This window comes from Saccharibacillus kuerlensis DSM 22868 (genome assembly GCF_000378145.1).
Classification (GTDB): domain Bacteria; phylum Bacillota; class Bacilli; order Paenibacillales; family Paenibacillaceae; genus Saccharibacillus; species Saccharibacillus kuerlensis.
The window spans coordinates 79,127-194,469 of record NZ_KB899279.1; the positions used below are offsets into that span (position 1 = coordinate 79,127).

Sequence of the window (115,343 nt, forward strand, 5' to 3'; positions counted from 1 at the left end):
TTTGACCTACGCGAGCATCGATGTCGGTTTTGTCGCCAGCACCGTCAACGATTGTCGTGTTTTCTTTGGTAACGCGTACTTGACGAGCGGAACCGAGCTGTTCGATCGTGGTCGATTTCAGATCCAGACCGAGCTTCTCAGTGATGACTTGTCCGCCTGTCAGAGCTGCGATATCCTGCAGCATCGCTTCGCGACGGTCGCCGAAACCAGGAGCTTTTACAGCAACAGCGTTGAACGTACCGCGCAGTTTGTTGACAACCAGCATAGCCAGCGCTTCGCCTTCGATGTCTTCAGCAACGATAACGAGAGCTTTACCCTGCTGAACAATTTTCTCAAGCAGCGGCAGAATGTCCTGAGTGCTGCTGATTTTCTTGTCAGTGATCAGGATGTATGGGTTCTCCAGAACCGCTTCCATCTTGTCCGTGTCCGTAATCATGTAAGGGGAGATGTAGCCGCGATCGAACTGCATGCCTTCTACAACTTCCATTTCTGTTGCGAATCCGCGGGATTCTTCAACGGTAATTACGCCGTCTTTACCCACTTTTTCCATAGCTTCAGCGATCAGTTCGCCAACTTCTTCGTCAGCTGCGGAGATTGCTGCAACTTGAGCGATCGACTGTTTGTTTTCGATTGGCTTCGCGATTTTTTGCAGTTCGAGAACCGCAGCTTTTACCGCTTTGTCGATTCCTTTGCGAATAACCATTGGGTTCGCGCCAGCTGTTACGTTTTTCAGACCTTCACGAATCATCGCTTGAGCCAGAACAGTAGCAGTTGTCGTACCGTCGCCGGCTACGTCGTTTGTTTTTGTTGCAACTTCTTTAACGAGCTGGGCGCCCATGTTTTCAAAAGCGTCTTCCAGTTCGATTTCTTTTGCGATTGTTACGCCGTCGTTCGTAATCAGTGGGCTGCCGAATTTCTTCTCCAGTACCACGTTTCGTCCTTTAGGTCCGAGTGTTACTTTTACCGCGTTTGCCAGTGCATCAACGCCGCGAAGCATCGAACGGCGAGCTTCTTCGCTGAACAAAATCTCTTTAGCCATTATCGAATAACCTCCCTGGAATATAAGTTGCTTTGTTATCGTTCAAAAACGGTTATGTGTAAGGATGACAATTAAGCCAGAACGGCATGAATGTCGCTTTCTTTCATAATCAGGTATTCTTTGCCTTCGTATTTCACTTCGGTTCCGGCATATTTGGAGAACAGGACGCGGTCGCCTTCCTGAACTTCAAGTGGAGTGCGGACGCCGTCTTTCAGGGTGCCACTGCCTACAGCAACGACTTTACCTTCTTGCGGCTTCTCTTTCGAAGCATCCGGAAGCACGATGCCGAACGAAGTCGTCTCCTCCTGCTGGATCGGTTCTACGAGTACGCGTTCACCCAACGGTTTGATCATGAAAAATAGCCTCCTTGTAAAATTGGAATTTAAGTAAAGGTGTTTCTTTATTGTTAGCACTCGACAACGTCTAGTGCTAACAGCCAAGTCTTATATTACTAGTCTCTGCGCAAAATTTCAAGTCCCCTCTCACAAAAAAAGGCACCCTGTATTCAGGGTTGTCCTTCTTATGCGGCCCCTGCGCGGGGGTTGAAAGAGGTCTGCATCCGGTCCTATATACAAACCGAAAAGACCGTTCGTACGGCGAAGGTCTGCATCCTTGATGCAGTTTAAAATGAAGTTCAAATTTAAGTTTTGAACTTCATTTTAAACTTATGCTTCAAACGTATGATTAACCGATCAGAGCAGTCTCAAACAGACATACCTGCGAGTACGTCATAAATGGGGAATCCGGCTGCAGCGCATCGATACAGTCCGTCAATCTATTGTCGGTACTGTCCCGTCACCATTAACAGTGCTTCCGGCAGCTGATCCATGATAGCCGCAAGATTTTCATGCACCCCTTTTGGCGTTCCCGGAAGATTGACGATCAGCGATCTTCCGCGAATGCCGCAGATACCGCGGAACAGCATCGCTGCCCGATTTTTCTGCATGACGCTCATTCGCATAGCCTCGGCCATTCCCGGTACTTCCCGTTCGATGATTCTCTTTGTCGCTTCCGGTGTTACGTCTCGGTTGGCCAGTTCCGTGCCCCCGGTTGTCAGCACCAGATCCGCCTGGAAATAATCGGTCATTTCAATCAGCGCCGCAACAATTTCGTCCGACTCGTCGGGCACGATCCGGTACTCGATAATTTCGCCGCCTACTTCTTCCTCCACCAGCTCCCGGATCACCTGCGCGCTCGTATCCTCCCGCTCGCCTCGTGCTCCCTTATCGCTGGCTGTCAAGATTGCCACTTTCCACAGCATGAGGTCACCTCTTCTCATCCATCGCTCTTCTTGCTCCCTGCCCGGTCATTGCTTTTTCATCTATATCGCTTTAAGAGGCCGATGCCGCCTACTCTATGCCCGGCCTGTCATATTCATCATACCGGCCGGTACAATAAGAAGCTCCAGCCGAAAATCGTGCGGTTCCATCGGCACTTCCTCTACGGTCTGCTCATCGAAAGCGAGCGCCCACAGTCCAGGCTGCGCGCCGGCGGCCTCAAACCGATGGATCAGCCGGTCGTAAAATCCGCCTCCATAGCCGATCCGGCCGCCTTTACGGTCAAAAGCCAATCCCGGCACCAGCACGACATCGATCTCGCCGAGCGAATTCTCCGGCCATTCGGGCAGCCCATCCTTCGGTTCGGGAACCCCCCAGCTTCCGGGTGCTTCGTCTTCCGGCTGTTCCATTCGGAGCAGCCGCAGCCGGCGGTTTCCCTTCTCGATCTTCGGCGCCAGTACGACGTCTCCGGACCGGTGGCATTCCGCCAGCAAAGGCCGCGCATTTAATTCGCTCCGGTAGGACAAATAACCGAGCACGACCAGAGGAGAGCCTTTGCGCTCGCGCAGCGCTGCAAGACGTTCTGCCGCCATCCTGCACACAGCAGCTTCAGCCTCCAAACGCAGCGTTTCGGGCAGCTCCGCCCTAATCTGCTCCATACGGCGCCGAAGCAGCGCCTTATCCGCCAAAGGTTCGATGCCGTTCCCCTCCCGAATTCTCTGCTGTTCTCTTTTTTATTCTCACATGCTCAAGTTTATCATTGTTTTGTGCAAATAACCACCGCTCCGGGGGGTCTCGCGGGCCTCCTGTGGCTTTTTCTCGAAAAATCGTTCACCGCTTTTGGTTTTTCGTACGCATTTAATGTAGAATGTAAACACAAAAGACCAATTTATAAGCACGGAGGACTTGGAATTATGCTGCTGCAGGCAACCGGAATTACGAAAAGATACGGCGTACAGAGCATTCTGGACGGCATTACATTTCAGATCTTGGAGCGCGAACGGATTGGCCTCGTTGGCGTTAACGGCGCAGGCAAATCGACGCTGCTAAAGATTCTCGCAGGCGAAATGTCCCACGATGAAGGCCAAATTTTCAAAAACAAAGAAACAACGATCGGCTATCTGGCTCAGAACAGCGGGCTGCAGTCGGAACGAACGATCCAGGAAGAAATGTTGGACGTATTCGCCGATCTGCTGGAAGCCGAACGAGAAATCCGCGAGATGGAACTCAAGATTACAGAAGGCGCTTCCCAAGATGAGAACGATAAAGAATATCAGGATCTGCTGAATCGTTATGCGACGCGTTCCGACTGGTTCCGCGATCACGGCGGTTACGAGATCGGGACAAAGATTCGCAGCGTCCTGCATGGCATGGGCTTCGGCGAATTCGATTCGTCCACGGTCGTATCCACGCTCAGCGGCGGACAGCGAACGCGTCTTGCACTGGCCAAAATGCTGCTTCAAGCGCCCGATCTGCTCATGCTTGACGAACCGACGAACCATCTGGACATCGAAACGTTGACCTGGCTCGAAGATTATTTGCGCAGTTACGAAGGCGGACTTCTGATCGTCTCTCACGACCGGTACTTCCTCGACAAAACGGTAACAGCCATTGTTGAGATCGAACGTCACCGGGCACGCCGCTATACGGGCAATTACAGCCGGTACACGGAGCTCAAAGCCGCCGAGTACGAAGCCGACTTGAAGCAGTACGAGAAGCAGCAGGGCGAAATTGCGAAAATGGAAACTTTTATTCAGCAAAACATCGTCCGCGCTTCGACTACCAAGAGAGCTCAAAGCCGCCGGAAAGCGCTTGAGAAAATGGATCGGATAGACCGGCCCGCAGGCGATCTCAAACGCGCCAACTTTTCTTTCCAGGCCGCTTATACTTCGGGCAAAGACGTTCTGCGGGTAGAGGACCTCTCCGCTTCTTATGACGGTAAGGACCCCCTATTCAAAAATGCGTCGTTTGCACTCAGCCGCGGCGAAACCGTCGCCCTGATCGGCCCTAACGGCGTTGGCAAATCGACTATGCTCAAAGCACTGATCGGACGGCTCAAGCCGGATCAAGGACGTATTACCTGGGGAACCAAAGTACAGCTCGGCTACTACGATCAGGAGCAGGACACGCTGAACCCGCAAAACACGGTATTGGAAGAACTGTGGGGCACCTATCCACATATGGAAGAAGCTCGTATTCGATCCGTACTCGGAAACTTCCTGTTCAGCGGCGAGGACGTTCTGAAAAGAATCTCGGCACTCAGCGGCGGAGAAAAAGCACGCGTTTCGCTTGCCAAGCTGATGCTGCTTGAAGCGAATACACTCGTACTTGACGAGCCGACGAACCATTTGGATCTGTACAGCAAAGAAGTGCTTGAATCCGCATTACTCGACTTCGACGGCACGCTGATGTTTATCTCGCACGACCGTTATTTCTTGAACAAAATGGCCGAACGTGTCATCGAGCTCAGCTCAGACGGCGTTACCGGTTACCTGGGCAACTATGATGACTATGTGGAGAAAAAGCAGGAGCTTGAAGAAATCGCGCGCGAAGCAGCACTGCTCGGAGGCAATAAAACAAAACCGTCAGCCGCAGCCCAGGCGGATTCCGTAGAAGAATCAAAGAACACCCAAGCCTCATTCGAAGAAAGCAAGCAGGCCAAACGGGAAGAACGAATTCGTCAGCGCCGCATGGAACAGCTTGAAGCAACAATTGCTGAACTGGAAAGTGCCGTGGCGGCACTTGAACTGGAGCTTACACTTCCGGAAATTTACGAAGATTACATGGCTATTCAAGAACGGCAGACTGCGATCGATACGAACAAAACGCAGCTTGCCCAAGCATACGAAGAATGGGAGCTATTAGCGGCAGAATAATTTTTTGTCAAGACGCTTTTTCAACTATCCCTGTTATCCACTGATTTATCCACAAATCTACATTCAAACATGCTTGCTAACCGACCTTCCAGGTCGGTTTTTTGCTTATCAAATCGCCTTTTTTCACACGGAACCAATTTTATCCACTTTGTTATACACATTATCCACAGATTTCAGGATGTTCACGTGAAAAACATATCCCCTTTTGCAAGAAATAGAAAGCGGGCATTTGGCGCGGACTTGAAGCGGTTACTCACAGTTTGTAGGGGATATGTGGATAAGATTATTCAGGGATTGACAACCACAGGTAAAATGTGTGTTAAGCGGTTTTCGGGAAATGGTTCTCCTTTTACTTGGTTTTTACATGAAAAGCGTATTTCTCTGTAAAAGGGCTCTGCATAATGGCTTTGTATAATGGCTCTGTACAATGCCTCTGCGCTATGGGTCAGGACCATGGCTTGGCATCGCACGATGGGGTACAAAAAAAGCGAATTAGCTTCCCATTACAGAAAAAAGAGTCTCTTCCAAGTAGGAAGAGACTCTTCTATTTTCTTTGCAGACCGAAGACCGCTAACAGCCGAACCCTTCTACTGCTCCTTCGATCTTCCGACCGACCAGTTTTCCAGAGACATTCCGGGTTCACCTTTGATATAGAGATCGCTGACCTCGCCATGCATCCATTTGATGTAAGCGGCCGCCCCGATCATTGCGGCATTATCCGTACAGTATTTCATTGGCGGTATAGACAGTGTAATCCCTTCTGCCTCGCAGCGAGCCGTCAGCTCGCTGCGCAGACCGCCGTTGGCTGCGACTCCGCCGCACAGCAGAAGCTGCTTGGCTCCGAATTGCCGCATGGCACGAACCGCCTTACCGACCAGCACTTCCACAACGGATTCCTGGAACCCGCGCGCAATGCCGCCCGCATCGATCTCCTCGCCTTTCATCCGGCTCTGATTGACCAGATTCAGCACCGCCGATTTCAATCCACTGAGACTAAAATCGTACGATCCTTCCTCCAGCCAGACACGCGGCAGCGGAACGGCCGAATTGGCAGCCTGCGCCGCTTTGTCGACATGAGGTCCGCCCGGATACGGGAATCCCAGCGAACGGGCGACTTTGTCGTACGCTTCGCCGACCGCATCGTCCCGAGTCTGCCCCACCACTTCAAATCGCCCTTCGCTCTCCATTCGCACAATTTCGGTATGTCCGCCGGAGACAACAAGCGCGATAGCCGGATACTGGATCTCTCCGATCAACTGATTCGCATAAATATGCCCCGCGATATGATGCGTTCCAATCAGCGGTTTGTCGAGCGAGAAGGCCAGCGCTTTGGCCGCCATAATGCCGACCAATAGCGCGCCGACAAGACCCGGTCCTTCCGTGACGGCAATTGCCGTCAATTGTTCCGGTGCGATTCCCGATTCCGCGATCGCCTGCTCCATCAGCAGCGTAATGCATTCCACATGCTGGCGCGAAGCGACTTCGGGAACGACGCCGCCAAAAGCTTTATGCGTTTCAATCTGGCTGGCAACCAGATTGACAAGCACTTCACGTCCGTCTTTGACAACTGCAACCGACGTTTCGTCGCAGCTCGTCTCTACCGCCAGAATATAAACGCTTTTCCCGCCTGTGTCCTCTATTTGTTTCTCTGCTGCAGTACTCATTCCTTTTACACGCTTCCTTCCATATTTCCGGCCGTTCGCGGACGATCAGGATTTTTCAGATCCACCCACATAATCATGGCGTCTTCATTGTTGTCAGAGTAATACCCTTTGCGGATTCCTACTTCCCTAAACCCCATTTTCTGATACAGGTTCCGGGCGACGCCGTTGCTGACGCGAACTTCAAGTGTAGCTCGTTCAAGTCCCAGCGACTCCGCGATATCCAGCAGCTCGCTAAGCAATCTCTCGCCCAGCTTGCGGCCGCGATAAGCGGTGCGTACAGCAATATTCGTAATATGCGCTTCGTCAATGACGGTCCACATTCCGGCGTAACCTGCCGGCTGCCCGTCCACTTCCATAATGATGTAACGGGCAAAATGATTCAGTGTCATCTCGCTGCGGAATGCCTGCTCCGTCCACGGAAGTGAAAAAGACTCGTGCTCAATTACCATTACGTCAGGAATATCTTCAAGCCGCATGACGCGAAATTTCAAATTCGGTTCGTCCGACGACTGCGCCTGTTCAAGGTCTCGATGCTGCATTTCGTGCGGCCCCTTTCCTGTATGATTCACAATCAAGGTCCGGGATCTTTCCGCGGACCACGACAACCCACACTTTTTCGGGTCATTCCGCCTGTTCTGTATGATCAAGCCATCGCTGCTTTGTCACTATTGTCTTTGCTTGTTCGCTTCAATCTCCGTTAAGGCTTGCGCAGTAGGTTGGCTTCTGCTTCGGTGACCTGCGTATAGTTCGGCAGCAGTCCGTGGGCTTCGATATTTTCGCCCGAAGCAAGCTTTTCCGCTCCGATTAAGCCAATCCAGCGCCCTGCAGCCGAGCAATTTTCTAATCGTATGCTATCGTCCGGCAGTCCAGCCAACTGTGCAATGGTGAGCACCGTCTCGGCGTGCTTGTCCGTCTCGCCCGTAAAGAGCACATAATCCGGACGTTCAGACGCCGAAAGCTCCTTCAGTCTGTCCGCAATGTGTGCCGTCCATTCGCTTACGAGCAAAATAGCATCCTCGGTCAGACGTTCCAGCCGCGGCATTTCCAAAGCTTGATCCGGAGCTTGATCCGGTTCAGTAGGATTTTCTTGCGGAGCTGATGCTTCGAACAGGGCCGTGTACGCTTGGCCGCGCCGAGCATCGACCAGCGGTATGATCCAAGTCCGTCCCTTCAGACAAGAGGCTTCGAAGCCGGAAGCCGCTTGTGCCTCCAGACTCGATACCGCCGCTACCGGCAGCTTCAGCGCCCAAGCCAGCGTTTTTGCCGTCGTTACAGCAATACGAACGCCGGTATACGACCCCGGCCCAATGCCTACGGCAATACCAGCCAATTCCCGTTTATTCGTACCCGACTCGCTAAGCGCACGCTCAATCTCCGGCAGAAGATTGACCGAATGATTGCGCTCGGCAAGATTGTTGCTTTCATATAATACGCGGCCTTCGTCCAATACGGCTACCGCCTGCGCGGCACTCGACGTATCTAGCGCCAAAATCCGGCTCAACGGCCGATCATTTTTTTCCATCTGCAAGTTCCCCATCCTTATTCGATTCTCTCTACTCCGATTCCTCTTCGCCGCGAACTTCTTTCGGCTCCGGAAGTTCTTTGACCCATTTCACATAGGGCGCGCCGACACCTTCGCAATGAATGATTCGTCCTTCTCCGCCCGTATGTTCCATGCGAAGATTCAGCCGATTTTCCGGCAGCAGATCCGGGATAATTGACGCCCATTCGACGAGCGACACCCCTTGACCTTCAAAATATTCATCCAACCCAAGATCCTCCGCTTCATCCTGTGTAATCCGGTAGACGTCCATATGATAGAGAGGCAGTCTGCCTTCGTATTCCTTGATCAAAGTAAACGTCGGGCTGTTGACTACACCTTTGACGCCCAATGCAGCCGCAAACCCTTGCGAAAACTTTGTCTTGCCCGCACCCAGATCGCCGTCAAGTGCAATGACCGTTCCAGCCTGCGCCAGTCCTGCGAAATATCCGGCCAATTCTGCCGTATCCGCTTCCCCGCTCGAAATCCATTTTTTGCTGCTTGTTTCGTATGCACCCACGCTTCGTTTCACCTTCGCTTCCTGCTCGGCACAGTGCCCATATCGGCAGGCCGGTTTGATGATCTCTCCATTATAACGCAAATGGATCGCCGCGGGCACTCCCTGTCCTTAGCTTCCTCCTTAAGCCGAAAAATCCGCTCCTGCTTCGCATAAGCGGACAGGAGCGGATTTTTCAGTATAATTCAGGCTTTTGAGAAAAATCTATTTGTTCGGCTCTAACTTATACTTTCTTAACATATTGACTGACTACCTGCTCTTTCTTACATTGCTCTTTCTCGCACTGCTCTTTCTTTATTGCTCTGCCGCTTTTGCTGCTCTTACTTACTGTCAATTCGATATTTTACGCTGCTACATCCCGTTTTCGGAATACCCAGAAAGTCAGCGCAAGGAAAATAACATAATAAACGGCCAGCACAGCCAGCGAAAAGCCAATTGTCGTTACGCCGTAATTCCCGGTCTCCGAAGAGATATACTGACTCAAATCGAGATTCGCAAACAGCAAATAACGACCGATCTCGTATCTCTCCGGACTGATCAGCAGCGTGACCAGATCACCTATAAACAGCAAAATGATAGTCAGCGCGACTGCCAGAGAATTGCTGCGGAAAACGACAGAGAACATAAAGGCCATTGTGAAATAAATCAGACAATCGACCAGCCGATACAGCAGCGACCACCAGAAATAATCGCCCAAACTTCCTGTCAACTGCCCGATCATATCATTTGCCGCCGATTCGGTATCAAACAGCAGACTTGACATTAACAGTCCAAGACCGGCAAAGAGCGCATACACGGCTAACATGAACAGCAGCACGGAAATATACTTGGACAGCAGAATTTTGCTGCGGCTCCACGGCCGAATCAGAAGCAGTTTGATTGTCCCCCGAGAAAATTCCCCGGCTGCCGAATCGGCAGCTACCGCGATTGTGAATACAGTCGGCAGAAACGAAAACAGCAGCAGCGTATTCATTGCGCTCCACAGACCAATACCTTCACTGACAAAATGAATCAGTACCGGCATCAGCAGAGCGATCAGTGCAAGAACACCGAGCATCACCCAAGTTCGCATACGCGCGTAAATTTTAATGTTTTCATTATGGATCAATCCGAAAAAATTAGACAATATGTCCGCCTCCCGTCATCTCCAGGAATTGATCCTCCAACGAGCGGGTCAGCGTACGGATGCCATATACGGCAATGCCGGCCTGTACCAATCGCATATTGATTTCCGCAATCCCCTGCCGATTGGTCCGCACGACCAGTCGGCCGTCGCGAATTATGCCGATTTCTTCGCCGAGCAGCACAAGCGCTTCTTCAACCCGGTCGACGTCAAATGCCGTTTCCACAGTCGTGTCGGCATCTGCTTCGCTATGCAGCTCTCGGACGTCGATCAGCCTACCTGCTTGAATAATCGCTACCGTATCACACATCAATTCCATCTCACTAAGCAGGTGGCTGGAGACGAATACGGTCGTTCCTTCGCTGCGGGTCAGTTCGCGCAGATAGTCCCGCAGCTCGCGGATGCCCTGCGGATCGAGACCATTGGTCGGTTCGTCGAGAATGAGCAGTTTTGGCCGGTGCAGAATGGCCTGCGCAACACCAAGCCGCTGACGCATGCCGAGCGAGTAAGTCGAGACTTTGTCGTGAATGCGATGCTCCAATCCTGTAAAACGTATGACCTCGCCGATCCGCTCCTTGGGCACGTCCGAACGCATGCGTGCGTACTGCAGCAGATTTTGATACCCGCTGAGGTAACCGTACATTTCCGGATTTTCCACAATCGCTCCTACCTGCGAGATCGCCTGTTCAAATTGACCGGTAATGCTGTGTCCGCAGATTATGATATCTCCGGCGCTAGGTGCCATTAATCCGGTCATCATGCGGATGGTTGTCGTTTTGCCCGAGCCGTTCGGTCCGAGAAAGCCGTATACCTGCCCCGGCGGCACGTCAAGCGTCAGTCCTTCGATAATCGTTTTGCGGCCGATTCGTTTGACGACATTGTCGAAGCGGACAACAGGTTCGCCAACCGTTTTTCCGCTTCCTCCTGGAATCGGAATTTTGTCACTGATGATTTCCATTATGTTCCCTCCCAACTAAAAACTTCATTTCTTAATGTAACACAAAGGCATCTTCAGCTGGCTTCTGTATGCAAAAAGCCCGCCTGCTTCTCCTATGGAGAAACAGACGGACTTTGAAATGATGCATTTATTGCATGAAGTTCAAGCTATCAACCACCGGTACGCGCCAATTCGCGCATATTGGCTTCGAATGCGGCCAGCAGAGCGGCATCTCCGCTCAAACCCGTCGATTCTGCTTTCTCGATCTGTTCCAGCATCCGCTTGTAGTCCTTTGGAATAACCCGGACGAAGCGACCTGAAGTCTGCTCCCAACCGTCAAGGATCAGCTTGGCTACGCCGCTGCCTGTCAGCTCGGCATGTCGTTCGATCATACCACGGACTTCGTCCTTCTCCGCTTCGTTCTCCAGCGGCTCCAACAGGACCATCTCCAGGTTGCAGCGGCTGACAAAGTCTCCCGCTCCGTCGTAGACGTAAGCGACGCCGCCAGACATACCGGCTGCAAAGTTACGGCCTGTCTCGCCCAGTACGACGACACGTCCACCCGTCATGTACTCACAGCCGTGATCGCCCGTGCCTTCGACAACGACTTTGACGCCGGAGTTACGAACCGCGAAGCGTTCACCGGCAATACCGCTGATATAGGCTTCGCCGCCGGTTGCGCCGTAGAACGCCGTATTACCGATAATGATATTTTCTTCAGACTTGAACGTCGCTTTCGGGTCCGGCTTAACAATAATTTTGCCGCCGGACAGCCCTTTGCCGACATAGTCGTTGGAATCGCCCGTCACTTCGAGCGTCATACCTTTCGGCACGAATGCACCCAAGCTCTGACCGGCCGAACCGTTAAAGCGCAGCACGATCGTATCTTCCGGCAGGCCTTCCGCGCCGTACCGGCGTGTCACTTCGCTGCCGAGAATCGTACCCGTTGCGCGATCTACGTTCGTGATCTTGAACGAGGCTTCGACTTTCTCGCCGCGCTCCAGCGCCGGAGCAGCGGCTGTCAGCAGCTCGCGCATATCAAGCGTGTGCTCCAAGCCGTGATTCTGAGTCTGCGAACGGAACGGCGTACTGCCTTCCGGAAGGCTCGGCACATGCAGCAGAGGCGTCAAGTCCAGACCTTTCTTCTTCCAATGATGCGAAGCGTCCACTGCATCGAGGCAGTCGGTGCGTCCGACCATTTCCTGAACGGTACGGAAGCCAAGTTCCGCCATAATCTCGCGCAGATCTTCCGCTACGAATCTCATGAAGTTAACGACATGCTCCGGATCGCCCGTGAAGTTCTTGCGCAGTTCCGGGTTCTGCGTCGCTACGCCTACGGGACAGGTGTCCAGCTGGCAGACTCTCATCATGATGCAGCCGACCGCTACGAGCGGAGCTGTGGAGAAACCATATTCTTCAGCTCCCAGCAGCGCGGCTACGGCAAGGTCGCGGCCCGACAGCATCTTGCCGTCTGTTTCCAGGACGACGCGGTCGCGAAGATTATTGAGGATCAGCGTCTGATGCGTCTCGGCCAGACCCAGTTCCCACGGCATGCCCGCATGACGGATGGAACCCTGCGGAGAAGCGCCTGTGCCGCCGTCGTATCCGCTGACAAGGATAATGTCGGCCCGGCCTTTGGCAACCCCTGCCGCAATTGTACCCACGCCTACTTCGGAGACCAGCTTGACGTTGATGTCCGCGCGCGGGTTCGCATTTTTAAGGTCATAGATCAGTTCCGCCAAATCCTCGATCGAGTAAATATCGTGGTGCGGCGGTGGCGAGATCAGACCTACGCCTGGTGTAGAACCGCGAACTTCCGCGACCCAAGGATAGACTTTCCGGCCCGGCAGCTGTCCGCCTTCGCCCGGCTTCGCGCCTTGAGCCATCTTGATCTGAATCTCGTCAGCGTTAACCAGGTAATTCGATGTAACGCCGAAACGTCCCGACGCTACCTGTTTGATCGCGCTGCGGCGAGAATCGCCGTTAGCTTCCGGTACAAAGCGTGCTGGATCTTCGCCGCCTTCTCCCGTGTTGCTCTTGCCGCCGACACGGTTCATACCGATTGCCAGCGCCTCATGCGCTTCCTTACTGATCGAACCGAACGACATGGCGCCTGTCTTGAAGCGCCGCATGATGTTCTCTACCGGTTCGACTTCTTCCAGCGGCACCGATTCACCCGCCGGCTTGAGGTTGAGCAGCGCACGCAGAGTCAGATGCTGCTTCGACTCGCCTTCAACGAGACGCGCGTATTTTTTATAGGTTTCGTAATCACCTGTACGCACCGCCTGCTGGAGCAGGTGGATGGTCTGCGGATTGAACAAATGCTGTTCACCGTCGCTGCGCCACTGATACTCGCCGCCGGAGTCCAGAACTTTGTCGATGCCTTCTTTGTCCGAAAACGCCCGATTATGCTGCAGCAGCGTATCGAATGCAATTTCTTCCAGACCAATACCGCCAATACGCGAAGGCGTCCAGGTGAAGTAACGATCTACAAATTCAGGCTTCAAGCCGACCGCTTCGAAGATCTGCGCGCCGCGATAAGACTGGATGGTGGAGATGCCCATTTTGGATAGAATCTTCACAACACCCTTGGTCGTTCCCTTGATATAGTTCTTGACGGCTTTCTCATGCGTAATGCCTCTCAGCATATTCTGCGCGATCATGTCTTTCAGCGTCTCGAACGCCAAGTACGGATTCACGGCACTGATGCCATAACCGAGCAGCAGCGCATAATGATGAACATCACGCGGTTCGCCCGATTCAAGCAGCAGCGTAACTTTGGTACGGCTTCCTTTGCGGATCAAATGGTGATGCATGGTCGATACGGCCAGCAGCGCCGGAATGGCGGCATTTTCACGATCCACGCCTTTGTCGGACAGAATCAGAATGTTATGCCCCTTCTCGATCACACGGTCCGCAGCCGCACACATAGCATCCAGCGCATCGCGCAGTCCTTCGGCACCTCGCACGGCTTCGAAGAATATTGGAATCGTCATCGCACGGAAGCCCGGACGGTGACGGTGTACATGACGGATCTTCGCGAAGTCTTCATTTGACAGAACCGGTGTGTCCAGCGCAATCATCCGACAGCTTTCCGGTTCCGGCATCAGCAGATTGCGTTCCGCACCTATCGCTGTCGAAGCCGACGTTACAATCTCTTCGCGAATCGCATCGATCGGCGGGTTGGTTACCTGTGCGAACATCTGCTTGAAGTAATTGTACAGACGCTGAGGCTTATCCGACAGCACCGCAAGCGGCGCGTCATAACCCATCGAGCCTGTCGCTTCAATACCGGTAGAAGCCATAGGCTCCAGAACTTTGCGCAGCTCTTCGAATGTATAGCCGAACGACAGCTGCAGCTGGGTAACATTCTCGTGCTTGGGAGCCGGCGGTTCCTGGGCATCCGGAAGCTCGTCGAGGTTGATCATATGCTCGTCCAACCATTCGCGGTATGGCTGTTCCGACGAGATCTGCGCTTTCACTTCTTCATCGGAAATGATCCGGCCTTCCTTCGTGTCGATCAGCAGCATACGTCCCGGACGCAGGCGGTCTTTGTACAAAATGTTTTCCGGAGCCACTTCGAGTACGCCCGCTTCGGAGGACAGAATAATCTCGTCGTCCTTCGTCACGTAATAACGTGCCGGACGCAGGCCGTTACGGTCAAGAATGGCGCCGATCTGCACACCGTCAGTAAATGCCATTGCAGCCGGTCCGTCCCATGGTTCCATCAAACAGCTGTGGTATTCGTAAAATGCTTTTTTCGTATCGTCCATCGTCTCGTGCTTGCTCCAAGGCTCAGGGACCATCATCATTGCCACATGCGGCAGCGAACGTCCGCTCAAGTACAAGAATTCGAACGTGTTGTCGAACATCGCCGTATCGGAGCCGTCGGGATTAATGACTGGTTTCACTTTATCAAGATCTGGGCCGAACACTTCGCTTTCGAACAGTGTCTGACGCGCGTGCATCCAGTTCACGTTGCCGCGCATGGTGTTGATTTCGCCATTATGGATCATAAAGCGGTACGGGTGCGCGCGGTCCCAGCTCGGGAATGTGTTCGTGCTGAAACGGGAATGGATCAGCGCGATGGCCGAAGTCAACTTTTCGTCGCGGAGATCCGGATAGAACAGACCTACCTGCGCAGTTGTCAGCATGCCTTTGTACACGATCTTGCGGCTCGACAAGCTCGGAATATAGAACGTTTCGGCGCCTTCGATTTCGGCATAGCGGATCGACATTTCGGCCAGGCGGCGAATCACATAAAGCTTGCGTTCAAAGGCCAGATCGTCGTTTCCGTTTACTTCTCCACGACCGATAAAAATTTGTCGTACGCAAGGTTTTGCCGCTTTAGCGGAATAACCCAGCGTACTGTCGTCGGTCGGCACAGTGCGGAAACCTAGCAGCTTCTGCCCTTCAGCTTGAACGATCTCGCCGAGCATATACTCATGACGGGCACGAACCTTATCGTCCGTAGATAGGAACAGCATCCCGACGCCGTATTCTCCTGCGGCCGGAAGCTCGAATCCCAGATCCTGCGATGCAAAAAATTCGTGTGGAACCTGCAGCATGATGCCCGCTCCGTCGCCGGAGTTCGGTTCAGCGCCTTGACCGCCACGGTGTTCCATGTTCTCAAGCATCGTCAGCGCGCGGCCGACAATATCATGCGCAGGTACTCCTTTGATATTGGCGATAAAGCCCATACCGCAGGCATCTTTTTCAAACTGCGGATCGTAAAGACCCTGTTTCGGAGGCAATCCAGTCATTTCATCAAACAACCTTTCTATAATGAAATTCGTTCATCCCGACAAGAGATAGGGTGCTCGCGTACGGCAGGCCACCGAAAAGCCTCGTATATAAGAGAACAGACTCCTGTTCGCACCCGGGCGGGGTCCGCTGGGGTTCGAAAAGCAGTCTTCCACATCCCGCAGCAGGGCGACCGTAAGGCGGCCGAACGGTCATCCGGCGCTCCGGCAGCCTTACGGCGTACCGGTTGTCGGTTCCGATTCGACCTCTCGGCCGTCCCTGCTGCAGATTCGCAGTTGGATTTTAGTTCCCCCATTGTAACATTCAGCTTACATAGCACGCAATTTAAATCTTTTATCCGCCTGATAAAAAAACTTTTCACGGAGAAGCATTAGCGCATTGATGTGCAAAATTGAAGAACCGTGCACTCACATCGTTTTCAAATAAGAATGGCATGATTTTGAGTCATTATACGACAAAACTTCTTCTTTGCCTATGCCTGAGACGATTTGTCCAAGCAATGATGCAAAATGTGCAAAAAACGTTTTTCATTCTATTCGAATTATTGTTCTTGTTCGGTAATTTCTATGTATTACGATTTGTTATGAAAAAAACCTTTTCCGATTGCGGAAAAGGTTTTGAAGAACAAACCGGATGTCCGTCTGGAGTCTACGGCTTAACCTTTTTGTTTATCTACTATTATATAGGTGGTGTATCGCGCAACTGCCTGACGCTCTTGCCACAGCTCTTCAGCCAGATCGAATCCGGAACAGACCCTAACGTTGAACTTGTCTCCGTACGGCGAACGCCTCATTTGCTCAAAGAGCAGTAGTAAATCCTTCAGTCAGGAAAGTAAACATATGCCGTTTCAATTCTTCTTTGGTCATGGGCTTATGATGCATCTCCCATTCGCCAGTCAGCGCAATAAACAGTTTCAGCATACCAAAGGCGATGACTTCAGCGTTGCCTTGACGAATAGCACCTTTGTCCATCGATTCGCGAATAACCCGTTCAAGGAACTCCAAGACTACGCGTTCAACCTTGAACAAAGCGGCTTTGGCCTGAGGAGTCCCGATATCCCGCAGTTCTTGCGACAGCTTCAAGAACAGATCATGCTCCTCCCGGAATTCCAGAATAGCATCCAGCGCCTGATAAACATTTTCGAAAAACGGACGTTCTGCATGAATTTCCGCCTCGGCTCTGCGCCGCAATTCACGGATGGCCTCCAGCAAAATTTCATCAAAGAGCTCTTCCTTGTTTTCAAAAAAGGTATAGATTGTGCCTTTGCCTACATTTGCAATCTTCGCTACCTGATCCATCGTGGTCGCTTTGTATCCGAACAGCGAGAACGACTGGGCAGCCGCATGCAGTACCTGCTCGCGGCGGTCGACAACAGCCATACTCCCCCTCCTCTTTTTCTCTATATTTGACTAAAATTACAAAACGGTCATTTGGTCAAATTAAATCTATCATATCGTTCCCTTGATCGCAACCCATTTTTAATTCTGTTAACGATCTACTCAAAAAAAGTCCTTTCCGCTGCGGCGGAAAGGACCATTTGCATGCGGAATGCCGCAGGACCTTTACAAGGAGACGATAGAAGATCGCTTCTGCACAACCATTAAAGCGGAGCCTTTACGTTAATGACATGTCCACTCGCTCCAAGGCAGTTGTCAGACTTCAAGGCTTTCCTTGCTTTGCAGCGCGATTCCTTCAATACCAGCTTCCTTAAGATTGGCGCAGAAAGCCTCCACATCCTGTTCGATTGCAGGGAATGTATTGTAATGCAGCGGCAGTACTTTTGGCGCTCCCACCCATTTGGCCGCAATCAAGGCATCCTCCGGCCCCATTGTGAAGAAATCGCCGATCGGCAGGGCCGCAATATCAATGTTATTGAGCTCACCGATAATTTTCATATCACCGAATAGAGCAGTATCTCCGGCATGATAGAGCGTCTTACCGCCCATTGTCAATAAAATACCGGCCGGTTCGCCTCCGTAAATCACTTTATCGTCTACGGTCAACGAAGAGCTATGGAATGCTAGCGTATATTTGACTTTAATACCCTCTAATTGATGCGAGCCTCCGATATTCATGCCGACTGTCTTAACGCCCTGCTCCATACAATAATTGGCAAGCTCAACAGGCGCAACAACGGGACAGTCATTAGCTTTGGCAATCCCAATCGTATCGCCAAAATGATCGTTATGCGCATGTGTCAGCAGTACGGCATCCACTCGAATATCAGCCGGTTTGACTTCGGAATTAGGGTTTCCGGTCAGGAACGGATCAATAATGACGGATTTGCCTTCCGCTTCCACCAGCAGTGCAGAATGTCCGAGATACGTAATTTTCATAAACGAAATGCCCCTTTCGCGTTCGAATTGGCCTGCATCAATCGACAAGACTGATTTGGACGTAGAGGTCCCGTCTTTGCAGAAATAAGATATAAACGCCTTTCCCTTATTATAACTTGTGAAAGTATGTATACCAAATTCGCAATCGATTCTTTTGAGCAGCCGCTGCCGAGTTTGAGTTTCGTTTAGAAATTTTATTTGAAGAAAGTATGATGTCCAATCTTCTTAACTGGGGTGCGCGTATTCGGAACTGTCATATCGGTCGCGATTTCCAAGGACACGAAATAGTACGTATCATCCGGCACTTCCTTTCGGCCATTCAGCGCTTCTGCTGCGGCTTTGATGGAATCTTCGGAAGGTACGACGCGATCGAAACGGCCGTTCTGCACGGGAGAAAACTGGTATCTCTGATAAATAACGTTTCGAATAGTATCGGGATAATTGGCGGACCGAAGCCGATTCAGGACAACGTTGGCGACAGCCACTTTGCCTGCGTAAGGTTCGCCTTCCGCTTCTGCCATGACGATTCTTTGCAGCAAAAGCAGGTCTTCGTTAGACAGTGCGTAGGTCCAGGTCGCTTCGGAAGCTTGATCCTGGCTGAGCAGCGCTGTTTTTGTGAAGAACAATTGTTTTGGGGGAGTTAGAGATGACACTGCCGCTTCCTTGATGGCTGCCGTTTTGACTGTAACCGAATGGTCGGCATTGTCATCGGCTGTTGCCACGGCTGCAGGCTTTTGAGTAGAAACAGAGACGGTTTCAACTGTTTCTTCGGTATTTTTCTGCTTCTGTGCATTCTTCGAATTTTGGATGTCTTTCTGTTTATCGGAGTCTTGCGAAGCATCTGTAGTCTGATTCGTTTTCGAAGAGGCCACTTTCTCCTTGTCGGATGTATTTTCGGACACGGTCTTTTCTTTAGTGGCGGACGGACTGTTTTCCTGCTGCTTCTCTGTCAAAGATTTGGCTGTCTGCTCTTCTTTCGATTCTTCTTTTATTTCTGCTGTTGTTTCTGCTTTCGATTTTTCTGTCGACGTCAAAGAAGCTGTCTTCAGCGTAAATTCGGGATGTAAGACTCCATCAAAAGCGACATCGGTCAATTCGCAGGCCCCCATGCCAACGCTTGCCGATTCCCCATTAGACGGACGAACGTCGTTTGACGCCCATACAGTCCCTGCACAAATGAAAATCAAGATCACACCGATCAGCAGTACGACCCAACGATTAGTTTTAAGTTGTTCCATAAATATCCTCCTAGCTCTCGGCATACTCCCTTCCTATGTAACCGTTCCAAAACGGTTTGAATCCGCTTTTTGCCGAAAGCATGTTCGCGTTTTTTGGTAATTTTAATATCAGGAAGAGGTCTTCTAAAAAATGCACAAACGCAATTATAACGCAATCTTCGAACTTTTTCACCTTTTTTCATGAAACTATCATTGTCATGAGGCTTTTCATAGATTGTCAAAACCATATTTCAACTACTTATTTTTCTTGTATATTTGTTCAAATTTCAGCATAACGACGGGGTTTTCCTCTCTAACTCATTAGCTGTTCGAGTCATTCAAAAAACCCAAAATAAAAAAAGATCCGTGGCTTCTCTCTTTTCTTTCTCAATCCTTTTTTCAACTTAAAACATTCTGTTACCTAACTTCTTCACCTTTTATTTTCAGGTTTTAACATTGCACATTTTGGATTCATTTGTAAAAGTAATTTCCAATTTTTTTAGAAAAACATCACCGATTTATTTTCTTTATTCGTCATCCATAGCAAAAGATTTTGCGAAGGTTATAATAGAAGGGAGAAAATCGAGAGGAGCTCCTGGATGAATGAACAAGCGGAAGACCTGCAGCTGATTCGGCGAATCGCCGATCGGGATGCAGGAGCACTCGAACATCTATACGACATCTACGAGCGGCCCGTGTATGCTTTTGCTTACCGGCTGCTGAACGACGCGATGGCAGCCGAAGAAGCAGTACAGGAGCTGTTCTTGCGCATCTGGAACAATGCGGAACGATATGATTCTTCCCACGGCAAGCTTTCGACCTGGATGTTTGCGCTGGCGCGCAACATTTCGATCGACATGCTCCGGCGGCGCAATGCAAGAGCAGCGGCCGTCCCTGTGGAAGACGAACAGCTGAATACCGTAATCGACGAAACATCAGATACAGAGCTGGCTGTGGAACGAACTCTGGAAGGGGAACAGATTCGATCCGCGCTGGATCAGCTTGGCGAAGAACAACAGCAGGTCATCGACCTGATTTACTATAAGGGATTGACGCAGCAGGAAGTATCAGATCGCTGCGCCATCCCGCTTGGAACAGTTAAGAGCCGTGTCAGACTGGCCTTGAAACAGCTGCATAAGCGGCTGTCGGGAATGGAAAGGGGGGAATCGAGAGTATGAATGAACGCAAGGAATCCATGATGGATTGGGCCGAACTTTATGTGCTCGGCGGACTGAACGAAGCGGAAACGGCCGAGTACGAAGCCTACCTGCAGCATAATGCCGAAGAGCAGCGGCGTGTGGCCGAACTGCGCGATACGGTAGGCATGCTGGCCTTGGCTGCCAAGCCGGCTGCCCCCCCTGCAGGAATGAAGGGAAGAATTCTGGGGAACATTCTGGGCACAGGTACGGTGTCCAATTCAGACCGAACAGAAACGGTCGTCGAACAGACAGACGCCGACGTTCGGAGCAGCAGTCGTCATGAAGATCGAACAAGATCCGAACATGAGACGGAAATTCAGCTTGAACAAGCTCGACAGGGAATCGAAGCCGGAGAAGCTCGGAGAGCGGCAGAAGTTCGCACCGGAAGCGGCAGTCTGCTTGCAGCGGATGTGTCCGGCAAAGCACAGCATGCCAAAGAGCAAAAGACAAATGCTCCTCAAGCGCCGGAACAAGAGATCCCTTCCGTTGGGATAGACGAACGTGCCGGACGCAAAAACGTACAGACCGATCCTGTAGAGGAAGCGCAAACGTCACGGAAGGCAGCCCGTGCGCGCAGCGGACGCAGCCTGTGGGCAGGCGCAGCCGCGATTATGGCAGCGGCTGCTGTACTGCTGGGCATCTATTCGGCTCAGCTGCGCGGAGAATTGAATGACATGCGCACGAACCTTACAGCGATGGAACAGCGAACGTCGGACATGGAACGGCAGCTCGCCATGTCGACACAGCCTGCTGTAGGTGCTCAGGTTGCGCGTACCGTTCCGCTGGTCGGCAGCGAGAATGCTCCGCAGGCTTCGGGCATGGCCGCTATGGTGCAGGACGATACCGGTACGCGTCTAGTTGTACAGGCCGAGGATCTGCCAGCACTCAGCGGCAGCGAGGCCTATCAGGTCTGGTTAATCAAGGACGGACAGCCGATCAATGCAGGTACGTTCCAATCCGGCAGCGGAAATGGTGCACTTACGTATACCATGCAGCCGGACGATTACGACATGGTAGCCATTACATTGGAACCGGATGCCCAAGGTGATCAGCCGCGTGGACAAATGCTGTTGACAGCTGCACTGAACGGCTGAGTCTTTTAAAACAAATATTCGGCTACATGATATAAAGTACATGCAGCAGATTCATTAGATCAACTAAACCCCGGGACTCCTTCGCCTTCTGGCTTGGGAATCCCGGGGTCTTCAATTTGATCATTTTCCATTTTTTATAATAAATTGATGAATATCATTTTATAGCATGTTAGAGTCGAATCGCAGCGCATGCAGGCTGCAGAGAGGATAACAGTAAATGAAAATCGCATTTGAGCTTGAAACCATGTCTCCCGTCCGGATCGCTTATGTACGAAAAAAAGGAGCTTACGGCCCGGGTAATCAGCAGGCGATGCAGCAGCTAAAAGACTGGGCGCGTAATCATCATCTACTAAATGAAGAAGCGATCATTCTGGGTATTCCGCAGGATGATCCGCGAATCACTCCCTCAGAGGAATGCCGGTATGACGCCTGTATCGTGACCGATCAGAAGATCGGATCGGAAGACCCCGTCCGTGAAGGAGCTTTTGAAGGTGGAGTCTATGCAGTATTCTGCATCCCTCATACGGCTGAAGCTGTACAAACGGCCTGGTCGGCTGTATTTCCGGCGCTGCAAAAAGCCGGCTATCGTGTAGACGATAAGCCGGCTGTCGAACGTTACAAAGGTATCCTTCTGCAAAACGGATGGTGCGAGCTGTGCGTGCCGATTGCCGCTGCACAAAATAGAGAGCAATTTGTGGAAGCAGCGTCTCCCGCGCCTGCAGAGCGAACAAACATAACCGTCTGACTAAAGGGACTGGACTGGTTTGGACTGGTTTAGATGGGATCGACCCGCCGTTCAGCTTACGTGCCACTGCCGCCGAACGGAAATTCCGCAATCCGCTCGTACATCGGACGCTGGTGCATATGCGTCCGGTACAGCACCGCCCGGTCTACGGTACCGGCGGATAGTACCGGAGCCGTCTTGAGCAGCGCCGGCTCAAAAGGACGCTGGCCCGCCGCATATTTGCGGGCCAGCGTCAAATGCGCTCGGAAGCTGCGCTTCTCCGGCGCGAATCCCAGCGGCGCCAGCGCCGACTCGGCCGCCGCAGCCAGGCGCTCAAGTGCCGCCGAGCCCTCCTCCGGCTCGGCGAACAGCACTCGCGGCGCTTCCGGCAGCCCAAAGGTGCCTGCGCCGTCCAAGGTCATCGCGAACGGTGTCTCGCCCAAGAACGCTTCCCGCAGTGCGGATTCGACTGCCGGAATATCTTCCTGCTCCACATCGCCCAGAAACTTTAGCGTAAAATGGTAATCCCGCGGATCTGTCCAGCGGCGAAAAGTCTCGACGCCGAAAGCCGACTTCGCCCATACTGCGAGTGCATCAGCCGCTTCTTCTCCGATCGGTACGGCCGCGAAAATCCGCGGCCGGATTTCTTTGCCCGGACCGTCTCCCTGCCGGTCCGTTTGCTTCTTCGCCGGCTTTCCTTCATTATATCTTTCGTTTGGCTCAGAGGAATTAAGCTGCACGGCGTCCCCTCCTTTTCCCAAGTGATGCTTTTCTAACCGAAACTTTTCTTCTAACTGAAGCTTTTCTAACTAAAACCCCTCTGATTGAATCTCCTCTAACAGGTTCAACTCCCTTTCCGGGTATCTACTCGCCGTACACCTAACTCTACTAAGTCCCTTCGCTCGCCTGTTGGCTTTTTCTCGGCCCAGACTTGCCTTCTCTCAGCGTCGCGTTCACTTCGCCTCCAACGATAATGATAATGGAGCTGAGGTACAACCAGGTCAGCAGGATGATGATACCACCAAGGCTACCGTATGTTCTGGAGAAATTGCCGAAGTTATTCACGTAGAACGAGAACAACAGCGAAGTGAGAATCCAACCTATAGTGGCAAATATCGCTCCCGGTACGGCCTCCCTAAGCCGAATCTTCCGATTGGGCGCAATCCAATATAGAGCTGTAAAGACCGCAATCAGGACGATCAGCGGAATACTGTACTGCAGTAGTCCCCAAATCCGATCAAAGCCTGACGGGTTATCGAGCAGAATTTTGACCTGGCTTCCGATCCAACTTCCCAATACGAGCAGCAGCAAACTGACGATTAACACAACGCCAAGCACCAATGTGGACAACAGCGATACAAGTCGAACCTGCCAGAACTTGCGATTCTCTTCCACGTCGTAGGCTTTATTCAAACCTCTGATAACGGCATTAATTCCTCGAGAGGCCGTCCAGAGCGTCGCTATCATACCGATTGACAGCAGCGCTCCGCTGCCTTGAACGACTTCGCTGAGAATACTCTCCACTGTCTCCATAGCCGCAGCAGGTACGACTTCGCGTGCCAAATTCATCATTTGATCAATCGAGAGATTAATATACCCAATCAGCGTAACCAGAAAAATGAGAAACGGGAAAAAAGACAACAGCAAATAATAAGCGAGCTGAGCTCCAATTCCAGTGACCTCGTCGTCACGAATGCGCACATACAGACGATATCCGAAATCCAGGGCGTACATTGCGTATTTTCCGATCATAGTGTCTCCTTTCAAACGGTTTAACCAACAGCCTTACTCCCTTGCCTACTGGTACTATACCCGTTTTCCGCTTACATTTCGCGTCATCAGAGTGCCAGGAAGATTTATATGCCGAACTTTGCTACGATGGAAGGGTAGATTTTCCGAACCCGAAGGAGGAGTATCCCAATATGCCGACGATTCTGACGCTGTATGAAATTCCAGAGGAATACGCGAAGCAAATCCGAGAGATCGCACCGGATTACGAACTGAAAAGCGTACCAGTTAAGGAAGTAACTCCCGAGCAGATCCGTGAAGCTGACATTTTGGTCGGTTGGAACCGAAAAATGGAGCAAGCAGCCCTAGAAAGCGACAACTTAAAATGGATACAGTCATGGTCCGCAGGTGTGGATTACTTCCCGATGGATCAATTGGAAGAAAAAAAAGTGCTGCTGACTAACGCCGGCGGCGTGCACGCTATCCCGATATCCGAGCATATTTTTGCCGTTCTGCTGGCCATGTCCCGCAATCTGCATGGCAACATACGCAGCCAGGTCCATGGAAAATGGGATAAAGGCGGCCTCTACGGTGAAATTTCAGGTCTGACAATGGCGATTGTAGGTACAGGCCATATCGGACGGGCGACAGCCAGGATTGCTAAAGCATTCGGTATGCATACGATCGGTGTCCGCCATTCCGGCGATCCGGAAGAGCATATCGACGACATGTACAAGACCGACGGAATCGAGCAAGCTTTCTCCAAAGCCGATGTGGTCGTCAATATTTTGCCGCTGACGGACGAAACCCACCACTTCTTCAACAAAGACAGCTTTGGTTACATGAAAAAAGGAACCGTATTTATCAACGTGGGCCGCGGGCCGAGTGTCGATACGGATGCCTTGATCGAAGCACTCGATTCCGGCAAACTTTCCAGTGCGGCACTCGATGTATTTGAAAAAGAACCTCTGCCGGAAGATCACCCGTTGTGGAAACGCGAAGATGTAATTATCACACCTCATGCGGCAGGCAATACCGATCACTACGATGTTCGCGCTGCGGAAATTTTTGTCGATAACTTGAAAGCTTTTGTAAAAGGCGAAACGCTTCCTCGAAATTTGGTCGATTATTCGCGTAAATATTGATACTGATCGCACCTTAAGGAAGATGACTGCACCCTACATTTGCTCACTTTTTACAGAAAGAAATTCAGATGTATATTATAGTAGAAAAAAGTATGGAACCCGGGTTAAGAGCGCCGGGTTTCATACTTTTTTTATGTATTTCGAACTTTTTGTTCCTGCAGCTTTTCTACGCTCCGGCGGCGTTCCTTCGTGCTTGAAACAACCCGCGGATCGCTTCCCAGTTGGTCAGCAGTACACCGGCCAGTACAATAAGCGAGCCGATTGCCGCATTCCAATGCAGCGGCTCACCATATAACCAGGCACCGAGTGCGAGTGCAATAAATGGCGAAACATACAGCCACGTAGTCGGAAATACAGGATGAGTACGGGAGACAAGCCAGTAGAACAAAGTATGTCCGGCCATCGAACCGATCAGCGTCAGGTAGAGCAGCGACAGCAGCGCTTGTGAAAAATCCGTAATCCCAGCATGGTTATGCTCTGTCAGCAGCGACAGCAGAAGCAGCAGCCAACCGCCATGCATCATCTGAGCCGCATTGAGTGCAGTAGGCGAAGCATCCGGCAGACGGATCATCGCATGTTTGGCCAGCAGTGCTCCACTCGCATAGCCAATCTCTCCCGCCACAACGACCAGACCTGCGATCAACCACATTCTGCCCTGCCCACCTTCGCTTCCCGGTAGAAGCAGCAGTGCCACACCAGCCGTTCCGATCAATGTGCCGGTCAGCGCCAGCTTGGAAATACGAATACCTGATACGCCTGCCTGCAGCAGCAGAACAAAGGCCGGCCCGGTAGCTGACAGCACTGAAGCAAGCCCCGATGAAATATATTGTTCTGCCCAATACAATGCCGCGAATGTGCAAAATGTCAGGCCAAACCCGGTCAGCAGCGTTTCTCTATGCAGAAGCAAAGAGAAGCTGCGCTTACGCAGAGCAGTCAGCCCTAACATCATCAGCAGACCGGCGGCAAAAAATCGTAAGCCTGCTCCGAAAAAGGGAGGTAGACCGGCCTCGACTCCCAGCTTGATCGCCAAAAAAGTCGTTCCAAAAATCAAACACATTATCAAATAGCCGATTAGATTCATTGTTCTGCCTCCTTTGTTTGCCTTATTGTAAAAGAAGAGGCTTAGAACAAATAAACGAAAACAGAACAGATTGTCTTTCATCCTACAGCAAAATGGGCTATGATGACGATATCTTAAATAAACGGACTATCTTAATCGGAAGACAAGGGAAAAATCTTCGATCCGGCGAAACCGGAAGCAGGGAGAAGCGCTTATGGGACACAATTATTCCATTGACTCAAATAGAAGGGGCCGGGCAGGCAGTCCCGGAAGCACCGCAGCGCGTACAGGAGATGCTGCACAAGCACCGGGCGGATTCTTCCCGCCGCTGGCCACTTCAACCGCCTTGGCGGCTGAGCTGCGCATACGTATTGCGCGCGGAGACTGGATTGAAGGCGAGAAGATGCCTTCGGTACGCCGTCTTTCGGAGGATACCGGCCTGCATCGACTAACCGTATATAAAGCCTATGGCTTGCTCAAGGAAGAAGGGCTGATCGAATCCCGAGAAAAATCTGGTTATTATCTGACCGTATCCCGCCAGCCTGTAGAAACCGGCTTCGGCAGCATCCGTAGACCGCGCACTGCCGCAGGCAGCAATCAGGAACCGGCAGACACGGAACCTGTTCTGCCTGCCCTGCTTGGCGAGCTGCACAGCGTTGACTGCCGCTATCAATTTTCGCAGGCGCTGATCGATCCGCTGCTGCTCCCTAATTCGTACTTGGCTGAAGAAGCCAAACGGGTATTTGACCTGTATCCACGAGTACTCGGCACCTATGCCCCGCTGCAGGGAGACGAGGAACTGCTGGTTGCGCTGCGCCGTTATCTATCTGAGACATGCAGCTTCGTACCGGAAGGACAAGAGCTGCTTGTAACAGGGGGCGCTCAGGAAGCCATTCATCTTGTATGTGAAGCACTTGTCCGCCCAGGTGATGCCGTGCTGATTGAACAGCCAAGCTACAGCATTGCCATTGAGGTTTTCAAGCATCGTAATGCCCGTCTTGTGCCTGTCGACCTCCATCCGGACGGATACCGGCTGGATGAATTGGAGGCGCTGATGCGCCGTCATCGACCGGTACTGTTCTACCTGAACCCAACTTTCCACAATCCGACCGGCAGGTGCGTACCAGCCGAACAGCGCAAGCATCTTACCGATCTAGCAGAAAAGTATGGCTGTATTCTGGTTGAAGATGATGCGTTTCGTGATGTTTATTTCGGCTCGCCTCCTCCCCCGCCGGTATACGGCTACGATACGGCCGGCAATACGATTTATGTACGCAGTTTCAGCAAATACATTTTTCCCGGCCTGCGTATCGGCTGCCTTGCTGCCCGATCGGATCTGATGCGTCGTCTGCTGACTGCCAAAGCGCGTAGTATAGGCGGAACGCCGCTGCTGAACCAGAAAGTGTTCACCCATCACTTCCAGTCAGAACGCTCGCGTCGTCATCTGCATAAGCTGCGTACTGCGCTTCAACTGCGCAAAGAAGCAATGGAAACGGCACTGGAAGGATCAGGATGGAACTGGCACTCGCCTTCAGGCGGACTAAGCCTATGGATCGAGCTGCCCGAAGGCATCGATTCGTCGAGACTGTTGGCCGACGCGCTGGCGGGAGGTCCGAATAACGATGAAACGGTCTCGTTCGTTCCCGGAACGTTCTTCGATCCTTTGGGCCGTCCGGACCGCCATATCCGGCTCAGCTATTCGCTGCTGAACGAACGGCGTATTGCGGAAGGCGTAGCGCTGCTGCGCGAGTATGCAGAGCGGCAGCTTGGTCAATGAGCGGAATGGAATCGAGTCCGCATCGGCAAATAAAGCCAAAAACCAGCCAATAGTGTTATGAGGATTCATGGGATGTTATGACAAAAAGCCTGCCTAAGCGAAGGTTCTACTCCTTCACTCTGGCAGGCTTTTCCCTGTCTTTTCCTTATCCCTATCTTTTCCTTACCCTTATCTTTGCCGTATCCTTTTCCATCTTTGGATTCGGTTCTGTCTTAGGGGTATGGCTGTCCGTCTGCAGAATGTACCCGACCGTATTCCCGGATCGGCTTCTACAAGACGCCTACCCAGATTTATTGCTGTCCGCCCAATCCTGCGGCTTCCGCGATCAGACGGAAAGACTCCAGACGATCCTCATATTCCATAACCGGGGAGACGACCATAATTTCATCCGCATTGTAAGCGTCCCCGATCTCCAGCAGCCGCTCGCGTACCCTAGACACATCACCGACAACGAGCGACATGCGATCGTCTTTTCCCTTCAGATCGGGACGTCCGACCGACGATTCCGGGAACTGCGCCCGGAATTTTTCGGCCAGCGTCAACGCGTTGCTGTCAGTCTTCGCGCAAATCGCGTGAATAGCAACCATGACATGTGGTTTCTCACGGGCCGGTGAAGGTGAGAACGCTTCGCGATACGCATTCACGATCTCCGGGCCGTCGCTCGAGCTCATAAATTGTCCGAATGCATAATAAGCTCCGCAGGACGCAGCCATCCCCGCACTCTTGGTGTTTGTGCCGAGCAGCCACAGCTCGGGTGGCTGTGTCGGTTCCGGTCGCGCTCTTACGGACTCGCCGTCATAACGATAACTTCCATTCATCAGTTGGCACAGCTGAGTGACTTTCTCCGGCATTTCGCCTACATGAGCAAGAAAGTTGCCGCTGAGCGCCATCGTCGTATGCGCGTCTCCGCCCGGCGCCCGGCCAACGCCAAGATCAATGCGACCCGGGTAGAGAGCCGACAGCAGATTGAAGCATTCCGCTACCTTGAGCGGACTGTAATGCGGCAGCAGCACGGCTCCAGCGCCGATACGAATACGGTTTGTGCGCGCGCCAATGTGAGCCAGCATCACTTCGGGTGCTGTACAGGCCAACGATTCCATTCCGTGGTGTTCGGACAACCAATAACGTCCGTAACCCCACTCTTCGGCGCTGGCTGCCAGCTTCGCCGACTGGCTTAACGCTTCTTCGTCCGAGACTCCGCCGAGCCGAGGCGACATATCCAGAATTCCCAATGCCAATTTTGTCATCATGCCTTACCCCTTCCCTGACGGCCGCCCGCTTCCGGTCTGCCGCCGGTCTCCCTTGCTGTCCGATCAATCGGGCTGCGCAAACCGCAGATTCCGACTCGATCCGTGCATCCCGCTTTCTCTATTTAACCCGATTCTGTATGCACCTATCTTCTAGTTGCCCGCGGCTCCGTTTATCCTCTTGTTTCTTTTGACGTCTGCTTTTTCTTTTTGTTGCGCTTCTTAATACTTTCTGCCCCGCATAAACTCAATCGATATCATAAATGGAACCGACTTTCAGTCCGTAAAGCTCATTATAGATTTTCTCTGCAAACATATCCGTCATGCCCGCGATGTAGTCAATGACCATACGCTCCCATGTCCATACCGGTGTCTCCTGCCGCTGATCCCGTTCAAAGCGTTGAATCCAGTCGCCGGGGATAATCGAGATTGCCGTTTTCGGATCAACGAATGCATCCCACAGCCGCCGGATAATCCACTCGCTGCGCTTTTGCAGACGCTGCACACGCAGATCGCGAATCATCGTGACCCAGGCGAAACTTTTAAGCACGCTCACAGTCCGCAGCATATCGTCATTTTCCGCACCGTCTTTCACAAACGTAACTTTTTTCCAATTTCCGTCGTCTATTACGCCCAAACTGCTGACGAAATGATTTACCCAGTAAGCCTTCACTTCGCGGCGTGTTCGAGAAAAGTCGCGGTCGCAGACCGGCCATTTCATATTCCAGACCCGGAGATAGTCGTCCAGCACCGCGCTGACCTTCATGCTGATCGCTTCACGGCCCATCCCCTGCCATACCCGGTCTTCAAGCGTCTGGATTTTCTCGATAATCAGCCGGTGGGTGCCTTCGTCATGCATGAAATGTTCGTGCACTTCGATCTTGCCTGCTTTGATACCGTCTTCCAGATCGTGCGCGGAATACGCAATATCGTCGCATAGATCCATGAGCTGCGCTTCCAGCGTCGTCCGGCGTTCCGGAATACGCCATTCTTTGCGGATTTCCGAAATGTAGTTCCATTCATTGCGATACATTCCCTTTTTATTTTCAAGCCCGGAGAAGGGATACTTGTTAATACCCAGCAGCACCGCGTCGGACAGATTAAGCCCGTCGAGATTTTCCCGCTTCTCCAAAAACATCATTAACCGAAAATTATGTGCGTTGCCCTCGAAATGTTCATACCGGTATCGCATTTCGCTGTGTTTTTCCCTTTTTTGCTCAGCGGATTCCTTTTTACCTCGGAGTGCCTTGCGGGTGCGTTCCTCAATCAGCTGCTCCAAAATGTCGGCCAGAACCTCTTCGCCTTTGTGCCCGAACGGCGGATGACCGAAATCGTGTGCAATCGATGCGCATTCCACAACTTCCGGATCAAGTACCAGCCCAGGACTGTCCGCGCGTTCAAGCGTGATTTCCGGGTATTGGAACACAAGGTTTTTCGCCGCCTGCCGCGCAATCTGTGCCACTTCAAGCGAATGCGTAAGCCGTGTCCGGTAGTAATCTCCCGTACCCGCGCCGAATACCTGCGACTTGCCCTGCAGTCTGCGGAACGTCGGGGAATGGATCAGCCTTGAATAGTCGCGCTCAAACGAAGAACGCGAAGCTTCGTGTTTATCTTCGGCATGCTGCCGGTGTTCTCTTTTTTCAGTCAAACTCATGTCGGTCCAGCCTCGCCCTCTCTGTCTGTTGAATCGGTTGGAGTCGATTATACCCGTTTTACCCTTTGCATAAAAGAGGTTGGGCATCCGCTTTTTATTATATCAGAGAGCGCGGTGCGAGAGTCTTGTGAATGACAAAAAAACCCGACGCTCCGGTTGTTAACCGGAAGTCGGGTTTTTACTGAAGCACTGTGCAATAAAACGGACTTCTATATTAGGCTTACTCAGAAACATTGTTTGGATTCTCCTTTCTCGGCTCTGAGACTTTTGCACATCTATTAGAAGATGGTCGTTTAGTCACTTCCTTTATTTGATCCGTTTTGTTCGTCTCCTCATCCCATTTATCCGCTTGATCGTTTTTATCCGACTTTTGGTTATCTGTTAACTCTTGCTTGGCATCCAGTATCTCCGTCCATCCCTCTATAGGATACGATTTTGATTGAAAAATTCTTACTATACTGTGCAGAATCTCAGGCATGGGGACACCTATTTTGCTCATATTTCCGATGATAGACAGAAGTTCGTTCGCCAAGTAGAAAAAAACAACTGCATCGCGAAAAATGTGCAGATCTCCTAATACTTCATCGATCATGTGTGCAATAGCTACAACCGCGAATATTGCAACCTTGCGCATGAGACCGACAAAGCAAATTCGGGTGCGAAGCTTGCCCCGTACCCATGCCGCTGCTCCTTCCGCCGCCCAATCAACGCTTGCCATTACCAGCAGTAATCCGATTAACATGTTTCATCCTCCTATTAGGCAGCCCTTACGGCTCCATCATCATTTTCGAACAAAAAATCTTCATGAATTATCATGAAGACCGGACTGTACAGCAAGCTTCTTTCTTCTAGTTCATGCCCCTTAATCCAAATTTCTCAAATCAAATCGATTTAAGTTCTTTTTCCATTCCTCCTTTCTCGGCTGTCTATAAAATACTTTTTCGGGAAGCTGTCTGAGAGTAGTTTCTGCCGCCAAACGCATGATAAAGACCGCTGCACGGCTTTGCAAAGCCGCAGCGGTCTTTTAGCAATCTTCAGCTTCTTTGATTTTTTTGCTGTGAGCCTTTCGCTCAGCTTCCCGATGATCTAATCTTAATTCATTTCCCTCCAACTGAAGATGGAGAAGTGTCAGATTTGCGTCTGATGAATGAAGAAAAAAAGACGAAGCTGGGCCGTTAAAGAAGGAAATAGTACAGGGTATCACATCTGCAGATCAATTAATCCTACCCTGCCTTTGATTTCTCTTACAATTGTTTATTGTCAATACGCTTGCCCTATGCTACTATATAGTGTATGTGATTATTGATTATTTTAAGAAGGAGTTGAAAATAGATGAAACAAGGAATCCACCCGGATTACCAGCCAGTGGTATTCATGGACACGAGCACAGGACACCAGTTCCTGAGCGCTTCGACTCGTAAATCCAACGAAACCGTTGCTTGGGAAGACGGCAACACGTATCCGCTGATCAAAGTGGAAATTAGTTCCGATTCGCACCCATTCTTCACCGGCAAACAGAAGATCCTCGATGCCGGCGGTCAAGTTGAACGCTTCAAAAAGAAATACAACATGTAAGATTAAGTTCGCGCAAGCGGACTTCTACAACCAGGCAGCGGAATTTTCCGACGCCTGTTTTTTTTACTCTTTTGACATAAAGAAAAGGCTGTGAATCCCTAAGGGGTTCACAGCCTTTTCTTTATGTTTTTATACTTCTTTGTTTTTTATACTTCCTTGTCTCTATACTTTGAAAGTGTTTCGCGCGATACGCAGCAGCCATGTTTTTATTGAGGCTTCTCTTCTAAATTTCGTTAAGGAGCGCAATGCCTTTACAAATGTCTCCTGCGTCGATCGTCGGCCGAATGGCGGCTGCCCGTCATAAAGAACAGATACTTCCATACCTCTCCCAATGTTCACGCACTACCGTATCCGGATCGACTCCTTCCATGCGTTCATCTGGATGCTCCAAGTTCTTATCCATCTCCTTCACCCCTCTATATCTAAATAGACAAGGCTACCTCCCTATAGTTCCCTTTTATTAAAAAATAAATATCATGCCCGCCGTTCTTCTTTCATTCGTCCCGTCCCGGTCCCTTTTGCCAGCAGCTCCTCCAGCTTAAGCATTTCCATAGCTGCCAGCGTCAATGCCATTTTGTAAAAAGCGCTTGTGCGCACTTTGACGTAAGTGTCTTTGCTGATCGGCGGGTCGAAGATATGATTGTAGACTTTATAGTCAAATACATCGTCCTGCTTCATATAGCGCTCATGCATCAGCAGACGTTCCCGATCATTCAGTCGTTCGACAATCCGCTCGATCCGTTCGCAATAGGCGGCACGTGCGGCGGGCATATCGACATTGTAAATGGCTGCAGCGGCGGTAGAGTCACTGGTCGTTCCGGTAAATCCGGAAGGAACTTCACTGTAGGAAGAGGTCACTCTCGACTCTCTTTCCTCAAACGTAATCGTCTTGTAAATGCGATACTTCTCCATAGCTCCTTCAATGGCAGTCTGCGTTTTCCGACGATCGAGCTTTGGCAGATTCAATGCAGCATTCATGATCATCTCTCCTTTTTATTGTCTTTTGGCAATAAATGAAGCGGATAATTCCTGTTATTTTATGGATGTGTTCGCATCTTGTTCGTATTCTTGTTTTAACCTTACCATATCTTTTCCAAACTCGTAAAGAGACATTTTGGCGTTTTCTTCCACCGTCCCGAGTTAAACGTTGATCCTGCAGCGTTTCCGCCTTTTGGCAATATTTTTGCTCTGTGCATTTACCCGGCAGTCAATATTGGGTATATTAAGAAGAGATGGAGCGCCGCAGCGGCGGCCGGCTAAATTGAAGAAGCGAGGAAGGATGCGCACATGGAAAACCGGTTCGGCAGTTATTTAAGACAGGTTCGCGAACGCAAAGGTTGGAGCATTAACCGACTGGCCGGAGCGGCGGGTGTTAGTACATCGCAGATCTCCCGCATCGAGCACGGCCTCCGGGGAGTTCCCAAACCGCAGACGATTACCAAGATTGCTCATGCGCTCGGCGTTCCCTATGAAGAGATGATGAACGAAGCCGGCTATCTGTCCGATTCCAACGAAGGATCGGTACCGGAGTGGGCCAGCTCGCGCGACAAACGGGATTTCAAGAAAATGTTGGAAGAAGACGGGGAATTGATGTTCGACGGTATTCCTCTGGACAAGGAAGATAAGCAGCGCATTAAGGACGTGCTAACCGGGTTGTTCTGGGAAGCCAAGCAGATGAACAAGCGCAGAAGCTGATGCGTTAACCCGAACTGCTGAAATGAAAAGATCAAATATTCAACGCGGTTAACGTACCAAAACTTTCCGCCGAAAAGGAGGGCTCGGACGGTGGATCACATCAACAAACTCGTAACCCGCCTCATTCGCAAGACCCATACGACCGATCCGTTCGCCATGGCGGAAGCGCTTGGCATCCACATTCGCTATATGGATCTTGGCAAATCGACCAAAGGGCTTTATTATCGAAAACTTCGCCGCCGCTTTATCGTAATCAACGAGCGGCTGCCGGAAGAATGGCGAAATTTTGTGTGTGCACACGAACTTGGACACGATCGCCTGCACAAAGGCGTCAACCGCTTTTTTATTGAAGAACATTCATTTTTCAGTGCAGGCAAATTGGAACGGCAGGCCAATCGGTTTGCCATGCTGCTGCTGACAAGCCATACGGAGCCGATTCCGGGCGAACCTTTCGAGCGTTTTTTACTGCGCAGCGGAATTCCGGCAGAATGTGTTTATTTTTTTGCCCAATGATCGAACATACGTTCCAATTTATTGGGTCAAATTAACTATTTCCATTTTTTTATATAAAAAGGGTAACATATGTAGGGTTTTACATCGATAATAGAATAGACAGCTTAAGCTTATCCGGCTGTACAATCTTATCTACTGAAGGAGAAGATTATGATTCGACAAAGAAATGTGATGCGTACCCTGGCCGTTCTGCTGATGATTGCTTCAATTGCTTTCCCGGCGAACGTGTTTGCCGCTGCGGGAGACGTCACCTCGATCTCGTTTGACGATGCATCGAAAAGAGAATTGATTATCGGTCAATCGGCGAAGCAGCTGAAGGTATATGCCACCATTGAAGGTTCGACCTCTAAGAAGGATGTAACAGCCGCAGCGAACTGGACTTCTTCCGATGAAGATGTTGCGCAAGTTGTCAAAGGTCTCGTAACACCGAAGTCCAGCGGAGATGCGATCATTACCGCCATTTACGAAGATGCGATTGCCACGGTTGAAGTTTCGGCTTCCTATCCGTACACCAAACTTGCCCTTGAACCGACCAAAAGCGGTACATATAAATTGGGCGATTCCGAGAAAGACCTGAAGATCACGGCCAAGATTACCGGCGGCGAAGAAAAAGACGCCGTTACGGATGTCTCCTCCCTGGCGACCTGGACCAGCTCCAGCGCATCGGTATTGACGGTTGAAGCCGGACAAATCACGCTGGTCGGCAAAGGAACCTCCACAATCACAGCCAAATACAAAGGTCAGACGGCCACGTTCAAAGCGACTGTCGAGCCTCCTTACTCTTCCCTGGAAATCCGGGATGACAAAGGCGCCACTGCCGATCTTGAACTGCTGATCGGAGACGCAATCCAGCTGAAGTCTGTGGCTCCAGCTTCCGGTGGGAGCATTGAGAAAGACATCACAGCCGATGCGACCTGGAGTTCATCCAACGAATCCATTGTTTCTGTCAATAAAGGTGCACTGACCGTCTCTTCTGCCGGCAAAGCGACAATTACCGTACAGCACCTCGGTGTGTCCGCCAAGATAGACGTCTACGTACGGGCACCTTATCAAGCGCTGCTGCTCGTTCCTTCGGAAGAAACAACGCTCTTCTTGGGTGAGACACTTGATCTCAAAGCCGAAGTTCGCGACCGCGCCAATTCTTCGCTGGACGTATCCGATCAGTCCAAATGGACGTCGAGCAGTCTGCTCGCCGCAACAGTGGACGGCGGAAAAGTTACTGCGAAAGCAGTCGGCAGCAGCACAATCAAAGCTGAATACAGCGGTGTTTCCAAAGAAATCAAAGTTAACGTATACCCGTCGCTGAAATCACTCGAATCGGCCAAGACCGAAACGGATCTGTACAAAGGCGAATCGGAAGCTCTGCCAAAGATTAGCGGGATTAAACTTGACAACACCAAGTTTGACCTTAGCAGCGATATGAAATGGACTTCCGGCGACGATGAGATCGTATCGATCGAGAATGGAAAACTGATCGCCAAGTCGGCTGGGACTGTAATACTTACCGCTTCCCTGCCGGATGCCGATGCCGTCAATACCCCTGCGGGTGACGTAAGCGTACGCGGCAAAAGGATCGAACTGAAAGTCACTGTTAATGAAAAAGTACTTCTGCTGCTGGGACCGGATGAAGCTCTCAGCCTTATTATCGGCGAGACCGAATCTCTGCCGACTGTCCAGGCAGTCTGGGAAGACGGCCAAGAGAAAGACATTTCTTCGCTGATCCACTGGACGGTAAGCGGTACGAATGCTGTGATCAAGACGAATGCCGAAGGCGTTCAGGAGATCAAAGCTCTGCGTAAAGGATCCGTAACGCTTAAAGGCACTTATTTGAACAAGTCGATTACCGTTCCGGCGAAGAGTGAACAGAAGATTACGAAGATCGTCGTCGTTCCAACTTCGATCGAACTCAATGTTAAATCCAGCAAAGTGATCAAAGCAACCGGCTTCTACGCGGACGGTTCCAAAGTATCGCTGGGCAGCAAAATGGGTTGGGAATCTTCCAATCCTCAAGTAGCCTCTACCAGTAGAACTTCGGTAAAAGGTCTAGCAGAAGGTACGGCTACGCTCAGCGGCTCTTATCAAGGGATCTCAGTGACGGTCGACGTTAGCGTTGTACCAAAGCTGACCAAGCTTACTGCTGATGAGAAAGCACTTAAGCTCACTCCAGGCAGCAGCAAGACGGTTATCGTAACGGCCGCTTACAATACCGGAGTATCGACAAATGTGACTTCTCAGACGACTTGGACCAGCTCCAAGCCTGCGGTAGCTACCGTATCCGCTTCCGGCCAAATCTTGGCTGCATCTGAAGGCAGAACGACAATCAAAGGCAAGTTCGGAAATAAAAACGTAACGATCTCGGTAACAGTCAAGCAATAATCGGACACGAGATTGGACCATGTACCAAAACATCAAAGCGGATGTCATTCCCTGTGAGGGGACGGACATCCGCTTTTTTAGAACAGATTCTATCAAATCGACAAAGATTCATCTTGTAAGGTTAAATCAAAGCGTTTCATAAAATGCTTTGATGAAAACAACTTATCAAAGTATCTTGTTAAACACTTTATCACCATACTTTATCAAAAAACGCTGCTTTCCTTCTGTCCGGCAGACTACCGAAAAAGAGGGAAACAGCGTTTTGTCAGAATTACTATGTACGCCCCAGCCTTCCTCCGGTAGTGTTGCTCCGGATTCGGATCTGGACTTTGCATGATTCTTGCTGCATTTATACGGCGGACACTCATCACTTACTGCTTCAAAGCCGTTTTCTGCTGAGTATCGAAACTGTCGTTCTGTTCATTGACAGGGCGGAACGTAATGCTGTCGAGTACCAGACCGTTGCCCACCGGCTCACCGTTTACTGTGACCATGATTTTTTTGAAATTCGAATTTGTTGTATACATGTGCAATTCACTCCAGTTCAGTAATATAAGATATGGACAAGCCGATACACGACTTGGAAAAATCGGATGTTCAAACTTTAACGAAATTGGTGTTTTTTCGGAAACTTCGGTACACTAGTCACGTATGATCTTTTGCGCAGTATTCAGGCTTCGGTAATAATATCAGGCCTTTTTTCAACGCTTCCTATCTATACCCGTTTTGCCCGCCTATCAAACGTTTTAACTAATGATACGGACGCTCTCCCTTGCAAACGATATTTCCAACCGACTTCTCAGATTGAGGTGACCATCCACGATGAAGCATAGATTTGCCGCGATACTTCGCAGAAGTATTCCGGCTGCCCTGATTCTGTCCTTACTGCTGCTTCCTGTCGGCCGCTCGGCCGAAGCCTGGGAGCCATTCGATAATTTCATGAACGGAATTGAAACGTTCGGCAAGCTCCCGTCCGAAGTCAATCAGCTGCGTCAAAGTTACGAGAAAACCGTAGACGAACTGGAAGGCGCCAAAGCCGATATCCAGGCTTATCGAAACGAAATGGAAATATACCGAAATGAGATTAATCAGCTTAACGAACAGAATAAACTTCTTGATGAACAGAACCGACAGCTGCAGCAGACCGTCACAGCCCTGAATGCCGTACAGGAAGAACGAGAGCAAAGCTCAAGAACGTTGAAGACGGTTATTTTTGTTCTTGTCGGCCTTCTTGTAGGTTATTTCATATTCATTCGCGTTCTGCGCCTCGGACTGCGCGGTAGACGATGATCGGAGGATATGCATGAACATTATCCATGAACAATCCGGAGACTCGTTCGGCGCGCAGGCCTATACGTTCGAACTGGATGAGCACGATACAGCCCATGTGCTGCACCCGCAGCAGATTGCCGTTTACCGCGGTGACCCGCGCAATCGCAGCGACAGGCTGCTTGAAATCAGCCGAATGATGCGCAAACGCAAGTTGATTCGCGCCGACTTCAAAGGCGAGTGTGCGTTCACCGCCGTACTGCCAGCGGGATTCGGCCTTCAGACACTCGACCTTTCAGGCGGAAGCGATATGCTGTACGATTTTCGGCAGCTCTTCTTCTATACGGACGGTATTCAGATGAAAAGCCGCATTTTGAAGCTCAAAAACATGCTAATCACTCAAGACGCGATCAAAATGAAATTTTCCGGCGAAGGACAAATTGGCATTATGACGCAGGGCACGGTTTTTCAAGCGGAACTGCATGAGACGGAACCGATCTACATCAATGCCGGCAGCATCCTCGCCTATCCGGAGAACGCGAAGCTTGACCTTGCCGTTTACGGTAACCACCTCGCCAGCCAACATATGAACTATCATTGGAAAATGACCGGCCGCGGTCATATTTTGCTTCAAGCCGGCGGAACGCGCAGCCAAGAACTGCGCGAACATATGGAAGACGAGGGACTCGTCAAGCGGATTTTAAGAGAAGCGATTCCTTTCGGTAACGTTTTTATTAAATAGCTTTATACAATCCACTAGCGACTCTAATCAGAGTTTTGAATCACGGAACGGTTTAGCCGTGATTCAAAACTTTCCAGGGAGCGATCTAATCGAATGCTATAAAGCTTGGCTTCCTCGAGTTTATACAATCCATTAGCGACTCTAATCAGAGTTTTGAATCACGTATCCAACACAAAAGCCGCCTTCCCGTTCATACGGTGAAGGCGGCTTTTTATTAAGCCGTATCATCTATTGATTCTACAGCGATTATTGTTCGTGCTAAACCTCTTGTTCTTCCCCCGGCTCCTGTTCTTCCTGCTCCATGGTGTCCCAGGCTGCATCAACCAGATTGTCGAATGCATCGTCGTCGCTTTCGATATATTCTTCCAGCGCCAAGATTTCTTCTTCCGGTCCCGGATCTTTCAAGAAGTGCAGACTGTACTCCCAAGCGTTGCCGTTCTTGCTGTAGATGGTCAGCTCATAAGGCTCTCGGTGTCCATCGGCCTCCACTTCGACTTTCCCCATATAACTCTTGTCTTCCCGACGCTCCATACGTGCATTCAAAATCTTGATGTTCATGTCTGACCGTCCTCCTCTTTCTTCATATTCCTAGTGTATGGGCTTATTCAAGCAGACTTGAGATCGACTGCAGACGCTGCGCTTCGTTCTGCTGGCCGGCGCTTACCCGAGCCGGCTCCGAACCTTCTGGGCTTCCCTGCATCAGCCCTAAGCGGCTGTGCATCTGCTTGTTAATTTCCGTCATGCGGCCGGTCTGTTCTGTCGCCGATTGGATAATTGTACGATTGGACTGTTCATACAGATCCATCGCCGAGAACAGATCGCCCATCGCACGCTCGACAGCCTCCATTTGCATAGCCGGCTTGCCAAGCAGATCGTTCGTTTTCTGCGTCGTTTCTTTTAACATGCGCGAATTGTCCTCGAACATGTTTTGCAGCGTCTGATTGGCCGTATTGACGGCTTCAATCGTCTCCATCTGATCCTGCAGCGCCATTGCGATCATCGCAGATACGGTGATCAGATGCTGAGTCTTGTCGATTGTGGCGTCAACGGAGTCGATCAGCTTGTCGTTATTGTCGTTAATAATGTCAGCACCGGCAATCGCTTGCTGATACAGCAGAATCATTTCAGTAAACGACTGGATACGGGTAACCACTTTGCGCAGTCCGCGCTCCAGCGTCGTTTTACGTCCTTCATTTTCCGGCTTTGCAATCTCTTCCTCGAACAAAGCTTTCAAGCGGTTGCCCATTGCAATTCGCATCTGCAAATTATAAACTTCCTCAATCGCCGTCCGTTTAAGGTTGCGCATATACGCCATATTTTCCTCAAGCGTATCTTTGCCGTTGCGCAGAGAAACGACAATTGCATCGACATTGGTCTTAACCGATTGATATTTATAAATATAATTTTTGAGCGGGGTCTTGCGCATAAGCTTATCGAAAAAACCAAGCTGCTGGCTCTTGCTGAGCGAATCGATCTCGCTTCTCAGACGAAGAATATTGCTGCCGACTTCCGAGCGCTTGCCCGATACCATATCATTGACCGGACGCTGCAGCATCTCCAGCGATTGGCCCGCCTTCTCCATCGTACGCTGACCCATCCGCCCGATCTGATCCATCAGATCGTCGAGCTGCAGATTATCGGTATTGGCGACTTTCTGAATCACCTGTTTTGCTTCCTGCTCGACTTTGTCCATATCGTTTTTTTTCAATTCGACGGCAAGATTCATAGACATGAATATTCCTCCTTTTACGGCGCACAGGTCCGATTATGAGTTCGAACACAAGCCGACTCGACTGCGCGAATATGTTAATCTGAAGTCCGATAACGCTGCTGAATCAGATCGATGCGGCTCTGGAGTTCAATCAGATCACGGTGCTCGATCGTCTCCACATAGAGCGAAAGCCGGGAGTCGATATCCTTGATGCCGTCCAGCAGCAGCCGGCGATTTTTGCGCTTGGCTTCACCGCTTAGCTTCAGGAAAGGATTGATGGCACCGTTTAGATCCTTGAACACCAGCCGCTGAATATTATGATTGATCTTGCTGTCGTTCAATTCTTTGAGCTGAGGAATCAGACGGGAAATGCGGACAAGCAGCGACATCGTCTTTTCGACAATTTCGTTATCCAGTGCATTTTTCTGCCCTTCGGAAATAATAAGTTCTTCAATAACGGAAATGTATTCGTGCACCGGATCCCATAGATCGTCCGGTTCCGCAGCTGCCCGGGATGCAGCGGACGGCTGCGGGTTCGGTACTTTCGGCGCCGATGCTGTCGCAGCCGGCGCAGCTTTACGTTCAGTGACTCCCTCCCGCCGACGACGTTCTACCGCTTCATCGACAGCTGGAATCCCTGTTCTTCTTCCACTTGGAGGAAGGGCTTCAGACTGTGACGACACCTCAATTGGAACCGGCTTAGACTTCTGCTTCTTAAATGCGCCGATACTTACCAGTACCGCTCCACCGGGGATAAGCATCGAGATGAATTCCGGCAGAAATCCTTGGGATACGAACGCAACGGCATAACCTGCAACAAAGGCCGTGATAGGCAGGCCGTAACGTTTAATATAATTGATCATGCCTTAACACCTCCAGCTTAATGGCAGAGTTTACGGCGTGTGTTCAAATCATCTATTGTTCAGGTCGGTCAGTCACCCTTCGAAGCCTACTTCTCTTTTTGACTCAGATGCCCGAGATTTCGGTTTCGCTGCGGATCCTGTCCAGCCTTACAGCCTGCTCTACGTAACTTGCCTTGATTCCAAATTCCGGTTCCGGCACCTCACACGGTTCGCCGAATGCCGCCTTGACCGCCAAATACGGAAAATTGACACCGGACAGACACGTAATATACAGACCGCCGGACATGCGCGGATTGATTTCCAGCAGTTTGGGAACACCTTTATTGTACTTCACCTGCACATTAAAAGCATAGGGAATACGGCAATTTTCCGCGATCCGCCGCGATAGCGCCAGCAGCTCTTCGGAATACTCCAGATCGTACACGCGCCCTTCCGACTTGCGCCGGGGAACAGCAGCCAGCAGGTTGCCTGCCGCATCCGCCAGACAGTCGATACTGTATTCGTCGCCTTCCAGCAGCTCCATGACCATCAGATCGTCAAAGCGTTCTACAGAAGACAGTATCCGGAAAGTCTCCTCGTATGTCGTCTCCAGCGATACCCAACCGTAAAGCTCCTTCAGCGGGTCGCCGGCTTCCTGCTTAAGAATACGGAAGCCCATGCCGCCTTCGGATTCTGTGGGCTTGAAGCAGACCCGCTCGCCGGCTTCCGTCAGCTCACGATAAGCTTGTGCAAACTCCTCCGCCGTACGAACAACCCGATAAGCGGGAATTTCGACCACTCCGCGCCCTTCAAGCGAACGATAAAATTTTTCTTTATTCATCATATTCTCCAACAATTCCAGATCGCTGCATACCATGACGCGGGTACCGACTTCTGCGAAACGATCGATATTTCGGGCAATCAATTCCATATGCAGCCGCGGAATGAGAAGATCAATTCCGTGTCTGCGGCAAAAATCGAGACAGAATTGGATATATTCCTCGCCTTTAACCTGCGGCTCGGTCTCTTTGACATCGCAGGCACTGAGCGAGACATGATCGATGTTGGGATGCGTACCGTAAAATTCAAATGCTTCTCCGTCTTCGTTGTCGCGGATCAGGTTCACATAATGATAAGCAACCGAGAACCAGCGGTTCAACCATATTTTTCTCATCATTCATCTTCCTCTTCGGGTTTTGGCAGTGCAGCATCAGGCGGAATTATGGTGTATTACGCGAAGCCGGACTCCCGGGTTTCGTTCAATCCGTTTTCTCTGCAGGCGATACGACGTCTACAGGGGGCAAAGCAAACCATTCGGCGATCTTGGCGATCAAATCCTCTGCTGCTCCCATGCCGTCGCGTTCGGTAAATGTATAAAGTCCAGCCTCCATATAGGAAGCATAAATTTCACCATGCCGGGGAACGATTGCATAATCGGCGGCCTGCAGCAGACTCTCGTCCAGCAGTGAATCGCCGGAAGCGGCAATTCGGGAAGCCCCTACCTGTTCTTTGACATACAGCAGTCCCGCTCCCTTGCTCACTCCATCGGGAACGAGATACATCTTGCGTCCCTGTACGGATACATTCCATTTCATACCGGCAAGCTCTTTCCTAAAGTCTTCGACCTGATCGAGCGGCATCTTCTCCCGGTCCAGGATAATCGAATAGAACAGGCTGTCCGAATGCCGATAAGACTTGACCCAATCCGGCGAGGAGATGCGGTCAAACGCCTCGATCACTTTACCCGCTTCCTCGCTGCTCTCCAGCGCCCGATTCACATGAAGCTGCCAATCGGGGTCCGGCACGCCATTGACCAGCACATTGCCACCGTTGCTTGTTACGGCGTACTGCGGCTTGAAAGTTTCCCGAATATAGAAAATGCGTTCGTACTGCTCGATCGTCCGTGTCGTCACCGGCACGAACAGCGCCGTTTTGGACAGTTCCGCGAGCAGACGTGCCGTCTCCGGTGACATGAACGAAATATGCTCACCTTGGTATAATTCTACCGGAATCAGTTCGGAAGCTTCAAAAGCTTCACCGATCGCTTTTTTTGAATAAATGAGTGTCCGGTCGAGATCGCTTGCAAAGATCATGCTTCGCCTCCGTTCAATGGTTTGATAATGCCGCAGCAGGAATAGGTCAGTCCCGGATACACTTCCACAGGAACACCCCGATCTTCAGCAAGCAGCAAAATATGGCGCAGGTTGGGATTGTCGAGCCGGTCGACGAGGATTTTCCACGGTACCCGCCGCAGCAGGACCCGGGTCGTTTCACCTACGCCAGGCTTGACCAGATTGACATCGCCAATTCCGTAATCCTGCTGGATTCGCGCAATATCTTGCATTCCCTGCCAAGTGGATACGTTCGCCTCGGGCAGCTGTTCAAGCCTTGTCGCTTCACGCTTCGCTTCTTCACGGATCTCATCGAAATAAGCGCTCACCCGATCGACAAACAAATTGGATACGTCATCTTCAAGCCATTCCTTATAATATTTGGCTCCATGAAAATCGTCCGGTCCGATCAGATCTTCTCGCAGTACGGTACGACTCATCAGCCCTGATACGGTCGAATTGAGGCAAGCGCTCGGGATCAGAAAATCTTCCCGCGTGCCGAATGTCTCCGAGCAGCGACCAGGATCGGCCAGAACGGCCAGATCGTCGCTCAACTCAACTCCGTATTTGTCCAGCATGATCTTCCGGGCTTCTGTCAGCACATTACGAATGGCTCCCTTGCCGGTCCAGCCATCGACGAACTGGATGCGCCGGCCTTCGTGCTCCCGCAGCATGTACAGCACCGCATTCTCGTCGATGCCTTTGCCGCGAATAATGGAAATGCTGTAATGAGGTAGCTCCACTCCGTGAATGTGCTTGAAGTAGCGTTTCATCAGAATGCCGATCGGTGTACCAGCTCGCGCCAGCGAAGCCAGTACAAGATTCGTTCCATGCCTCGCGGCCAGACGCTCCGAGACGATGCCGGCGGCAAGCGCCACTTTGCGTGCTGTCGCTTCCAGTGTCTCATGGAATAGAGCTAGGTACTCCGGCGTCGGGCGATATTCGATCGGCAGCATCTCCGAATAATGCGTGCCGCCCTGAATCGCTTCTTCCCGATCCTCCGTTCCTCGCTCAAGTTTTACATCGCTTAAGTCCTTCAGCAAAAAAATAACATCATTGATGCTGTAGCTGCCCAACCGTTCAGGCACCGGCAGCGACCCGGCAGCAAGCCTCCCATTTGACATGTTCATTCTCCTTCCTCCGACGGGCCGCTGGCAGCCCCTGCGGTGACCAAATGTACCAGCGGAATTCCGGTGTTCTCCAGCGCAGCCAGCAGTGGTTCAAGATTCGTCTCAACCGGCTGCCGTTCCAGGAAAACGAATATTTCGTCGTACTCTCCTGCAGGCACGTTATAAAAAAAGTTTGCGATTTCCGGATCATCGGGCGATACATGCGGAAATCCGCTGCGAACCGCATAACCTTCTTCGTCCAGCACGTGAATTGGACTGCGCGTACTGGACTGGTAACGGACCCCTTCGCCCAATTCGGCTGCGATTCTCATCGGTACATACATGAATTCTCCAGTCCCTAGGCACAGCGTACGACGGCCTTGACGGATCAGTGCCAGATGCGAGGCCGACTCACTAATCTGCTGGTCCAGCGCAGCATTGTTCTCCTCGTGCATGCCGAACCGGCCGGTCCATTCCAGATACGGACAAGTTGATTTCTTACCGGTCGAGTTAGTCGAAATCGCATTTGTATGAGTGAAGAAAGGGGTCAGGTCATGCCGGATCACCTTCATACTGCCGCTTCCGCGATACTCCGGCATAGACTGGGGCAGACGATTGACCGGTCCGCCTTCCACTTCGATCCGCCCTTCGATCAATGCAAGGGTATCGATCGTAATCGACAGCTCTTTTTCCAATTCGGCAAACCGCTGCCGGTCTTCGGCATTGCGCCAGTCCAGCAGGCTTGCGACAACATAGCGACGGCGCGGATACTTGCTCTGCAGATCGCGAATAATATTCAGTGCCGTGTTCCCGGTCGTCACCTCGTCATCGACCAACACGACTGTGTCTTCTCCTTCGAAGAAGGAATTTTCGCGGGCATAACAGCGATGAGACGTCGCATGCGAATGCTCTTCCTCAAAACTCAGCACTGGCTGCCGATCAACCAGATCCTCTCTAGTCGTATGAAGAAATCGCGTATCGCCCGCGAAGCAGTCGTACATGGCATGTCCGAGTGCGGTCGCTGTTTCCGCAAAAGCGATAAAGAGCGCGGGCTCGCCTGCGTGCAATTTGTTTGCTCTGAGCCGTCTGTAAAGCTCGCGTGCTTCGTTCCTATCGCCGCGAAATGCCGAGCAGACTTCTTCAAGGCTGCCGATGCCGCCCTTTTCAACCGCTTCGTTCTTACCATCTACCGCTTCCGAACGGCGGCGCTGCCACAGCAGAGCAAGCACCGCACCGCCGAGCAGAGATTGATGCGGATCGACCGGAATGTGCTTACCGAGAATTCGACTGACAAAGAGGAAACTGCGCTTTTTGTTAATTCGTGCAGCCATTTGAAACAGATCATCCGGCTCCAGTCCGAACGGATTCGAAGTCACACGTACCCGTACAGTCAGCCCTTCAGGCATTTCATATTGATACACCGGTACCGACTCGACTGAATTCGCCGCCTCGGACAAATCAGCGGACGAGCAGTGCGGTAAAATTCTGGTTTTCATTCAGCACCCCATATATTTCCGAACGAATCATGATACGCCGCGCCCAATTGAGATGAGGCTTGATCTCGTTCATTTTATTGTCGTAGCCGCTCTTGACGACCCCGATCTCGCCTCCGCTGCTGGCCAGAATATGCGAGGCATCCATATGCTCCTCATGCGTAACGGTATATAAAGCCTGGACGGGGCAGATATGCGTAGGATGAATAATCGTTTTTCCGACAATGCCGTTCTCCTTGTCCATCTCTACCTCACGAATCAGACCGTCTACATATTTATTAATATACTGCATTCTCAGTCGAAGCCCCGCCTGCCCGGCCATCTCCTGAAAAGGAGTTTCCCGCAGCAGCGGCTTCAGCACCCGGTCGCTTTTGAAATATTCCCATACCGGGCCCGAGATGACATATCCGCTGCCCGCCCGGCCAAATAGATTGACGATATCTGCCACACAATCGCGGATTACGCCAATATCGTAGATGGTCATGTCGGGCTTGCGGCGGAGGCCAAACTGACTGGAAAAATCAGTCGCTCCGAGTCTTACGTTCAATATGTAGGTGCGGTACCGGTCAAGCAGTTCTTTGATTCCCAGCAGCGTCTCACGTCTCGTTTCCGCATAAATAATCTCGGCGCTTTCCAAAATTGGCATGCCGTACAGCAGCGGACTTCCGGCAGGTCTTGCTTCGTTATACCGATGCAAAAGTTCCAGATAACGCTGACCTGTCTGGACATCGAATTTGGGAAATACGAGACCGGTTAGTCGAACGACGGCTTCACCTAACTGATCCAATATACGCTGTGCTTGATCTGGCGTCCGAATCCGGATAAAAATAAGCGGCAGCTTTTCCAAATCGAATGTTCCATCCGCAGCCCACTTGTCCAAACTTCGGATCTGAGAGACGAGCGAAACCTCCGCCTCCTCCACCTTCAGATCTCCAACAGCATCCTCCAGGTCGATAACGATTGAAGTCAGCCCTTTGTGCTTGCCGGTGCTTAAGTCCTGCGCAATAGTCGATCTTGTCGCCGGCATGTACAAAGCGGCTCCGATTGCATGAGCCAACAGTTCTTTCTCCGACCGGTTGCAGAACGGTGCAGGAGCCAAGTGAAATAGTTCAGCAATCTCTTCCACCGATAAATAATCGAAATAACGCATGATCTTTCCTCCCACGATAGGGTTCCCTGTCACGAAGTCTAGGCAATCTGCCAAACCGGTTTATTTACGACAATTCGAAAAACTCCGCCGAACGAAGAAAACACTCTGCGTCGACAGCGATGCTCGCATCCCATAAAAATGCGGCATTCCCGAGCAGGAAGCTTTCCCCATATGCGGAGGAATAAAAGAAACGGCGGCGCAAACGCCGCCTGTACTTATAATCAATTAATCGTGAGTGTATCGGAGATATTCTCATAAATTGCTCACTTGCTGCCGGTCTTCCAGTTCAAGCCCCAGCCGTAAGCTTCGTCAAGCTGCCGATGACCGGAGAAAAATTCAATGAGGCGTTCTATACTGAACGTCTGATCGTTTACGTTGGTGATCATGGCAATCGCACACATGCCTTTGCGGCTTCCCTGTTCGTTCATCCGGACGACGATATCGGGCCCTCCGCCTTTGACAGTCACGACACCGTCGGCCTGCGCCCAGTTCGCCGCTCCCTGGTAGATAAAAGCATAAACGACTATTCGTTTGATGTCGCGCAGATGCGCCCCATTGATTCTCATGTTCTCGCCGCCGGCTTTTGTCCCGGTTCGATCGTCGCCATCAAGCATGACATAAGGCGGATCGCTCAGCGAACCGAAGGCGCGTCCGAGCGCCTGAACCGTTCCCTTACGGCCATCCTTGAGTTCAAATAGACAGCCCAAGTCAAGATCAACTCCGGTTGTCTTACCAAAAAATCCAGTACCTTGACGCTGATTCCAGTTGAGATTGATGAGGATCTCGCCAATTGAATCGGTACCCGCTTTCTTCTCCAAGCTGATCTTGTCGCCGCGCTTGGTCAATTCGATCTTCTGCAGGCTCGGCGCAGAAGGCCGGGCCTCGGATGCCGAAGAAAGCTGCGGAGACGGCGATCCGGTGTGCACGGAAGGCGTTCCGGCCTGCGCCGAAGACGATCCGCTCTGCGGCGGCGAAGTCGCTCTGCTGCCGGGAGGCGGCAGAACGCGAGGCGAGGATCCGTCCTGCGCACTTTGAGGCGCAGGCGGGATTCCGCCGCCCTGCCGGGAAGGGCGGCCCAGATTGAGCGGCGAAGGGTTTCCGCCGCTTGGCGGCTGTGCCGGTTGTGCCGGCGGCACGGGCGCAGCTGCCGAAGCCGGAGGAGCAGCAGGCGGAACAGGATCGGGTTCCGCCTGTACTTCGATACCGAAGCTTCGGCACAGCGCTTCGAGCCCGCCCGTATAACCGCTGCCGACGGCATTGAATTTCCACTCGCCGTTATGACGGTACAATTCGCCGACGACGATGGCCGTCTCAACGCCGGAGACTTTATCCAGCGTAAAACGAATCAACTCCGCCCCAGTCCGCTCATCAACAATGCGCAGATATACGCCGTTTACCCCAGCGAAATTCTGCTTTCTTTTCTCGCCTTCATACAGCGTCAGTGCAAAAGCAATTCTCTCATACTTGGCCGGGATGCCGAGCAGCGAGACAGAAACCTGCTCATGATCCGTAACGCCCGCGTATGGTCGACGGCTTTCCGTCTGCAGCTGTAGAGCGCCGCCTGCGCCGGAAGGGTTACCGTAAAAGATCAAATCTTCGTCAGCCGAGGTTTTGGAATTGGCTCCGAGCAGAAACGCCGAGAAGTCAATATCGATTCCTGACGATGCCTGCCAGCCCATTCCGACACCAATCCGGTCGAGGCCGGGATTGGTTTTGGTCAGGTCGGCTTTCTGCCCCCTGATCATATTCGTCGTCACAGAAATTCCGCCTTTCACTCAAGATCTACGAATGCTGCCTAGCTTTTTGAAATTATTGAGCGTCAAGACCGTAATTTTTGCACAGGGCGGCCAATCCGCCTGAAAATCCGGAACCGATCGCCTGAAATTTCCAATCTTCGCCATGACGGTACAGTTCGCAGATTACAACGGCTGTTTCTACAGAAAATTCTTCGCCGAGATCGTAGCGCAGCACCTCGCGGTTGTTTTCCTCATCAACGACGCGAACGAATGCATTCGACACCTGACCGAAATTTTGCGAACGCGACTCGGCATCGTGAATGGTAACCGCAATACCCAAACGACTGATATTTGCAGGAATCAACGAGAAGTCGACCTGGATTTGCTCGTCGTCTCCTTCTCCTTCACCGGTCCGGTTATCCCCGGCATGCACTACGGCTCCGTTCGGAGTCTTGGGATTATTGTAGAATACAAAGTCTTCGATCCCTTTTGCCCGGCCATCTTCGTGCAGAAGAAAGACCGAAGCATCCAGATCATAATCCATACCACTGCTGTATTTATTCGTATCCCATCCAAGACCAATTCGAACTTTTTTGAGGCCCGGATTGGTTTTGGTAAGATCGATACGCTGTCCTTTGGAGAGACTGATTGTCATCGTTAATTCCTCCATTCATTCATTTCATGGACTTTGGAACAATTGAAAATTAAGTCGGATGATCAATTGCGGAACTGTAGAATTGCGAACAAAGGCCGTCTATATGGCAGACGGCCTTTGGGATTAATGATCGTTCATGAACTGCTTGGGAATACAAATGGCTTTGGAATTAAGATACAGCCAGTCCGAAGTCGCGTACAAGGCCTTCCAGACCGTTCTGGTAGCCGCTTCCTACGGCGCTGAATTTCCATTCGCCCGAGTGACGGTACAGCTCGGCTACGACAATTGCCGTTTCTACGGAGAAATCTTCACCCAAGTCGTAACGGATCAATTCTTCGTTGGTATCGGCGTTTACAATACGTACAAAAGCGTTCGAGACTTGACCAAAGTTCTGCGAACGAGCTGCTGCGTCGTGGATTGTGATGCAGAAAGAGATCTTCTCGACTTCAGCTGGTACGGAAGCCAGCTCAACCGTCAACTGCTCGTCGTCGCCTTCACCTTCGCCTGTCCGGTTATCGCCGGTATGTACCACGGCACCGTTAGCGTTTTTCGGATTGTTATAGAAAACGAAGTCCGTATCTGCCGTTACTTTGCTGTTGCCGCCCAGCAGAAATGCCGAAGAGTCCAGGTCGAAATCCTTACCGCCGTCATACTTGTTGGTGTCCCATCCGAGACCGACCAGTACTTTTTTAAGACTTGGGTTTGTTTTCGTCAGATCGACTTTTTGTCCTTTTTGCAAGCTGATTGCCATGAATAATTCCTTCTTTCTTGTTAGGATTTGGTTTGAATATATAAATTAGCTGTAACGACGTGCAAGCAGATCGATATGAGGAGCCTGCGCGCCTTCGCCGATGGCGCTGAACTTCCATTCGCCGCCGTGCCGGTAAATTTCGCCGACCAGCAGCGCAGTCATGCCGGAATAATTATCTGTCAGATTGAAACGAATCAGTTCACGGCCGCTTCCCGATTCGAACACACGGATAAAAGCGGAGCGAATCAAGCCGAAATGCTGTTTGCGAGCTTCGCAGTCGTAAATGTTAACGACAGCCAAAATACGATGAACATCGGCCGGTACTGCGGACAGATCGATATGAATCTGTTCGTCGTCCCCGTCGCCAGCGCCCGTCAGATTGTCACCGCCATGCACGACCGAACCGTTCGGACTCTGCAGGTTATGGAAACAAACAACATTTTTCCCGGCGGTCAACTTACCTTGTTCATTCAGCAGCAGCACGGACGCATCGCAGTCGATATTCGCCGCTTTCTTCTTCAACCCGAATAAGCCGCGGCTTTCGGATTCTGCCGGGTCCCAGCCTAATCCAACCGTAATTTTCGATAAGCCCGCGTTCCCTTTCGTCAAATCGACTTTCTGGCCTTTTACCAAAGAAATTGTCATTGCTGTCTATTGCCCTCCCAATTGGAATGGTGTGGAACAAAGTCTACTTGAATTATAACTGCTCACTCAGATGCAAAACAACCTTACCCCTCCGAGGTTCGCCGGAATATACCGATGCACCCCAGTTGAGCGCTTGGTTAGGTATACGTCGAACACGGAGAACAGTTTCAGTTACTTTGCAATTAAAGTGGTCTATACTAAAAGAACCTCCGGCAGAGACCGTAAAACGGACAAGCCAAAGGTTCTTCCTCCTTCATACATGCATACAGATATCCGCTGTACGGTGTTATTCTTACAGGCCGAAATCTTCCGACTTCAGATTCAGTACGTTACAAATATCGCGTACCGCCGCCTTTTCCTGTTCGTCAAAGTCTCCGTCCGCCGCACCGATCGCGCAGCATACACCTACAACGATACGTCCAACTTCAGGCTTGGACTTGAATTTGGCAATCGCCTGCAGCGCTTCCTGTTTGCCGACCATCACGTCAAATTCCATGCTGCCTGCAAAGTGATTGAAGCGATCGATCGCTTCGCTCAGGTTGAACACTTTTAACTGCTCGCTGCGACCGATATATACCTCCATCTTCTGTCTCTCCGCCGAATCAATCGTACCGTCAGCTACCGAAACGAGCGCACAGCCCGCCACGATGGCGTCCAGAAGATCTTTGTTCTTGAAACGGCCTACCTGATCCTGCAGTCCTGTCTTTGTCTTGTTCAGCCAGCTTTGAAACGAACTCATCGTATGCGCCTCCATTGTATAGAAATGGTGAAGCTTATAAAGCTGAATTTCAAGCGATCTTTTATTTAACGCCTGCGCACACAGTATAACTCATTTGCTCGGCGATTTCTCCTTTGCCGCTTTTGAGTGGTTTGGAAGCACGCCAAATCCTCCTTAAATCGCTTACCGAATCGTCGCTTCTTTTCCCTTCCCAAAAACGAAGTGTCGACGTATCGCAATTCCGATTGCAAAAGCCAGCAGCGACATTCCTCCCGCATACAAATACAGATTAACAATGCCGACGACTTCCGCGAGCTTGGCCATACCGAGCAGCGATGCGCAGAAAATGATGTTCAGCACGGTCGCTTGGGCAGACAGCACTTTTGGCAGTTCTTCTTCCTCCGCACTCTGCTGAATCAGTGTCCGGCGGGCCACCATCGACAGCTCTGCGAACGGTCCCATGACGAGCACGAGCAGCAGCGCGGCTGCAGGCACTGTCATATGTGCATAAGCAATTGTCAGAACCGCATAGCCGGCAATTCCCGCGAGCATAGAATCGAACAGTCTGCGCTGCAGCCTTTTGACCAGTGCAACAACGAGAAGGCCGCCCAGTACCGCCCCTGCAAAGTAAGCCGCATTGATGAAGCCCCACCACTCTTCGCCCTTACCGAGCGCTTCCTGCACGAACAACAGTGTAAATGCGCCAACCCAGACCGAACCGCCCAGCATATCAATCGAATCGATCAGTGTCAGCCCGCGCAATCTGCGGCTCCGACCGATCACCCTCCACCCTTCGAGCAGCGCTTCGCGCCGGGTTTCTGTACTTTTTGGCCTTTCGGACTGTGCTGATTCGGCCAATTCGTTTTTCGTTCCTCGAGAAGGCTCGCGGATCAATGCCGTACAGACAAAGGCCACTGCATACAAAATACCCGCAAGCAGCATCGTTCTCGGCGCGCCTACAAAAGCGACAAGCACTCCGCTGATGCCCCAGCCCGCAAACTGTACGGTCTGATCGCTGACCGAGATCAATCCGTTTGCGCGCATCAGCCAATCCTTTTCGACGAGGCGGGGAACGAGAGCGTTTCGTACCGGCGTTGTCCAGCCATCAAGAAACGACATGACAAATACCAGAGCAAAAATGACCGCAAGCGAAGCTGATTCCCCGATCCCCTGCACATACAGCGCCAATCCCACAAAAAAGAGAAGCTGGCCGCCTTGAGACAGCAGCATCAGACGCGGCAGGTGGAACTTGCGCAGCATCAAAGGAGCCAGGAAGCCGCTAATAATCTGCGAGAAAATACGAAAAAACGGCACGAGGATAGTTGAAACAACCGACTCCGTGCCTTGAAGAACGAGAACGGTCAGTGCCGTCACATACAAAATATCGGCTGCATTGGACATCGTCTGCGACGACCACAACCAGTAAAACGATTTTCTGCTTGTTACAAATAATTTGCTCATCAATGTTATTCTCCTCTGCGGAAGAATCATGACTTATGTGCCGAAATTTCGGAGTAAGGGGTGGAGCGGACCTGCTGTTCACGCCAGGCTTTCTCTAGGAAGTCCACTGCACGTAGAGCCTTGCTCCGTATTCGATAAGTCGAATGCCGAACACACCCGCACACAAAATAATCGTAATCCAGATCCCGATCCGCTCGACGCGTTTGCCCGACTTTTTGCCGGTCGTCATCAGCGCGAAGCGGATCTTCCACTTCAACGGCGGCAGCGGGCGGATGCCGTTCTTGGTTACCGAATCGCAGGCCAGATGCAGCAGGTAGCCGAGACCGCCGGCCATCCAGATCGATGGACCGTGAGAAGACGCAAGCCCATACAGCAGCAGCGTCCAGGCTCCCGCCGCATAGAAAGTATGCGTGATGCCCCGGTGAGGAGCAAGCGAGAACACAATCAGCAGTATCCCCCCCATTCGATTCCAAGGGGCATAACTTTCTCCAAGTACAATTACGGCAAGGCCAATCAGAACGAAAGCGCCTTTGCGCAGCGCCTGTTCGGGCAGGAACATGGCGACGACCGCAACTGCGGCCAGCACGCTGTTCCAAGGCTGTTCGATTGGTGCGTAAAACAACAGGGCAGCTGCAATGAGCAGCATAGCCGACTGCAGGATACGCAGCAGCCGATCAGGCAGTGCCCGGGTAACGAGCATCGAGTTCGGATGATCGATATCCGGCAGCAGCGAGCTGATTCCCGCAATCGCTACCGCTCCCGGCGTAACCGGGGCGCCTGTCAGAGCAAGCAGAGACAGCGATACTCCCGTCCCGATAATAAAGTGAGCTTTTCCCATCATGATGTTAAGTTTTCCTTTCGTCTTGTCGCCGCTGCGCTTCACTGAATAACAGGCTCTTTATGAAGATTTTTCACATAGAGTTACTTGCAGCTATGCATACGGTTGGGATGCTCTTTTCCGTCTCCTTTTGGCAAAGAATATGTAAAAATTTATTGCCTTTATCATATCATATGCTCCCCTGCACCTCAATACGAACAGCTTGTTTTACGAACAAATATTCGGAATTGCTCCCGCAATTCGGCTTTGAGTCAGACAAGAACACATACGTGCACAGAACATTAATATTGTAGGCAAAAATATTGTGCATCACGACCTATTCGGACGTACCGCACGGCATGAAATTGTGTTATACTATAGCACGCTGCGGCGAAAATGATCGTCCTGCAGCTTCATGTATTTTTCAATTGAATAGAAGAGATTCCGTGCTCTGCAGCACGGGAGAGGTTCGAGAACTCCCTCTATAAAAAACTAATTGCCGCCCCGCCGAACTCGAGGCTTTTTCGGCGTGCCCTTTGGGAACCGCAGCGCAATTCCGCTCGGTCGGCCCTGTTTTTTACGACAAGTTCCTGAACCTCTTTCCTTCCCAATCATAAAGAAGAAGAAAGAGGTTTTTTGCATGCTTAAAAACGAAAACGCGGTCGTCGTATTCAGCGGCGGTCAAGACAGCACAACCTGCCTGTTCTGGGCCAAAAAAACATTTGCTGAAGTTCATGCCGTCACCTTCGACTACGGCCAACGCCATAAGTTGGAGATCGAATGTGCCAAATCGATCGCGGAAGAACTCGGCGTCCAGCATACGGTGCTTGACATGAGCTTGTTAAACCAGCTCGCTCCGAACGCTTTGACTCGCGATGATATTGAAATTACGCATGAGGAAGGCGAACTGCCAAGCACCTTCGTGGAAGGCCGCAATCTGCTGTTCCTCAGCTTTGCCGCGATTCTTGCCAAAGGCATCGGTGCCCGCCATATCGTGACAGGCGTATGCGAAACCGACTTCAGCGGCTATCCGGACTGCCGGGATACGTTCATCAAATCGCTCGACGTGACGCTCAACCTGGCGATGGACTATCCATTTGTCATTCATACGCCTCTGATGTGGCTCGACAAAGCCGAAACGTGGGCACTCGCCGACGAACTGAACGCGTTCGATTTCGTTCGCGAACGCACACTGACCTGCTATAACGGCGTGATCGGCGACGGATGCGGCGAATGTCCGGCCTGCCAGCTGCGTCGTGCCGGTCTCGACAAGTATGTTTCAGAACGGAAGGCAGCACTATGAGCGAACGGGACAATCAACAACGTCAACCGGGGCCTTTTCATATCGTTCAGCGCCTTCAAGTATTCGGAGAAGATATTACAGGCGAGCAGCTGCGCTATCACCGCAAACGCGTCATGGTCAGCAAGTCATTCACATTCGACGCTGCCCATCATCTGCACGACTACGAAGGCAAATGTAAAAATCTGCATGGTCACACTTACGAAGTCGTATTCGGCATCTCGGCTATTCCGGGAACCAACGGCATCGCAGTCGATTTCGGCGAAATCAAGACCATCTGGAAAGAGCGAATCGAGACTTATCTGGATCACCGCTACTTGAACGAAACGCTGCCGCTTATGAATACAACGGCCGAAAATATGGTTGTCTGGATCTATGAGCAGATGGAATCCGCTCTCGCTTCGGACACTTATGCCGGATTGGGCGCACGTACCGAATTCGTTCGTCTGTTCGAAACGCCGACCTCCTATGCCGAAGTAAGACGGGAGTGGATGGAAGAATGAGCGATTCCGCTAAAATTTCGGCTGCCGATCCGTCAACTCGGCCGATTCCCGTTCTCGAAGTCTTCGGTCCGACCATTCAGGGGGAAGGCATGTCTATCGGCCGCAAGACGATGTTCGTCCGCACGGCCGGCTGCGATTACCGCTGCTCCTGGTGTGATTCCAAATTCACTTGGGACGGCAGTGCCAAAGACGAGATTCGTATGCTCAGTGCAGCGGAAATCGTCGAAGAACTATTTGCCCTGGGAGGCAATACGTTCGACCACGTGACGATCTCGGGCGGCAATCCGCTGCTGCTCCCGCAGATGTCCTTCCTTGTGCAGCAGCTGCACGATCACGGCATCCGCACTGCTGTCGAGACCCAAGGCTCCCGCTGGCAGGATTGGCTCGTCCGAATCGACGAAGTGACGCTGTCGCCGAAGCCGCCAAGTTCCGGTATGGAGACCGATTTTGAAGTGCTCGACTCTATCGTCGCACGGCTGCTGGAAGCTTCCGGACGACGCGACATCTGTATCAAGATCGTCATTTTCGACGAGGAAGACCTGAACTACGCTCGCGACGTGCATAAGCGCTATCCGGACGTACCATTCATTTTGCAGACCGGCAACCCGCAGGTGTCCCACGAGTCCGAAGACCACGTCTCTTCTCTGCTGCATCGCTATGAATGGCTGATTGATCGCCTGTCCGAGCTGCCGGATCTCAAGGACGCCCGCGCTCTGCCGCAGCTGCATACGCTCGTCTGGGGCAATAAGCGCGGCGTTTAATCTTTTAGTTTCGTATCCATTACTTTATTCACATTCAAAGGAGAGATCCCTCATGAGCCATTCCCGTCAAGACGGCCTGGAAGACTTGACACTGCTGGGCAACCAAGGAACCAAGTATACGTTTGAATATGATCCGGGTATTCTTGAATCGTTCGATAACAAGCATGCTTACCGCGATTATTTCGTTAAATTCAACTGTCCGGAATTTACAAGCCTCTGCCCGATCACCGGTCAGCCGGACTTCGCCACCATTTATATCAGCTATATTCCGGATGTAAAAATGGTCGAAAGCAAATCGCTCAAATTGTACCTGTTCAGCTTCCGCAATCACGGCGACTTCCACGAAGACTGCATGAACATCATCATGAACGATCTGATCAAGCTGATGGACCCGCGCTATATCGAAGTTTGGGGTAAGTTCACTCCACGCGGCGGCATCTCTATCGATCCTTACACCAACTACGGCAAGCCAGGTACAAAGTACGAAGAGATGGCGTTTAACCGTCTGACCAACCACGATCTGTATCCGGAAAAAGTTGACAATCGTTAAGCGTTGATCGGTTATCGATGCGAATTCTTTCCTAAGAATCCGTCCGTTTATTTACAAAAAACCTTGCGCCGCACCGAAGAAATTCGGCGGACAAGGTCTTTTTGTATGCTTCAAAAACCGGGCAGAATCGCTGGATGCTTCTCCCGGATGTGACGCGGAGCATTCTCGGGGTATAATAGTAACGGAAAGTCGTACTTAAACCCAAACCGAAAGGATGAACAAATCATGGCATTGACATTCACGGACATGGTTACTCAGGCAAGAAACAACGTACCCGCCCTTACTTCGCAGGAGGCGCGCGAGAAAATCAACGCTAATCCGGACACTTTCATCATCGACGTGCAGGATGCAGCCGATGCAGGTGCATGCGGACTGATCCCGAGCAGCGCCAATATTTCGCTGGGCATGCTGCCGATCCGCGCCGATCTGGGTGTACCGGCTGAGCTGCGTGACGAGCGTCTGAGCGATCGCAGCCGTCCGATTATCGTGACCTGCGGTGCAGGCGGACAAGCGGCACTGGGCGCTTACGCACTGAAAATGATGGGCTTCACCGACGTGGCTTTCATCGATGGCGGCACAGCAGCTTGGAAACAGGCCGGATTTGAAGTCGAAGAAGCGTAAGCTTTCGAACCTGCGTTTGTCCAAAAAGAAAACAGGCTCTGGTCTTTCTTCCAGAGCCTGTTTTTCTTTTTTCGGGAGCGTCGCAGGATAGATTTCAGAAGAATCATACTGCCTCTTGAAGACTGCGCCGTTTTTTATTTTTTATTCAGCAGACGGGTAAGCGGATAAATGCCGATGCTCTGTACAAGCAGCGAAAGGAACACAGCGATGAAAGCAAGCGGAACCAGCATCTCGCTTTCGCCAGAAGCATCCGCTTCCAGCCAGAGAAGCAGTGCGACAGACATTGAACCTTTGATTCCGGACCAACTGATCAGGGCGATCGCAGATCCCGGCCGGTCGAACTCCCGCCTCCATGCAGGAACGCCGCCGATCAGTCCGCCAACCATAATCAGACGAACGACAAGAGATAGAACGAATGCTGCCGCCGCCAGTCCCCAATGCGCAGAGAGCAGATAATTCGCTCCTTCCATCCCGATCCACAGAAACAGCACCGATAGCAGACTGGGCTTCACGATGTCCCAAAAGCCGTCAAGGTCTCTTTTCAGTTCGGTTTTTTCAGGTATTTTATCAAACTCCTGCGACAACAAGATTCCTACTGCAACAGTCGTAAGTACGCCGGAGCCTCCAACAAATTCGGAAATGTAGAATCCGCCGTAGGCCGCTGCGATTGTAACCATGACCCGGTAGGATTTGTTTGATGTGTAATAAATCATCCAACTGAGCAGCCAGCCCAGCAGCAGTCCGATTCCCAATCCTTTGACGGTGACCAGAAAAAAATCGGAAAAGAAATGGCCTGCCGAAAAGTCCTTTCCCGTTACCAGCATTGTGAGGAATACCGTGAAGAGCACGATACTCGTACCATCATTAATCAACGACTCTCCTTCAACAACATCCGCTATTTTTTCCGAACCTCCGCTCTGTTTGATAATGGCGGTGATCGAGACAGGATCGGTCGGCGCCAATATGGCAGCTACCACAAAAGCTCCGGCCCATGAAAGGGATGCTGAAAAAAAGCCGCTGACCGCGTAAATGCCTATACCCAACAAAATGAAGCTGATGATCAACCCTACTGTGCTGAGCGCAGCCATCATACCAATATTTTGCTTAAGCTGCTTCAGCGGAAACGCATAGGCTGATGTAAAAAGAATCCCCGGAAGAAACATGTTGAAGATGACCTCTTTTGAAATATGCAGGGAAGAAAAATAGGGGATAAAAGACAATACGATGCCGATTATGACAAGCACAACAGGAACCGGAAAAAATTTTTTCTTGAGATCAACCGTATACACGATATAGCCAATCAGCAGTAGAATAACGATTTGATGAGCGATCTGCAACTTGTACACCTTCCTGTTCTTCGCACAGTCTCCGATCACCTCTCCCAACACGGAAGCAGGAAAGCGAAATACTGTGCAATTTGGTTCTTGTTGCCCCTTCCAGATCAGCTCCGTCGCTTGAGTGCCAGAGCGTCCTCCTTTCAAATTGAGAGATCTGTAGGTCTATACAGCACTTTGTGCTAGAAGCACCTTACTTCCCTCTAAACGGATTTATTCGATAAAGAAACAAGTTTTGGGCCTTGCTCCATCAGGAAACAAACGACCGTGCTATCCGAAACTTCGGCTGCCGCATTGGGGAAGGGCTTTTATCGGCACGTCACTCCTGCTAATATATACCAAAGTGCAGAAAATGCGGCGCTTCGGTGACATTCACAAATAGGAGGGAAAGAAATGAAAAGCAGGCTGCGAGTCATTCCTTATCAAAAGGATTTGCGGATCGAACAGGTCGAACAAATTCCGGCCGGGGTGCAGCTTATTCAAGCCCCTGCTCTCTGGGAGCGTACACGAGGAGCAGGTGTAACAATTGCGATTCTAGACACCGGCTGCGACACCAAGCATCCTGATCTGGCAGACCGAATTATCGGTGGATACAATTTTACAAATGACGATGACGGCAGTACCGACATCTACGAAGATTATAACGGTCACGGTACCCATGTCGCGGGAACGATTGCGGGCGCGAACAGCGGTTCAGGCGCCGTCGGCGTGGCTCCGGAAGCCAAGCTCTTAATCCTCAAAGTGCTGAATGGCGAAGGCTCCGGCGCTCACGACTGGGTCATCGGCGGGATCGATTATGCCGTACAGCAGGGCGTCGATATCATCTCCATGTCGCTCGGCGGTCCCGACGATCTGCCGGATCTGCATGCCGCAATCCAAAGGGCTGTCGAAGCCGGCGTTCTTGTCGTTTGCGCTGCAGGAAATGAAGGAGACGCCAATGAGACGACCAACGAATACGGTTATCCCGGCTATTACAATGAAGTCATCAGCGTAGGGTCTGTGAATCTGGCGCTGCAAGCCTCGGCGTTCTCCAATTCCAACAACGAAGTGGATCTTGTAGCGCCGGGCGAAGGCATTTTCTCGACTTATCCCGGCGGCGGATATGCGACGCTCAGCGGCACCTCTATGGCGACTCCGCACGTTTCGGGTGCTTTGGCGCTGATCAAGGTCATCGCAGACAAAGAATTTGAGCGTACCCTTACCGAGCCGGAACTGTACGCCCAACTCGTTCGCCGGACGGTTCCGCTCGGTACCTCGCCGCGATTCGAAGGCAACGGCCTGCTGTATCTTACCGCTCTGGAGGAACTGGCCCGAGCATTCCGACCGGAGGATGTGGCCCGGATGCTGCGTCAACGGTAACGCAGCGCTGTTCCGGCTCTCTGCTTACTTACAGCAAATCCTAAGATCGTTACCTGAGATTGTCACCTTACATCAAAATCTGACATCAAGACCTGACGTTGTTAGCTGACATCGAAATCTGACGCCGAGACCTGACCTTATTACTGACATCGAGACCTGACCTCATTACCTGACAAGAGACTTTGCTCCGGCGAAGGGCTTCCTTTACAATGATATGTATTCCGAGCTAACGGAAAATTCAGCTCGCGGTACGGATCAAATGGCGACAGCCGTTTGAACGCATCCGCTGTTTCGAAGGAGTTCCTCATGCTTGTTAAATCTGACTTAAAAGACGTGAGCGACGCCAAAGAATCCGAATCCGATTCTTCGCAGGAGAAACATTCCGGCTCTTCTGCAGGGAACCCTTCTGGATCGGCCGAACGGCCGTCAAAAACCGTCTACAGCATCTTATTTGCAATCGGCTTTGTACATCTGCTCAACGATTCGATGCAGGCGGTCATTCCCGCAATCATGCCGATTCTGCAGGACTCTATGTCACTCAGCTATGGCCAGCTCGGCTGGATTCTGTTCGCGATCAACTTTACGGCCTCCATCATGCAGCCGGTCATCGGACTGTTTGCCGACAAACGGCCAACGCCCGCTCTGCTGCCGCTTGCCATGACATCTACGCTGACCGGCATGCTGCTGCTCGCTTACGCGCCGAGCTATGCTGCCGTCATCCTCGCGGTGATCTTCGTCGGCCTCGGCTCTGCCGCATTTCACCCTGAAGGCTCGCGCGTCTCACATATGGCTGCCGGATCCCGCCGAGGGCTTGCGCAGTCGATCTTCCAGGTCGGCGGCAACACCGGCCAGTCGTTCGCTCCTCTGCTGACCCGGCTGATCTTTATCCCGCTTGGCCAGTTCGGCGCGATCTGGTTCACCGGCATTGCCGCACTTGGCATCGTGATGCAGCTCTTTATCGCACGCTGGTACGGAAGAACCTTGAAGACTGCCGCCAACGTCAAGAAAGCCGCAGTAAAAAAAGCCATGAGTCCCGCGTTACGCCGTAAAATCGGGACTGCCATGACGCTGCTGCTCCTGCTCGTCTTCGTCCGCTCATGGTATGTCACGTCGGTCGGCAGCTACTACGCGTTCTATCTGCGCGACGTGTTCGGCGTCAGTATCGCCGATGCGCAGATTTATGTCTTCCTGTTCCTTGCCGCAGGGGCGGCAGGCACATTCTTCGGCGGTCCTCTGGCCGACCGCTTCGGCAAACGCAACATTTTGTTTGCGTCGATGATCCTGGCCGCTCCGCTGACGCTGGCCCTACCTTACGCAAATCTGCTGTGGACCGGCATTCTGCTGACGTTAATCGGTCTTATCCTGCTGTCGAGCTTCTCGGTCGCCGTCGTTTATGCCCAGATGCTCGTACCGGGACGGATCGGCGCAGTGTCCGGCCTTGTTACCGGTCTGGCTTTCGGCATGGGCGGCCTCGGCGGTTTGGTGCTGGGCAATTGGATGGATGCCGCAGGCGTTGCTCAGGTCATGCGCTTCTGCAGCTATCTGCCGCTGCTCGGTGTGCTGACCTTCCTGCTGCCGAGTGATCGGAAGCTGAACGGTTGGGCGAGAGAGAATCGAGCTGAGTAATCGAAAACGGAACAGTTGAGGCGAGAGAGATCGAGCTGAGTAATTGAAAACGGGACGATTAGGCGAGACAGATCGAGCTGAGTGAAGTGTGATCGTAAAAGATACGCGCTAAGCTAAGACACTCTAGGGCCGAGAAAGCTCCTGGGTCAAGACACTCCTAGGAAAAGTAATTTGAGGCATTCCGTAAGATTGCAGTCGATTCTTTGGATCATCTATATTTCTGTATTAAAAAAGGAGAGCCTTATGAGCTCTCCTTTTTTGTGAAAAATTCTATTCTTTCTCGCTTGGGGAATTTGAAGATTGTTGAATAAGTGAGAGCGAACGCGTGCCAAGTGCTTAAGATTGTTGCATGTTAAGATCCCAGTTTCTAAGATTCCGAAATCTCAAGATTCTAAGATCTTAAGATTCCAAAACCTAAAATTCTAAAAATTTAAAATTTAAAATTTAAAGTTTTAAGTTCCTAAGTTCTTAAGTTCTTAAGTTCCTAAGTTCCTAAGTTCCTAAGTTCTTAAGTTCTTAAGTTCTTAAGTTCTTAAGTTCTTAAGTTCTTAAGTTCTTAAGTTCTTAAGTTCTATACTGCTTACGCGGTACTCGACGTTTTAACGAATCCTCATATCGCTATTTGCCAATTTTCGGCTCTTTTAAGAAACTAACGAATCCTCATATCCTTATTTGCTGTGAAAAGATCCTTTTTAGCACAATTGGGCTTAAATAGCATTACTACGATTCGTTAGAATTTTGAATAACTGTCTAAAGAGCAAATAACGTGATTAGGATTCGTTAGACTGTCTACAATTCTGAATCAAAAAACAAATCCCCTCTAAGTACCGCTCACTATGATGTTGAATTTTGGCAGTCGTCTATTTCTGTTTTCATGTCCTTATTGGCTTCCGACTGCCTCCTTGCATGATTGGATCATGAATGAGCGCGCGCTTCTTATAGAGGACTTATGAAACTGCGAAGAAGTTCCCGTTTGCCGTACAATTAAAAAACAGATGTTGCAGGTTTATTCCGTTCTTCGAACATACAAAAAGGCTGTCGGGAATTTACCCAGCAGCCTCACCTTACTAATTCTTTTTGAACCGTAAACTCTGATAGCCAGCAGCAAAGCGATTATGGGAACAGCAATAAACGGAACGGAATGCCCGGGTCACAAAACCCAGACGTTCTTTGGCTGCTCCTCTATTTGCGGATGATCACTTTGGCATTTTTGGTAGGGTCGATCGTTCCATATACACCTATGCCAATTTCGAAAGTTTCTCCTTCAGGCACATTGCGATACACGTCTACATAGTGATAGTTGCCTTCTTGGTCGCGAACATGACCTTCGTCCCCGGGGAAGGGGTCGAAAGAATATTCTTTTCCATCTACTCTCAAGCGTGTGCCTTCGTACACATCTGTGCCTTCCGGCACTTCTCTTTCAACCAGAACGTCTTTTCCTTTGCGATGGTACTTGTACTTGATCTGCGTACCGTCTGGCAGTGCATCCGTTACCTGCTGCTCATCTTCCGTCGGAATTCCGATTACTTTCCAATGGTCGGGATGATTATGAGCAACCCAGGCATTACTAAAGCTTAAAGTTAACGGCTTGTTACGGAAGTCATAACTTGCTATCGTTTCCTCTGCCTCTACAGCCATACCGCCTTCCGTGCTAAAACTGATAATTTCCTGTGGATTTCCATTATTTTTAGTTGTTTTCAGCCCCGGAACATTATCTTGAGAGCCGGAAAATGTTGCTTTGCCATCTGTCAAAGAGATACTTGAGTAATTTACAATCTCGCCATCTTCCAACGATACAACTGTTTTCCCGCGATCAAGCGTTATGATTCCTCCGTAAGCGCCGAAGTGTGCCTCGCCCAGCGTCCAACCGGTTTGCTCGTTCAACTCGGAGTCATCTGCGACTGGTACCGTCTCGGTCGGAATTTCGGCTTTCGACGGATCGAGCGTAAAGTCGAGCGTCCAAGGTCCTTCGATGACTCTGACCGGTTCGGCATAATGGAATGTCATCGTCATGTCGGAGATCTGGTCTTCGGTCAAACCGCGTATATTATACTCGCCCTCCATTTCGCTTACGACCAGTTCGGAGTCTATCGGTGCCATCCAACTGCTCGGACCCAGATCCCGATCACCCAACTGCAAGCTGACCACATTGCTTCGATCCATCTCCAGTGTGGAAGAATCCTTCGTATCGAGTTTTGGAACATTTTTATTAGGCAAAAATTTGATCGTCATCCGATTCTGCTTCTCATCCCATTTAATATCGCTAATTTTCATTTTAAAATCCTGATCCGGCAGTACCGTGTATTCTTGTCCCAGCTTCACCTTGCCTTCAATCGGTATGGAAGTGCGGCGGATCATATACAGACCGGACATCTCTAACCGGTAACGATGCATCCCTTCCGCTTCATTGAACGCTCCGGTTGCTTTTGCTGACGTATTCAACGTTCGATTCGCGGCCCAATCTTCGATGCTATCGATATAGTTCGTATTGAAATCGCCCATACTCAGCTGAAGTTTTTTGCCGGTATCGAGGTCCGTAATCGACGATTGGTCGAATTCTGCAATCTGCACATCTTCATCACCGAATCCGCTGAGCGAGAAATCGAGTGTCATCCGTTCTTCCGGCTGCTCCGTGCCGTATCCCCGCTCTGTGCCCTGCAGGACTTGATTCAGCTTTAGAACGACCCCTTCGGCTTCCGCCTGCACGCCGACCGACTGGCCGAGCGGAGCGGCTTTGGCATCCGGAAGCAGGTTTTCCAAGTAGCCCTGCGACGCTGCGGCGCCCACAGCGATCACGGCCGCAAGCGCGGCACAAGCAGCGGGCATCAGCCATTTTTTCTTCAAAGATTCTTTATTATCCGGCGCAGCGGTTTGCTCCTGCCAACCAGAACCGCGCTTGTCCGTTTCCAGCCGGATTCGGTTCCACATCGCATCATAGTTCGGATTTTCTTTCCGCAGCTCACGCAGCTTCTTCTCCGTATCGCTCTCAGTAATTCGAAGCACGAACGTCACCCTCTTTCCCCGGCAGGACCGGTTCTTTTTCCGCGAACTTTTTTAACGACTTCAATCCTCTGCTAATTCTCGACTTCGCCGTTCCGATCGGGACGTCCAGCGCCTCTGCCGTTTCGGCTATCGACAAATCCGCCATATAATACAGCAGCAGCGCTTCACGAAGTTTCGGCTTAAGCCGGCCCAGCAGTTCCTCGAACTCTCCCGACGTCTCGGTTCGTTCATAGCTCTGCTCGACCGACTTCGGCAAGCGCAGCGGCAGGCTCAGCCAAAAAGCCCGCTTCTCCTTCATTTCTCCGTTCGTTCGGCGCCGCAACAGCGAATGACATTCGTTGGCGGCAATTCTCATCAGCCAAGCTTTGACGTATTCGATGCCGCTCCGATCTGCCAGCAGCGCTTTGACGAATACTTCCTGACAGACGTCCTCTGCATCCGCGCGACTGTGCAGCATGTACAGGCAGTAGTGGTAGACCGCCTCTTTATGTGTCTCGAACAGTTCTCTGTCTTCCAACGTTTCTCACTTCCTTTGCCCCTCTGTAGTGATCACTCGTCTATAAGAACTCGCAAACGCGAGAATCGGTTCCTTTTTTCAACCAAAAAAATCAATAGTCCGGAAATAAGTCTCGCAAAAACCGTCTACAGCACTTCCCTTTTACCGTCCATCTTTCATAAACACTATGGATTCTCGCAAGTAGGATGCTTTTTGAAAATTTCTCACAAAAAAAGGACAGCCGGAGGCCGCCCTTTATTGGTTCTAAATATTGGTTCTAAGCACTGGTTCTAAGCACTGATTCAAAACATTGGTTCGAAACTCCACCGATCAAAATAAGCTCAACGACGCGGTTCCGAATCAATCCCGCTTACTTGCCGATCGACTCCAGATACTCGGACACCTGTGTCGGCGTCTTCGCGAACTTGCTGTGCAGGTGGGCGATCTTCTCGCCGTTCTTGAACACAAGCAGGCTCGGAATGCCGCGCACTTCGTTCGACTCTGCAATCTCCTGGAATTTCTCCGCATCCATCGCGAAGAACTGCTTATCCTGGTTCTTCTCCATGATGCCGCCGATGAACCGGTCCAGGTTTTTGCAATCCGGGCACCAGTTTGTATCAAATTTGATGACGGTCAGACTGTCCCCGCCGATCTGTTCGTTATATTGTTCCAAGCTTTCGATTCGTTCCATATTCAAACTCTCCTCTCTGATCTGGGGGCTGGGCCCGTTCGCGCAGAATTGGAATATACGGTTCTAAAGACGCCTGATTAACCGGTTTTAGTAAGGGTCCGAATACGAGTCTCCCCGAGCCGGTCCCATCCGTCGTTTGGCCGCCAGCAGCGCACGTTCCATGTCCTGCACGGCTTCTTCCACAATTCGGCGGTCGACCAGATAATCCTGAACCTTCGCTTTTTCCGCCAGACGGGCGATCTCGGCATCTTTCTTCTCCAGATCGTAGCCGTGACGGCGCTGCAGCGCATTGTACTTATCGAGCAGATCCGAGATCACCTGATAGAAACGCTCATAGTCCACAATGATGTCGTCCAGAAAAGCATCCACGTCTTCCTTCGTATACCCGCGCATTTTGACGGGAAAATCTTTCTCATGAATTTGCAAGGCGTCGAGTTTGATGCCAAGCTGCTTGAACAGTCTTTTCTGCTCCTCTAGCTGGCGTCGATACTGCTCTTCCATGCCCATTCCTCCTTCATTTAATGTACCATATTTTGTGCTTGAGTTGATTGATTTTTAATTAAAAGGTTTTGTAAAATATAAATTCAAATGGTCCATTGTCCGGCGCGGAACACTGCTTCAACGCTTCCATCCTGCCGTTCTCCGTCGATATCCAATTTGTCAGAGCCGACCATAAAGTCCACATGGGTCAAGCTCGTATTGCCGCCCCGAGCCAGCAGCTCGTTCTGCGACAATTCCGTTCCACCCTTCATATTAACCGGATACGAGCTGCCCAGCGCAAAATGGCAGGACGCATTTTCATCGATCCCCGTGTTATAGAAGATGCGGTTCAGCTGTGAGATCGGCGAATTGTGCGGCACCAGCGCCACTTCGCCAAGATACTTCGCGCCTTCGTCCGTATCCAGCAGCGATTTCAGATGCTCGCGTCCGGACTCGGCATCGTAATCGACAACTCGTCCGTTTTCAAAAGTCAGCGACAGCTTGTCAACGAGGCGCCCATTCAGATTCAGCGGCATGGTCGATGTCACCTTACCGTTCACGCCGGTGCGATTCGGCATCGTGTACACTTCTTCCGTCGGCATGTTGGCTACGAAGTATACGCCTGCTTGGTTGGTATCGCCGCCTCCAAGCCACAGATGATCCTGAGCCAACTCGACTTTGAGATCGGTGCCCGGCGCGCGATAATGCAAGCTCTTGTAATTTTTGTCGTTCAGCTTCTGCTGCATCACTTTCAGCGTCTCGATATGATTGCGCCAGTTCTCGACAGCATCGCCTTCGCCTACCCGGTTCATTTGGAAAATAGTATCCCACATGGCATCAATGCGCTCGTTTTCCGGCAGATCGGCAAAGACTTTATTCGCCCAAGCACGCGTCGGTGCTTTGATCAGGCACCAGGACAGCTTGTTGCTCCGGACGTAATGCTGATAGCCTTTGCGTGCCGCAGCTGCTGCTTTGGTCGCCCGAGCGACACGTGAAGATTCGATGCCGCGGTACAGCTCCGGGTCCGGTACCTTGATATGCATAACCGCTCCGCCGCCTTCAGCCAGCTTTTCCAACGCTTCAGCCTTGAATGCCGGATAATAATCGAACGTGTCCTCCGCAGCGTACTCGTAGCGCAGCCGCGTCGAGGCTTCGTCCTCCCATTCGACTTCAACGTATTTCGCTCCCGCTTCATACGCTTTTTGAATAACGAGCCGCGCAAACTCCGCCGCTTCGATGGGAGACTGCAGATGCAGCACCTGCCCTTTTTGAATATTGACCCCTACCTTTACGACCAGTTCCGCGTATTGTTCTAACTTTTGTGCAAATGTGTCCATTTCTCTCCTGCCCCCTGGCTTCTGTTCTATGTAAAAAGGTGACGCTGGAAAACGAGATTAAAAGATAGATGCGAAAATAAATGATAGATTAGCAGGACGATCGGTAAAACAGTTAGTGAAATGATCGGTTCCCCAATCAAAAAAACATATGTACTTATCATAGTCAAAGATTTTGCAAAAATCCACAGAGCCGCTTTCGATTGTACGTTTGATCGCAATCGAAAGTTCCTTACGACTTGATCGCAACCGAAAGTTCCTTGCGGCTTTCGATCCCGGAACGGGTCTGCTGGGAGCGAAAGCTTTCCTTCCTGTGAGCGATTCCCTAAAAATAAGTGCATATATACAACTATTTTGAACATTTCCTTCTTTTTCAAGCGAATAAGTGCATGCATACAACTATTCTTCACCTTCTCCTCCATTCCAACTATTTTCACGTGAAATAGTTGTATCTGAGCACTTAATTATCGAAAACCAAAAAATTCTGTTCAAATAATTGTATTTTCACACTTATTTTGATTCTCTCTCAATCGGCTGTCAGATCGGCTGCCGCTCGACGACCTTCATCCGTGCACCGATGCACAAATCTCGATTCTTTTTGCAAACTGAAGCGCTTTCTGTTATATTCGCGGCAACTACAGTCATTCAGAAAATGCAGCAGATACAGCAGATACAGCAGATACAGCAGATACAGCAGATACAGCAGATACAGCAGATACAGCAGATAGCGTTGATTCGCCAGAAACGGCGGATATACCAGATATCGCTGATTCGCCAGATACGGTAGATACGGTAGATATCGCAAATGTGCACATGCGGAAGATACTGCTGATTCGCCAAAAGGAGCCAACGTCCATGACCACTTACCGCCTACTGAAAGCCCAGGAACTTACCGAAGCCGTACGGTTGTCAGATTCCGTTTTCCGTCCGCAGACTCAGCCTTCAATGGGTGAGATGTTTCCGCGTCTATTTGCGCCGGGGATTGTGCATTCCTACGGCGCGTTCAGCGAAGACGGCACCCTTGCCTCCTTCATGGGTCTTGCTCCTTCGACGCTGCGTATTGGCGTGAACAGGGACTCGATCAGAGCCTTCTCAATTGGCTCGGTCTGCACGGCGCCCGAGCATCGCGGCGCCGGCCACGCCGGTCGGCTGCTGCAGCAATGCATTGCTCACGCAGCCCGAGCCGAAGCGCCGCTGCTCTTCGTCTCCGGCGAACGTTCGCTGTATACACGAGCCGGTTGCGTCCCGTTCGGCCGCTCCGCGAACGTTGTACTGCGCCCGCCCGGCTCCGCCGAAGGAGCTCCTCTCCTCCTTCGGCAGTCCTTATATGAACCTGGCGCCGTCCTACCTGCTCTTACACTGCGAGAGGCCGGGCCGGAGGAGCTGCTGCGCCTACACGCACTGCATGCCGCTGAAAACATATCCTTCGACGAAAGCGCAGCAGGTCTCGGCGAGCTGCTGGGCGCAGCTGCCTACTGCGGCGTACTCGGGCTGACGCAGCGCATTATCCTAGCCAGCATCGAACATGAGCCTGTCGCTTATGCCGTAATCGGTGTACCGCCCCATCTGCAGCATGACTTTAATGACGGCGTAACGTCCATGCCGTCCGCTCAGGAAACTCCATCGGAGAATCTTCCAACAGTCATTGCCTACGGAGGTACGGCTCTTCACGCCGCTGATCTGCTCTCCGGTCTGCCGGAAACCTTGGGCTTGGAAGAGATTCATGTCCCTGTTCCCTGGCAGGATCGGGAGCTGCTGGCACTGCTGCAAAAGACCGATGCGGAAGTCTCTTACGGCCCCAACGCCGGTACGCTTCTGATCATCGACGCACGGCAGCTGCTTGAGCAGGCACAGGGACTGTGGCATCGGCCTTGGGAAGAAGCACTTAGAGTCGACAAGCAGGGACGCTTGTTCGCTGCTTCCAGCGGACGAGAGCTGGACCGCTCCGAATGGGCCGGTCTGCTGTTCGACCCCGAGTACCCTCGTCCTGACGATCTCCCTAATTGGCTGATACCGATTCCGCTGCCTTATCTATACGGGCTGCACTATATCTGACGCTGCACACCACTGCGCACTGTCCGAACGTTTGACCCGCCGCCGAGCTGCCTGCTCGTCGGCTTTTTACTTTGTTCCGTTTTTTACTACATCATCGTATATTTATGCGCTTTCTTTTCTCCTGCGGGTAATCTTCATTTTCTACGGGTAATATGTACATGATGAAATAACAGACTTCCAATAGCAGATTGCCTACAACCGTAAGATCGGCCGTAGGGCGCAGTTTACGAAGAGGCAAGGCGAAAAGAGCGCGGTATCGCTTTTCGCACTGCCTCTTCGATGTCCCGCAGCAGCGTTGAATGCTTTCAAGCATATCCCAGAGCCAAATTTGTCATACCTATTCCAGAGCTAAATTCGCCATGCACGTTTTTCTGCTGGATCTTGTCGTACACGTTTTGGAATGCGCTTACCCAAACGTTCTCCTATCTGGGAACATGACCATCTATCCCACAGATCTCGCCCGGAAATTTTGTGATGCAGCGTAGTCCCGCTTTGATCACAGCTTTCCACGGGGCGATTCGAAAGAGAGTTGAAGCCCATTTGAAAGGCAAAGAGCTGCTCAAAGATTATGTCACTGCCCATATTCCCGGGTACCTGCTGGCCGTTCTGCTGATCATTGTCGCCAATGTGGTCCAGTCCGCACTCCCGCTTGTACTCGGGAATTTTACCGACGATCTGCAGAGGGGAACACTGAACTATAATTCCGTCTCGCAGTTTGCTCTCCTGCTGCTTGGAATCGGGGTATCGTACGGCGTGCTGTTCGGACTTGGACAGTATCAAGTCATGCGACTTGGCCGCCGCTTCGAATTCGAAGTACGCCAGAAATTGTTCGATAAATTTTCAACGTTGAGCGAGCACTTTTTCTCCAAACAAGGAACAGGCAAACTGCTCAGCTACGTGACCAACGATGTCCAGTCTGTCCGTGAGTCGATCTCCAATGGTGTCACCCAGACGACCAATGCGGTTGTGCTTCTGCTGTCCTGTATTGTCATGATGATGATCGGAAATATCCCGCTGTCGCTGATTCTAATCTGCATCAGCCCGCTCGTATTGATTCCGCTGATCGTCGTGCGTATTGGTCCACAGGTGCGCAAACGCTCGATGGACGTGCAGGAGTCACTGGCAGGTATGACCGAATCCGCGGAAGAACAGTTTGGCGGTATTCGTGTCACCAAGACGTTCGGAACAGAGGAAATTGCCGGAAACCGCTTCGGCGAAAAAGTCGATTTGATCCGCAGCACCCAGCTGTTTCTTGTTCGGCTGTCGTCGCTGTTTCAAGCTTCCATTCCGTTTCTCGGCTCCCTCTCACTGGTACTTGCGCTGCTGATCGGGGGAACACAGACGCTGAACGGTACGATAACTCTCGGCAGCTTCGTATCGCTGACGCTGTATATGCGCATTATTGTCGGTCCGCTGCAGCAGATCGGCAATGTGATCAATATGATGCAGCGTTCCGGTGCTTCACTCGAACGGGTCAATCGCTTGATGAACGAAGTGCCCGATGTACAGAACGAAGAACATGCAGCAGCACTTGAACGTCCTGAAGTCATTCGGTTTGAGCATCTAACTTTCACCTATCCGGGCGGCCGGGAGCCTGCGCTTCAAGATATTGATCTGGCCATTCGCCCGGGACAAACCCTGGGCATTGTAGGCCGGACCGGCAGCGGCAAGACGACACTCGTCAAGCTGCTGCTGCGCATCTATGAACCACCGCGCGGCTCTCTGTTTTTCGGTGCCACAGATATTCGTGACCTGTCATTGGAAAGTCTTCGCGGACGGCTGGCTTATGTACCGCAGGACGGATTTCTGTTCAGTACGACGATCCGCGACAATATCGCATTCAGCGACCGCGAAGTACCACTGGAGAAAGTCGAGAAAGGCGCTAAGCGGGCCATGATCTACGATAATATTTCACGTTTTCCGGAAGGATTCGAAACCAGGCTTGGCGAACGCGGCGTGACGCTCTCCGGTGGACAGAGGCAGCGAACGAGTCTGGCGCGCGGCTTGACCAAAAAAGCTCAGGTACTGATCCTCGACGACAGCATGAGCGCCGTAGATTCTGTTACGGAAACGGGTATTCTCGATAACCTGATTCGAGAACGCCGCAGCAAAACGACGATCATCATTTCCCACCGGATCAGTGCGGTCAAGCATGCGGACGAGATTGTTGTGCTCAGCGAAGGACGGATTGTGCAGCGCGGAACACACGAGGAGCTGCTGCGCCGCGAAGGCGCGTATGCCATGCTGCACCGGCTTCAGGAGGAGGGACTTCGTCATGACGAATTTGAGTAAAAAGACAGACCACGGCGGAGATGCCCGTTCATCCGAGCAAAAACTGTCCGCCTCCTCGACGCTCAAACTGCTGATGAACTACGCTAGGCCGCATCGGTTGGCTTTTGTCGGTGTCGCCTTCTGTGCGCTGCTCGGCATCTCGGCCGAACTGCTGCAGCCGCTTCTCGTTCAAATTGCAATCGATAATCATATTGTCAAAGGTGAAGGCGGAGGCGCGCTTGTGAAGCTGGGACTGCTCTACTTGGGCATCGCGATCGTCAGTTTTGTATTCACCTATTTGCAGAACAATCTGCTCCAATATGCCGGGCAAAGCATCGTAGCTCGAATACGCAAAGATCTGTTCGGACATATCTCGAAGATGTCAATGTCCTTTTTCGATCGTACACATAGCGGCAGCCTCGTGACGAATGTCTCGAACGATACCGAAACGATCAGCCAATTCTTCACCCAAGTGCTGCTCAGCCTTGTGCGCGACGGTATGATGCTCATTCTGATCATCGTGTTGATGTTTAGTCTGGATGCCCGGTTGGCCGCTTTTTCTCTGCTGATTCTGCCGGTCATTTTTGTTGTCGCCGCCCTGTTTCGTTCTTATCTGCGCAGCACCTATCAGCAGGCACGCAGCAAGCTGTCCCGATTGATCGCCTTTACCGCAGAGAATCTGTCGGGCATGGGGCTGATCCAGTCGTTCCGCCAGGAAGAGGAACAGCTGGGACGCTTCACCGAACAGAATCGCAATTATTGGAATGCCAATCTGCGGCAGATCCGCTCCAACGTTTTGTTTAACCGCACCTTCGACATTCTTGGCAACGCTGCTCTCGTGCTGATGGTCTGGCTTGGCGGCCGGGCTGTGCTCGGAGAAACGATGGAAGTCGGCGTACTGTATGCTTTCGTCAGCTATATCCGCCAATTTTTCCAACCGATCAACCAGATTACGATGCAGTGGAATACGTTCCAATCGACGACTGTCGCTGTAGAACGTATTCAGCGGGTGTTGGAAACGAAACCGGATGTGCGTGAACCTTCCGAGCCGGAGCGTCTGCCGCTGAAGCTCGATTCTATCCGTGGCGAAGTGGACTTCCGGAACGTGAGCTTCGGCTATCGGGCCGACCGTCCTGTGTTGAAAAAGCTGAACCTGCATCTGAAAGCCGGCGAAATGATTGGTGTCGTCGGCACAACGGGTGCAGGCAAGAGCACACTGATTAGCCTCCTGAACCGTTTCTATGATGTCAACGAAGGTTCGATCCAGATCGACGGCACGGATATTCGACGCATCAGCGGCAGCGACCTGCATGCCGCCGTCGGCCTCATCCAGCAGGATCCGTATCTGTTTTCCGGCTCTATCGTCGATAATGTACGGCTGTTCCGAGAGGACATTACGCGCGAACAGGTGATGGGAGCCTGCCGGTTCGTCGGTGCCCATCCAATGATTATGCGCCTGCAAAACGGCTACGATACGCATTTGTCCGAACGCGGCAGCGGATTGTCCGCCGGCGAACGCCAGCTGATTTCTTTTGCGCGGATCGTTGTGTTCCAGCCAAAAATTCTGATCTTGGACGAAGCTACCGCGAATCTCGATTCGGAGACGGAAAAACTTGTACAAGAGGCTCTGTCTTCCGTATCCCAAGGCCGCACTACTATTGTAATTGCCCATCGCCTCTCGACGATTATGCACGCGGATCGCATCCTCGTCATGAAGGACGGTCAATTGACCGAACAGGGCACGCATGCGCAGCTGCTGACGCTTGGCGGTCATTATGCCGAACTGTATCGGCATGCTCGGCAGTCGGGGCGCGAGCAGCTCCCGGGCTAATCATCTTTGATTTGAACCCAAAATCCCATGCAGCAAAAAAAGCCCCGCATCCATTCAAATGGATACGGGGCTTCGCTGTACATAGAATTTGCGAATTTTGTACCATCGGTACACTTAAACTTCGTCTCGGATCTCTTAATCGGTAGTTTGTCCGACAGCGTTCAACAAGGCTTTCATCCGTTCCGCGACCACATCCATATCCAGAGGCTTGGTTAGATAATCGGAAGCACCGGCATTCAAGCATTTCTCCCGATCTTCCTTCATCGCTTTCGCCGTTAGAGCCAGAATCGGGATATGAGCCAGCTCCGGAACAAGACGAATGCGGCGCATCGTCTCCAGTCCGTCCAGCTCCGGCATCATAATGTCCATAAAGATCATATTGAACGGGCCTTCCTTCTGCAGCTTATCCAGCGCATCAAGTCCCGTCAAAGCGACAACGATTTCTACGCCATGCTTCTCCAGCATGCTTGTCAGCGCATAGACGTTGCGGATATCGTCGTCGACGATCATCATCCGCATTCCCGCAAAAGTCCTTTCCGACTCGGACTGCGTCTTCGGAAAGAAGGACTCGGCATATGGGCCTTCGCCTTCTCCGCCGTCGGAATCGGGTACGACCCGAATCGAGCCGGAATATTCCGGTACGAATCGATCTTCTTCCGTCTCGATCATATCCAGCTCAGGTTCGTCAAATTGCAGCTCCATAGCCGGCAGACGATCATTCAGCGAAGACGACCCCATCCAGATACGTTGAGTATTGGGAGCTTCGAAAAGATCGGCGTGCTTTCCATCTTCCTTGATGCACGGCAGATACAGACAGAATGTGCTGCCGGAGCCGTATTTACTGTCCAACGTAATCTCTCCTCCAAGCAGCGTCGCAAGTTGAGTCGAGATGGACAAGCCCAGCCCCGTGCCTCCGTACTTACGGGCAATCGTGCCATCCGCCTGCTGGAAAGCTTCGAAGATCATTTGACGATTCTCTTCCGTAATGCCAATTCCGGTATCGCTTACACTAAATGCCAACTGCTCGTAGGCCGCCCATTCGGGATTCATTCTCTTGCCCGAAACTCGGCCAATACGCAGTACGACTTCGCCCCGATCCGTAAATTTGAAAGCATTCGAGAGTAAGTTTCGTAAGATCTGTTGAAGCCGGAGTTCATCTGTGAAAATAGAGGCAGGAACGTTCTCTTCAACTTCAATTCGGAAATCAAGTTGTTTGCGAACAGCAACCTCCTCGAAATAGCGGTTCATATCCGAAGCCACTTTACCGAGATCGACCGCACCAATATCAATTTGCATCTTGCCCGCTTCTACTTTGGACAAGTCCAGAATATCGTTGATCAAACTCAGCAGATCTTTGCCCGAAGAATGAATGCTCGCTGCATATTCCTGCTCCTTAGCCGTAAGTCTGCGGCCTTCGTTCTCGGCCAAAATTTGGGATAAAATCAGCATACTGTTAAGCGGCGTCCGCAGCTCATGCGACATATTCGCCAGAAACTCCGATTTGTACCTGGAACTGATCTGCAGCTGCTCCGCATACTTTTCAATTTCCCGGGCAGCCATTTCCGCCTCGTGCTTCTGCGCGGAAAGCAAATCGTTGATACTTTCGAGCTCATCTCGCTGTGTCATCAATTCCTGGGCTTGGGTCTGAAGCTCTTCGGACTGCACCTGCAGTTCTTCAGTCTGTACCTGCAGCTCTTCGTTCAGTGTCTGGGATTCGCGGTACAGGCGCTCAATCTCCTGACGAACTTCTACAGAATGCAGCGTACTGCCGAGCAGTTCGGCTTTACGCTCAAGACGCTCAATTGCCGTACGGGTGAACGGCTTTGATGATGCCCACTCGATAACAGCTTTAACTTTTCCGCCATACATGGCCGGCACCAAGAGAACTTCCGCCGACTTGGCAGATCCGGTTGCGGAAGACACTTTTACATAATCTTCCGGTACATCTGTCAGGTGAATCGTTTTCCCCTTGATGGCGCAGTGTCCGACAAGCCCTTCCCCAAACGGAATTTCGACGTTTCCGGTCCGCATCGCATGTGCGGAATCTTCGGCAACTGCCGCCGTCTTGAGCAGTATTCTATTCGAGCTGTCCGCCGAGTAGAATACACCGACCGGAATACCGGTTGAATCGGAAACTCTCAGCATAAAGGCTTCGGCCAGCTTCGAGATGGAAGAAGAAGCCTGTTCCTGCAGCAGCTCCGCTAAGCGAATCAGACGCTCCTTGTGCTGATCTTCGGCCTGGATGCTTACCAGCAGCTCATTCGTCGACCGGCCCAAGTCGCCGACTTCGTCGTTCGATCGAACCTCGACCCGTTCATGCAGATCTCCGCCTTCCGTAATGGAGCGGATCGCGTCGGTCACGTTGGAAATCGTTTTTGAAATATAGCCCGAAATAGCCAGAGCGGCTGCAATGGATATTAACCCGACCAGTACCCACAGCGCCGTCATTGCATAAATAGTCCGATCGCTTTCTGCCTTGAGTGCAGCTACCCGGGCATTGGTCAGATTCTGTTCCGTACTGCGAAAAGCATCGAGTTCTACGCGCAGTTGGTCCATTTCGCGCTTACCCGCATCTCCCGTATAGAAACCGAGGACTTCTGCATCTCTTCCTTCTGCCTTCAATTGAATCGTTTGGTCGCCCATGTCGGAAATCCAACTCTCGACATTGGATCGGATCAGACGCAGATTCTCCTGCTGGACAGGGTTGTCAGAAACAAGTTCATACAGTCTGCTGTAACTCGTTTCCCATTGCGTGCGTCCGTCATTATAAGGCTCCAGATAAGTCCGGTCTCCGGTCAGCAGGTAGCCCCGCTGTCCGGTCTCCATATCCAGCAAATTTTTCTGCAGCGCATTCAGCTCGTCGTGCACTGCAATATCGTGATTGCTGATAAATACGTTAGCCTCCTGCAGGTTGCGAACCTGCGAAGATACGGCAAACAGCGATAACCCCAGACAAGCCAAAACAAACAAATATCCTGCCAGAATTTTGGTGCGAACATTAAAACGTCTTTTCTTTGGCACTCTCATGCCCTCCGCTTCGCTCAGTTTACTCTTTGATGTCCGGCGGATCAAACCGCCGCGCACGCTGCTCGAACAGCTGATTTTCCAGCATTTCTATTCGCTTGCTCTGCCAATCCACTCTCTCTTTCTCTTCGATTGGCGGATCGGCGCTGTCGCTTTCCACCATGATCCACAAATCGCTGAGCAGATAGCTCTGTACCTGTACCAAGCTGCCCGCATAAGGACCGTTCAGCCAGACCAATCCCGGTTGAAGAAGCCTTACGCGGCGCTGTCCATCCACTGTCTCCGCTACCTGCCCTAACTCAATCGCATTCAACATTTGGCCGAATGTGTACCTATTGGCGAACAAGACTTTTACTTCCGTTCAATCAACTTGAAGTCGTCGTAATGGAAGCCCGGCGCTACGATGCACGATACAAGCACCGGTTGGTCTCCGAGCGGACGTGCCTTCTGCCAGACTTTTCCCGGAACCAGTCCTTGGAAAGATTGTCCGTTCGCCGTATCCGGCCCGAGGATGATTTCTTCGCTTTCCACAGGCTCTTCTCCATCTCCGCCAAGCGTTAGAGCCAGCGGGCCGCCTGTATGCCACAGCCAGAGCTCATCCGAATGCACAACATGCCATTCCGAGAATTCACCCGGATGCAGCAGGAAATAAATCGAGCTTGCCGCAAAACGATCGCCCGTATAGAAGTCCGGAAGTACATTTTGCGGAATTTTAAACGAAGATTTCCACAACTCTTTATGCCATCCGCCTTCAATATGACGTTCAAGCCCCAATAGTTCGACCAGCGGGGAAAGGGATGTCGGTTGATTAGAACTCATGATTGCAATCTTCCTTCCTTCAATTAAAGATTTCTGATTCTCAGCATACTATAAGATGACGGTTTCAACCAAACGATTTTTGCGATTTCGCTCTGTCTTACGGGTATACTAAGACAGAGTCGAAAAGTTCCCGGGAGGCGAAATCGATGCAGCTATCAGTCGAAACAAGACGAGAAATGGAACGGGCATTCGAGACGTGCCGTCAGATGATTGCCGGCTTCCCTGCTCCGTTTGCAGAAGCTGGCGTTCGCTATCTGGATCGGTTTGATCCATCACGCAGCGGCGGACCAACCAATTATATCTGCTGCCTGCTTCCCTATTGGCTGCAGCAGGCGGCGGAAGCGTCGCTGGAACGATGCAGGGAAATTGCGGCAGCGAATGTATTCGGCATGCTGCATTTCCATCTTCAAGATGAACGAATGGATCGTTCAACAGGAATCGACCGTATTCATATCGCATTGTCCCAACTTTTGAGTGTAGAAATGAACGTACGCTATTCGGCATTGTTCGGTTCTTCCGAGGCTTTCCAGAGTGCGATGAGACTCTGCACATCGGAATGGGCTGTCGGCCTTGCCGTCGAAAAGGTAAACAATTCTTTCTTCGAACGTCCCCGAGATATTGCTGCACGTTCAGCTCCGCTGCTGCTGTGTCCGCTTGTCCTGCTCGAAGAGAACGAGAGGTTATGCTCCCGTGCACTCTATGCTGTACAGGAGACGCTCATTACACTGCAGATGGCTGACGATTGGACGGATTATGCCGAAGATTTGAAAGAAGGCAGCTATAACTGCTTGGTGGCCATGTATCGGCATAAATACGAACTGGCTGCCGATACAGCCGTCAGCCCCGAAGAGATTGAAACTGCCGTCTATACACAGGGAATGTTGACGGAATATGCAAAATTCGCCTCCCTTCGTCAATTGAAACTTGAACATTATCGGGAAGATTTCCCGGGTCTGGTCGGCTTCCATGCCGCATTGGCCGGCGATCTTGAACGCATTGCGTCCAGTATAGAAGCAGAAAAGCATATCCTTGCATTGGGCGGTCTTAACTATTGGCTGCTTGGTCGTTAGAATTTCTTACAATCATTTTTTATCTGTTGATAAGACGAAAGTCCTATGTTATAATTTTCGACAAAATCCCCTTTCTTTTCCTGCCAATATTTCCATGTCGTCTGTCTATCGCTCTGAAATCAACGGTATGGCACAGAATCACAAATCCGTATTCGAAAGGATGATTCAAGATGACAACGCTGACAGCAGAAGCTTTGAGTAAGATGCAGGTCATTCAGAAAGCATGGGAAGATCCGGAATTCAAAAAACGCCTCCTGGCCGACCCTAGGGCGGCGCTGCAAGCCGATTTCGGTATCGAACTGCCCGCTCATATCCACTTGACTGCGGTCGAAGAAACGATGCAGAGTTTCTACCTCGTTATTCCTCCGAATCCTTCGGCAATTATTCCTCAGGCCGATCGCATCACGATCGAGCCGGCAGCCATGTGGGGAACCGGGTCTTAAAACGGTACGACTACAGCTCTACTCTGGTATACGCAAAAAGCGGGAACCCCGCGGCGTCCGTACCGGACCTCTTATTCAGAGGCCTCCGGAAAACGAACCGTCGCTTCGGTTCCCGTTCCTTTTTTGCTGTCGAATTTTAACGTCCCCTGCATTGCTTCGATAATCCGGAAAGTGACCATGAGTCCCAGTCCCGTTCCTTTTGTCTTGTTCGAGAAGTACGGCTCTCCGAGCCGCTTCAGCTCCTCCGGTGCCATCCCTACTCCATTATCTTGGATACGGATCACAATCTCTCCATTTTCCTTGCAACCTTTAATTATGATTTTGCCTTCGTCCTGAAATGCCTCGATGCTATTTTTGATCATATTGATAAAAGCTTGTTTGAATTTCGATGAATTTCCCCTTACATACAAATCAGGATCGATATCAAGTGTGATTTGACCGTGATGAATACTGGCCAGCGGCGTCAGCACGCCTTCGATATGCCGGAATTCCTCTGCAATGGACAGCGTCTTTATACTTTCCGCTCCCGGTTTGGCAAAAGTCAGAAAGTCTGTAATAATGCCCGAAGCTCTGTCCAACTCATCTAATGCCATATTGATATAAGCTTTTTCCGAAGAGGCCGAACGCTCGCCCAGCAGCTGAAGGAATCCCCGAGTAACTTGGAGCGGATTTCGTACCTCGTGAGCAACGGAAGCCGCCAAGTCGCTAATAATCTCCATTTTTTCCGCACGCTGCAGTTCGTTGTTGAACATCTCGAGTTCTCTTGAGTACTGAAGCACCTGATTATGCGTCTCAACAAACCGTCGGCCCAACACTACGATCAGCGAGATAACGAAAACGACCATTCCCCACTTCCACCAATATAAATTGTACTGTTCCCTACTCGCATAGTAGCTGACCAATTCAAAAATTCCAATTCCCGCAAAAATGATCAATCCGGCATTAAAAATCAAGGCATCCTTGTTACGCTGCAGACTGTACAGGATCGAAGAGGCCAGCATCATGATCAATTCCACAATCATAAGAATACCGATAAAGGTTGTGGTCAAGAAATAATAAACGGAGAAATAGCGCTCGTCCGTAAAGACATTCCCGACCAACAGCAGCAGACAGAAATACGAGTAACCCAACTGAAATCGGCTTAAGTACAAGATAGAGTTTTTGTACCCGTTTCCGAAAATCGCTTGGAAAAAGTACAAGAAGGCGGGCAGCACCGCAAACAGTGCCATATCGAATATCCGCTGTAAAATACCTCCGTAGTCCGGATAGAGCGTAAATAAAAACGGAGAGTAAGAAACGACTAGCAGGCCGATCGACAGAATAACAAAGCTTAATGACAGCCATGATTTTAAATATCCTCGATTAAGAAAAACAGCACAGATCAGCATAACCAGACCGATTAGCGTAAATGCCCCACCGAGCATAATATCCAGCATATCTTGGGACAAATATACGCTAAGCAATTCGTAGAAGCTTCCGAAAGCGATATGCTGCACGATGCCTGCCCTCTCTTCCGCAACCTGCATCCGAATATAAATGGAGCCTCCGGCATCTTCGGCACGCAGCGGCAGCAGCAGTTCGTTCAGCGCATAGCGGTACTGCCGACGTGAGTCCAGCAGTTCCCGGTATTCGGTATATACGACAACTTCCCGCCCGTACGCTTTTTCGATTAGAACGGCGGGAATCGGCCAGTCAAGCTTCGGAATATCAATCTGTACCCAAGCCCAAACTGCATCCGCCGGTCTCGGAGGCGTTATCATACCCTGATCCATGACTACCCAGTCACTTGAATGAAGCACGCGTTCCGGCGGCGCTTCTATGGAATCAACTTTTGACGAATCCCAGAGAAATCGCCATTCTTCGACTTCGAATGCCCCGGCTGTACTCTGCTGCTTCGGGTATGCTTGTATGCACAAAAAAACGACAGCCAGCACTCCAATCAAAACAGCCAGCATTTTCGGTAAAGTTCTCATCCGTGCCCCCCTGAAGCCGCTTTGACATAAATTTCTGCTTGGCTCAACATTCGCCGCAGGCTTCGCGTTTCCCTGCCAATCTTCGTCCTGAAATCGGATTCCAGCCTGGTCGCTTCAACTTTCATCAAATACGCTGCTTATATTATTACGTTTGGCATTTTGTATTTCCTGGTTCGCTATGTATTCCCGATGTTCCAATAAACGCAAAATGGGCGACTTTAAACGCTCTATTCAAAAAAGACGAATTTCCTCAGCTTATGCTGTCGGAAATTCGTCTTTTTATGTTATGCATGGTTATGCGCAGGCCTGCAATTCCGTATTTCGCTATTAATCGCGATACAAACGTTGAGCGGCATGCAGCGTAGGTCCTACAAAAGAGTTGATTGGGAAGCCGTGGCGAATCGCAGTGGTTACAAATGCCTTGGCGTTTTGTACTGCTGTTCTGACGTTAGCTCCCTTGGCGAGTTCTGCAGTAATCGCCGCAGAGAACGTGCAGCCTGCACCGTGAATATAATTGGTTTCGATGCGCTCAGATTCGAGCAGCTCGAATTCCTGTCCATCATAAATCAGGTCGACGGCTTTCTCGTGCAGCAGCTTTCCTCCGCCCTTAATGACGACATGTTTGGCGCCGAGTGCATGGATCTTGACGGCGGCTTCTTTCATATCTTCAACCGTATGGATCGGCGCTGTCTTCGCAAGCTGGGAGGCTTCAAACAGATTTGGTGTTACAACTGTTGCTTTCGGTACCAGCTTTTCAAGAATCGCTTCGGCTGTATCCGGGTTCAGCACCTCGTTCTCGCCTTTGCAGATCATAACCGGATCAACGACAAAATGTTGAAGCGGCCGTTCTTCGATCTTGCGTGCTACCGCGTCAATGATTTCCACTGTGCTGAGCATGCCTGTCTTCGCTGAAGCCACGCCAATACCGTTCAACACGGTATCGAGCTGGCTCTCCAGCAGTTCGGCCGACATCGGTGTAACATTGTGACTCCACCGCTCCGGGTTCATCGTCACAATGCAGGTTAATGCGGTCATTCCATATACATTCAATTCCTGGAACGTCTTCAGGTCGGCCTGGATGCCTGCCCCTCCGCTCGTATCGGAACCAGCAATCGTCAAAACTTTAGGTATCGTCATTTCGCACACGCCTCCTGGATCTATTTAAGCCTATTGGATCAAGCTTATTGGATGACTTACATACAGTCGCTGCGGCGTATATCGCACCTGCAGCGGGCATTCGTTCTTGACGGCGCTTCCAACCGATTAACGGAATGCGGCGCAGCCTTCGGTAATGGTAAGACGAAGCGTCCATCTTGTCAACTGTCTGCGGCTGGGCGCATTTTCCCTTATTCCGGTTTGACGTCGACAGCAACTGTACGCCGAAACGGAACAGTCTGGTCAATCTTCTTGTAGTGGGCAATAAACGCGCAGATCAAGAGCGCAATCCCGTTGACAACGAAGATCCAATGAATCGGCATAAAAGCTCCGAGAATGCCGCCGATCAGAGGGCCAGCCATCGTGCCGATCTGTGTCGCCGACTGGCTCAGACCAAATGCACGGCCGCGGAATTCCGGATTGGTCACCTGAACGATCATGGCGTTAACAGCCGGGAATACGCCTGCAAAGAATAGACCGTAAACGAATCGCAGAATACCGAAACCTACATAACCCGTAACGAAAAACTGCAGCAGATTGCCGACAGCGCCGCCGATTAGACCGATCATCAATACTTTGCCGTAGCCGATCTTTCCGCCGATCCTGCCCCAGCGCGGCGCCATAATGACCGTAGCCACACCGACAGCCGAGAAAATAATGCCCGCGATCAACGAGGTCCGGTCGGACGAGACTCCCATCCCCTGCACATAGATGGTAAGCAGCGGCTCAAGAATCATGACCGAAAAATTGCTCATTGCCACAAGGCCCAGCAGCGCGAAGAACAATGGAATACCCGCCGCCTGCTTCAGGTCGTCCCGGATTCTGGAACGAACTTTGGGACGCTTGAATTCCTTCTCGTGCACCAAAAAGGTCGCAACGAGCGCCGAGATCAATACAACACCGCTCGAGAACAGAAAGGCACTTCGGTTATCGATTGTGAAACTAATCAAACCACCGAGAAGAGGCCCGATGATGGTACCTGAAGCGGTGGCCGTCGACATGACGCCAAGAGCATAGCCGCTTTTTTCTTCCGGTGTATTTGTGCCTACCAGCGCAATCGCTGCGGGAATAAAGCCGGCAAGCAGACCTTGAAGCAGTCGCAGTGTGACCAGTTGAATCGGGTCCTGCACAAAATAGTTAATGAAGTACAGCACGGCCAGACTGTAGCCGGAACGAACCAACATCGGCTTGCGCCCATATTTGTCCGCAAGCGATCCCCAGAAAGGCGAGATTAGCGCGCTCGACAGAAACGTAATGCCAAAAGCCAGTCCAGCCCAAATCGATAAGTATCTCTCCCCGACGCCAAGTTCGGTATGCATAAAAATCGGCAGAAAAGGAATTGAGATTGAATAAGCCATACTGCAAAAAAACACGCCGGCCCATAGTACGACCAGATTTTTCTTCCATGAAAACTCCATCGCCAGCACATCCCTTCGCTTCCAAAGCGGCAGTCTCTTTTTTCATATATTGTCCCCTGCTGCCCACCAGGAAACTTATCGGAAAAATTGCTTGTCGCTCTGCCAAATTCAACGCCTGCCTATATACGTGTGATACCTCCGTCGGCCCAATCGCACGCTGCAACACTCTGCTTCTTTTAACCTGTTTATTCTACTCCTGCCGGATCAAAACTTCCAATCGTTCATTGGACGTTTTGGAAGGTTCAAGCACCGTCTAAGCCCATTTAGCGCAGCAAGCTCGGAAAAACGCCCCTATATAAGAAATATTATGGTTATGCTCTCCTGCCATGTTTGTAAGCACCGCAAAATTTTCAATTTCTTTTTATTGATAAGCCGTCTCTTTTTACAAGCTTACAAGCTGGGCGATTCCGATGTTCTTCTTTCGGGTAAAGTTAGGCAAGAACGCATAACGAACAACAGAAGGAGAGGATAACGATGGTCTTTCAACCACCCAATGAATCCGATAGAGCTTATAAACGCTACGAGCTCTCCGAGGACGATCATACAAAAAGTGATATTCCTTCGGAAGAAATAGAATACGTTGACACTGTGCAGCAAGGAGCTCCGGAAATCGATCACGCCGTGACCGATCCTGAAGCTTACCCGAACCGTACGGAAGAAGATCCTGTCGTCAGCGAACCGCTGCTGGAGGACGTGGCGGACGCAGACGACCTGCATCCGGACAGCCCGATTGATCCTGCCTCTCCTGTGCAGGATGAACCTCACGGCACCGATCTGTTGAACGGAGCCGGCGGTGATGAAGGTCGTCGCGCACTGGCGGCCGAATCGGAAGATGCTGCACGTCCGCTAATCAGTGACGGCAACCGCGAGACCGAACGCAATACCGACCCGCAGGACGACCTGGTAACCGAACGCGACACCGACCCAGAGGGCGGAATGTTCCGCGAAGGCTCCTTCCCGGGTTCGCTTCCCGATGAAGTGCAGGAGAATCTGATTGACTCGGAGATGGACGCCGGCTACAAAGACGAAGTCCATACCGACGAAGACGCATAAGTTAGGCAGTTGAAACATACGCTGACGAGCATCAATAAGCTTGGCATTCTCGAAGTGTTCTACAGCCTTGTCTTAGTCTTGTATAAGGCTCAGAGCTTTTCGTTAACTTTGTTTTGCAAAAGGCGTACAGTTTCGCGATTCCGTAAGGGATTACGAACCGTACGCCTTTTGGCATTTCGGACTTGACTGGATATGCGGACGGTTTTATGATAAGGATAACTTTGAGTGAAAAGGGGAAATTTTGATGACGGGGTATGTTCTTAACTAATCAATTCCATAAGGGATAGCATTCACTAGAAGACGCGAAAATAATCGTCCAAACGGTTTTATTTGCGATGTCTAATTTGAAGCTGTCCGGAATTCAGTTAAGAACAGCGAATCATTTCTCCATAAACTTAAGGTAGGTTCAATCTATCCTTTTGAGTTCTATGGCCGCGCTGTTGCTGAAGCGCGGCCTTTTTGGCATTTGCTGCGCTGTGAAGCCGATGCAGGCAGCTGCACAGGGCTTCACGGCGCGGCAGATGTCTGCCGTGTGATAAGCGGCGGAAGGCGGCAGGATACTCGGGGAGCGGGCGTATTGGGTGTCCGTAGGCTGTGCGCAAGTACAGCTCATGAGGTGCGGGAAGCGCCGGAACCAAACCTTGGGAGACGGAAACAAGCTGATCTGAGGCTGTTCGGGAATCGGAATTTTCGATTTCGAACAGCCGACTGAATCGGCTTTTTTTCGTCTTTTTTCATTTTCCGGCTGTCTCTAATTCAATGAACAAGGAGAGATTTATCATGAACACACATTCAACGATTAATCCGCAAACCTTCGAACGCCTCGAATACAAGCGCGTCAAAACGGAACTGTCCGCCTACGCCGTTTCTTACCTCGGCAGGCGGCATATCGCTGCTCTGACTCCTTCCGCCGATGCCCGCATGCTGCGGCGCCGGTTGGACGAAACGGATGAAGCCGCCGGCGTACTTCGCCGCGGAGCCAGCATTCCTCTGCCGTCGCTGACCGGCATGGAACAGATTCTGGATCTGCTCGGCTCGGGTTACGTGTTCCAGGAACAGGACTTTATGCATCTGCATCAATTTCTGCACAGCTGTGCGCAGTTGATCGATTATATGCGCACCAAGGCTGATTGGGCACCGAATGCAGCCGCCTATGCTTCTGGCATGCACCGGCTCGAGCGGCTGCGCGAGGAGATCGAACGCTGCATCCGAAGCGGCCGCGTGCTGGACTCTGCCAGCCGCGAACTATCCAAAGTTCGCCGCCGCATGGCGACTGTTGAAGAACGTAGTTCCCGCCGCATGGCCGAACTGATGGCCAAGCATCGCTCTATTCTGCAGGAGAGCCTGGCTGTGCAGCGGGGCGGACGTTCAGCCATACCGGTTCGCAAAGAGTACCGGAAGCTGGTCAAAGGCAGCGTACTGGACGAGTCGTCCAGCGGTCAGACCGTCTATATCGAGCCGGAAGAGATCCGGCAGTTCCACGACGAATTGGAGCTGCTGCGCGCTGAAGAGGCCCGAGAAGAGACCAAGATTCTCAGCGAACTGACTGGCCTTGCCGAAGGATTTGGTCAAGAACTGCGTCTCAATGCAGAGCTGGTCGGCGAATACGACTTCCTGTTTGCCAAGGCGCGCTATGCGCTGGCCATAAATGCCGTCAACGTCAAGCTGAACGAGCACGGCCGGTTGACTCTGCGCGGTGCGCGCCATCCGTTGATGGGATCGAAGATGGTCCCGCTGAATTTCGAATTGGGCGGAAGATTCCGTATGCTGATCGTGACCGGTCCGAATACCGGCGGCAAGACACTGGCGCTTAAGACAGTAGGTTTACTTACCTTGATGGCCCAGTCGGGCCTGCTGGTTCCTGTTGAAGAAGGCTGTGAACTATCCGTCTTCACCGGTATTGAAGCCGATATCGGCGACGGACAGAGTATCGAGCAGGCGCTCAGTACCTTCTCGGCGCATATTCGCCGGGTCAAAGGCATTCTGGAAACGGCCAACCGCCGTACCCTCGTCTTGATCGACGAGATGGCTTCCGGTACCGATCCCGGCGAAGGCGTCGGATTGTCAATCGCCGTTCTGGAAGAGCTGCATCGGCGCGGCTCCTGCGTTGTGGTCACAACCCATTTTACCGAGATCAAGAATTTCGCTTCCGCAATGCCGGGCTGCGAGAACGCCCGTATGGAATTCGACGCCGAGACGCTTCAGCCGCTCTACCGGCTGACGATCGGCGAAGCCGGACGCAGCTATGCCTTCGCGATTGCGAAGAAACTCGGTATTCCGGATGCTATCACTCGGCGGGCAGAAGAGCTGACGCAAAAAGGAACGGACAGGACTGCAGTATTAATGGCAGAAAGATTGGCGGATGCACCGGATGGGGATGCGCTGAGCTCCGATGCTGCAGGGCCCGGTGCTGCAAAGTCCGGTGCAAATGGCTCCGATGCAGCAGGCACCGACACAGAGAAGTCCAACGCGTCTTGCTTTGATGCGATGGAATCCCCTACAGGCTCGCTCAATACGGCGGTGGTAGAAACCGCTGCAAGCTTACCCGACACGGCCGAAGACCTCTCACTGCTTCCAGGTGCTTCGCTTCGCCCTATTGATCCTCCCTCGTCCCCTTCTTCGCAAACGGAAGACGACGGGGAGGGCTCCGACAAACCCGCAGCCTTCCGAATCGGCGACAGCGTAAGTGTTCCCTATCTGGGCAAGACAGGCATCGTCTATTCCGAAGAAGACGGCATGGGCACAATCGGCGTACAGATTCAGGGCAAAAAGTTCCGGATCGCCCGAAAACGTCTGCAGCCGCATATTCCGCGCGAGTCGCTGTATCCGGAAGACTATGACCTCAGCATCGTGTTCGACTCCAAAGAAAACCGCAAGAAACGCCATAAAATGAAGCGCAGGCACATGGAAGGCGTAACGATTGAAATCTCTCCCGACGAATGGGGCGACAAAGTGTAAATCCCGTATAAATCGATGATCCAACCGTCAAAAACACGCTCCCACACATCTGTGGGAGCGTGTTTTGTCGTCCTTATTATTTTATCATTCTTATTATTGTGCCGTATCCTGTCTGCCACTTTCCACCGAGTTGATCGCGCTCACCCGCAATTTCTCCCGTACAAACTCAATTGGCAGCGGCGATCCGTCCAGCATATCCAGCTGCACTATCCGGCTCTCGCCGGGCAGCAGATCGAAAAAGTTGTCGCTGAAACACACCCGGCCCAGCGGCAGCTCAAGCTTCACCATACGGGCCAGCGAGCCGAAAGCCCGGATCGTGATCGCTATCGGACATGTCTGTGTCGTTATTTTCGCTATAGCTTCTGCAGCTTTCCACTCCAGTACGGTTTCGCCCAGCTTCAGTTCCCGCTGATCGCGAAGCATATAGATTTGTTCCGGCTGCTTAACTGAATCTGCCGGTTTCATCTCTTTGGATGCGGTTTCTGCTGTGTCCCTTTGCATCCCTTCGCTCCACTCTTCATACTCCCGCTCCCTGCCCTTGGCTGCTTCGTCGCGAACTTTGATCCAACGCAGCCGCACCGCCGTCTCCTCCGCCGAGCCGCCCTTCAGCGCTTCGATCTCGCTCACTTCTCCGAGCAGCGCCGGACCGTGTATCCCACCGTCCGAACGGAAGAGATATTCTCCGACCTTCTCACCGCCAAACCGCCACACTTCCATGACCGCTTCGACCTCTACCGCTTCCAGTCCATCGTTGACCGCCCAGATCCGCAGCGGCTCGCCGGGCTCATATTCGAGCGACAGCAGCAGCGGTGCGTAGAACTTTTTGGCATAGTAATACGAAGCTTTCGGCAGCAGTTCGTAATCGATCATCGACCAGCTTGTACCCGGCCAACTGTCGTTGAGCTGCCAGATCAGACTGCCTCCGCTGCGAGGGTTGCGCCGATAATGTTCCACGCCGTATCTCAGCCCTTCCGCCTGGGTGAGCATCGAGAAGTTCATGTACTCTTCGATGTCGCGCGGAATGCCGGTGTATCCTTCCATCAGCAGAATGCCTTTACGGTGATTGGTGTCTTTGTTGCGGTAGGCCATCTCTTCTCCGCCCCAGACCAGGCTGTCCTCCGGCATGTTTTTCTCCAAGGTGTAGCGGTTGGCCGAAGCATGCATGCCGAATTCACTGCTGAACAGCGCCATATCTTTCTTATAATTTTTGAACGTCACACCCTGTATGCTGTAGTCCAGAATCGGCGCTTCGCCGAATTCCCTCGGATAGACGGACCCGTGCCATACCTGCCAGTTATGCCGGTCGCCGGTTTCCGGATCGTTGTCGTCCTGCGTACCATCTCTGCCGTAAGGCGAAGAAGGCCAGTACGGACGATTCGGATCAAGCAGCTCCAGCACTTCCGGAATCAGCTCATGGTAGATGAGTTCGCCGTAGAAGTCGCTCCTAATATCTCCACTCGCACTCTTCATGTCGTACAGCCAGTCAATCTCATTATTGCCGCACCAAAGCGCAGGCGAGGGGCGCCCGCGCAGCCTTTTGACGTTGGCTTCAACTTCGGCGCGCACATTGTCCATAAAGTCGGCATTGAAGTCAGGGAACAGCGCATTAGCAAAAGCGAAATCCTGCCAGACCAATACGCCGCACCGATCGCATTCATCGTAGAAGATGTCTTTTTCATAAATTCCGCCGCCCCAGACTCTCAGCATATTCATCCTGCCTTCTGCCGAGAGAGCAATCAGTTCACGGTAACGCGAATCCGGAATTGCCCCGATCATGTTATCCGCGGGAATCCAGTTGGCGCCCCGTGCATAGACCGGTTTATTGTTCAGGAAAAAGCGAAACGCCGCGCGGCCCTCTTCGTCTTTCGTCCGCAGTTCGATTGTACGCACGCCGACTGCCTGGACTGCCGTGTCAATCAGCTCGTCTCCCGCATACAGTTCGGTCGTCAGCGTATACAGATGCGGCTTCCCCAGATCGTGCGTCCACCACAGTTTCGGATTGGGCAGCACGGCTGCAGTTCGGAACGAAGCTGTGCGCCGCAGCACGGAGCGTCGGCCCGGTGTGATCGGGCTGGCGGAAGGATTTAGGCTCCGACGGCCGCTGCTTCTAATCCCCTTTTCTATCTTGCTTTTAGTTTCGGCTTTCGCTGAACTCGAACCCGGTATGCGTTCCAAAGCTGCACCGTCTTCCACATACCTCATGTTTTCCTCAATTCCCGTTCCGCACCCTGTTCTCTCTTCCTCTACTTCCGCTTCGTATACACGGCGCCCGTTCTCGTCCGTAAGCATCAGCTTAAGCTTCAGCGTCACATCCGGCATCCCTCGATAGGTTAGAATATCCGCCGATATCGCAAGCTGTGCTCCTTGATCGTCGATCAACAGCGTCTGAGCGAATACGCTTTCGATTTTGGCATACACATGCCGCTTCAGACTTACGCCTCCCCAGATCCCGACCGTGACCAGACGAGGCCCCCAGTCCCAGCCGAAATTCATAGCCGCTTTGCGCAGCCATGGCCGCTCTTTCGTGTATGAGGACCAATCGAATCGTTCTTTGTCCTTCTGATGCGGAAGCAGCGGATCGAAACGAACGGCAATCATGTTCCAACCGGAGCGGATCACTCTGCTCACATCGAACGTATGCGGCATCAGCATATTGCGCGACGTGCCGATTTCATGTCCATTGACGAAAATCGCTGCGAATGTATCCAGCCCTTCGAATGTCAGCTCAAAACGCTCGCCCTGTTCCCCAGTCAGCTCTCCACTATACTCGAACCCACGGCGGTACCACCATTCACGTTCCTCAATCCAGCGGCTTTTGAGATCGTTATGTCCAAAATACGGAGGATCGATAATCCGGCGTTCCGTCAGCGCACTGTGCACATCACCCGGTACGCTGGCCGTCATCCAATAGCGGTCGTCCAGCATGGGCGCCGCATTTTCCTGCGAAGAGATTGTTCCCGGAGCAAAATCTTTGATTCGCCAGCTTCCGTTGAGTTCGATAACTTTGGTAACGTTTCTGTCTACATGAGCATTTCTGTCTGCATGAACGTTTCTGTTTACACCATCGTTTCGATTTACGTAATCATTTCTATCCAGATCATCATTTCTATTCATTCTCTCACCCCTCCCTTAGATAACGCTTTCAATATTCCATTTTAAAATAGCATATCGCTGGGAATGGGTACAAATATAAGAGATCGTCCATAAGGAGGAACATTAATGATCATTGGAGCAATTGAAGCGGGCGGAACGAAATTCGTCTGCGGGATCGGCAGTGAAAACGGGGAAATTCTGGACCGGATCAGCTTCCCTACGCAGGAACCGGAGGAAACGACAGCACGTGCCGCCGCCTACTTCGCAGATAAAAATATCGAAGCACTGGGTGTCGGCTCATTCGGCCCGCTTGATCTTGATCCACAGAGTCCGACCTACGGTCACGTCACGACGACACCAAAGCCGGGCTGGGCCAATTACGACCTGCTCGGACATTTGAAAAAGACGCTGAACGTTCCGGCCGGTTTCGATACCGACGTCAATGCGGCGGCGTTCGGCGAAGCGCGCTGGGGAGCGGCTCAAGGCTTGGACAGTTGTATCTATTATACGGTGGGCACTGGCATTGGGGTTGGCGTGTACACCGGCGGACAGTTGGTGCACGGCCTCGTGCATCCCGAAGGCGGGCACGTCCTGATGCGACGCCATCAGGACGATAAATTCGAAGGCGCATGCCCTTATCACGGCGACTGCCTGGAAGGCATGGCCGCCGGTCCGGCGATTGCCAAACGCTGGGGCCAAGGTGGCGACAGCCTGCCGGAAGATCACCCGGCTTGGGAGATGGAAGCCCATTATCTGGCCGAAGCGATTACGAGCGCCATCCTGCTGCTGTCGCCGAAGAAAGTTATTCTCGGCGGAGGCGTTATGCACCAGAATCAGCTGTTCCCGCTGATCCGAGAGAAAGTGTTCCGGAATCTGAACGGTTACGTTGCCTCTTCTGTTCTGGACGATCTGGATAGCTATATCGTACCGCCGGGACTCGGCGATAACGCCGGTCTTGCCGGATCGCTCGCGCTGGGAATACAAGCTCTAACCGATAAAACATAGAAAAAGACGGCTCAGACCGTCTTTTTCTATGCCTACAACACTCTTTATCATTTCACTGATTCCAAGGGAGTCAAGATGCTTTCTTCCAAAGTAATATCGGGTGCTTGTGCAGCAATGGTGAAATAAGTTGGCCAAAAATTCTCCTTCTCACAAAAAAGAACCGACTGTGTCGGTTCTTCAAGCTTTTTACACTCATTTTTCTTCTCTCTCAAATCCTATTTCGTCAGCTTTGCTTCTACTTCGCCCAAGCCCAGCGTCGCACTCTCTCCGAACCAAGCCACCAGCTTGGCCCGGGCTTTGCCGCGCGATTCGTCGTCGATATATTTGGCTACGACGGCGATCGCCGCCAGCAGCGTACCGAAGTCGTCCGTATAGCCGACAACCGGGAGGAAATCGGGAATTAGATCAATCGGCGAAATAAAGTATGCCAGCGCGCCAATAACGACAGATTTCGCCCACGGCGGGACGTCTGCGTCTTTCAGCGTGTAGAACAGCAGCAGCGCCGCGTATACGACTTTGACACCCGCTTTTTTGCCGAATCGCTTGATCTTGTCCCAGAACGATTTGTCCGAGTACTCCTTGCCGTAACCTTTGATGCGTTCGTTCAGCTCTTCCGCATTTTTCGGCTCGGCTGCCGCTGCGGATGCCGCTCCCGGCTCTGCATTCTGCCCACTATCGCGGCCCTGCACACCTTTGCCCAGTTTGTCTCTTCCGTAATCGGCTGCACGGTTGAGCCAGCTTTTTTTGTCCTCCATCTTTGCCTACCTCCTTATCCTTTTTTCGCTCAAGTAAATGTTTTATACCCCAAGGTGCGCTTCTCAGACGCTCCCTACCCCATCATGGGCAGACAGGCAAAACGTTCATCAATCATTTGGATCGTTTGGATTATTTGGATCGGTTAAATCGTTTGGCGATACATTGCTCTGATACTTTTATCTCAACTCCGACTCTAGCGCGCTATACCCGTATCTTTTTCGCCCGGCGCGATCCACTGTTCGAATGACGGCCCGCCGAGCGGCTCTCCCGACTTTTGGCAAACAGCCGGAGTGCCCAGCTGGCACACAGCAGCGAGAACGCCACGAACAGAATCGACCAGCCGATCGCCGGTACGAAAGTAGTCTGCGCCAGCAGCGCCGCATCCCCGGCTGACCTCGGAGACGTTACCGACAGCCATGCCAGGTACAGCGAGCTGAAGATCGACTCTTCCAGCGTCAGGAAACACAGCAGCAAATAATAGAAATTGCACAGCGGCTCCCAGGCAGCAAAATACATCACCGCATTCAGCGCGATAAATCCGATCAGCCAGATCAAGCCGAATCCTTGATGCACGTACATGATTAGCATGATCAGCGCCACAGCCGTCATAATGATTAGTCCCTGCTTCTGCTGACGTTTGTAATATCCGTAGAACAGCAGTACCGCGAACAGCGAAGCGGACGTATATCCGGCCAACGAGACCAGAATGGAGCTCCAGGTCGAATAGGTCGTAACGTAAGTTACTCCGCTGTGGTTGGCGTTCAAATCAATGCCCGATACCTGACCCGATGTAGCGAGCGCCACGACCGCATGGCCGAATTCGTGGATCATTGTGTTCAGATTGCGAAACAGCGATGAAAAAGGAATCAAACGCGTCAGAATCGCCGCTATCAGCAGATAAAGCGCCATTTTTGCCCATTTTGGCATAAGTGAACCTCCTTAAACTGATCGCAGACTTTCATTTGTCCGAAAATCCGCTTAATTACTCTTCCATCTAACCAATCTTCCATATTCATCGCTCTGCACGCTGCACGTTTCCGAACGGCGCATTCCTTTGAACATATGTCCCTGTCTTTGGTCTCAGTCTGAATCTCGATCTGCGTCTCCATCTGAATCTCCGTCTACGCCTATGGTTACCCGTTACTTACGGCTTGCAGGGCCGGAGGTTGCATCCAGAAACGCTATTGTCCCGAATTTCGGTAAAAAGAACGCTTATACGCTCCCCGTCTTCTCGATCACGATTATGCATGTGCTGTGCGGCAGCGGAATCTCTTTCCCTGCATCGTCCATGACCCGCACCTTCCCCTGCAGCGCAAGTGTGTATCCCGGCTGCAGGAAGGATCGGCTGAATAAGATCTTCACCTGTTCCCCGAACAATTCCCCGATACAGGCTTCGTACTCAGGCAGCGTCATATACCCGAACTGCTCCTGCACTTCGTGTACGTATGCTTCTTCGCCCCAAGTGTACGTGTACAGAAATTCCATTGCATCGTTAACCGGCATCCGCACCTCGCTGGGGCCCAACTGCTCGTAAGCAATCTTTCGTCCCGCGAAGTCGTCGGCATAACGTTCCAGCCAGCGCAGGTCTTCCGGATCGGTGAAGATTAGACGGCGCATCTGCTCCCTCGGCTCGGTCATGATACCGTCCCGGATCAGGATGCGGCCTCCGGCGGGAATCAATTCGAACGCGCTTCGCAGCGCCGCCCGCACCGTGTCGAGATTGAACTTTCTGCCGTTAAACGGAATATAGGAATACAGCTCGTGCAAAATGGAAGAGAAAATGACCGTATCGATACTGCCTGAAGGAATCGTATCGGACAAATGAAGCGCATCACCTTTCAGCACCCACCATGTACGACCTTCCAACCGTTTACGCCGCTCCAGCGCCTCAATCACATTTTCGCTGATATCGACTCCGATAACTTCCTTGTCCGGCAGTTCCTGTTCGATCAGATCCAGCATTACCCCGCCGCCCGGACCGATATCAAGTACACGCGATCCGACAATGAAAGGCAGCAGAATCTTTTTGTCGTCCGCCGAACCGTTCATCGTCTCTAAATAATCATCTTCGTTGTGAAACCGGTCGTACGCGTCGCGCCGCAGATCGAACAGATCCATCAGCATGAGCACGGCCCGTTCGTACAGCGGCGATTTCTCGGCTTCGACGCAGAAATCGATCAGCTTCTCCGCCGCTGGAGAAAAGAGGAAGCTGAAGAAACACGTATCGTTATTGCTCTTCTCCCTCGTTGTTCGGTGACGAAGATGGGGGCTGCCGATATGACTTCCGCCTTGAAGCGCCGATGCCCAATCCAGCTCGCGCAAATATTTTTCGATAATTCGCTTCTTGTACAGATTGATCTTCTTGACGCCCTTGTAGTCGTAGTACAGTCCGTGCATCAGACGCTCAAAGCTGATATGGCGGGCTCCCTGACCTTCTTCTGCGCCCTGCAGCGCCAGCAGCATTACCTTGACGAACTCCTCCAGCGAAAATTCGCTCAGCGCCGCCTCTACGTACCACAGCGTTTTGTCTTCCAGACGAGCGAAAGCTTCCTGCAATCCACCTTGAGCGCCTGCGGCTTTGAGCCGTTCTTCCATCGTCTCCAGTTCGCTGTCGAAATCTTCGCCGCGCCGAATCGAATCCGCCCGCAGCCTGCGCAATCGAGCAGTCAATCCATCGTCTTTTGGTACCGTTCCGAGCGAGATATGCAGTACGCAGTGTTCAAGATCGGGCTCGACCGACTGCCATAATTCTTCGGATACGGCGCCGATGACGCAGCGGTTCAGTGCCATAAGCAGCCGGGCCAGCTCGGTTTCGGTCAGCAGTCCTTCGTCGACCGGTCCGCGCAGCGGCAGATTGGCCGCGAATGGCACTTCACCGCGCAAATACTGCCCGAGCAAACCGTGCGTACGAATCAGCAGCGCAGTCAGACGCTCGCGGTCACCCATGCCTCCCTGTGACTTGGCCAAATACAGGTCCGCCGATCCTTCGTTATGTACAAATACGTTAATCCCTTGACGCTGCCAGCCGATCCGGTCCAGCCGGGTTCCACCCTTCGCCGTTTCGCTCCAGGCCAGCACTTCTTCCAGCAGCTCCTTCATCCAGAATGACAGATGCAGGCTGTGTAAAATATCGAGACTGCGTTCTACATAGGCCAATACCGGATTCAGCTGCTCCAGCTCGCCGATCGATCCGATTCGCTCGTAATTGACGATGTATTCTTCCGCGGATGCCAGAATTTGCAGCCAGATCGGCAGTTCTCCGTCCCCAAGTCCGGAAAAGTCTTCACCGTCTTCCTCGCCTGCCATATAAGCACGTATTTCTTCAAGGGCGCTGCCCATAACGTTCACTCCTCTGCATGTCTCTTTTTCGCTGCGTTCGGTACGTCTGCGCATACCGCCCATTTCTGCGCTTTCTCATTTCGCGGTATCCGGTAAATAGTCCTCTATATGATACCCTAAAATATCGGACAGAAAAATGTGGGCATAGGTGAAAGGAGCTTCAAACAATGTGCGTCTTAAAAGGATAAATGGAAGGACAACATAAAGAAGCGCAAGGAATAAGATCGTTCTCCCTGTGCGCTTCTTCTTTCATCCAATAGCTCTCAATATTCTTAGACGAAACCGACAGCTCAGCGACTTTGCAGCTTACGAAGCCAAAACTCTCGTTATTCCGTTTCCCCGCCCTGTCTCGCTGCCATCTCCACATACTCTTTCATCGCGCGCAGGCTGTCCACCGGTGTGAACCATCCGTTTTCGCCTTCGTTAAAGCGTACGCCGTAGAGTCCCGACTGGCCGATTTCCTCCAGCCAAGCGATCATCGCTTCCACCTTCATCTTGGCGATCAGGACATTGCCTCCGCCTGTGACCAGATTGTTGTTGCGGCCGAATACCTGAGCATGCATAGGGTCCGTAAACAAGAAAGCCCAACCGTGTCCGTCTACGTTGCCGAAGAAAGGCTCCGGCTGCTGTGGGTTGTCACTCGGCTTCATCAAGATCAGCCAGCTGTCCAGCTTGAATGCTTCTGTCCAGATCAACGTCTGTCCTTCCGAAAACTGCATCTCTCTCGCCTGCTCTACCGTTACGTCGAAATGCGCGGCGAGCTCGGCGGCTTCGCGCACCTGCTGCTGTTGCTGCTGATTTTGTTCTTGAGTCATGAATAAAACGCTCCTCTCGATCTTGCCCGGCACTGCCTTACCCTATGGGGTGCCCGGCAATCGGTATAAATAAATACTCTCTATCATTGTACCCAATCAGAAGGTCAAGTGTGTAAATTTCATTTTTTCTTCTATTAATAATAGTTAGCGTTTGAGATAAGCATGCAAAGACGGCTCAGACAGATTGATTTCGCCTTGCAAGAGTTTAATGAAAAATGCTGTAAAATGCAGCTTTGCTGCGTCTGTCTATTCAGCTCGTTTGCACAGAGGGTCCTTTTTGGGTAACAATACATAGTAAGCTTTTTTCGGGGTCTTCCCGTAAGCCCGGCCTATCGGCTGTGTTCCGTATTTTGGAGCTGCCGCCGGTCAAGTAACTTTTGAGACTTTTCAACGTATAACTATTCGGAGGTGTTTAACTGTATGACTAAAATGAAATCTTTATCCGCTCTTGCTTTGACGCTGATGCTAACTGGCGTACTGGCTGCATGCGGAAACGACCAAGCTGCTTCACCTGCAGCAAACGATGCTCAAACCAACGCCGAACAATCGATCGAGGAAATCCCGGCAGCAGAAGATAACGACGCTCATCCGACCAGCGAAGTCGACATTGAGATCGACGAGGAGGCTGCCGCGGAAGGCTCTGATGCCAGCACGGCTACAGAAAGCACGGATCTGAACACCATGACCGGCGATCCCGATCCGGCTGACAACGGAAGCGGTTCGACCGATTCCAGCGCTGCGAATTCGGGTTCGACAAATAATACTTCTACAGGCAGCACGAACTCCGGCGAAACCGCAGGTTCAACCGGTACTACGGATAGCCCTGCAGCGGCAGCCGAGCAAACTGGCGAAGGCACTTACTCGGGACTGGCGGACAATCATACCGCCGAAATCGAAGTAAATGGTCAACCTGTCTCGTACCAGCTGTCCGAAGAAGCTCAGGCACAAATCGGAAAAATTCCGACAGATGCCGACGTTTCCTTCACTTATACGGAGGAGAAGTTTGACGCTGAGACAACTGTAATGACGATTACCGACATCAAAGCTGCCGAATAATCGACATTCCCTCCCCTCCATTTCGGTTTCTTACCGGATGGAGGGTTTTTTCATTTTCCATCAACGAGTATTTTATTAAACCAAATTGTTCGGCAGTCGAATTCTTCACCAAAATGAAGCAGCAGCTTTGTCTGCGACTGGAGGGTATGGATGAACATGAAATCGGATCAAGAACTGCGTATCCGTCCGGCCATGCCGGAAGACTCTCAAGCAGTCTCACTGCTCATGTATGATGCGATCGGAGATATTGCGCATACTATCGCAGGCACAACCGATATGCCCGATACGATGGACGTTCTGGAGCAATTGTTTCAGCAGCCTGGCTGTCGATTGAGCTATACAAACGGATTGGTCTGCGAAGCTGAGAACGGCGATATTGCCGGATTTATGCTGAGCTATTCCGGCGATGAAGCCCAATCGCTGGACGAGCTGCTGATACGGCGTCTCCAAGATCTCGGCCTGCAGACATCTGGGCTGGTTCCTGAAGCCCGACCAGGCGAATACTATTTGGATTCACTGGCAGTCAGCGGTGCCTACCGCGGAGCCGGCATCGGGACTCGCCTGATTGAAGCGTTCGAGCAGCGAGCTGCCGAACTCGGCTGGACGAGAGCCTTGCTGCTTGTCGACCGCACCAACCTGAGAGCCAGAGCGTTATACGAGCGTCTGGGCTACCGCGAAGACGGCTTCGTGGAATTGAGCGGCCATCCATACGACCGGATGACAAAAAGGGTCGGGACAAATACCGGGAGTCCAATGTAAAGAACCCAGTATCCGTCCATATTCACATCGAATCGATCTTCAGCCGTTTTTCCGAACTTGTCTGCAGCCGCCATCGTATCTGGGCAGCTAAGATGCAATCGGAAAAACGGCTTTTTTTGCAATTCAGCCATCATTTCGGCATTCTCTACATCTTGATTAGCTATCCCCATTATCCACGCCATCCACAGCCGTATATCCCATCGTTATCCCCGTCATCCACAGCTTTTCAGTCGTTTTTTTTGCCAAAATTCAGCCCTTTCTTTCGTACCTTTCCCGTACATCTAACTTTTTTTCACCTTAGTTCAAAAATTTTATTTGCACTTCTTTACACCTTCCATGCTCTTTTCCAATCTTGTCCGCTGCTTGTTCCGCACCGTTAAGCCATTCTCCGAAAAAACCCCTACCATTTTCTCGCGTCAATTCCCGTTTACAGAAGCTTGCACGGCAAAACCTCTCTTTTTCCTCAAATTGCTCGCTTTTTCGCGTCCGCTGTCAATTTGATCGCTTTTATTTTTAAAATTTTCTGCTTTGACAATCCCCATATATGGTTATAGAATGATTAACATTGACTCACTTAAAACTATATATAGTTTTAAGTCGGTATCGAAAGGATGTCGGTGCAGATGGTGATCGCTTACGATTCCAAGACAGGAAACGTACGGAGATTTATCGAAAAATTGGAACTGCCTGCAGTTCAGATCGACGAGCAGATGAAGCTGGACGAGCCTTTCATCCTTGTCACTTACACGACAGGGTTCGGCCAGGTGCCGGACAAAGTCAAACTTTTCTTGCAAAAAAATGGAAATCAGCTGCGCGGCGTGTCCGCCAGCGGTAATCGCAACTGGGGACATTCCTTCGCCAAAAGCGCAGATAGCATCTCCCAGACTTACGGCGTGCCAGTGCTCTGCAAATTCGAATTATCCGGAACTCATAAAGATATCCAACACTTCAAAGAGGAGCTGAACACCCTTGCGGCATATTGAACTGAACAACCAACTGATGCTGAGAAACGCCGACGGATTTTTCCGCCTAGAGAAAGATAAAGAAGCGGTAGCTGCATTTATGGAGGAAGTCGCTCAGCGCAGCCTGACTTTCCCGGACTTCGGCAGCCAAGTCGATTATATGATCGAGAATGATTACTACGAGAACGTATATGCGAATTATACCCGTGAGGAAGTTATATCGGTGTTTGAGACATCGCATAACGTTCCGTTCGAATTCGCTTCGTACATGGCCGCTTCCAAGTTCTACACGGACTACGCAATGAGAAGCAACGACAAGGCTGTCTACCTGGAGCAGTATGCTGACCGTGCCGCAATCGTGGCTTTGCACTTGGGCGGTGGCAATGTGGAAACGGCAAAAGCGCTCGTAACAGCCATTATGGAACAGCGCGTTCAGCCGGCAACTCCAACATTCCTGAACGCAGGCAAGAGCCGCCGCGGCGAGCTTGTCTCCTGCTTCCTGCTGGAAATGGACGATGCGCTTAACTCCATCAACTACGTGCTCTCCACCTGCATGCAGCTGTCGAAGATCGGCGGCGGCGTAGCGGTCAACCTGTCTAAGCTGCGCGGACGCGGCGAGCCGATCAAAGGCGTAGAAGGCGCGGCCAAAGGCGTGATGCCGGTATTGAAGCTGATGGAAGATGCATTCTCCTATGCGGACCAAATGGGACAGCGTAAAGGTTCCGGAGCCGCTTACTACAACATTTTCGGCTGGGACGTACTTGAATTCCTGGACAGCAAAAAGATTAACGCCGACGAGAAATCGCGCCTCAAAACGCTGTCGATCGGTCTGATCATCCCGAACCGCTTCTACAAGCTGGCGGAAGAAAACAAACCTCTCGTTGTATTCGGTCCTTACTCCGTCTACAAAGAATACGGCAAACATCTCGACGATCTCGATATCGACGAAATGTACGACGAACTGCTCGCCAACGACAAGGTCAAGAAAAAGACTATAATGAGTGCCCGCGATATGCTGGTGAAGATCGCCATGATCCAGCTCGAGTCCGGTTACCCGTATATCATGAATAAGACCAATGCCAACCAGAATCACGCGCTGAAAGATCTGGGTATGGTCAAAATGTCCAACCTGTGTACAGAGATCTACCAGCTGCAGGAAACGTCGACAATCGGCGACTATGGACAAGAGAACGATATCCGCCGCGACATTAGCTGCAATCTGGCTTCGCTGAATATCGCTAATGTCATGGATCTGGGCAAAATCCGTGAATCCGTGCATGAAGCAATGCTGGGCCTCACTGCTGTCAGCGACATGACCGAAGTACAGAATGCTCCGGGTGTTGCCAAAGCAAACCGCGAGATGCACTCTGTCGGCCTTGGCGCAATGAACCTGCACGGCTACCTGGCGAAGAACAAGATTGCCTATGAGAGCGACGAAGCGATCGATTTCGCCCGCACGTTCTTCATGATGATGAACTACTATTCGATCGAGAAAAGCATGGAGATCGCAAGAGACCGCGGCGTAACGTTCGCAGGCTTCGAGCAGTCCGAGTACGCGAAAGGTACATACTTCGACAAGTACGTACAGACCGACTATAGCCCTCGCACGGATAAGATCAAAGCATTGTTCGGCGATATGCATATTCCGACAACTGCCGACTGGAATCATCTTCGCACGCTGGTTCAGGCCAACGGCCTCTACCATGCGTATCGTCTGGCAATTGCTCCGACGCAGAGTATCTCGTATATCCAGAACTCCACGTCGAGCGTTATGCCGATCGTTGATGCAATCGAGACGCGTACTTACGCGAACTCGACAACGTACTATCCGATGCCGTACCTGTCGCAGGAGAACTTCTTCTACTACAAATCGGCTTACCAGATGAACCAGTTCAAAGTCATCGATCTGATCTCCGAAATTCAGGAGCATATCGACCAAGGAATCTCCGCGATCCTGCACGTAAACAGCAACGTGACGACTCGCGATCTGGCCCGTTATTATCTGTATGCCGCGCGCAAAGGCCTGAAAGCTCTCTATTACACGCGTACGAATCACTTGAGCGTGGAAGAGTGCATCAGCTGCGCCATCTAAGTTTAAGAAACTTGTGCATCAGGAGCTTGCCTATCACTGCTTGAACTTGAATTTTCCGAGTACCGTTCGAACGATAATGTGAACCTGCGGGGCGCCTTTTTCACGATCCGGATTGCCGGTCTGACCAAAACGCCCCGCTTTACTTTTGCAAATTTATAGCCCATAATAAGTAACTTGTGTGTCGTTCCTATGTGAGCGACCGTTACTTGCGGCTTATTTCATCCAACATTGCCCACAAATTCCTTTATTATATATTTCCCCACCTACTTCACACCGAAAGGGATGACTTAACATGATCAAAGCCGTCAACTGGAACCGCCCTGCCGATGACTTTACCCAGATGTTCTGGAATCAAAATATTATGCAGTTCTGGACCGATGAAGAAATTCCGCTGTCCGACGACAAAATGTCCTGGATTACACTGAACGAGGACGAGCAGGAAGCCTACATGCAGGTGCTCGGCGGATTGACACTGCTCGACACGGTACAAGGCGGAGTCGGCATGCCGCAAATTATGGAACATGTAGAGAACCTTCAGCGTAAAGCCGTACTGGCCTTCATGGGCATGATGGAACAGATCCACGCCAAGTCGTACAGCAGCATCTTCACGACGCTCGCTTCGACGGAAGAGATTGACAAAGTATTCCGCTGGGTCGAAGAGAATCCTCTCCTGCAGAAAAAGGCGGAAATCATCACTCGTTATTACCAGAACATCCAGACGCAAAAAGATCTGTATCTGGCTATGGGCGCTTCGGTTATGCTGGAAAGCTATCTGTTCTACAGCGGCTTCTTCTATCCGCTCTATCTGGCGGGACAAGGCAAAATGACAAGCAGCGGCGAGATCATCGACTTGATCCTGCGCGATGAGAGCATTCACGGCCTGTACGTCGGTGTACTGGCTCAAGAAATTCTGCGCGACCTCCCGGCATCGGAAGCCGAAGAGGCTACTAAAGAACTGTACGAACTGCTGCACACGCTGCAGGAGAACGAAGAGCAGTATACGGCTCAGCTGTACGCCAAGATCGGCATCAAGGAAGAAGTCGACAAGTTCGTACGCTACAATGCCAATAAAGCGATGATGAACCTCGGTCTGGAGCCTCAATTCGAAGAAGACGACGAAAGCATCAACCCGATCGTCCTCAACGGCCTGAAGACACAAACTAAGCAGCATGACTTCTTCTCCAAAAAAGGCAATGGCTACGTTCGTACAGTTCACGTAGAACCGCTGCGTGACGAAGACTTCTTGTTCGACACGGTGGAAGCACCGGTAACCAGCGGACTGTAAACGGTCCGACCTGCCTGCCCTATAACATCTATATAGCAGCCTTATAGCCTCTATATAGTAATAGTAGAAAAAATAAAGCTCTGCTCTGCGGACAGAAATCCGATTTTCGGATTTCATGTCACGGGCAGCGCTTTTTTTATTATGAGCAAAACTGGTGAACCGGTATGAAATGCCTTATAGTATTCGCGAGGTGCCGACCGGCCGAACGATTGCTGCTGTAATGACCTGTTTAAAAGACTTTATTCCTAAGAGACGAGGCGAAGTTCATGATGAAAGCCGCTGTCATACGCAAATATGGAGGTCCGGATGTATTTCGGATCGAAGAAGTCGAAGAACCCCGTCCGTCCGCAGGCGAGATCAAAATACGCCTGCAGGCAACATCTATAAATCCGATCGATTATAAAGTACGCAAAGGATACCTATTCTTTCTATCCGGATTTCGATTCCCCAAAATTCTATGTTCGGATTTCTCCGGAACCGTAGAAGAATGTGGAGCCGGCGTAACCGACTTCTCCCCCGGCGACGAAGTCTACGGATTTACGAACGGAGCCGCCAAGGGAGGCGGACTTGCGGAAGTGCTCTGCTGCAAAGCCTCGCTCGCCTCCAAGAAACCGGCTTCGCTGAACTTCGAAGAAGCTGCCGCTGTTCCGCTCGCCGCATCTACCGCTTACCAAGCGCTGACGCATGTGGGCGGATTGAAATCCGGCATGCGTGTACTTGTGACGGGTGCGACCGGCGGCGTCGGTCATTATGCCGTACAGTTGGCCTCTATCGCCGGTGCTCATGTGACGGGCGTCTGCCGCTCTTCCGGCGAAGCGACAGCCAAGTCGCTCGGCTGCGACGAAGTCATTGCTTACGACCGTGAAGACTTCCGCCGCAGCGGTCAGCATTTCGACTTGATCTTTGATGCGGCAGGCAAATACGGATTCGGAGACTGCCGCAGCCTGCTGACTGAACAGGGGACGTACGTAACGACCATACCCGGCCCTGCTTCTATGCTCCGACAAATTCTATCCGGCTCTAAAGGCCGAAAAGCACGTTTCATCGTCGCTAATTCCAACGATGAAGACCTGAGCCTGCTGCGCCAATGGTGCGAAGATGGACAGCTGAAGCCGATGATTGAAGCCGTATTCTCACTGGAAGAGACCCGACAGGCTTATGAGCTTGCCGAGTCGGGTAAGATCCGCGGGAAGGTGGTCATTCGGACATAGACATTGACAAGCGAATGAAAATCGGAGTCGGACAAGGCGCTTTTTGTCCAACACAAAAACCGCCTTCACGGCCCTAAGGACCGAGAAGGCGGTTCGGATGAAGCCTAGTACATGAAGCATAAAGCGTGAAGTGTAAGACATGGAGCATCAAGCATGAATGCCAAGACTTCCTTACAGAAATAGTCGATTATTTCTTCGGAGTACTCGGCAGCAGTGTTACTGGTACGATGAACGTCTCGTTGATTCTGGAGTTCTTCTTGTAAGAAGCGGTAACCGTCAGATTGACAACTGTTGGCTCTTTCGGCAGTCCACGCAGAGCACCCCTGCTGTTGATCAGATTCGGGTGGTCGCTATCTGTGACTTGGAACTTGACTTCGCTAGTCGAAGTTAGCTTCAGCACGTTAGGACCGATTCGAGTCGTATTGACGACTGCGGCTTCTTTGTCGAATGCCGCGATCGCTTCTTCAACCAGCAGGATTCGGCGTTCCGCGATACGGTAACTGGAATACGCGATATACTGGATCGGATTTCCATACTGATCGTTGGCAACCTGGCCGCTAGGCGTCAGTTGAACTGCCATGATCTCAAGCTGGTAGGTGCCTTCCGGCAGTTTGCCCAGCTTCATCGTTTTTTCATCGAGATAAGTGTCTCCGATCTTGTCGAACGTATAACGTCCCGGTTCCAGCAGACGCATGTTGCCTTGAGCGTCTTCATCGACAATTTGGCCAAGCAGGCCGATGTACTTGTCGTCGACACCGTATGCGGCAATCTGGATATAATTCACGTTATCTGCCGTCAAGGTGAAGGATACATCTGTTGTATCGCGCTGACCATCGCCATCAGGCGTAATAATGCGTTCTGTCAGCTCGATGTCCTGCAGACCGAAGCCATTGTCCGGACGTTCGTCACCAACATGCACCACGAACGGCAGGTGCAGGTCCGGCGATCCGGCGGACTGAAGCAGAACTTCACCTTCATACACGCCTTTGACTGCATTGGACGAAGGGGCAATTTCCAGTGCAAACGATGTCGGCGCTCCTGCGGATGCACTTACCGTGCTGCCCGCTCCAAGACCGGTCAAACGGGCCGAGATGTCACTTGTATCCGGTGTAGCGATCGGATTGGCAGGGTCAGAAGTCACGCTGTTATGCCAAACGACACTCGCCGTATACGAAACCGGCGCTCCCGATACGCTCTTCAACTGCAGTTCGCGGCTGCGTGCTTCTCCGCCTGCGCTTACGACACCGAACGATGTCGAGGAAGCGTAGTTTGTAACCGGAACCTCAATCAGATCGGTATTAAGAATACGGACTTCTTCAACAGCCTGCAGCAGTGCAGGTGCATTCAGCGCGTCCGCCACATAAGCGCGGCCGGCGCCCTGCGAGTACACATCGTACGGCGTGCCTTGTTCATTGACCAGAGTGTCTGCCGTATTGGCCAGTGCAGCCCGGACATCGTAAGGTGTCCATTCCGGATACTTCTGCTTCAGCAGCAGTGCGAGACCCGCAATATGTGGAGCCGCCATACTTGTGCCGCTCGAGCGGGAATAAGCTTCGTCATAAGTGACGCCTTCAATGAACTTGCCGTATTCCGGATAAGTCGACAGCAGATTGACACCCGGAGCCACTACATCCGGCTTAATGCTCAGATTCTCGTCGCTGTTAGGTCCGCGCGAGCTGAAACCTGCCATACGGTCACCAGCTACAATCTGGTTCGGATAGTCGGTACCGAATGTGATTGCAAACTCCGGCGTTTCCAGTTCCAATACCTGTCTGGCCAACTTGCGGCCTTCCGTACCGCTCATATCGAAGTACGGAACATAATCGAAGCTGTCACCGAGGAAGGCTAGCGAGCCGACCGGCGCGTCGCGTCCCGGAATCGATTCGGACAGATCCGCTTCGTTCGGGTTGCCCGGTTGAGTGTTGCCGTTGAAGATCACGATCGCTTTGGCACCGTGTGCCTCAGCACCGCGAACTTTTGCGTCAAATGTCAGACTACCGCGGGAAACGACTACAACCTTGCCCGTGACGTCAATGCCTTGGGCAGCCAGCTTGTCGTAATCCGCATCACTTCCAAGATTCGCATAAACGGCATCGTTCGGCTCTGTACCGAGCAGCTCGGCGAAGTTCTCCTGCCCTGTTCTCCAAGCCAAAATGTCGGTCGTATATGGACCATAGTCTCCATATACCGCCTGCGATACCGTATCGGCTGCAGCAGTCTCCGACTGAGATGCCGCCGCTTCTTCCGCAGCAGGTTCTTCCGCGGCAGGTTCTTCCGCAGCAGGTTCTTCAGAAGACTGTTCGGCAGCAGATTCTTCTGCTGCGTTCTCATCCGCAGCCGGAGCTTCAGGCTGAACCGCTTCGTCCGATAGAGCCGGAGTCTCTTCCGGTGTCTCTTCCACCGGCGGTGCTTCGACAGCTTCATTGCCTACGGAAGCTGAGAATGTGCCCATATAATGATTGCTTTCGCTTGTTACCGCACCGACCGAAATGGCCAGCTGCGAGGATGCCGGGGAACCCATAGAATAGTAATAATTCCCGTTGTTGGCTTCATTCCCGTTGGCGATGACCGCTGTAACACCGGACAGAACGGCATTATTGACTGCCACCGAGTCTGGTGAATTTGCATCCTTGTTCGATGCCGAGCCAAGCGACAGATTGATTACGTCCATGCCGTCTTTGACTGCACGCTCGATACCGTCGATAACCTGTGCGGAAGAACCCGAAGCTCGTCCTGTCTGCAGGTTGCGTCCGAGTACTTTGTACGCGTACAGATCTGCTTCGTACGCCACGCCTTTTTGGACCAATTCGGAAGTCGGGTTGGTTCCGCGTCCGACGATTGTACCGGCTACATGCGTACCATGGCTGGTGCCGGCATAAGTCGTTCCGTTGATCACGATCGGCGGCTCTTCATAAGGATCGTTATCCTGCGAGAAGGAGTCGTATCCGCCTTTATAAGCGTCCTTCAGATCCGGGTGTAGGTAATCGACGCCGGTATCGATAACGCCGACTTTCAAGCCTTTTCCAGTGAAACCTTCTGCCCAAGCTTTGTCGACACCCATCTGCTTCAGCGGCTGGATCTCGAAATTCGCTTCAGTCGAAGAATTGTTCTCATTGATCGGAATTTCATAATAAGTCTGGTTCTCATCAATGGAAATAACGCTCGGAATCGAGGCTAGCTTCGTCAGATCCTTCGCCGATACTGTCACTTCAAATCCGTTTAGGACCGTATCGTACTGATAGTTGACATCCAGGTTGATCCCCAGCGCTGCGGCCTGGTTAAGGAAAGAGGACTGTTCGCTGTCGACCAACTGCTGTGCCGAGGCAGCCGAGAAGCTTCTCAGTCCCGCCTCTTCTGCCGAAGATTCTGCGGCAGCTACAGGTTCCCGGCTGAGCTGTATAATTGCCCGCACTTTATGTAAAGATTCGGTGTTTAGCTTGGGTGAGATAATGGAAGCGGGATCACGGGTTTGAACAGCAAAAGCACTCATGGTTCCTTCTGTGGACGCGCCGTTCAAAGATTCTTCGGACAGCTGATAAGGTGCCAGCTCGCTCGGCGATTTGGTCGACTGGGCGGAGGCCATGCCCGGAAGCGCCGTTCCCAACGCCAACGCTAGACTAAGCGATACGCCGGATAATTTACGGAACAGATGCTGCTCTCTTTTCAAATGCAACTTCCCCTCTCTAATGGTTGAAATGTGAACAGGAATGTCCATCGCCAACACGGTTTTGTCAGGTAACTTCACAGAGAAACAAAAAACCGCTTCAAATACTGGCCTCCCTTCGTTTATTGTCAAAAAGCTTGCCACCTATGTTAACACCACTGTAAAAATTTGACCACTTGTAAATTTTTCGAAACAAGTGTTTCATTATTTAAAGAAGATGAAAATTGTCGAAATTTAACCTCCCTTCTTGCTTCTTTCCTGTAAAACTTTTCAGCATAAGCAAGCAAAAGTCTTAACAGTGTTATAGGTTTGTAAGGTCTGTATGATTAAGACTGATTCTTTAGTTCGATAAAGCCAACCTGCTTTTAAGAACAAGGACTTAATTTTTCGACAAAGTGCAGCCTATCGAAACAATGCTCAAGATCGTCCTTGAAAACATTTTAAACAGCACTTTGAAGAGCCGATTCAAGACGCTTTAAAGGCACTTTTAAGGCACTTTCAACAGCACAAAAAGACCCCACCTTGATGGCCGGGGTCTCAAACATATGGATAAACGAGATCATTCAAGCATCAGAATCGAATTACCATGAATTCCAGTTCATGAAGGTATCCGTCTTGCCCTGCAGTTCAGACAGCTGAAGCAGAACAACAGCTGCATCGGCTTTGGTGACAACTTGTTCCGGCAGGAAGCTGCCGTTGATAGGAGGAAGAAGTCCCAGCTTGATCGCCAGCACAGCATCACCTTTATTCACGATGGACTCAGCGTCAGCAATACCCGGCAGCTCGACAGTCGAATTGTAGTAAGAGGCCAGCTTGTCGTATTTCAGCACGCCCATTAACAGCTGGGCCAGCTCGTCGCGAGTCAGTTCCGCTTCCGGCCTGAAGTTCGACGACTGGTCCGGCTTCAGCCAACCTTGGCTGACCAGGAAGCCGATCGCCGATTGATCGGGACTATCCGCTTCTACATCTTTGAACAAGGACATGCCCGCATAGGAATTATAGGATACGTAATCCGGCTGCATAGCACGCGCCAACATATCGGCCCATTGAGCACGTGTCAGTCGGGCATCCGGATTGATATTGCCCGCTTCGTCAGGAATCAGTACACCATGGTCTACCATTTTTTCGAGTGCTGCCTCGTTCTTGTGTCCGGCGATATCCGATGCGGCGGTAGATGGACGCTGCTCTATGCCAAAGCCGTACAGCGTCTTCCATTTGCCATCGGAAGCATCCAGAATGTTGAAGTTTCCGAGCTGTCCGCCCGCTTTGAGCATTGGAACGTACGTCAGCTTCATTACGGAATCGACCTCGCCGGAAGGCCCGGAAGAACGGTCAAATCGGCTGTAATACAGCTGCAGCTCTGCCTCATCCAGAAACTTTTCTTTGGCATCGGCTGCGGAGATCTTGACCGTATCCGCGGACGGGAACGTTCCTTTCATCCCGGAGGATGGTGCAGTAAAGTAGTATTCTTTCAGCGTTCCCGCCTTGTCGATCGTTACGCTAGCCGTATCGCCTGCAACCGGAATACCGGATTCATAACGTTGGAAGGTGTAATTCAGAACCCAGTCACCGCTCTTCGGTACCGAGATCATCCGCCATTCTCCAGCGTTTGGCAGCAGTTTGCTCGCCCAAGCGGCTGCCTGCGATTGATTCGCTGCAGTCGGCTGTACATCTCCGTTATTCGACACATTTTGCTCGTAAGAGTAGTAATTGTACAGTTGGCCCGTTTCCGCATTCAACTGCGCATTGATATTCCCCGAGCTTCCTTTGGTCATCCGGTTCAGATCGAGCATCCAGACTTTCGTGTTCTTCTTCGGGTAATCCTGCGTATGGGTCTGCTGTCCGGTCAGCTTGTATCCGGCCGGGATTAAGCCCAGCTTCTCAAGCTGGCGCTGTGCAGCTTCTTCCGTCTTGAGCGGAGTCGGCACAAACGCGCTTCCGTTCTTGAGCGCTTCTCCTTCGGCACCGATAGCGGATGCATAGGCAAGGCCGGTAGTTGGATCCAGCTTCTGTCCGGTAGAGGCATCGATCGGAACTGTCGAAGCGGCATGCGGCACATAGCCCAGATAGTAACGGGAGGCGCTTCCTCCCCATCCGTTAACAGGAACATAAGAAAGCTCCATGTCGAAATCCGACTCGAACGATTGCTGTGCTTCGGCCTCCGAAACCTTCGGGGTTGCAGACGGATAAGACAGGTTATTCATGCTTCGACTGAAACCTGTGATCGAGCCGCTTGCGCCAATGGACACAAAGGCGGTCTCGCTCTGTGACGGTACACCGTTCACTTTGATCCGGAACGAGAAGGAGTAGCTGGAGCTGCCGAACAGAGGGGTCAGAGTACGGCCTCCTCCGTATCCGGCGGGTGCCGGGGAAGTCAGGTCTTCTGCCACAAAATCGGAAGCTTTTTTGTCCGGCATAGCACGACGCAGGAATGATTCGGCCTGCTCGGATGCCTGTTCGCGCGTTACTTTTGCCTCATTCTCTCCGGAAACCGGAAGATAAGCATCCAGCACGTTTCCGTTTACAGCGTCAACTGATACCGAAGCGGTGCCATTATCGCGGCTTGAGAGCGTATATGTAATTCTCCACGTTTTGCTGGCATTGCTCTCATTGTAATAGGCGCTGTAATCGACCGATGTTACCTTGGCGGGTGTCAATTCCGGGAACAGCTTCTGAGCGGTCGAAGCAGCGGCAACGGACGAGATTTTGGCTCCTTCCGGGATCGCGTTGGTCAGCGCCGATGCTGTAAAGTTTGTCGTCTCGCCGCTTTCCGCAGCGGATGCCTGCCCTGTCCATACAGGCGAGCACAGCATGGCTGCTGCCAGCACGGCTGCTGCCGTTCTTCGGGGAGCAGGGAATTCAAGTTTGATCCTTTTCATCGTTCATTCTCCTCTCGTTTGATCGTTCAATATGCGTGCAGTGACGGTTTGATTCATCCGATGACCGTTTGACCGGCCTGCCATCATCTTATCACCGGACCCCCAAAGAAAAGTAACGCTCAGGATACGAAAAAATGACAAAGCGAGCGTTTGCAGGGTTCACTTTTAAAACGAGTACAATGAAGGAAATGTTACCGTTAAATTCAAAAAAAACATAAAAAAAACCCGCCTTACGGCGAGCTTGAATTAGAATGCCTTCATTTGCTGCAAATCTTGTTCTTTCCCTTTAACTATGTACCTCTGCTTCAACTACGTGCTTCTGCTTTAACTGCGTCCCCCCGGGATATAAGGCCGAATCCATTCGCCGAACGATTTCGGACTGCGGGTCTGAATCAGCACAACGCCTTCTCCCCGGAAACGGCAGACAAGCCCTTCTCCGCTTGTAAAGCTGGACACCCAGCCTTTGGACGCTTTTTCGATCTCATAGTGCATATAATCCGGCCAGGCGACGAGATGACCATTGTCCACTACGACTTCCTGCCCTGCTTCCAGATTGATTGCATGAATCCCTCCGTAGGATGACAGAAATACCGTACCGCGCCCACTGATTTCGACAATAAAGAACCCTTCTCCCGACATCAGACCGCGGCCCAGATTCTGCATCTTCGTGTTCACTTGAATCCCTGAAGTCCCTGCAAGAAATCCGTCTTTTTGCACAAGCAGACTGTACGAACCGTCCAATTCGACCGCTTCAATCGCACCCGGACTGGAAGGAGCAAGCGTCGCTTCTCCATATCGTCCAACCGACAGCAGCTCCTGGAAAAAGAACGATTCGCCGCTGAGCATCCGACCCAGCCCTCGCATAATGCCGCCCTCTGTCGTACCGCGCAGCTCAATGTTCGGCGACATGGACACCATCGCGCCCGATTCGGCTTTGATGCTCTCGCCATTTTCAAGCTGAACTTGAAGCAGCGGAAATGCTCCCGGATACAAAATTTGATATTGCATGCTCTGATCGCCCCTCTTTTCTTCATACTCTTCCTTATAATCTTCTGTATTGTCTTCTTCATAGTAATGAGATTTTATCCGCTGCGCAATGCGGATGTCAGCTGTGATATAATCAGATGCAGCAAGATTTCATACTTTCAATCAAGGGGGCAACATCCATGTACAGAAACGGGAGAGCCGGACGCAGTGTGACGCTGGCCGCGCTCCTGATGCTGACGCTGATTCTGCTCGCCGCCTGCGGCTCCAAAACTCCGCAGCAGAGCGAGACGGCGACGGAAACAAAGACACAGACCGGGAATACCGGAACGCAGGCAGCAGGCGAGACACCTGCAGGCAGCAAAGACAATCCGATCGTAACAATCGAAATGGACAACGGAGGCATCATCAAGTTGGAACTGTATCCAGAGATCGCTCCTAATACGGTCAACAACTTTATCTCTCTGGTCAAGTCGGGATTCTACGACGGGCTGACCTTCCACCGTATCGTCCCGGGCTTCGTCATTCAGGGCGGCGACCCGAACGCTGATGGCAGCGGCGGACCGGATTACGCGATCAAGGGTGAGTTTACCTCCAACGGCTTCAACAATACGCTCAAACACACTACCGGCGTACTGTCGATGGCCCGGACAGGCGCTCCGGATTCCGCCGGCTCGCAGTTCTTCATTATGCTGGCCGATCAGCCGAGTCTTGATCAACAGTATGCCGCTTTTGGCAAAGTTGCTGATACAGCCAGCATGGACGTGGTGAATGCGATCGCCGCTCTGCCGACGGATGGCAAAGAAAAGCCAGTATCTCCCGAAGGCGCAACGATGAAAAAGGTTACGGTCGATACTCTGGGCAAAGAGTATCCGGAACCGGAGAAAATTCAATAATGGAAGCCTTTGAATGCCGTCCCGACTGCGGCGCATGCTGCACGGCAGTCTCGATCGCTTCGCCCATTCCGGGCATGCCGAACGGCAAGCCTGCGGGGGTACCGTGCGTACAGCTCAACGAACGCAAGCGCTGCAAGCTGTTCGGAAGCCCCGAGCGACCGAGCGTATGCGGAGGCCTGCCTCCTTCGCTTGAAATGTGCGGCTCTTCCGCCGAGGAAGCTTTCGCCTACCTCGAATGGCTGGAACGCGAGACAACACCTTGACTGAACTAGACAGCACCCCAACCGAACAAGTCAAAGCGGCGGAACCGCCGGACGCTCAATACGCGCCCGGCGGTTTTTCGCATCCGGTGCTTTTCAAGCTTATGCTCTTCCAGAGTTATCTGCTCACCCGATCCTTTTCTCACGTAGGCTCTTCTCGCTTGGGCTCTTCTCACTTAATAATACTGTTCATTCTAGTGGTATTCCGTTTCCTAGCAGTTACCCGTCGTGTGACCGGCCGCGCCAAATCGGTTATAGTTAACACATACATAGGACCTATCGGAGCCGGAAAGTCCATACCGGAAAGGAAGATCGCAATGTCTGTAACTAAGCTGCAAAAAAATAAACGCCTCTATGCGCTGATTGTGCCGATAGTGCTGTGCCTCCTGCTCAGCGCCTGCGCCCAGGGAGTCGTCGATGTCACCGTCAATACCGATGGTACCGCCGATATCCGCATGGACGCCGCAATTGACAACTCAGCGCTGAATACGCTCGGGCAGGGCGACCTGTTTGAGAAAATCGCTGCCGGTCTGCGTGAACAGGGAATAGACGCTCAGGCCGTGAACAAAGACGATCAGACCCTTCTTACCGCTTCGAAAAAAGTAGAACTGAGCGGCAGTGAAATCCCGGAACTGCCGGACGGGATCACCCTGCAAAATCGCAGAGAAGATGGCCTGTTCTCGACGACCTATCATATCGTCGTCACGGCCAACCCGCCGCAGCTGTTCCCGAATGAAAGTTCGTCACTCACCGGATTTATCGGTTCTCGACTGCTGGGCCGCTTCATCAATCGGGAATTCGACTTCGACTTCAAGCTTAATCTACCGATCAAGCCGGATGCTCATAACGCCGACGAGATCTCCGCCAACGGCCGTTCGATGACCTGGCATCTCTCCCCAACCCGCGAAAACCGGATCGAACTGAGCGTCACCGTTCCGGACGTTAAACGGATCATCTATACGGCCTCCGGAGCGCTGATCGTCATCATCGGTATTGTGGCCTTCCTGCTTCTCCGCCGGAAGCGCCGCCAAAAAGCTCAAACCGACACGACACCTTCATAAAATGAAAAGGCTGACGGAAAATTCCGTCAGCCTTTTTGCCATGTTAGCTGGCGCCGCGTTACTTTGCCGCTGCCGCAGTTGTATACCGCATACTCCCCGCCTGTCAGATCCACCAGCGAAAGACTGCGCGATTCCTCAATCCCATACGTATGCGAACCGAGATCGCAGTTCAACCTCGCTCCATCAAAGCAGATAAACTCGCAGGGTGTGTGCCCATGAACAACCGTTCTGCCGTCTGTCGCCTGCAGAACCGACTCGGGCGGATAATCGTAAAATTCATTCTCCGACATCCACAAAATATCCCGGCTCTGCCCATGCAGCGGTTGGTCGGGAATAAATCCGGCATGCGTGTAGACGTATTCGTCGTCCTCGGCCATGATCGGCAGCGTCAGCAGCCAGTCCAGATTCTCACGGCTTTCCTCATCGTCCTCGAATGTACGCTCGAAGCTTGCCAGCGCCTCTGCTCCACCGTGAATAAGCCATATATTCGATTTATCCGCCCGATACCAACGCAGCATCTCTTCATGGTTGCCAGCCAGCACCGTTACCCGATCCGGATGCATCCGCTGCAGCGTGCGCAGATAGCGAACCACAAGCGCACTGTCGGGCCCTCGGTCGATGAGATCGCCGCCGACCGTCAGCCGATCTGTAAAAGCATCATAATCCATCTCCCGCAGCAGTTCGATCAGCCCGCGATATTCGCCGTGGATATCGGTAACGAACAATTTGCGCGGTTCGTTCATTGTCTTCCCCCTTCGCCTGTTTACCGTAAAAGCTCTCTTTCCATTGTAGCCGCAGACGCTCCCGGCGT

Annotated in this window: 96 protein-coding genes and 1 riboswitch; of the genes, 36 read left to right on the forward strand and 60 right to left on the reverse strand. The window is 51.6% G+C overall.

Translation table 11 applies throughout. The annotated features are described in order from the left end of the window. The 4 genes from groEL to F456_RS21790 form a co-directional block, all read right to left on the reverse strand. A partial coding sequence (gene groEL, locus F456_RS21785; protein WP_018975934.1) for a chaperonin GroEL occupies positions 1–1,039 on the reverse strand: 1,039 nt, incomplete at its 3' end. A 71-nt stretch (positions 1,040–1,110) separates the two neighbouring features. Then, on the reverse strand, positions 1,111–1,392 hold the full coding sequence (groES, locus tag F456_RS0105175) for a co-chaperone GroES (RefSeq protein WP_018975935.1): 282 nt from the start codon (positions 1,390–1,392) through the stop codon (positions 1,111–1,113). 422 nt (positions 1,393–1,814) lie between these two features. Then, positions 1,815–2,300 carry a MogA/MoaB family molybdenum cofactor biosynthesis protein gene (locus tag F456_RS0105180; RefSeq protein ID WP_018975936.1) on the reverse strand — a complete coding sequence of 162 codons (486 nt, stop codon included), beginning with the start codon at positions 2,298–2,300 and terminating at the stop codon, positions 1,815–1,817. Positions 2,301–2,393: 93 nt separating this feature from the next. Next, positions 2,394–3,005, reverse strand: coding sequence for a 5-formyltetrahydrofolate cyclo-ligase (locus F456_RS21790; RefSeq protein WP_018975937.1), 612 nt, complete (start codon positions 3,003–3,005; stop codon positions 2,394–2,396). Between the two features lie 225 nt (positions 3,006–3,230). Between F456_RS21790 and F456_RS0105190 the strand changes: the two genes are divergently transcribed. Then, positions 3,231–5,192, forward strand: a complete 1,962-nt coding sequence (locus tag F456_RS0105190; RefSeq protein WP_018975938.1) for an ABC-F family ATP-binding cassette domain-containing protein — start codon at positions 3,231–3,233, stop codon at positions 5,190–5,192. A 587-nt stretch (positions 5,193–5,779) separates the two neighbouring features. Here F456_RS0105190 and tsaD read toward each other — a convergent pair. The 10 genes from tsaD to F456_RS23445 form a co-directional block, all read right to left on the reverse strand. After that, positions 5,780–6,856, reverse strand: coding sequence for a tRNA (adenosine(37)-N6)-threonylcarbamoyltransferase complex transferase subunit TsaD (gene tsaD, locus F456_RS0105195; RefSeq protein WP_018975939.1), 1,077 nt, complete (start codon positions 6,854–6,856; stop codon positions 5,780–5,782). A 5-nt stretch (positions 6,857–6,861) separates the two neighbouring features. Further along, a complete protein-coding gene (rimI, locus tag F456_RS0105200) occupies positions 6,862–7,395 on the reverse strand; it encodes a ribosomal protein S18-alanine N-acetyltransferase (protein WP_018975940.1) in 534 nt (177 codons plus the stop codon). Between the two features lie 158 nt (positions 7,396–7,553). Continuing rightward, positions 7,554–8,378: a tRNA (adenosine(37)-N6)-threonylcarbamoyltransferase complex dimerization subunit type 1 TsaB gene (gene tsaB / locus F456_RS0105205; protein WP_040924973.1), complete on the reverse strand. Its 825-nt coding sequence runs from the start codon at positions 8,376–8,378 to the stop codon at positions 7,554–7,556. Positions 8,379–8,409: 31 nt separating this feature from the next. Next, positions 8,410–8,916, reverse strand: a complete 507-nt coding sequence (gene tsaE / locus F456_RS0105210) for a tRNA (adenosine(37)-N6)-threonylcarbamoyltransferase complex ATPase subunit type 1 TsaE (RefSeq protein ID WP_051086693.1) — start codon at positions 8,914–8,916, stop codon at positions 8,410–8,412. A gap of 340 nt (positions 8,917–9,256) precedes the next feature. Beyond that, positions 9,257–10,039 carry an ABC transporter permease gene (locus F456_RS0105215; RefSeq protein ID WP_018975943.1) on the reverse strand — a complete coding sequence of 261 codons (783 nt, stop codon included), beginning with the start codon at positions 10,037–10,039 and terminating at the stop codon, positions 9,257–9,259. Beyond that, positions 10,032–10,994 (reverse strand): ABC transporter ATP-binding protein, encoded by a 963-nt coding sequence (locus F456_RS0105220; RefSeq protein WP_018975944.1) that lies wholly within the window; start codon positions 10,992–10,994, stop codon positions 10,032–10,034. The genes F456_RS0105215 and F456_RS0105220 overlap by 8 nt, the downstream gene beginning before the upstream one ends. A 149-nt stretch (positions 10,995–11,143) precedes the next feature. Next, a complete protein-coding gene (gltB, locus tag F456_RS0105225) occupies positions 11,144–15,736 on the reverse strand; it encodes a glutamate synthase large subunit (RefSeq protein WP_018975945.1) in 4,593 nt (1,530 codons plus the stop codon). A gap of 798 nt (positions 15,737–16,534) precedes the next feature. Beyond that, positions 16,535–17,116, reverse strand: coding sequence for a TetR/AcrR family transcriptional regulator (locus tag F456_RS0105235; protein ID WP_018975947.1), 582 nt, complete (start codon positions 17,114–17,116; stop codon positions 16,535–16,537). Positions 17,117–17,389: 273 nt separating this feature from the next. Further along, entirely contained in the window at positions 17,390–18,073 is a 684-nt protein-coding gene (locus F456_RS0105240) for a metal-dependent hydrolase (RefSeq protein WP_018975948.1), read from the reverse strand. A 194-nt stretch (positions 18,074–18,267) separates the two neighbouring features. Then, complete coding sequence (locus tag F456_RS23445; RefSeq protein WP_018975949.1) at positions 18,268–19,311, reverse strand: cell wall hydrolase; 1,044 nt, start codon at positions 19,309–19,311, stop codon at positions 18,268–18,270. Positions 19,312–19,889: 578 nt separating this feature from the next. Between F456_RS23445 and F456_RS0105250 the strand changes: the two genes are divergently transcribed. The 3 genes from F456_RS0105250 to F456_RS0105260 all read left to right on the forward strand — a co-directional run bounded on the left by F456_RS0105250 (position 19,890) and on the right by F456_RS0105260 (position 22,328). Beyond that, complete coding sequence (locus F456_RS0105250; protein ID WP_018975950.1) at positions 19,890–20,468, forward strand: RNA polymerase sigma factor; 579 nt, start codon at positions 19,890–19,892, stop codon at positions 20,466–20,468. Further along, a complete protein-coding gene (locus F456_RS23450) occupies positions 20,465–21,583 on the forward strand; it encodes an anti-sigma factor domain-containing protein (protein ID WP_018975951.1) in 1,119 nt (372 codons plus the stop codon). The genes F456_RS0105250 and F456_RS23450 overlap by 4 nt, the downstream gene beginning before the upstream one ends. Before the next feature lie 217 nt (positions 21,584–21,800). Continuing rightward, a complete protein-coding gene (locus tag F456_RS0105260; protein WP_018975952.1) occupies positions 21,801–22,328 on the forward strand; it encodes an AraC family transcriptional regulator in 528 nt (175 codons plus the stop codon). A 56-nt stretch (positions 22,329–22,384) separates the two neighbouring features. Here the strand turns inward: F456_RS0105260 and thpR are convergent, their stop codons facing one another. Both thpR and F456_RS0105270 read right to left on the reverse strand, forming a co-directional pair. After that, positions 22,385–23,047 carry an RNA 2',3'-cyclic phosphodiesterase gene (gene thpR, locus F456_RS0105265; protein ID WP_018975953.1) on the reverse strand — a complete coding sequence of 221 codons (663 nt, stop codon included), beginning with the start codon at positions 23,045–23,047 and terminating at the stop codon, positions 22,385–22,387. A gap of 148 nt (positions 23,048–23,195) precedes the next feature. Then, positions 23,196–24,059 (reverse strand): YihY/virulence factor BrkB family protein, encoded by an 864-nt coding sequence (locus F456_RS0105270; protein WP_018975954.1) that lies wholly within the window; start codon positions 24,057–24,059, stop codon positions 23,196–23,198. A gap of 170 nt (positions 24,060–24,229) precedes the next feature. Between F456_RS0105270 and F456_RS0105275 the strand changes: the two genes are divergently transcribed. Next, positions 24,230–25,180 (forward strand): D-2-hydroxyacid dehydrogenase, encoded by a 951-nt coding sequence (locus F456_RS0105275; protein ID WP_018975955.1) that lies wholly within the window; start codon positions 24,230–24,232, stop codon positions 25,178–25,180. A 166-nt stretch (positions 25,181–25,346) separates the two neighbouring features. On the opposite strand, the gene F456_RS0105280 is transcribed toward F456_RS0105275, so the two are convergent. Further along, positions 25,347–26,261: a DMT family transporter gene (locus F456_RS0105280; RefSeq protein ID WP_018975956.1), complete on the reverse strand. Its 915-nt coding sequence runs from the start codon at positions 26,259–26,261 to the stop codon at positions 25,347–25,349. 193 nt (positions 26,262–26,454) lie between these two features. Here F456_RS0105280 and F456_RS0105285 point away from each other — a divergent pair, with 193 nt between their 5' ends. Further along, complete coding sequence (locus tag F456_RS0105285) at positions 26,455–28,017, forward strand: aminotransferase-like domain-containing protein (protein ID WP_018975957.1); 1,563 nt, start codon at positions 26,455–26,457, stop codon at positions 28,015–28,017. Between the two features lie 290 nt (positions 28,018–28,307). Here the strand turns inward: F456_RS0105285 and F456_RS0105290 are convergent, their stop codons facing one another. From F456_RS0105290 to F456_RS23455, 3 genes are all read right to left on the reverse strand, one after another. Beyond that, entirely contained in the window at positions 28,308–29,267 is a 960-nt protein-coding gene (locus F456_RS0105290) for an MsnO8 family LLM class oxidoreductase (RefSeq protein WP_018975958.1), read from the reverse strand. 244 nt (positions 29,268–29,511) lie between these two features. Continuing rightward, complete coding sequence (locus F456_RS0105295) at positions 29,512–30,918, reverse strand: deoxyguanosinetriphosphate triphosphohydrolase family protein (RefSeq protein ID WP_018975959.1); 1,407 nt, start codon at positions 30,916–30,918, stop codon at positions 29,512–29,514. Between the two features lie 220 nt (positions 30,919–31,138). After that, positions 31,139–31,660: a phage holin family protein gene (locus F456_RS23455; protein WP_018975960.1), complete on the reverse strand. Its 522-nt coding sequence runs from the start codon at positions 31,658–31,660 to the stop codon at positions 31,139–31,141. A 590-nt stretch (positions 31,661–32,250) separates the two neighbouring features. Here F456_RS23455 and F456_RS0105305 point away from each other — a divergent pair. Further along, complete coding sequence (locus tag F456_RS0105305; RefSeq protein ID WP_018975961.1) at positions 32,251–32,493, forward strand: type B 50S ribosomal protein L31; 243 nt, start codon at positions 32,251–32,253, stop codon at positions 32,491–32,493. A gap of 162 nt (positions 32,494–32,655) precedes the next feature. On the opposite strand, the gene F456_RS23930 is transcribed toward F456_RS0105305, so the two are convergent. Further along, entirely contained in the window at positions 32,656–32,814 is a 159-nt protein-coding gene (locus F456_RS23930; RefSeq protein ID WP_083923515.1) for a sigma factor, read from the reverse strand. A 153-nt stretch (positions 32,815–32,967) separates the two neighbouring features. After that, a complete protein-coding gene (locus F456_RS0105310; RefSeq protein ID WP_018975962.1) occupies positions 32,968–33,471 on the reverse strand; it encodes an ArpU family phage packaging/lysis transcriptional regulator in 504 nt (167 codons plus the stop codon). A gap of 309 nt (positions 33,472–33,780) precedes the next feature. Here F456_RS0105310 and F456_RS0105315 point away from each other — a divergent pair, with 309 nt between their 5' ends. The 3 genes from F456_RS0105315 to F456_RS0105325 all read left to right on the forward strand — a co-directional run bounded on the left by F456_RS0105315 (position 33,781) and on the right by F456_RS0105325 (position 37,077). After that, on the forward strand, positions 33,781–34,188 hold the full coding sequence (locus F456_RS0105315) for a helix-turn-helix domain-containing protein (protein ID WP_018975963.1): 408 nt from the start codon (positions 33,781–33,783) through the stop codon (positions 34,186–34,188). 99 nt (positions 34,189–34,287) lie between these two features. Next, positions 34,288–34,701 carry an ImmA/IrrE family metallo-endopeptidase gene (locus tag F456_RS0105320; RefSeq protein ID WP_026293666.1) on the forward strand — a complete coding sequence of 138 codons (414 nt, stop codon included), beginning with the start codon at positions 34,288–34,290 and terminating at the stop codon, positions 34,699–34,701. Positions 34,702–34,851: 150 nt separating this feature from the next. Further along, positions 34,852–37,077: a hypothetical protein gene (locus F456_RS0105325; RefSeq protein ID WP_018975965.1), complete on the forward strand. Its 2,226-nt coding sequence runs from the start codon at positions 34,852–34,854 to the stop codon at positions 37,075–37,077. A 371-nt stretch (positions 37,078–37,448) separates the two neighbouring features. Here F456_RS0105325 and F456_RS24520 read toward each other — a convergent pair whose 3' ends face one another. Beyond that, positions 37,449–37,604 carry a hypothetical protein gene (locus F456_RS24520; RefSeq protein ID WP_018975966.1) on the reverse strand — a complete coding sequence of 52 codons (156 nt, stop codon included), beginning with the start codon at positions 37,602–37,604 and terminating at the stop codon, positions 37,449–37,451. A gap of 295 nt (positions 37,605–37,899) precedes the next feature. On the opposite strand from F456_RS24520, the gene F456_RS21810 reads away from it, so the two are divergent. Continuing rightward, positions 37,900–38,367 carry a coiled-coil domain-containing protein gene (locus F456_RS21810; protein ID WP_018975967.1) on the forward strand — a complete coding sequence of 156 codons (468 nt, stop codon included), beginning with the start codon at positions 37,900–37,902 and terminating at the stop codon, positions 38,365–38,367. Positions 38,368–38,380: 13 nt separating this feature from the next. After that, the gene (locus F456_RS0105340; RefSeq protein WP_018975968.1) at positions 38,381–39,088 is read left to right on the forward strand and encodes an AIM24 family protein; all 708 of its coding nucleotides are present in this window, start codon (positions 38,381–38,383) and stop codon (positions 39,086–39,088) included. Between the two features lie 258 nt (positions 39,089–39,346). On the opposite strand, the gene F456_RS0105345 is transcribed toward F456_RS0105340, so the two are convergent. The 15 genes from F456_RS0105345 to F456_RS21820 form a co-directional block, all read right to left on the reverse strand. Continuing rightward, entirely contained in the window at positions 39,347–39,646 is a 300-nt protein-coding gene (locus F456_RS0105345) for a hypothetical protein (RefSeq protein WP_018975969.1), read from the reverse strand. Positions 39,647–39,689: 43 nt separating this feature from the next. Continuing rightward, positions 39,690–40,820 carry a toxic anion resistance protein gene (locus F456_RS0105350; protein ID WP_018975970.1) on the reverse strand — a complete coding sequence of 377 codons (1,131 nt, stop codon included), beginning with the start codon at positions 40,818–40,820 and terminating at the stop codon, positions 39,690–39,692. 74 nt (positions 40,821–40,894) lie between these two features. After that, positions 40,895–41,662, reverse strand: coding sequence for a hypothetical protein (locus F456_RS0105355; protein WP_018975971.1), 768 nt, complete (start codon positions 41,660–41,662; stop codon positions 40,895–40,897). A 103-nt stretch (positions 41,663–41,765) separates the two neighbouring features. After that, entirely contained in the window at positions 41,766–42,818 is a 1,053-nt protein-coding gene (locus F456_RS0105360; protein ID WP_018975972.1) for an ATP-grasp domain-containing protein, read from the reverse strand. Positions 42,819–42,900: 82 nt separating this feature from the next. After that, positions 42,901–43,734, reverse strand: a complete 834-nt coding sequence (locus F456_RS21815; RefSeq protein ID WP_018975973.1) for an HAD family hydrolase — start codon at positions 43,732–43,734, stop codon at positions 42,901–42,903. Further along, a complete protein-coding gene (locus F456_RS0105370) occupies positions 43,731–44,882 on the reverse strand; it encodes a cysteine protease StiP family protein (protein ID WP_018975974.1) in 1,152 nt (383 codons plus the stop codon). The genes F456_RS21815 and F456_RS0105370 overlap by 4 nt, the downstream gene beginning before the upstream one ends. Then, a complete protein-coding gene (locus F456_RS0105375; protein ID WP_018975975.1) occupies positions 44,879–46,357 on the reverse strand; it encodes a phosphoribosyltransferase family protein in 1,479 nt (492 codons plus the stop codon). The genes F456_RS0105370 and F456_RS0105375 overlap by 4 nt, the downstream gene beginning before the upstream one ends. Beyond that, a complete protein-coding gene (locus F456_RS0105380; RefSeq protein WP_018975976.1) occupies positions 46,320–47,504 on the reverse strand; it encodes an HpcH/HpaI aldolase/citrate lyase family protein in 1,185 nt (394 codons plus the stop codon). Before F456_RS0105380 ends, F456_RS0105375 begins: the two co-directional genes overlap by 38 nt. A gap of 263 nt (positions 47,505–47,767) precedes the next feature. Next, positions 47,768–49,261: a TerD family protein gene (locus F456_RS0105385; protein ID WP_018975977.1), complete on the reverse strand. Its 1,494-nt coding sequence runs from the start codon at positions 49,259–49,261 to the stop codon at positions 47,768–47,770. Positions 49,262–49,313: 52 nt separating this feature from the next. Beyond that, positions 49,314–49,895 carry a TerD family protein gene (locus F456_RS0105390; RefSeq protein WP_018975978.1) on the reverse strand — a complete coding sequence of 194 codons (582 nt, stop codon included), beginning with the start codon at positions 49,893–49,895 and terminating at the stop codon, positions 49,314–49,316. Between the two features lie 169 nt (positions 49,896–50,064). Beyond that, positions 50,065–50,646 (reverse strand): TerD family protein, encoded by a 582-nt coding sequence (locus F456_RS0105395; protein ID WP_018975979.1) that lies wholly within the window; start codon positions 50,644–50,646, stop codon positions 50,065–50,067. 45 nt (positions 50,647–50,691) lie between these two features. Continuing rightward, positions 50,692–51,291, reverse strand: coding sequence for a TerD family protein (locus F456_RS0105400; protein WP_018975980.1), 600 nt, complete (start codon positions 51,289–51,291; stop codon positions 50,692–50,694). 292 nt (positions 51,292–51,583) lie between these two features. Continuing rightward, positions 51,584–52,030 (reverse strand): tellurite resistance TerB family protein, encoded by a 447-nt coding sequence (locus F456_RS0105405; RefSeq protein WP_018975981.1) that lies wholly within the window; start codon positions 52,028–52,030, stop codon positions 51,584–51,586. A 162-nt stretch (positions 52,031–52,192) separates the two neighbouring features. Continuing rightward, a complete protein-coding gene (locus tag F456_RS0105410; RefSeq protein ID WP_018975982.1) occupies positions 52,193–53,470 on the reverse strand; it encodes an MFS transporter in 1,278 nt (425 codons plus the stop codon). A gap of 94 nt (positions 53,471–53,564) precedes the next feature. Further along, entirely contained in the window at positions 53,565–54,311 is a 747-nt protein-coding gene (locus F456_RS21820; protein WP_051086695.1) for a metal-dependent hydrolase, read from the reverse strand. A gap of 434 nt (positions 54,312–54,745) precedes the next feature. After that, a riboswitch (PreQ1 riboswitch) is annotated at positions 54,746–54,783 on the forward strand. Between the two features lie 144 nt (positions 54,784–54,927). Here F456_RS21820 and queC point away from each other — a divergent pair. The 5 genes from queC (at position 54,928) to F456_RS0105440 (ending at position 58,022) form a co-directional block, all read left to right on the forward strand. Beyond that, the gene (queC, locus tag F456_RS0105420) at positions 54,928–55,590 is read left to right on the forward strand and encodes a 7-cyano-7-deazaguanine synthase QueC (protein WP_018975984.1); all 663 of its coding nucleotides are present in this window, start codon (positions 54,928–54,930) and stop codon (positions 55,588–55,590) included. After that, positions 55,587–56,090: a 6-carboxytetrahydropterin synthase QueD gene (gene queD / locus F456_RS0105425; protein ID WP_018975985.1), complete on the forward strand. Its 504-nt coding sequence runs from the start codon at positions 55,587–55,589 to the stop codon at positions 56,088–56,090. The genes queC and queD overlap by 4 nt, the downstream gene beginning before the upstream one ends. Beyond that, complete coding sequence (gene queE / locus F456_RS0105430) at positions 56,087–56,851, forward strand: 7-carboxy-7-deazaguanine synthase QueE (RefSeq protein ID WP_018975986.1); 765 nt, start codon at positions 56,087–56,089, stop codon at positions 56,849–56,851. The genes queD and queE overlap by 4 nt, the downstream gene beginning before the upstream one ends. Before the next feature lie 52 nt (positions 56,852–56,903). Then, positions 56,904–57,401: a preQ(1) synthase gene (gene queF / locus F456_RS0105435; RefSeq protein WP_018975987.1), complete on the forward strand. Its 498-nt coding sequence runs from the start codon at positions 56,904–56,906 to the stop codon at positions 57,399–57,401. A gap of 225 nt (positions 57,402–57,626) precedes the next feature. Then, positions 57,627–58,022: a rhodanese-like domain-containing protein gene (locus tag F456_RS0105440; protein WP_018975988.1), complete on the forward strand. Its 396-nt coding sequence runs from the start codon at positions 57,627–57,629 to the stop codon at positions 58,020–58,022. Between the two features lie 134 nt (positions 58,023–58,156). On the opposite strand, the gene F456_RS0105445 is transcribed toward F456_RS0105440, so the two are convergent. Next, positions 58,157–59,359 carry a cation:proton antiporter gene (locus F456_RS0105445; RefSeq protein WP_018975989.1) on the reverse strand — a complete coding sequence of 401 codons (1,203 nt, stop codon included), beginning with the start codon at positions 59,357–59,359 and terminating at the stop codon, positions 58,157–58,159. A gap of 390 nt (positions 59,360–59,749) precedes the next feature. On the opposite strand from F456_RS0105445, the gene F456_RS0105450 reads away from it, so the two are divergent. Beyond that, entirely contained in the window at positions 59,750–60,715 is a 966-nt protein-coding gene (locus tag F456_RS0105450; protein WP_018975990.1) for a S8 family peptidase, read from the forward strand. Between the two features lie 306 nt (positions 60,716–61,021). Beyond that, a complete protein-coding gene (locus tag F456_RS0105455) occupies positions 61,022–62,341 on the forward strand; it encodes an MFS transporter (RefSeq protein WP_018975991.1) in 1,320 nt (439 codons plus the stop codon). 1,182 nt (positions 62,342–63,523) lie between these two features. On the opposite strand, the gene F456_RS0105460 is transcribed toward F456_RS0105455, so the two are convergent. The 6 genes from F456_RS0105460 to F456_RS0105490 form a co-directional block, all read right to left on the reverse strand. Then, positions 63,524–65,344 (reverse strand): hypothetical protein, encoded by a 1,821-nt coding sequence (locus F456_RS0105460; RefSeq protein ID WP_018975992.1) that lies wholly within the window; start codon positions 65,342–65,344, stop codon positions 63,524–63,526. Then, positions 65,328–65,861 carry an RNA polymerase sigma factor gene (locus F456_RS0105465; protein ID WP_018975993.1) on the reverse strand — a complete coding sequence of 178 codons (534 nt, stop codon included), beginning with the start codon at positions 65,859–65,861 and terminating at the stop codon, positions 65,328–65,330. The genes F456_RS0105460 and F456_RS0105465 overlap by 17 nt, the downstream gene beginning before the upstream one ends. Positions 65,862–66,210: 349 nt before the next feature. Further along, positions 66,211–66,531 (reverse strand): thioredoxin family protein, encoded by a 321-nt coding sequence (locus tag F456_RS0105470; RefSeq protein WP_018975994.1) that lies wholly within the window; start codon positions 66,529–66,531, stop codon positions 66,211–66,213. An 87-nt stretch (positions 66,532–66,618) separates the two neighbouring features. Continuing rightward, positions 66,619–67,032 (reverse strand): DivIVA domain-containing protein, encoded by a 414-nt coding sequence (locus F456_RS0105475; RefSeq protein WP_018975995.1) that lies wholly within the window; start codon positions 67,030–67,032, stop codon positions 66,619–66,621. Positions 67,033–67,115: 83 nt separating this feature from the next. Further along, entirely contained in the window at positions 67,116–68,348 is a 1,233-nt protein-coding gene (locus F456_RS0105480) for an aminopeptidase (protein WP_018975996.1), read from the reverse strand. 523 nt (positions 68,349–68,871) lie between these two features. Further along, the gene (locus tag F456_RS0105490) at positions 68,872–69,150 is read right to left on the reverse strand and encodes a hypothetical protein (protein WP_083923517.1); all 279 of its coding nucleotides are present in this window, start codon (positions 69,148–69,150) and stop codon (positions 68,872–68,874) included. Between the two features lie 50 nt (positions 69,151–69,200). Between F456_RS0105490 and F456_RS0105495 the strand changes: the two genes are divergently transcribed. From F456_RS0105495 to F456_RS0105505, 3 genes are all read left to right on the forward strand, one after another. Next, positions 69,201–70,400: a GNAT family N-acetyltransferase gene (locus tag F456_RS0105495; protein WP_018975999.1), complete on the forward strand. Its 1,200-nt coding sequence runs from the start codon at positions 69,201–69,203 to the stop codon at positions 70,398–70,400. Between the two features lie 474 nt (positions 70,401–70,874). Next, positions 70,875–72,692 (forward strand): ABC transporter ATP-binding protein, encoded by a 1,818-nt coding sequence (locus F456_RS0105500; RefSeq protein ID WP_018976000.1) that lies wholly within the window; start codon positions 70,875–70,877, stop codon positions 72,690–72,692. Next, positions 72,676–74,502, forward strand: coding sequence for an ABC transporter ATP-binding protein (locus F456_RS0105505; RefSeq protein WP_018976001.1), 1,827 nt, complete (start codon positions 72,676–72,678; stop codon positions 74,500–74,502). The genes F456_RS0105500 and F456_RS0105505 overlap by 17 nt, the downstream gene beginning before the upstream one ends. Positions 74,503–74,637: 135 nt before the next feature. Here the strand turns inward: F456_RS0105505 and F456_RS0105510 are convergent, their stop codons facing one another. From F456_RS0105510 to F456_RS0105520, 3 genes are read right to left on the reverse strand one after another with little or no spacing between them, the layout of a single operon-like run. After that, a complete protein-coding gene (locus F456_RS0105510; protein ID WP_018976002.1) occupies positions 74,638–77,523 on the reverse strand; it encodes a CHASE3 domain-containing protein in 2,886 nt (961 codons plus the stop codon). A 25-nt stretch (positions 77,524–77,548) separates the two neighbouring features. After that, entirely contained in the window at positions 77,549–77,872 is a 324-nt protein-coding gene (locus F456_RS0105515) for a hypothetical protein (protein ID WP_018976003.1), read from the reverse strand. 5 nt (positions 77,873–77,877) lie between these two features. Continuing rightward, a complete protein-coding gene (locus F456_RS0105520) occupies positions 77,878–78,345 on the reverse strand; it encodes a cupin domain-containing protein (RefSeq protein ID WP_018976004.1) in 468 nt (155 codons plus the stop codon). Between the two features lie 146 nt (positions 78,346–78,491). Between F456_RS0105520 and F456_RS0105525 the strand changes: the two genes are divergently transcribed. Together F456_RS0105525 and F456_RS0105530 are read left to right on the forward strand one after the other, a co-directional pair. Next, positions 78,492–79,415 carry a hypothetical protein gene (locus tag F456_RS0105525; RefSeq protein WP_018976005.1) on the forward strand — a complete coding sequence of 308 codons (924 nt, stop codon included), beginning with the start codon at positions 78,492–78,494 and terminating at the stop codon, positions 79,413–79,415. Between the two features lie 170 nt (positions 79,416–79,585). Then, entirely contained in the window at positions 79,586–79,858 is a 273-nt protein-coding gene (locus F456_RS0105530) for an NHLP leader peptide family RiPP precursor (protein WP_018976006.1), read from the forward strand. Between the two features lie 71 nt (positions 79,859–79,929). Here F456_RS0105530 and F456_RS0105535 read toward each other — a convergent pair whose 3' ends face one another. The 3 genes from F456_RS0105535 to F456_RS0105545 all read right to left on the reverse strand — a co-directional run bounded on the left by F456_RS0105535 (position 79,930) and on the right by F456_RS0105545 (position 84,404). Then, on the reverse strand, positions 79,930–81,831 hold the full coding sequence (locus tag F456_RS0105535) for a sensor histidine kinase (RefSeq protein ID WP_018976007.1): 1,902 nt from the start codon (positions 81,829–81,831) through the stop codon (positions 79,930–79,932). Between the two features lie 327 nt (positions 81,832–82,158). Continuing rightward, positions 82,159–82,968: a pyridoxine/pyridoxal/pyridoxamine kinase gene (gene pdxK, locus F456_RS0105540; protein WP_018976008.1), complete on the reverse strand. Its 810-nt coding sequence runs from the start codon at positions 82,966–82,968 to the stop codon at positions 82,159–82,161. Positions 82,969–83,177: 209 nt separating this feature from the next. Then, on the reverse strand, positions 83,178–84,404 hold the full coding sequence (locus tag F456_RS0105545) for an MFS transporter (RefSeq protein ID WP_040924989.1): 1,227 nt from the start codon (positions 84,402–84,404) through the stop codon (positions 83,178–83,180). Between the two features lie 474 nt (positions 84,405–84,878). On the opposite strand from F456_RS0105545, the gene F456_RS24225 reads away from it, so the two are divergent. Both F456_RS24225 and F456_RS0105555 read left to right on the forward strand, forming a co-directional pair. Then, positions 84,879–85,457, forward strand: a complete 579-nt coding sequence (locus F456_RS24225) for a hypothetical protein (RefSeq protein ID WP_018976010.1) — start codon at positions 84,879–84,881, stop codon at positions 85,455–85,457. Positions 85,458–86,237: 780 nt separating this feature from the next. Then, positions 86,238–88,415: an endonuclease MutS2 gene (locus F456_RS0105555; protein WP_018976011.1), complete on the forward strand. Its 2,178-nt coding sequence runs from the start codon at positions 86,238–86,240 to the stop codon at positions 88,413–88,415. A gap of 93 nt (positions 88,416–88,508) precedes the next feature. Here F456_RS0105555 and F456_RS21830 read toward each other — a convergent pair whose 3' ends face one another. Continuing rightward, the gene (locus F456_RS21830; RefSeq protein ID WP_018976012.1) at positions 88,509–91,529 is read right to left on the reverse strand and encodes a beta-mannosidase; all 3,021 of its coding nucleotides are present in this window, start codon (positions 91,527–91,529) and stop codon (positions 88,509–88,511) included. Positions 91,530–91,634: 105 nt separating this feature from the next. On the opposite strand from F456_RS21830, the gene F456_RS0105565 reads away from it, so the two are divergent. Beyond that, on the forward strand, positions 91,635–92,513 hold the full coding sequence (locus F456_RS0105565; RefSeq protein WP_018976013.1) for an ROK family protein: 879 nt from the start codon (positions 91,635–91,637) through the stop codon (positions 92,511–92,513). A gap of 215 nt (positions 92,514–92,728) precedes the next feature. Here F456_RS0105565 and F456_RS0105570 read toward each other — a convergent pair whose 3' ends face one another. From F456_RS0105570 to F456_RS0105590, 4 genes are all read right to left on the reverse strand, one after another. Further along, positions 92,729–93,268, reverse strand: coding sequence for a YkvA family protein (locus F456_RS0105570; protein ID WP_018976014.1), 540 nt, complete (start codon positions 93,266–93,268; stop codon positions 92,729–92,731). A 202-nt stretch (positions 93,269–93,470) separates the two neighbouring features. Continuing rightward, entirely contained in the window at positions 93,471–94,196 is a 726-nt protein-coding gene (locus F456_RS0105575) for a M50 family metallopeptidase (protein WP_026293674.1), read from the reverse strand. Positions 94,197–94,481: 285 nt separating this feature from the next. Then, positions 94,482–96,671, reverse strand: coding sequence for a class I SAM-dependent methyltransferase (locus F456_RS0105585; protein WP_018976017.1), 2,190 nt, complete (start codon positions 96,669–96,671; stop codon positions 94,482–94,484). Between the two features lie 263 nt (positions 96,672–96,934). Further along, positions 96,935–97,423: a hypothetical protein gene (locus F456_RS0105590; RefSeq protein WP_018976018.1), complete on the reverse strand. Its 489-nt coding sequence runs from the start codon at positions 97,421–97,423 to the stop codon at positions 96,935–96,937. Positions 97,424–97,843: 420 nt separating this feature from the next. On the opposite strand from F456_RS0105590, the gene F456_RS0105595 reads away from it, so the two are divergent. From F456_RS0105595 to F456_RS0105620, 6 genes are all read left to right on the forward strand, one after another. After that, the gene (locus tag F456_RS0105595; RefSeq protein ID WP_018976019.1) at positions 97,844–98,479 is read left to right on the forward strand and encodes a hypothetical protein; all 636 of its coding nucleotides are present in this window, start codon (positions 97,844–97,846) and stop codon (positions 98,477–98,479) included. 150 nt (positions 98,480–98,629) lie between these two features. Next, positions 98,630–99,238 (forward strand): GNAT family N-acetyltransferase, encoded by a 609-nt coding sequence (locus tag F456_RS0105600; RefSeq protein WP_018976020.1) that lies wholly within the window; start codon positions 98,630–98,632, stop codon positions 99,236–99,238. Between the two features lie 623 nt (positions 99,239–99,861). Continuing rightward, positions 99,862–100,221 carry a class Ib ribonucleoside-diphosphate reductase assembly flavoprotein NrdI gene (gene nrdI, locus F456_RS0105605; protein ID WP_018976021.1) on the forward strand — a complete coding sequence of 120 codons (360 nt, stop codon included), beginning with the start codon at positions 99,862–99,864 and terminating at the stop codon, positions 100,219–100,221. Further along, the gene (gene nrdE / locus F456_RS0105610; RefSeq protein WP_018976022.1) at positions 100,208–102,292 is read left to right on the forward strand and encodes a class 1b ribonucleoside-diphosphate reductase subunit alpha; all 2,085 of its coding nucleotides are present in this window, start codon (positions 100,208–100,210) and stop codon (positions 102,290–102,292) included. Before nrdI ends, nrdE begins: the two co-directional genes overlap by 14 nt. A 292-nt stretch (positions 102,293–102,584) precedes the next feature. Further along, the gene (nrdF, locus tag F456_RS21835; protein ID WP_018976023.1) at positions 102,585–103,577 is read left to right on the forward strand and encodes a class 1b ribonucleoside-diphosphate reductase subunit beta; all 993 of its coding nucleotides are present in this window, start codon (positions 102,585–102,587) and stop codon (positions 103,575–103,577) included. A 266-nt stretch (positions 103,578–103,843) separates the two neighbouring features. Beyond that, the gene (locus F456_RS0105620) at positions 103,844–104,788 is read left to right on the forward strand and encodes an NAD(P)-dependent alcohol dehydrogenase (protein WP_018976024.1); all 945 of its coding nucleotides are present in this window, start codon (positions 103,844–103,846) and stop codon (positions 104,786–104,788) included. A gap of 187 nt (positions 104,789–104,975) precedes the next feature. Here F456_RS0105620 and F456_RS23465 read toward each other — a convergent pair whose 3' ends face one another. The 3 genes from F456_RS23465 to F456_RS0105635 form a co-directional block, all read right to left on the reverse strand. Further along, on the reverse strand, positions 104,976–108,455 hold the full coding sequence (locus F456_RS23465) for a S8 family serine peptidase (protein WP_018976025.1): 3,480 nt from the start codon (positions 108,453–108,455) through the stop codon (positions 104,976–104,978). Positions 108,456–109,033: 578 nt separating this feature from the next. Further along, positions 109,034–111,331 carry a YcdB/YcdC domain-containing protein gene (locus F456_RS0105630; RefSeq protein ID WP_018976026.1) on the reverse strand — a complete coding sequence of 766 codons (2,298 nt, stop codon included), beginning with the start codon at positions 111,329–111,331 and terminating at the stop codon, positions 109,034–109,036. Between the two features lie 324 nt (positions 111,332–111,655). Beyond that, positions 111,656–112,339, reverse strand: coding sequence for a TIGR00266 family protein (locus tag F456_RS0105635; RefSeq protein ID WP_018976027.1), 684 nt, complete (start codon positions 112,337–112,339; stop codon positions 111,656–111,658). 158 nt (positions 112,340–112,497) lie between these two features. On the opposite strand from F456_RS0105635, the gene F456_RS0105640 reads away from it, so the two are divergent. From F456_RS0105640 to F456_RS0105650, 3 genes are all read left to right on the forward strand, one after another. Continuing rightward, on the forward strand, positions 112,498–113,211 hold the full coding sequence (locus F456_RS0105640) for a peptidylprolyl isomerase (RefSeq protein WP_018976028.1): 714 nt from the start codon (positions 112,498–112,500) through the stop codon (positions 113,209–113,211). After that, on the forward strand, positions 113,211–113,474 hold the full coding sequence (locus F456_RS0105645) for a YkgJ family cysteine cluster protein (RefSeq protein WP_018976029.1): 264 nt from the start codon (positions 113,211–113,213) through the stop codon (positions 113,472–113,474). The genes F456_RS0105640 and F456_RS0105645 overlap by 1 nt, the downstream gene beginning before the upstream one ends. 314 nt (positions 113,475–113,788) lie before the next feature. Continuing rightward, on the forward strand, positions 113,789–114,532 hold the full coding sequence (locus F456_RS0105650) for a hypothetical protein (protein ID WP_018976030.1): 744 nt from the start codon (positions 113,789–113,791) through the stop codon (positions 114,530–114,532). A 26-nt stretch (positions 114,533–114,558) separates the two neighbouring features. On the opposite strand, the gene F456_RS0105655 is transcribed toward F456_RS0105650, so the two are convergent. After that, a complete protein-coding gene (locus F456_RS0105655; protein WP_018976031.1) occupies positions 114,559–115,275 on the reverse strand; it encodes a metallophosphoesterase in 717 nt (238 codons plus the stop codon). Positions 115,276–115,343 lie beyond the last annotated feature (68 nt).

What these genes read in the sequence shown, in the direction of transcription:
- groES (WP_018975935.1), bottom strand. Translation starts at nt 1,392, where the DNA reads ATGATCAAACCGTTGGGTGAACGCGTACTCGTAGAACCGATCCAGCAG.
- F456_RS0105180 (WP_018975936.1), bottom strand. Translation starts at nt 2,300, where the DNA reads ATGCTGTGGAAAGTGGCAATCTTGACAGCCAGCGATAAGGGAGCACGA.
- F456_RS0105190 (WP_018975938.1), top strand. Translation starts at nt 3,231, where the DNA reads ATGCTGCTGCAGGCAACCGGAATTACGAAAAGATACGGCGTACAGAGC.
- tsaD (WP_018975939.1), bottom strand. Translation starts at nt 6,856, where the DNA reads ATGAGTACTGCAGCAGAGAAACAAATAGAGGACACAGGCGGGAAAAGC.
- rimI (WP_018975940.1), bottom strand. Translation starts at nt 7,395, where the DNA reads ATGCAGCATCGAGACCTTGAACAGGCGCAGTCGTCGGACGAACCGAAT.
- tsaB (WP_040924973.1), bottom strand. Translation starts at nt 8,378, where the DNA reads ATGGAAAAAAATGATCGGCCGTTGAGCCGGATTTTGGCGCTAGATACG.
- F456_RS0105220 (WP_018975944.1), bottom strand. Translation starts at nt 10,994, where the DNA reads ATGGAAATCATCAGTGACAAAATTCCGATTCCAGGAGGAAGCGGAAAA.
- gltB (WP_018975945.1), bottom strand. Translation starts at nt 15,736, where the DNA reads ATGACTGGATTGCCTCCGAAACAGGGTCTTTACGATCCGCAGTTTGAA.
- F456_RS0105235 (WP_018975947.1), bottom strand. Translation starts at nt 17,116, where the DNA reads ATGGCTGTTGTCGACCGCCGCGAGCAGGTACTGCATGCGGCTGCCCAG.
- F456_RS0105240 (WP_018975948.1), bottom strand. Translation starts at nt 18,073, where the DNA reads ATGAAAATTACGTATCTCGGACATTCTGCACTGCTGGTGGAAGCGGAA.
- F456_RS23445 (WP_018975949.1), bottom strand. Translation starts at nt 19,311, where the DNA reads ATGGAACAACTTAAAACTAATCGTTGGGTCGTACTGCTGATCGGTGTG.
- F456_RS0105250 (WP_018975950.1), top strand. Translation starts at nt 19,890, where the DNA reads ATGAATGAACAAGCGGAAGACCTGCAGCTGATTCGGCGAATCGCCGAT.
- F456_RS23450 (WP_018975951.1), top strand. Translation starts at nt 20,465, where the DNA reads ATGAATGAACGCAAGGAATCCATGATGGATTGGGCCGAACTTTATGTG.
- F456_RS0105260 (WP_018975952.1), top strand. Translation starts at nt 21,801, where the DNA reads ATGAAAATCGCATTTGAGCTTGAAACCATGTCTCCCGTCCGGATCGCT.
- F456_RS0105270 (WP_018975954.1), bottom strand. Translation starts at nt 24,059, where the DNA reads ATGATCGGAAAATACGCAATGTACGCCCTGGATTTCGGATATCGTCTG.
- F456_RS0105275 (WP_018975955.1), top strand. Translation starts at nt 24,230, where the DNA reads ATGCCGACGATTCTGACGCTGTATGAAATTCCAGAGGAATACGCGAAG.
- F456_RS0105280 (WP_018975956.1), bottom strand. Translation starts at nt 26,261, where the DNA reads ATGAATCTAATCGGCTATTTGATAATGTGTTTGATTTTTGGAACGACT.
- F456_RS0105285 (WP_018975957.1), top strand. Translation starts at nt 26,455, where the DNA reads ATGGGACACAATTATTCCATTGACTCAAATAGAAGGGGCCGGGCAGGC.
- F456_RS0105290 (WP_018975958.1), bottom strand. Translation starts at nt 29,267, where the DNA reads ATGATGACAAAATTGGCATTGGGAATTCTGGATATGTCGCCTCGGCTC.
- F456_RS0105295 (WP_018975959.1), bottom strand. Translation starts at nt 30,918, where the DNA reads ATGAGTTTGACTGAAAAAAGAGAACACCGGCAGCATGCCGAAGATAAA.
- F456_RS23455 (WP_018975960.1), bottom strand. Translation starts at nt 31,660, where the DNA reads ATGTTAATCGGATTACTGCTGGTAATGGCAAGCGTTGATTGGGCGGCG.
- F456_RS0105305 (WP_018975961.1), top strand. Translation starts at nt 32,251, where the DNA reads ATGAAACAAGGAATCCACCCGGATTACCAGCCAGTGGTATTCATGGAC.
- F456_RS23930 (WP_083923515.1), bottom strand. Translation starts at nt 32,814, where the DNA reads ATGGAAGTATCTGTTCTTTATGACGGGCAGCCGCCATTCGGCCGACGA.
- F456_RS0105310 (WP_018975962.1), bottom strand. Translation starts at nt 33,471, where the DNA reads ATGAATGCTGCATTGAATCTGCCAAAGCTCGATCGTCGGAAAACGCAG.
- F456_RS0105315 (WP_018975963.1), top strand. Translation starts at nt 33,781, where the DNA reads ATGGAAAACCGGTTCGGCAGTTATTTAAGACAGGTTCGCGAACGCAAA.
- F456_RS0105325 (WP_018975965.1), top strand. Translation starts at nt 34,852, where the DNA reads ATGATTCGACAAAGAAATGTGATGCGTACCCTGGCCGTTCTGCTGATG.
- F456_RS24520 (WP_018975966.1), bottom strand. Translation starts at nt 37,604, where the DNA reads ATGTATACAACAAATTCGAATTTCAAAAAAATCATGGTCACAGTAAAC.
- F456_RS21810 (WP_018975967.1), top strand. Translation starts at nt 37,900, where the DNA reads ATGAAGCATAGATTTGCCGCGATACTTCGCAGAAGTATTCCGGCTGCC.
- F456_RS0105340 (WP_018975968.1), top strand. Translation starts at nt 38,381, where the DNA reads ATGAACATTATCCATGAACAATCCGGAGACTCGTTCGGCGCGCAGGCC.
- F456_RS0105345 (WP_018975969.1), bottom strand. Translation starts at nt 39,646, where the DNA reads ATGAACATCAAGATTTTGAATGCACGTATGGAGCGTCGGGAAGACAAG.
- F456_RS0105350 (WP_018975970.1), bottom strand. Translation starts at nt 40,820, where the DNA reads ATGTCTATGAATCTTGCCGTCGAATTGAAAAAAAACGATATGGACAAA.
- F456_RS0105355 (WP_018975971.1), bottom strand. Translation starts at nt 41,662, where the DNA reads ATGATCAATTATATTAAACGTTACGGCCTGCCTATCACGGCCTTTGTT.
- F456_RS0105360 (WP_018975972.1), bottom strand. Translation starts at nt 42,818, where the DNA reads ATGATGAGAAAAATATGGTTGAACCGCTGGTTCTCGGTTGCTTATCAT.
- F456_RS21815 (WP_018975973.1), bottom strand. Translation starts at nt 43,734, where the DNA reads ATGATCTTTGCAAGCGATCTCGACCGGACACTCATTTATTCAAAAAAA.
- F456_RS0105370 (WP_018975974.1), bottom strand. Translation starts at nt 44,882, where the DNA reads ATGAACATGTCAAATGGGAGGCTTGCTGCCGGGTCGCTGCCGGTGCCT.
- F456_RS0105375 (WP_018975975.1), bottom strand. Translation starts at nt 46,357, where the DNA reads ATGAAAACCAGAATTTTACCGCACTGCTCGTCCGCTGATTTGTCCGAG.
- F456_RS0105380 (WP_018975976.1), bottom strand. Translation starts at nt 47,504, where the DNA reads ATGCGTTATTTCGATTATTTATCGGTGGAAGAGATTGCTGAACTATTT.
- F456_RS0105390 (WP_018975978.1), bottom strand. Translation starts at nt 49,895, where the DNA reads ATGACAATCAGTCTCTCCAAAGGACAGCGTATCGATCTTACCAAAACC.
- F456_RS0105395 (WP_018975979.1), bottom strand. Translation starts at nt 50,646, where the DNA reads ATGGCAATCAGCTTGCAAAAAGGACAAAAAGTCGATCTGACGAAAACA.
- F456_RS0105400 (WP_018975980.1), bottom strand. Translation starts at nt 51,291, where the DNA reads ATGACAATTTCTTTGGTAAAAGGCCAGAAAGTCGATTTGACGAAAGGG.
- F456_RS0105405 (WP_018975981.1), bottom strand. Translation starts at nt 52,030, where the DNA reads ATGAGTTCGTTTCAAAGCTGGCTGAACAAGACAAAGACAGGACTGCAG.
- F456_RS0105410 (WP_018975982.1), bottom strand. Translation starts at nt 53,470, where the DNA reads ATGAGCAAATTATTTGTAACAAGCAGAAAATCGTTTTACTGGTTGTGG.
- F456_RS21820 (WP_051086695.1), bottom strand. Translation starts at nt 54,311, where the DNA reads ATGATGGGAAAAGCTCACTTTATTATCGGGACGGGAGTATCGCTGTCT.
- queC (WP_018975984.1), top strand. Translation starts at nt 54,928, where the DNA reads ATGCTTAAAAACGAAAACGCGGTCGTCGTATTCAGCGGCGGTCAAGAC.
- queD (WP_018975985.1), top strand. Translation starts at nt 55,587, where the DNA reads ATGAGCGAACGGGACAATCAACAACGTCAACCGGGGCCTTTTCATATC.
- queE (WP_018975986.1), top strand. Translation starts at nt 56,087, where the DNA reads ATGAGCGATTCCGCTAAAATTTCGGCTGCCGATCCGTCAACTCGGCCG.
- queF (WP_018975987.1), top strand. Translation starts at nt 56,904, where the DNA reads ATGAGCCATTCCCGTCAAGACGGCCTGGAAGACTTGACACTGCTGGGC.
- F456_RS0105440 (WP_018975988.1), top strand. Translation starts at nt 57,627, where the DNA reads ATGGCATTGACATTCACGGACATGGTTACTCAGGCAAGAAACAACGTA.
- F456_RS0105450 (WP_018975990.1), top strand. Translation starts at nt 59,750, where the DNA reads ATGAAAAGCAGGCTGCGAGTCATTCCTTATCAAAAGGATTTGCGGATC.
- F456_RS0105455 (WP_018975991.1), top strand. Translation starts at nt 61,022, where the DNA reads ATGCTTGTTAAATCTGACTTAAAAGACGTGAGCGACGCCAAAGAATCC.
- F456_RS0105470 (WP_018975994.1), bottom strand. Translation starts at nt 66,531, where the DNA reads ATGGAACGAATCGAAAGCTTGGAACAATATAACGAACAGATCGGCGGG.
- F456_RS0105475 (WP_018975995.1), bottom strand. Translation starts at nt 67,032, where the DNA reads ATGGAAGAGCAGTATCGACGCCAGCTAGAGGAGCAGAAAAGACTGTTC.
- F456_RS0105480 (WP_018975996.1), bottom strand. Translation starts at nt 68,348, where the DNA reads ATGGACACATTTGCACAAAAGTTAGAACAATACGCGGAACTGGTCGTA.
- F456_RS0105495 (WP_018975999.1), top strand. Translation starts at nt 69,201, where the DNA reads ATGACCACTTACCGCCTACTGAAAGCCCAGGAACTTACCGAAGCCGTA.
- F456_RS0105500 (WP_018976000.1), top strand. Translation starts at nt 70,875, where the DNA reads ATGCAGCGTAGTCCCGCTTTGATCACAGCTTTCCACGGGGCGATTCGA.
- F456_RS0105505 (WP_018976001.1), top strand. Translation starts at nt 72,676, where the DNA reads ATGACGAATTTGAGTAAAAAGACAGACCACGGCGGAGATGCCCGTTCA.
- F456_RS0105520 (WP_018976004.1), bottom strand. Translation starts at nt 78,345, where the DNA reads ATGAGTTCTAATCAACCGACATCCCTTTCCCCGCTGGTCGAACTATTG.
- F456_RS0105525 (WP_018976005.1), top strand. Translation starts at nt 78,492, where the DNA reads ATGCAGCTATCAGTCGAAACAAGACGAGAAATGGAACGGGCATTCGAG.
- F456_RS0105530 (WP_018976006.1), top strand. Translation starts at nt 79,586, where the DNA reads ATGACAACGCTGACAGCAGAAGCTTTGAGTAAGATGCAGGTCATTCAG.
- F456_RS0105535 (WP_018976007.1), bottom strand. Translation starts at nt 81,831, where the DNA reads ATGAGAACTTTACCGAAAATGCTGGCTGTTTTGATTGGAGTGCTGGCT.
- pdxK (WP_018976008.1), bottom strand. Translation starts at nt 82,968, where the DNA reads ATGACGATACCTAAAGTTTTGACGATTGCTGGTTCCGATACGAGCGGA.
- F456_RS0105545 (WP_040924989.1), bottom strand. Translation starts at nt 84,404, where the DNA reads ATGGAGTTTTCATGGAAGAAAAATCTGGTCGTACTATGGGCCGGCGTG.
- F456_RS24225 (WP_018976010.1), top strand. Translation starts at nt 84,879, where the DNA reads ATGGTCTTTCAACCACCCAATGAATCCGATAGAGCTTATAAACGCTAC.
- F456_RS0105555 (WP_018976011.1), top strand. Translation starts at nt 86,238, where the DNA reads ATGAACACACATTCAACGATTAATCCGCAAACCTTCGAACGCCTCGAA.
- F456_RS21830 (WP_018976012.1), bottom strand. Translation starts at nt 91,529, where the DNA reads ATGAATAGAAATGATGATCTGGATAGAAATGATTACGTAAATCGAAAC.
- F456_RS0105565 (WP_018976013.1), top strand. Translation starts at nt 91,635, where the DNA reads ATGATCATTGGAGCAATTGAAGCGGGCGGAACGAAATTCGTCTGCGGG.
- F456_RS0105570 (WP_018976014.1), bottom strand. Translation starts at nt 93,268, where the DNA reads ATGGAGGACAAAAAAAGCTGGCTCAACCGTGCAGCCGATTACGGAAGA.
- F456_RS0105575 (WP_026293674.1), bottom strand. Translation starts at nt 94,196, where the DNA reads ATGCCAAAATGGGCAAAAATGGCGCTTTATCTGCTGATAGCGGCGATT.
- F456_RS0105585 (WP_018976017.1), bottom strand. Translation starts at nt 96,671, where the DNA reads ATGGGCGGTATGCGCAGACGTACCGAACGCAGCGAAAAAGAGACATGC.
- F456_RS0105590 (WP_018976018.1), bottom strand. Translation starts at nt 97,423, where the DNA reads ATGACTCAAGAACAAAATCAGCAGCAACAGCAGCAGGTGCGCGAAGCC.
- F456_RS0105595 (WP_018976019.1), top strand. Translation starts at nt 97,844, where the DNA reads ATGACTAAAATGAAATCTTTATCCGCTCTTGCTTTGACGCTGATGCTA.
- F456_RS0105600 (WP_018976020.1), top strand. Translation starts at nt 98,630, where the DNA reads ATGAACATGAAATCGGATCAAGAACTGCGTATCCGTCCGGCCATGCCG.
- nrdI (WP_018976021.1), top strand. Translation starts at nt 99,862, where the DNA reads ATGGTGATCGCTTACGATTCCAAGACAGGAAACGTACGGAGATTTATC.
- nrdF (WP_018976023.1), top strand. Translation starts at nt 102,585, where the DNA reads ATGATCAAAGCCGTCAACTGGAACCGCCCTGCCGATGACTTTACCCAG.
- F456_RS0105620 (WP_018976024.1), top strand. Translation starts at nt 103,844, where the DNA reads ATGATGAAAGCCGCTGTCATACGCAAATATGGAGGTCCGGATGTATTT.
- F456_RS0105630 (WP_018976026.1), bottom strand. Translation starts at nt 111,331, where the DNA reads ATGAAAAGGATCAAACTTGAATTCCCTGCTCCCCGAAGAACGGCAGCA.
- F456_RS0105635 (WP_018976027.1), bottom strand. Translation starts at nt 112,339, where the DNA reads ATGCAATATCAAATTTTGTATCCGGGAGCATTTCCGCTGCTTCAAGTT.
- F456_RS0105640 (WP_018976028.1), top strand. Translation starts at nt 112,498, where the DNA reads ATGTACAGAAACGGGAGAGCCGGACGCAGTGTGACGCTGGCCGCGCTC.
- F456_RS0105645 (WP_018976029.1), top strand. Translation starts at nt 113,211, where the DNA reads ATGGAAGCCTTTGAATGCCGTCCCGACTGCGGCGCATGCTGCACGGCA.
- F456_RS0105650 (WP_018976030.1), top strand. Translation starts at nt 113,789, where the DNA reads ATGTCTGTAACTAAGCTGCAAAAAAATAAACGCCTCTATGCGCTGATT.
- F456_RS0105655 (WP_018976031.1), bottom strand. Translation starts at nt 115,275, where the DNA reads ATGAACGAACCGCGCAAATTGTTCGTTACCGATATCCACGGCGAATAT.